The following is a 115,343-nucleotide window of genomic DNA, read 5'->3' as shown; positions in this document are numbered from 1 at the left end:
CGCCCGGCGGAGAGGGTGAGCCCCGAGGTGTCCGAGTGCAGCCGGATACCGCGCAGCTTCCGCCCGGTGAGCAGGGCGGCCAGCGCGTGCCCACCCTCGTGGGCGATGGTGATCGCGTTACGGGCGATCCGCCACGGCATACGGGCGGCCACGACCACCAGGGCCACGGCGGCGGTGAGCAGGACCAGGAGTGGGGGCGGGTCGGGCTGGGCGCTGAGCAGCCGTTCCCAGAGGGAGGCGAGGCCGTCGATCAGGGGCATGGCCCGCGAGCCTACCGTCCGGTCCTGTGTCGCTCCCGCCCCGCCGACTCGTATCGTGGGAGCCTGACCGTCTGGCGACCGGAGTCGGAGGTGCAAGCAGGTGACCGCAGCCCCGCTGGAACCCCACGTCGGCCCCTGGACCGAGGCCGAGTACCTCGCCATGGACGCCAACGCCAACCGGATCGAACTGCTCGACGGGAGCCTGATCGTGAGCCCGGCCCCTAGCAAGCGGCACCAGCGGATGTCTCGTCTGTTGGCGAACCGTCTCGACGCTGCCGCCGGCTCTCTCCTGGTCTTCGAGGCGGTGAACGTCCGGCTCGGCCTCGACCGGATCGTCATTACGGACATCGTGGTGGCCGACACCGACGACGAGGGAACGGTGGTGGAGGCCGGAGAGGTCGCCCTGGTCGCGGAGATCGTCTCTCCCGGGAACGCCGCCGCCGACCGAGTGGTCAAGATGCAGCTCTACGCCCTCGCCCGGATCCCCTGGTACCTGCTGGTCGAGCAGGACGGTGACAGCCACTCGCTGCGCCTGTTCCGGTTGGACGGCCGACACTACGTCGAGGACCAGGTCGCCAAGGCCGGCGAGGAACTTGTCGTCACCGAGCCGTTCCGTTGGCGGCTCGACCCGGCAGCACTGAGCTGACCTGCAGCGTCGCGAGGGCGGCGGAGCCGTCGAGGGGCCGCCGACGCGCCGAGGACCGGACGGGGCTCGGCGCGTCGGTTGGATCGTCGGATCAGGACCGGCGGCGTCGGGTGACCGGGGCCATGGTCGTCACGGGGATCGCCGCCGGGCGGCTGCGGGCGAGACCACCACGGCGTACCAGCAGCCATCCCGCCAGCACGAACGCGGTCGCGGTCACGGCACCCAGCACCGCGATCATTGTCGGCATTCCGGCAGCGACCAGCAGCATGGCCATGAGACCCCACAGTGCCACGCAGGGCTTGCTCACTCGGTGTCGGTAACTCATCTTCGGTCGCACCTCCCTCCGTCTTGGGAGGTGAGATACCCAATGAGGTGCCGATCCATGCGGATCATCTGCGCACCGGGGCAGATTCCGTGATCAGTTCCGTCGGTCGGGCACGAATCCCCGGGCGATGACGTCGAAGGCGGCCAGTTGCTCCGACCACTCCCGGTCGGCGACCTCCCAGCGCATCGCGTACCCCCGGTTGGTGGCGGTGACGAAGCCCCGGTTGCGGACCCGGATCCGGGTGTCGTCGCGGGTCTCCCGCCACTCCCAGTCCGCGCACTCGCGGAAGTAGTCGCAGCGCTCGATGCTGATGTACTGGTAGTTGCGGACGTAGTCACGACGCGCCGGCTCCAACGCACGCCAGTCCGCGACCGCGTCGTCCTTCGGGGAGCTGGTCCACTGCATGAACAGCTCGCCGACGCCCCCGCGCTCCTTGAAGGTGGCGCTGTCGGAGCTGCTGCCGGTCTTGCGCCAGCCCTCCGGCAGCGGCACGCTGAACCCGGCCGGATCCCGGTGCAGGGTCCACCCCGGGGGCAGACCCGGCTGGGCCGACGCGCTCGGTGAGGGGCTGACCACCGACGGGCTGGGCGACGGAGTCGGGCTGGGACTGGGGGCCGCGCTGGTCGGGGCCGGTGGTGCTGCCGGTTCCGAGGCCGGTGCGCTCGACGCGCCGGTGGTGGCCGCCGCCCGTTCGTCGGCACCGCGCGGCTCGTCCTCACGGGACAGCAGGGGTACGACGACAGCGAGTCCGATCAGCAGGACCAGGACGACAGCACCGATCAGCAGGTTCCGTCGGCCGAGCCGCCCCACCGGTCCGAGCCGGGTCGGCGTGCCGGACGGCACCTGGGCCCGCCCGGTCGACACCCCCGCAGCCGGTGGCAGGACGGAGGTGGGCGCACCGGGGCCGTCGGCCGTCGACGGTCCGGGCCGCGAGTCGATCCGGGTGTCGTCGACGGAGCCCCCGGCCAGGACGGCAGGCGATCCGTCCTTCGTGGCCGCCGGGTCGGACCCCGTACCCGTCGAGGAGAGCTTCGTCGTGGCGTCGGCTCCGGCCGACGGCGTACGCGTCGTCGCCTCGGCCGTCGCCGTCAGGTCGGCGTCGGTCGACGGCGCGGCAGTGGGCTCGGCACCGGTGGAGGTCGGCGTACCGCCGCCCACCGCCGACGTCGACCCGGCGTCGCCACCGACGGTGCCCGACCCACCGGTGTCGCCCCCCGACGGGAGTTTCGTGGTCGGGTCGGCGTCCGCCGGAGGTCTCGTGGTCGGGTCACCGGCGTCCTGGGGCTTCGCCGGGGACGGCACCTTGGCGGTGGCACCCACCGCCGCCCCGGCCGCCAGGGCCGCCGGCTTGGCCGTCCTGCCCCGCCCGGTCTGCTTCCCGGACGCCTCCTGGGTCGGCTGCTCACCGGCCGGTCGGGGCGCGGGGACCACCAGGGGGCGCGGCTCACGGGGACCGTTCGGCCCCGGACGGCGTACGCCGTCGAGCAGCGGGATCGTCCGGGTCCGCTTCCCACCGGCCCGCCGCAGCAGCCGCTCGGCGACCTCCGCGCTGATCCGTTCCTTCGGGTCCTTCTTCAACAACCCGTTGAGGACCGCCTTCAGTGGGCCGGCGTTCTTCGGCGGGGGCACCGGTTCGGTGGCCAGCGCCGCGAGGGTGGCGATCGCCGACGAACGGGCGTACGGGGACTTGCCCTCGGTGGCGGCGTAGAGCGTCGCCCCCAACGACCAGAGGTCGGCCTCCGGCCCGGTCGTGCCGTCCCGCGCCCGCTCCGGCGCGATGTACGCGGGCGAGCCGAGCACCATTCCGGTACGCGTCACGTTCGGGTCACCGGGGATCGTGGCCAGCCCGAAGTCGGTCAGCACCACCCGCCCGTCCTCGCCGAGCAGCACGTTTCCCGGCTTGATGTCCCGGTGCATCACCCCGGCCTTGTGCGCCGACTTCAACGCACCGAGCACCCCGAGTCCGATCTCCACCGCCCGGGCCGCCGACACCGGACCGTCCTTGGCGATGGCGTCCTGCAACGACCTCGACGCGACGTACTCCATGACGATCCACGGGTCGCCGTCGGTGCGCAGGACGTCGAAGATGCGTACCACGTTGGCGTGGTTGAGTCGGGCGATGGCACGGGCCTCGCGAAGCGAACGCTCCCGCATCTCGCGGCGCTCGTCGTCGGTGAGGGCCGGCGGCGGAACGAGTTCCTTGATCGCCACGTCCCGGTGGAGCACCTCGTCGCGGGCCTTCCACACCCGACCCATACCGCCCTGACCGAGCGGCGAAATCAGCCGATATCGGTTGGCGACGAGTTGGGACTGCGCGTCAGACATCGCCAGAGACGCTACCCGGCGGCCGAGATTCGCACATCGGCGGCACGCCCTGTTCCGCGAAGATCAGCTTGTCGACGCGTACCCTCGGGTGCTATGTCCGCTGAGGAACCGCTGTTCCGGGTCGTCCGGGGTACGCCCACCGCGGAGGAACTGGCCGCGCTGGTGGGCGTACTGACCTCCCGGTCGGTGCCGACCGCCGCACCGAGCCTCACGACCCCCTCGACCTGGGCGCGGAGCGCCCGACCGGCGTCCGCCACACCCCGCCCCGGCCCGAACGCGTGGCGAACCTCCGGACGGCCCCGCTGAACCACCCGGAACGGGACTGCCGGGGGATGCCCTGACCCGCTAACCTCACCGACGGAGACAACGCGGTGACAGTGCGGAGGCTCGATGATTCCGGAAGAGGACCGTCCGGCGTCCTGGATGAGCAGCTACGGCGCGATCGAAGCCGACATCCGGCGGATGCGTGAGTTCGCCGACAAACTCGACGCGGAGGTGCGACGCAACTACACGCCGCACCTGTCGTACATCGCCGACGACATGCAGGTGCCGGTCCCCAACCCGGCCGATGCCTTCTTCGAACTGGTCAGCTTCCTTCAGGCTCACCACGAGACCCAGCAGGCCGCCACCAACATGATCTGGGCCGCCGGCGGGCACACCGGCCGGCTCGCCGAGGCCGCCGGCCGGGTGGCCGACCGGTACCGGGAGGCCGACGCGTTCGCCGCCGCCCGGGTGACCGACGTGGAGGGGGCGCTCACCCAGGCCCGGTTCACCGACGTGCCGTCCCCCGCACCCCACCTGGCCGACCCCACAGGTCCCACCCCCTCCGATCCCATCGGCCCCACCCCCTCCGCCCCGGTGGTGGTGCAACCATGATCGAGCGGGGCAACGGACGGGCCGACCTCACCGCCTGGCACCTGATGAGCCTGCCCAACATGTGGGCCTGCCTCCAGGACCAGGACACCACCAACCACTGGCGGCACGTCACCGGCTGGCGCAAGATCTGCGACCTGTCCGCCGCCCACCTCGGCCATCTGAGGGAATACCGGCGCGGGCTCGCCGAGGCGTGGCCCCCGGAGAGCAACGCCGCCGCCCGCGCCTACGTCGGCGAGCTGGACCGCCTCATCACCCGCGTCCAACACACCCACGACGCGGCAGTGGCCAACCACAGGTCACTCTCCGCCGCCCTGCACGCCATCACCACCAGCCGAGCCCAGATCAAGACCCTCCACGACGAGTACGCGGTCAAATCCCGCGACAAGAAGGCGTACGAGGAGATCCTGGCCGACCCGAAAGCAGTCGCCGGGAGTCGGATGCCCGACCGTCCTCCCGTGACCGACGCCGACCTGGAGCGCCTGAACGCCCGCGCCCGAGTCGTCATGTACGGCCTCAGCACCGAACTCAACCAAGCCCAAGCCGCCCTCCAAAAACCTCCACCTGCATCCAGAGGAAACCCCGGTGCTAGCCATGCAGATCGAGACGTTTACACGCCCACCGACTCTCCCATAATCCCTCCCATTGTCCCTGCTCCGATCTCGGCATTTAACCGCGCCGCACCACCACTGACCACCTCCAGCTCGAATCAAGGAACTGCCACGCCCCCTGCCCCTAATATCGGATCAGAGAACGGCAGCTCCACTGCCCACGCCAGGACGGGAGTTGGACCAATTCTTGGCGGATCCGGAGCAGGTGCAGCAACACTCCCCAGCTTCCCACACCCTTCACCACCTATCAACACATCACCCAACAGCTCCATCCTTCCGGTCTCAGCCACTCCTCCCGTCATATCACCCGGACCAAATACACCCTTCAACAAGCCCGGCTCCCCAACCGCGCCAGATCCATTAAGACGTGTCGAAAAGAGCAACCTCGGCACCCCGGCACATCCGCAGCAAATGACAACCACCTCAAGAGCGGCACCCACTAGCGGCATTATTGGCACACCTCCTGCCGCAGGCATTGGGCAGCCGACTGCAGGTAGGCCCACAAGTCGGCAAGTCAATCCAATCGGCGGCGTCATCGGCGGAGCGGGTAACAGCGCTAGCCGAACTGGTCAGTTGAACAGCTTCCCGGGAACGCCCGGAGTCGTGAGCGGATCCAGCATCGGAGGCAACCAGAGTCGCATTCGCTCAAGAGAGACAAATGCACATACCTGGGATGCGGACAACCCCTGGGAGGTCGATCAAGGAGTTGCGCCGGTGGTTCGAGCACCAGAAGAGCGTGGCCCAATTGATCCAGGACCAGCAATTGGCCTCAACCGGTGAACTGGCAAACGACTTACAGCTTGGGCATATCCGCCCTAGCTGCGACGCTATTCTTGCATATAGGATCCGCGCCAGCGATTGCCAGCAGCATAGATAGCGTGGATCGAATACGAGAGGATCAGTGGCATCTTCACTATCTAAGAATTTCGGAGGCACACAAATTCTCTAAAGGAGAAGGGGTTACTGTCGCAGTACCGGACACAGGACTCGACCCCCACCCCGACCTTAACCGAAACGTCACACCCGGCACCGACCTCACCCGCAGCAACGGCAATGGTCTAGTTGACCAAGACAGCCATGGAACAGGCATGGCGGGATTGATTGCAGCGTCGGGGCTAGATAACAATCGTGGGGCACTCGGCATCGCTCCGAGATCCAAGGTCTTACCGGTGCGAACAAAGGTGACGAACGAAGATGGAGACAGCGATCTTCTAGCCGCTGGAATAACATTTGCCGCAAAACAGAGCGTAGACGTGATTAGCGTCTCCTCCATAGCAGAGCCGACCACCAAACTCCAAAAGGCGCTAGACGTCGCCGTGGGGGCGGACATCGTAGTGGTTGCTGCCGCCGGGAACCGCCCCCGCGACAACGAGGTAAAATTCCCAGCCGCGCATCCAAACGTAATTGCAGTCGGCGGAATCGACCGGAACGGAGAACACGTCGACTTCTCGGTAAGCGGGCCAGAGTTGGACGTCTCCGCTCCTGCTGTCGATATTTACAGCACCTCCTACGCCGGAAAATACCGAAAAGGCACCGGCACCTCCGAGGCCACGGCGATCGTGGCGGGGGCGGTGGCGTTGATTCGGGCCAGGTTTCCCTCGTTACCGGCACGTGAGGTCGTACACCGGTTGACGGCGACCGCGGTCGACAAGGGGCCACCCGGTCGCGACGACCAGTACGGCCACGGTGTGATCGACCTGGTCGCGGCGCTGACTGCGGACGTACCACCGTTGGGGTCGGTGCCGACGGCGGACCCGCCGGCGGGTGACGGACCGACAGTGACGACTGACGTCGCGGTGGGCGACGGACCCGGGGCGAAGGGGTCCGGTGAAGACGGCTCGGGGGTACGGGGCTGGGTCACCCTCGGGGTTCTGTTGGCGGCCGGTGGTGGGTGGGCGTACGTGGTGAGACGTCGACGAAGTGGCGATGACCCGCCACCCCGGATCAGCCGGTAGGTTCGGCGACGTGCCGAACTTGATGCCGCTCCGTCTGGTGCTCGCCTCGGCGAGCCCTGCCCGCCGTAAGCTGCTGCAGGCCGCCGGGATCGAACCCGACGTGCTGGTCAGCGGGGTCGACGAGTCCCAGGTGGTCAGTGACCGGGCTGAGGAACTCTGTCTGGAACTCGCCAGGCGCAAGGCCGAGGCGGTGCTCGATCGGCTCCGCGAGGGCGACGAGCGGACGCTGGTGATCGGGTGCGACTCGGTGCTCGGCTTCGACGGGGAGATTCTCGGCAAACCGGCAGACGCGGCGGATGCGACCGACCGGTGGCGGCGGATGCGGGGGCGCAGCGGGGTACTGCACACCGGGCACTGTCTGATCGACGTCGCCGCAGGTCGGCGCAGCGAAGCGGTCGCCTCGACGGTGGTGCACTTCGCGGCGGTCAGTGACGAGGAGATCGCCGCGTACGTCGGGACCGGTGAACCCCTCGCCGTGGCGGGGGCGTTCACGATCGACGGGATCGGCGGGCCGTTCCTGGATCGGATCGACGGGGCCCCGAGCACGGTGGTGGGGCTGTCGTTGCCGCTGCTGCGCCGGCTCCTCGCCGACCTCGACCTGAGCATCGTCGATCTCTGGACGAAGGATGAGGCAAACAGCCAGATCGGGCATCCGCTCGGCTAACGTCGGATCATGACCACCAAGACGCTCACGCTCACCGATGACCTGCACCGTTATCTCGTGGCACACGGGACCCCGCCGGACGAGATCATGCAGGACCTGGCCGAGGAGACCCGTTCGGTCCTCCCCGAGCAGGCAGGAATGCAGGTCGCGCCGGAGCAGGCGGCGCTGCTGACCTTCCTCACCCGGCTGGTCGGTGCGCGGCAGGCGGTGGAGGTGGGCACCTTCACCGGGCTGTCCTCGTTGGCGATCGCCCGGGGGCTCGCCGACGGCGGGCGGTTGACCTGCCTCGACATCTCCGAGGAGTACACCGGGATCGCCCGCCGGTACTGGGCGCGGGCCGGGGTCGACGACCGGATCGAGCTGCGGATCGGTCCGGCCGCGGAGTCGTTGCGCGACCTGCCCCACGAGCCGTACCTGGACCTGGCCTTCATCGACGCGGACAAGACCGGTTACCCGGTCTACTGGGCGGAGTTGGTGCCCCGGATGCGGCCGGGTGGCCTGATCGCCGTGGACAACGTGCTGCGTCACGGCCGGGTCCTCGCCCCTCGCGACGAGGCGGACCGGGCGATCGCCGCGTTCAACGACGAGGTCGTCGCCGACGTACGGGTGGACGTGGTGATGGTGCCGGTGGCGGACGGTCTGACCCTGGCCCGGGTCCGCTGACCGACCCCACCGGATCTGAGCGGCACCCCGGCGCCGAGGTGGGAGGAAGGGACCCCAGCGGCAAGGGGTCCCTCCCTCACACACTCAGCGGACGCTGCGGGCGAACTGCCGGGCGGCCCAGGCGACGGCGACGACCGACAGGACTGCGGTGATGGCCAGCCCCTGCCAGACCTTCTCGTTGCCGAGGTCGCCGACGAAGAGTGCGCGGGTTCCGTCCACCGCCCAGGAGAACGGGTTCCACTTGGCGAGCCCCTGCAACCAGCCGGGGGCGAGGGCCAGCGGCAGGAGGATGCCGGAGAGCAGCAGGACCGGTTGGGCGACGGTGTTCATCAGCGGGGCGAGCGCGTCCTCGCTCTTGACCTTGAGGGCGACGCCGTACGAGACGGCCGAGGTCATCAGCGCGATCAGCGCGAGCATCAGGTACGCCAGCAGCAGGTCGCCGATGAAGACCCGCAGGTCGAAGGCGAGCGCGAGGATCGTGATGATGATCGCCTGGACGATCAGCGACACGACGTCACGCAGTGACCGGCCGAGCAGCAGGGCGATCCGGCTGACCGGGGTGACCCGGGATCGTTCGATGATCCCGGCGCGGAGTTCGGCGATGAGGCCGAAGCCCTGGAACAGTCCGCCGAAGATGGCCAGCAGGACCAGCAGGCCGGGGACGAAGATCTTGTAGGCCTCGGCCTGGCTGGGGGCGTTCAGCGCGGACTTGAGCAGCGGGGCGAAGAGCAGCAGGTACATGACGGGCTGGAAGACGCCGACGAAGACCCAGACCGGGTTGCGCAGCAGGAGCAGGATCTGGCGTTGGAAGACCAGCCAGGTGTCACGGGCGGTTTTCATTGTCTCTCCGGATGCGGATCAGGACAGGATGCCGGGTCAGGACGGGATGCTCGGGTCAGGACGGGCGCGGGTCAGGACCAATGCGCGGGTCAGGACTCGCGCAGCGAGCGGCCGGTCTTGGTGAGGAAGACGTCGTCGAGGCTGGGGCGTTGCAGCTCGATGGAGCGCAGCTTGAGTCCGGCGCCGTCGACGCGGCGCAGGATCCACGGGATGGCGGTGGCGCCCTCGTCGACGTAGAGCCGCAGGCCGCTGTCCCCGCCGCTTTCGATCTTGCGGACGTACGGTTCGTCGGCGAGGAGCCCGTTGGCCGGTTCGACGGCGTCGGGGTCCAGCCCGACGACCAGCACGTCTCCGGAGATCTCGCGCTTCAGGTCGGCCGGGGTGCCCTCCACCACCACCTCGCCGTTGTCCATGATCGCGATCCGGTCGCAGAGCGCGTCGGCCTCGTCGAGGTAGTGGGTGGTGATGAAGACGGTCATCCCCTCGGCCCGCAGCCGCCGGATCTCGTCCCACATGTAGGCCCGGCTCTGCGGGTCGAGGCCGGTGGTCGGCTCGTCCAGGAAGACGATCTTCGGCTCGTGGATGATGCCGAGGGCGATCTCCACCCGACGGCGTTGACCGCCGGAGTACGTCTTGCACTTGCGGTCGGCGTACTCGGTGAGTTGAAAGGCCTCCAGGGCGCGGACGGTGCGGGCCTGCGCGTCGGCCTTGCCGATGCCGTACATCCGGGCGTGCAGGACGAGTTCCTCGCGGGCGGTGGACTCGTCCCAGGTGCTTCCGCCCTGGGCGACGTACCCGATGCGGCGGCGCACCTCGGCGGGGGCCTTGCGCAGGTCGGCCCCGGCGATGACGGCCTCCCCACCGTCCGGTTCGATCAGGGTGGCGAGCATCCGGAGGGTGGTGGTCTTGCCGGCGCCGTTCGGGCCGAGGAATCCGAAGATCTCCCCCTCGTCGACCTTCAGGTCGACGCCACGCACCGCGTCGACGGTCTTGGTCTCCCGCCCCACCCGGGAGCGGTAGGACTTGCGTAGTCCCCGTGTCTCGATCATCGCTGCTCCTGCCCGTGCCGGTCCGGTCCGGCGTTGATTATTTCCCGTCCGCCCCGGCCGCACGGGCCCGTCCGCGCGTGCGACCGCACACACTGATCGACCGTTAAGCACCTGACGGGTCGGCCGATAAGCTCACTGACGACGGGGTCTGCGGGAGGAGCTGAACGTTGCGCAAGGTACTCATCGCGAACCGCGGCGAGATCGCCGTCCGCGTCGTCAGGGCCTGCCGGGACGCCGGTCTGGGCAGCGTCGCCGTCTACGCCGACTCGGACCGGGACGCCCTGCACGTCACGCTGGCCGACGAAGCGTACGCCCTGGGCGGGGAGAGCGCGGCCGAAACGTACCTTTCGGTCGGCAGGTTGCTCGACGTCGCCGTCCGGTCCGGTGCCGACGCCGTCCACCCGGGGTACGGCTTCCTCTCCGAGAACGCCGACTTCGCCCAGGCGGTGATCGACGCCGGGCTGACCTGGATCGGGCCGACTCCGCAGGCGATCCGCGACCTGGGTGACAAGGTGACCGCCCGGCACATCGCCCAGCGGGCCGGTGCTCCACTGGTGCCGGGTACGCCGGACCCGGTCGCCGACGCCGCCGAGGTGACCGCCTTCGCCGCCGAACACGGGTTGCCGGTCGCCATCAAGGCCGCCTTCGGCGGGGGTGGGCGCGGACTGAAGGTGGCCCGCACCATGTCCGAGATCCCGGATCTGTTCGAGTCGGCGACCCGGGAGGCGGTGGCCGCGTTCGGTCGGGGAGAGTGCTTCGTCGAGCGGTACCTGGACCGGCCCCGGCACGTGGAGGCGCAGGTCCTCGCCGACGAGCACGGCGGCGTCGTGGTGGTCGGCACCCGGGACTGCTCGTTGCAGCGTCGGCACCAGAAGTTGGTGGAGGAGGCCCCGGCCCCGTTCCTCACCGCCGACCAGCGGGCGCAGATCCACGACAGCGCGAAGGCGATCTGCCGGGAGGCCGGCTACCACGGTGCCGGGACGGTGGAGTACCTGGTCGGCGCGGACGGGACCGTCTCGTTCCTGGAGGTGAACACCCGGCTCCAGGTGGAGCATCCGGTGACCGAGGAGACCGCCGGCATCGACCTGGTCCGCGAGCAGTTCCGGATCGCCGACGGGGAACGGCTGCGGCTCACCGAGGACCCGACCCCACGCGGGCACGCGATCGAGTTCCGGATCAACGGGGAGGACCCGGGGCGGGGGTTCCTGCCCGCCCCGGGCACCGTGACGGCGCTGCGTCTACCCACCGGCCCGGGGGTACGGGTCGACACCGGGATCCAGGCCGGGGACGTCGTCGGCGGGGCCTTCGACTCGCTCCTGGCGAAGGTGATCGTCTGCGGACGGACGCGTACCGAGGCGTTGGAGCGGGCCCGACGGGTGCTCGACGAGATGGTGGTCGAGGGGATGGCGACGGTGTTGCCGTTCCACCGGATGGTCGTCCGGGATCCGGCCTTCACCGCCGAGCCGTTCACCGTGCACACCCGGTGGATCGAGACCGAGTTCGACAACACCATCGACCCGTACGACGTCGTGGGCGGGGTCACCGGGTCCCCGGCCGGACGGGAGACGGTGGTGGTGGAGGTGGCCGGCAAGCGGTTGGAGGTGACCATCCCGGCCGGTCTCGGTGCCGGGACGACCGGTGCCACGACGGGTGCCACGACCGCCGCCGCGCCTGCCCGGCGGCCGACCCGCCGGGGTGGCGGCTCCGGCTCCGGCGGCCCGGCCGACGGGAACGCCCTCACCGCCCCGATGCAGGGCACCATCGTGAAGATCGCGGTGTCGGACGGCGACGTCGTCGCCGAGGGCGACCTGGTGGTGGTGCTGGAGGCGATGAAGATGGAGCAGCCGATGCACGCCCACCGCGCCGGCACCGTGGCGGGGCTCGCCGCCGAGGTCGGTGCGGTCATCACCGCCGGGGCGGCCATCTGCACCATCGACGGGTGAGGACGGACCTCCCCGGGGTACGGATCAGCGCAGCGCGGTGTCGGCGGCGGCCTGGACCGCCTCGGTGAGGGCCTTCAGGACCACCGAGTCGAGCCGCCAGTGCTGCCAGTACAGCGGCACGTCGACGTGGCGGCCCGGGACGAGGTCCCGGCACCGGCCGGCGGCGAGGTCCGTGCCGGCGATCTGCTCGGGCACCAGCCCCCACCCGAGGCCCCGGCGGATGGCCTCGCTGAACGCCGGCACCGACGGCACGTAGTGCACCGGCGGGTCGATCTCCCGGCCGACCAGTTCCCGGAGGAACCGGTGTTGCAGCCGGTCCCGACGGTCGAAGACGACGACCGGGGCAGTGGCGAGGGCGGCCTCGGTGAGCCCGTCGACGAACCACCGCTCGACAGTGCCCTGGGCGGCCACGGCGAGGTAGCGCATCGCGCCGAGCGGGCGTACGCGGCAGCCCTGCACGGGGGTGCGCTGGGCGGTCACCCCGGCCATCACGGTGCCGTCGCGGAGCAGTTCGGCGGTGTGGTCCTGGTCCTCCTGGCGTACGTCGAACCGGACTGCCGGCTCTGCGGGGAGCCGGGCGAGGGCGTCGACGAACCAGGTGGCGAGGCTGTCGGCGTTGACCACCACCGGCACCGTCGTCGGGGCACCGGCGGCCGCCGGGGTGCCGGTCCAGCGTCCACGCGCCTCGGCCAGCGCCTCCCGTTCGAGCAGGAGCAGCTGCCCGGCCAGGCGCAGGAGGGGTTCCCCCGCCGGGGTGGCCCGGCAGGGTCGGCCCCGACGGACCAGGACCTGCCCGACGGCACCCTCCAGGGCCTGGATCCGTTGGCTGACTGCGGACTGGGTGACGTGCAGGAGCCGGGCGGCGGCCTCGAAACTCCCCTCGCTCACCACGACGGCGAGGGTGCGCAGCTGTTCCGAGGAGAGACCTTCCATCAGGTGAGCTTATGGCACGAGAGAAAGTTCAGTTGGACTGGTCGGCCGGGTGGCTCCTACCGTCACGGGCGTGCTGACTCCCGACGTACTCACCTCGGCCGCCGCCGGGTTCACTGTCGCCCTCGCGTTGATCGTGGCCATCGGCGCGCAGAACGCCTTCGTCCTGCGGCAGGGGCTGCGCCGTGAACACGTCGTACCGGTGGTCCTGATCTGCGCCCTCTCCGACGCGGTGCTGATCTGCGCGGGAATCGCGGGGGTGGGGACGGCGGTCGCGGCCCGTCCCGAACTGCTCACCGCGATCCGGTACGGCGGTGCCGCGTTCCTGTTCTGCTACGCCGCCCTGGCCCTCCGCCGGGCGTCGCGCCCCGACACGCTCTCCCCCGCCGACCGTCCGCCGGCGTCCCTGCGGGCGACCCTGCTGACCTGCCTCGCCTTCACCTATCTCAACCCGCACGTCTACCTGGACACCGTCCTGCTGCTCGGCGGGATCGCCCAGCAGCACGCGTACCGGTGGGTGTTCGGGGTGGGGGCGGTGACGGCGAGCCTGGTGTGGTTCACCGCGCTCGGGGCGGGGGCGCACCGGCTGGCGCCGTTGCTGGGCCGGGCCGGGGCGTGGCGGGTCCTCGACGGGGTCGTCGCGCTGGTGATGACGGTGGTCGCGGTGGCGCTGCTGCGGGGCTGACCGGGGTGGTCGGCCTGCGTTACCGGGGGGCGGGACCGGCTGCGGGCGGGAATGATGGTCCCGTGAGGTTCCTTCATGACGTGATTCCCGCGCACGATCTGACCTACAACGACGTCTTCATGGCACCGGCCCGCTCCGACCTCGGGTCGCGGCTCGACGTGGACCTGGCCACCGACGACGGTACGGGCACCACCATCCCGCTGGTGGTGGCGAACATGACGGCGGTGGCCGGGCGGCGGATGGCCGAGACGGCGGCCCGCCGGGGCGCTGTCACAGTCATCCCGCAGGACATCCCGATCGAGGTGGTGGCCACGGTGGTCGGCTGGGTCAAGCGACGACACCTGGTCCACGACACCGCGCTCACCCTCGGCCCCACCGACACCGTCGGCGACGCCATCCACCTGCTGCCCAAACGCTCCCACGCCGCCGTGGTGGTGGTCGACGACGACAACCGCCCCCTCGGGGTGGTGACCGAGGCGGACACCGAGGGAGTCGACCGGTTCGCCCAGTTGCGCCACGTGATGTCCACCGAGCTGCACACCGTCGCTGCGGACGCCGATCCCCGTACCGGCTTCGACAGGCTCTCGGCGGGTCGGCGTCGGCTCGCGCCGGTGGTGGACGACGACGGCAGGTTGGTCGGGGTGCTGACCCGGCAGGGGGCGCTGCGGGCCACCCTGTACCGGCCGGCGGTGGACGACCGGGATCGGCTGCGGATCGCGGCGGCGGTGGGGATCAACGGGGACGTCACCGGCAAGGCCCGTGCCCTCCTCGACGCCGGGGTGGACACCCTGGTGGTGGACACCGCACACGGCCACCAGGAACGCATGATCTCCGCACTCCGGGCGGTACGCTCCCTCGACCCCGGGGTTCCCGTCGCGGCCGGCAACGTGGTCACCGCCGAGGGCGTACGCGACCTGGTCCAAGCCGGTGCCGACATCGTGAAGGTCGGCGTGGGTCCGGGGGCGATGTGCACCACCCGGATGATGACCGGGGTCGGACGGCCGCAGTTCTCGGCGGTGCTCGACTGTGCGGCGGCCGCCCGCAACCTGGGGCGGCACGTCTGGGCCGACGGCGGGGTACGGCATCCCCGGGACGTGGCCCTCGCGCTGGCGGCCGGGGCGTCCAACGTGATGATCGGATCCTGGTTCGCCGGGACGTACGAGTCCCCCGGCGACCTCTACCAGGACGAGGACGGACGGCGGTACAAGGAGAGCTTCGGGATGGCCTCGGCCCGGGCGGTGAGCGCCCGTACCGCCGAGGACAGCGCCTTCGACCGGGCCCGCAAGGCGGTCTTCGAGGAGGGCATCTCGTCAGCCCGGATGTACCTCGACCCGGTCCGACCCGGGGTGGAGGACCTGATCGACGAGATCGTCGCCGGGGTGCGCAGCGCCTTCACCTACGCGGGGGCACGCAACCTGACCGAGTTCCACCAACGGGCTGTGGTCGGGGTGCAGAGCACTGCCGGCTACACCGAGGGGATGCCGCTACCCACGAGTTGGTGACGCCGTGTCGGGCCGCCCGGGGGTCCGGGGGCCGGTGTCGGGCTGCCCTGGGGTCCGGGGATCGGGGGCCGACCGGCCGGCGGGGGTGCCGGCGGGCGGAACGGATTCCCTGGTGAGTCGGGCGCAGGCGAACAGGCCGAGCAGGAGGAACCCGGCGGCGGTGAAGGCCGCGTACCGGGTGGCGTCGGAGAAGGCGTCGCGGGCCTGCTCGGCCACGGCTGCGGTGGCCGGGTCGGCGGCGAGCCCGGCGATGGCGGCACCGGCGCTGTCCTTGACGGCGGCGACGATCTGGTCACGCTGGGCGGCGTCGAGGCCGGGCTGGTCCGCGAGACGGGTGCCGAGGAGCCCGCCCAGGCTGGCGAAGAGCACGGTGCCGAGCACCGCGATGCCGAGCGCCGAGCCGATCTGCCGGGCGGTGCTCTGCACCCCGGACCCCTGGCCGCTCTGGCGTACCGGCACGTCCCGGAGGGAGACCCCGGTGAGCTGGGCGGTGGCCAGGCCCACGCCGACCCCGTAGACGAAGAGCAGGCCGACCGGCGCCCACCAGACGGTGTCCGAGGCGATGACGAGCCCGAGCCCGGCCACCCCGACCAGCTCGGCGGCGACGCCGAGCTGCACCACCCGGACCGCACCCCACCGGCGGGTGAGGACGGCGCCGAGGCCGCTGGAGAGGAAGCTGCCGACGGCGAGCGGGAGCAGCGCCAGGCCGGTGCCGAAGGCGCTGTAGCCGAGGACGTTCTGGTACCACAGCGGCAACGCGAAGAGCAGGCCGAACTCGCCGAGGCTGACGATCGCGGCGGCGACGATCCCGTTGCGGAACGAGCCGATCCCGAACAGGGAGAGGTCGAGCAGCGCCGCCCGGCGGGCCCGGTTGCGCCGGAGCTGGTGGCGTACCAGCGTGGCGAGGGCGAGCAGTCCCACCGCTGCGGCGACCGGCACCGGCGAGAGGGCCGGGGTCCAGTCCAGTCCGAAGATCGAGAACGGCTTCTCCCGCTGCCACCACCCGTAGGTGCGTCCCTCGATGAGGGCGAACACCACCCCGGTCATGCCGACCACCGACAGGAGCGCCCCGAGCCAGTCCACGCCCCGTTCGGCGTGTTCGTCGCGGGACTCGGCGACCAGGGCCAGGGCGCCGACGATCACGATCGCGCCGACCGGGACGTTGATGCCGAACGCCCACCGCCAGGAGTACTCGGTGGTGAGCCAGCCGCCGAGCAGCGGACCGAGGGCGGCGGCCCCGCCGATGGTGGCTCCCCAGACGGCGAAGGCGACGCCCCGCTCCCGGCCAGTGAAGGTGGCGTTGAGCAGGGAGAGAGAGGTGGGGAGCATCATCGCGCCGCCGACCCCCTGGAGGACCCGGGCGCCGATCAGGGTCTCACCGGTTCCGGCGAGGGCGGCCAGGACGCTCGCCGCGACGAAGACCACCACTCCGGTGAGGAAGATCCGTCGTCGGCCGACCCGGTCGGCGATCCGACCGGCCACCAACAGCAGGGCCGCGAACACCAGTGTGTACGCCTCCTGCACCCACTGGGCGTCGGTGGCGGTGATGTCGAGGTCCCCGATGATCGTGGGCACCGCGACGTTGACGATCGTGGTGTCCACGATGATCGTGGCGACACCGAGGCTGATCGCGAGCAGCCCCCACCAGCGTCCCCGCCCCTGAGGCATCGACACTCTCCCGACTGCTAGATAATCTAGCTACCTGAAATGCTAGCTTCTACCCATGACAGGCGTGCGGTCAACTCCGACACACCGGGACGGTTCCGACCCGGATCCGACCGGACCGGAGCCCTGTCACCAGGGACCCCGGGAGAGCCCCGGTCGCAGCGAGACGGCCCGGTCCCTGCGCGAGGTGATCCGGGCCGCCGGCGACACCCGGGCGGCCCTGGCCCGACGACTCGGCATCGGCACCACCGACGCCGCCGCCATCGACCACCTGGTCTCCAGCCCCGACCCGCTCGGCCCGGTGGAGCTGGGCAACCGGCTCGGCATCCGGTCCGCCTCGGCGACCACCCTCGTCGACCGTCTCGTCCAGGCCGGTCACGTCGAGCGGACCCCACACCCCCACGACCGTCGCCGGATCGCCCTCCAGGTCACCGATCTGGCCTTCACCGAGGTCGTGGCGGCGCTGAGTCCGATGCTCGACGGGATCGAACGTGCTGTCGACCGGCTCACCCCCGAGCAGGCCGCCGCGACCACCGCCTTCCTCCGCGAGGTCACCGCCGTGATGCGGGAATACAGTCTGGGGTCGGACCCATCGACACACTGAGCCACGACGAGTGCGAAAACGGGCAGCGCGTCGTCGTCGACAGGCGTACCGTCCGCTTGGCCCCGGCCGACGCCGGGCCCCGTCTGCCACCGAACGAGGGGGTTCCATGCTGATCCGGCTGCTGCGGACGCACCTGCGGCCGTACCACCGGACGCTGTGGCTGGTGGTGCTCTTCCAGTTCGTGGGCACCATGGCGTCGCTCTACCTGCCCAGCCTCAACGCCGACATCATCGACCTCGGGGTGGCGCGCGGCGACACCGGCTACATCATCCGCACCGGGGGGTGGATGCTGCTGGTCAGCGTCCTCCAGATCGGGTGCGCGATCGTCGCCGTCCGGCTCGGTGCGCGTACCGCCATGGGGTTCGGCCGGGACGTCAGGTCGGCCCTGTTCGGGCACGTCAACAGCTTCTCCGCCCGCGAGGTGGCACAGTTCGGCGCCCCGTCGCTGATCACGCGCAACACCAACGACGTGCAGCAGGTCCAGATGCTGGTCCTGATGAGCTGCACCATGATGGTGGCCGCGCCGATCATGAGCGTCGGCGGAGTGGTGATGGCGCTCCGCGAGGACCTCGGCCTGTCCTGGCTGATGCTGGTCAGCGTGCCGGTCCTGGCCCTCGCCCTCGCCGCCGTCATCCGCCGGATGGTCCCCGGGTTCCGACTCATGCAGACCCGGATCGACACCGTCAACCGGGTACTGCGGGAACAGATCACCGGCATCCGGGTCGTCCGGGCGTTCGTCCGCGAGCCGTACGAGACCCGGCGGTTCGCCGTCGCCAACACCGAACTGACCGCCACCGCCCTGCGTACCGGGCGGTTGATGGCCCTGATCTTCCCCATCGTGATGCTGGTGCTCAACGTCTCCAGCGTCGCGGTGCTCTGGTTCGGTGCCCAGCGGGTCGACGCCGGGGCGATCCAGGTCGGGGCGCTCACCGCGTTCCTCCAGTACCTCATGCAGATCCTGATGGCCGTCATGATGGCCACCTTCATGCTGATGATGGTCCCCCGGGCGGCGGTCTGCGCCGAGCGGATCGTCGAGGTCCTCGACACCGAGCCGTCGGTGGAGCCGCCCGCCCGGCCGGTCCGGGAGGTCACCGCCCGCGCCGAGCTGGAACTGCGCAACGTCCGTTTCCAGTACCCGGGGGCGGCGGCCCCGGTGCTGCACGACGTCTCCTTCCAGGTCGGGCCGGGACAGACCACAGCGATCATCGGCAGCACCGGCGCCGGGAAGTCCACCCTCCTCTCGCTGGTCCCCCGCCTGGTCGACGTGACCGCCGGGACGGTCCTGGTCGACCGGGTCGACGTCCGCGACCTCGAACCCGACGAACTGTGGCGTCGGATCGGGCTGGTGCCGCAGCGGCCGTACCTGTTCAGCGGCACCATCGCCAGCAACCTGCGGTACGGCAATCCGGACGCCACCGACGACCAGCTCTGGGAGGCCCTGGAGATCGCCCAGGCGCGGGACTTCGTCGAGGCGCTCCCGGAGGGCCTCGACGCGCCGATCTCCCAGGGCGGGACCAACGTCTCCGGTGGTCAGCGGCAGCGGCTGGCCATCGCCCGCGCCCTGGTCCGCCAGCCCGAGATCTACCTGTTCGACGACTCGTTCTCCGCGCTCGACCTCGGCACCGACGCCCGCCTGCGGGCCGCGCTGCGGCCGGTCACCGCGACCGCCGCAGTGGTGATCGTGGCGCAACGGGTCTCCACCATCGTCGACGCCGACCAGATCGTCGTGCTGGAGGACGGGGCCGTGGTCGGCGTGGGCCGCCACGCGGAGCTGCTGGACAGCTGCCCCACGTACGCCGAGATCGTCGCGTCGCAGCAGAGCACGGGGGTGCCGGCATGACCTCGCCACAGGTACCGGAGCAGAAGGACGGTCAGGAACCGGAGGGCGGGCCGGAGGCCGAGGTGACGCCCCGCCGGTTACCGGCCGGCGGCGGTGGCCACCGGGGTGGCGGTTTCATGACCCAGGGGATGCCCGCCGAACGGTCGATGAACTTCGGTCCGTCGGCACGCCGACTCCTACGACGGCTCCGCCCGCAGCGCCTGCAGCTGCTCGCCGTGGTCGCGTTGGCAGTGGTCAGCGTCGCTTTCACGGTGATCGGGCCGAAGCTGCTCGGCCAGGCCACCGACATCATCTTCACCGGCGTGATCGGCCGGGACCTACCCCCGGGCAGCACCCCCGAGCAGGCCGTCGAGCAGGCTCGGGCCGCCGGCAACGACAGCTTCGCCGACATGCTCGCCCGGATGGACCTGGTGCCCGGTGCGGGCATCGACGTCGCCGGGCTGACCCGGGTCCTGCTGCTGGCGCTGGGGCTGTTCCTGGCCGCGAGCCTGCTCATGTGGTGGCAGGGCTGGCTGCTCAACGGCGTCGTGCAGCGGACCGTGCTGAAGCTGCGCGCGGAGGTGGAGGACAAGCTCAACCGGTTGCCGTTGCCGTACTTCGACAGGCAGCCCCGGGGGGAGCTGCTCAGCCGGGTCACCAACGACATCGACAACATCTCGCAGACCCTCCAGCAGACGCTGAGTCAACTGCTCACCGCCCTGCTCACAGTGCTCGGGGTGGTGGTGATGATGTTCGTCATCTCGCCGCTGCTGGCCTGTGTGGCCCTGGTGGCGGTCCCGGCCTCGGTGGTGGTCACCCAGCAGATCGCCAAGCGGTCGCAGCCCCGGTTCATCGCCCAGTGGACGCACACCGGCGAGCTGAACGCGCAGATCGAGGAGGCGTACACCGGGCACGAGCTGGTCAAGGTCTTCGGTCGGCAGCGCGAGGTCGAGGCGGCCTTCCACGCGAAGAACGACGAACTGTTCCGGGCCAGCTACGGCGCCCAGTTCATCTCCGGGATCATCATGCCGGCGATGATGTTCATCGGGAACCTCAGCTACGTGGTGATCGCCGTGGTCGGCGGCCTGCGGGTGGCCTCCGGGTCGATGAGCCTCGGCGACGTACAGGCCTTCATCCAGTACTCCCGCCAGTTCACCCAGCCGCTGACCCAGGTCGCGTCGATGGCCAACCTGCTGCAGTCCGGTGTCGCCTCGGCCGAACGGGTCTTCGCCGTCCTCGACGCCACCGAGCAGACCCCGGACCCGGCCGAACCGGCCCGGGTCCGCGAGCCGCGCGGCCGGGTCGCCTTCGAGAACGTCAGTTTCCGGTACGCCCCCGACAAGCCGCTGATCGAGGAGTTGTCCCTGGTCGCCGAGCCCGGCCACACGGTGGCCATCGTGGGGCCGACCGGGGCCGGCAAGACCACCCTGGTCAACCTGATCATGCGTTTCTACGAGCTGGACTCCGGACGGATCACCCTCGACGGGGTGGACGTCACCACCCTGCGCCGCGACGACCTGCGCGGACGGGTCGGGATGGTGCTCCAGGACGCCTGGCTCTTCAACGGGACCATCCGGGACAACATCGCGTACGGCCGCCCGGACGCCACCGAAGAGGAGATCATGGCGGCCGCCCGGGCCACCTTCGTGGACCGGTTCGTCCGCAGCCTCCCCGACGGGTACGACACCGTCATCGACGCCGAGGGCAGCAACGTCAGCGCCGGGGAGAAACAGCTCGTCACCATCGCCCGGGCGTTCCTGGCCGAGCCGTCCCTGCTGATCCTGGACGAGGCGACCAGCTCGGTCGACACCCGTACCGAGGTGCTCCTGCAGCGGGCGATGGCGGCGCTGCGGACCGACCGGACCAGCTTCGTCATCGCCCACCGGCTCTCCACCATCCGCGACGCCGACCTGATCCTGATGATGGAGCAGGGCCGGATCGTCGAGCAGGGCACCCACGAGGAACTCCTCGCCGCCCGGGGCGCGTACCACCGGCTCTACCAGGCCCAGTTCACCCAACCGGTGACCACCGACACCGAGGCGACACCGGAACCCGTCGCGGGCTGACCCGCCCGGTGGGGCGCGGTCGTGGGTCGGACCGGTAGTCCGGGTCCGGCCCACGGCGTGACCGGCGGTACGGGTGGGCCGCCGGCACGGGACCTGCCGGCGGCCCTACGCAGCCGGGTCGCCGGGACCGAGGTCCGGCGCGCGCCGGTGCGCGCCGACAACGGTACGTCGCCGGACCCCCCGTCGCCGACCTGCCCCGCCCTCCGACCACCCTGACCACACCCGTTTGGGCCACTTCGGTGACCCCGTCACCACCCTCCGCCATCCGCAGGTGGGACGATCAGGGATCGGACGGCACCTCCGGTCTCCCACGGCGACCGCCGACCCATGATCAACAGGTGGTCATTCGAGTTCGTGGAGCATGAGTTGCCGGGCGGCCTCGGTGATCGAGCCGGACAGCGACGGGTAGATGGTGATCGTCTGGGCCAACTCGTTGACGGTGAGGTTGTTCTCCACCGCCATGGTGATCGGCAGGATCAGCTCGCTGGCCCTGGGGGCGACCACCACCCCGCCGATGACCTGCCCGCTGGCCGGTCGGCAGAACAGCTTGACGAACCCGTCGGAGATCTCGTCCATCTTCGCCCTGGCGTTACCGGAGAGCGGAAGCATCACCGGACGGGCCGGGATCTTGCCGGCGTCGACCTCGTTCTGCGAGACGCCGACGGTGGCCAGCTCCGGATCGGTGAAGACGTTCGCCGAGACGGTACGCAGCCGCAGCGGCCGGACCGCCTCGCCGAGGGCGTGCCACATCGCGATCCGCCCCTGCATCGCGGCGACGCTGGCCAGCGGCAGGACCCCGGTGCAGTCACCGGCGGCGTAGATCCCCGGCACGTTGGTCCGGGAGACCCGGTCGACGCTGACGTACCCGCCCCGGGCCAGCTCGATGCCGTACTCGGCCAGACCCAGGTCGGCGGTGTTCGGGATCGAGCCGACCGCGATCAGGGCGTGTGACCCGGTCACCTTCCGGCCGTCGGAGAGTTCGACCTCGACCTCGTCACCGCTGCGCCGGACCGCCTCGGCCCGGGAGTTGTTCAGGATGCTCATCCCCCGGGACCGGAACACCCGCTCGATGGCCATCGCCGCGTCGGCGTCCTCGTGTGGCATCACCCGGTCCCGGCTGGAGACGAGGGTGACCTCCACCCCCATGGCCAGGTACGCACCGGCGAACTCGGCGCCGGTGACCCCGGACCCCACCACGATCAGGTGCTCGGGGAGCGCGGGGAGGTCGTACACCTGACGCCAGGTCAGGATGCGCTCCCCGTCGGGGACGGCGGTGGGCAACTGGCGGGGGGTGGCACCGGTGGCGATCAGCACCGTCGAGGCAGCGATCGAATACTCACCGCTACCGTCGGCGGGGGTGACGACGACCCGGTGGGTGTGACCGAGCGTGTCCTCGCCGATCCGGGCGGTGCCCACCACGAAGGTCACGCCGGCCTTCACCAGTTTGGCCTGGATGTCGGCGGACTGCGCCAGGGCGAGCCGCTTCACCCGCTCGTTGACGGCCCTCCCGTCGACGGTGACCGCTTCCAGGCCGTCGGAGAGAACCCCGAAGTCCTCCGTGTCCCGATACCCGGTCACCACCTGTGAGCTGGCGATGAAGGTCTTCGACGGCACGCAGTCGGAGAGCACGCAGGCACCCCCGGCCCCCTCTGCCTCCACCACGGTGACCGGTGCGCCCAACTGCGCGGCGACCAGCGCCGCCTCGTAGCCGGCCGGCCCGCCGCCGATGATCACGATCTGGCTCACCGGGTTCGCCCTTCGCTCATGCCCACAGTGACTTTCTTCTCCCCATCGCGTTCGACACGCACCGTCGTATTCTCCCCCACCCACCTGTCGGGCTATCGTCATCGCCGTGCGTCATTACGCCGCCTACGGCTCAAACCTGGACCCCGCCCGGATGCGCGCCTATTGTCCGCATTCGCCGATGGTCGGCATCGGCTGGCTGGAAGGCTGGCGGCTCACCTTCGCCGGCGAGGGCGTGATCGGGTGGGAGGGCGCGGTCAGCACCGTCGTCGAGTCCCCCGGCGACCGGGTCTTCGTCGCCCTCTACGACATCCACCCCTACGACGCCGCCCAGCTCGACGAGATCGAGGGGGTCACCGCCGGAACGTACCGCACGCTGCGGGTCCGGGTCTCGACCCTGGACGGGGACGTGACCGCCGGGATCTACGTCTTCGACGGGTACGAGGGCGGCCTGCCCACTTCGTGGTACCTCTCGGAGATCGCGAACGCCGCCGAGAAGGCGGGCGCGCCGGACGACTACGTCACCGATCTGCGGTCCCGCCCCACCGGCACCGCCACGGCGTAGCACCTCTCCCACCCTCCCAGTCTGCGCCGCCACCGCCCACCCCGCCCAGCGGGGGCCGCAGGACCGGACCGCGTCACACCGCACCCCACCCCGGCGACGTCCCGGTGCCGGTCACCTGTCGGCGGGCCGCGCCCACCAACTCCACCAGCTCCCCGCCCTCGGCCGGGGTGAGCACCCCGAACGCGGCGGAGACCAACCGGTCCGTCGCCGCGTCGGCCCAGAACCGGCGGCGGACCAGCGCCCCCACCGGCGGGTACGGGGGCGGCCACCCGCAGGTGATCGCGGTGGCCTCCCCGTCGGTGGAGGTGAGCACCGCCTCCAGGGGGGTCATTCCGCTGGCCCGGATGGCGATCAGGGACGCGCCGTGGACGTGTTCGCGCAGCAGGCGCAGCCCGACGGCGGCCCGGGCGCCCAGGGCACCGGCCGGCATCGGCATCGACCGCCAGGCGGCGAAGAGCGGCATCCCGGTGGCGTCGGCCGCCTCGACCGCCCGGTCCAGGAGCAGGACCAGGCGGTCCACTCCGGGAAGGTCGGCGAGCTGTTCGTCACCCCACCGGCAGCACTCGGCGAGGCTGGCTGCTGCCACCTCGGTCGGCCGGACCAACCGGCTCACCCCGTCCCACCCCTCGGCCACCGCCTCCGGGGCGAGGAACCCCAGTGCCGACGAGACAGTGGCGGCGGAGACGTCACCCAGCGCCCCCGCCCAACCGGCGACGTGGAACGTCCAGCTGGAGATGCCCAGTTGCCGGGCCCGGCGTAGGGTGCCCGGCCAGCGGGCGAACGCGTCGCCGAACGCCATGACCTCCGGCCGGACGGCGGCGGCCACCCGCTCCGGGGTGAGGCTCACCGGGGTCGACCGGCCCGGGGTCCGGGACCGCCGGGCCGCCTCCGCCCCGCTGCCGCGCTGAAAGCCGTCATTCATCGTGATCAGTCTGCCTCCTGCCCATCGTGGTCCGCATCCCCCTGCGCGGTCAGCGCCTCCACCGCGGCCTCCACCTCACCGGTACGCCGCCGGGCCGCGGTCAGGCTCCGTTCCGCCGCCCGGCGGGTCCGCCGGGCCCGGGACAGCTCCTGCTCGGCGGCGGCCCGGCGGCGCTCCAGGTCGGCCAGTTCGCTCTCCAGGTCGGCCAGGGCGGCACCGTCGGCGTGTTCGGTCGCCGTGGCGTCGGTCAGCTCCGCCTCCGCCCGCTCCTGGTCGGTACGGGCCTTCGTCAACTCCCGTTCCAGTGCCCGGCGGCGGCGGTCCCGCTCGGCGCGGGCCGCGCGGGCGGCCCGGTCGGGGCCGGTGGGTCGACGTGTCGGCGCGGATTCGGTCGGCTCCTGGTCGCCGCCGGTGACCAGGCGCAGTTGTGGGCGGGGCACCTCCCCGAACCCGGCGTAGCTCGCCGCCCGCAGCAGCCGACCGGCTCGGACCTGCCCGGCCACGTCCGGGTCGGAGAGGGCGGCGGTCAGCGTCGCCTCGACCTCGGCCAGCGGGAGCTTCCCGGCCGACGGGCCACCGGCCACCCCGACCGCGAGGCGGCGGGCCTCCGCGACCAGTGCCCCGACCACCGACCGGCGTCGGGTGGTGAGTTCCCGCAGCCGGGGTCCGCGCAGGTCGCGCTGGGCGGTGCGCAGCTCGGTGGCGAGGTCCACCAGGTCGGCGACGAGGTCCGGACGCTCGATGGCGAGCAGGTTGACCAGCCACGCCGCGACGGTGGGCCGACGCAGCCGGGCGAGCCGACGGGCGGCGGCCTGGTCACCGGCCTGCCGGGCGGCGGCCACGGCGGCGTCACGGGCGGCGACGAACCGCTCCGGCGGCGTGGCGTACAACCGCTGGGCGGACTCGTGGTCGGGATCGGACACCGGGTCAGCCGGGCAGCCGGGTGCCCGGGGCCAGCCGGGCGTACTCGCAGTCGGACAGCGCCGTGTACTGCCGGTCGAGCACCGCCAGTCCGTTGTCGTTGAGCAGCCCGTCGTGCAGGGCGAAGGCCCGTCGTGGGGCGACCGCCCGGATGAAGTCGACCACCTCGGAGAACTTCGACCAGGGCGCGTGGATCGGGGCGAAGAGGGTGTCCACCGGCACGTCCGGTACGAACAACGCGTCCCCCGGGTGGTAGACCGTCCGGTCGAGCAGGTAGCCGATGTTGTCGACCACCGGGATGTCGGGGTGGATCACCGCGTGGCGACCCCCGTACGTCTGCACGGGGACCCCGGCCGCGTCGAAGGACTGTCCTGGTTCGACAGGTCGCAGCGCCTCGGCGGCGTCGCCGAGGATCCCGGCGAGCGCGGCCGGACCGTGGATGACGAAGGGCCGCCTGTCGAGTCGACGGGTGATCGCCTCGACGTCCAGGTGGTCAGGGTGTTCGTGGGTGACCAGTACGGCGTCCGCCCCGTCGAGGACCGTCTCCGCCTCGCTGAAGCCGCCGGGGTCGACGACGAGCACGCCTGCGTCATGCTCGATCCGGAGGCAGGAGTGGGCGTACTTGATCAGTTTCATCGCGTCTCCTCGCTTTACTCGATCGTGACGTCCTCGGCCGCAGTCTGCCGGAACCGCGACGGCTCCGGGCCGCGTCCGAGGTAAGAGATCACGATCCCGACGGACGGAGCAGGGATGAGGACACGGGGAGGACGGCGGCGCGGGTCCGCGCTGGCCGGAGTGGGGCTGGTGGCGGTCCTGGCGGTGGCCGGGTGCGGCGGCGGTGGCGGTGGTAGTGACTCGGCGGGCCGCAGTGAGTCGACTGCCGACCGGGCCGGTCCGGCGGCGGACGCCCCCCGGGCGGGGGCGCCGGCCCCGGCCGAACGTGGCCCCGGGGCGCAGGGCCAGGCGAGCGGGGCGGACCTGCGGATCGACCAGCGGTCCATCGTCTACACCGGGACGATGCGGGTCCAGGTGCAGGACGTGGAGGAGGCCGCCCGCGCCACGGTCACGGCGGCGACCACCGCCGGGGGCTTCGTCGGCGGCGACGAACGGCGCAGCCGGGGGGCCGACGCCCGCGCCGAACTGACGCTGCGGATCCCGGCGGAGCGGTTCACGGCCGTTCTCGACCAGCTCGCACAGCTCGGTCGGCAGGAGTCCCGCAACATCGTCACCGAGGACGTCACCGAGGAGGTGGTCGACCTCGACGCCCGGATCACCACCCAGAAGGCCCGGGTGGAGAGCGCCCGCCGACTGCTGGCCCAGGCCGAGGACATCGGTGACCTGGTCACCGTGGAGCGGGAACTCGCCAGCCGCGAGGCGGACCTGGCCTCCCTGGAGGCGAAGAAGCGTCGACTCGCCGACCTGACCGCGCTCTCCACGATCTCGGTGACGCTGGTCGGCCCGGACGCCGCTCCCGTCGACGAGGAGAGGACCGGGTTCCTGACCGGACTGCGCGCCGGCTGGGATGCCTTCGGGCTGTCGGTGGCGGTGCTGCTGACCGTGCTGGGTGCCGTCCTGCCGTGGCTGCTGCTGATCGGCGTACCGGTGGGGGCGCTCGTGGTGGTGCTCCGCCGCAGGCGGCGACGGAACCCGCCGCCCCCGCCGCCCGGCCGCCCGGTCGGCCCGACGTGGACGCCGGTGGTCGACCCGTCCGGCGCCCCGCCCTCGGCTGGTGCCCACCCCGCTACCGGTCCGACCGGACCGGCTAGCGAGCCGCCGCCAGTGCCCGCAGCGCGGTCTGCACCATGACCCGCACCCCGGCCGGGATGGCCCGTTCGTCCACGTCGAAGGTGGGTCGGTGCAGGTCGATGTTGGGGCTGGCCCGTCCGACGCCGAGGCGGGCCAGCGCGCCGGGGACGTGCTCCAGGTACCAGGAGAAGTCCTCACCACCCATGCTCTGCGGCGTCTCCGCGACCCCCTCGGGACCGAGGGCGGCGGCGGTGGCGGCGGTGAGGATGTCGATGGCCCGGGCGTCGTTGGTGACCGGGGGTCGACCACGGAGGTACTCCAGGTCCACGGTGGCCCCGGTCGGGGCGATGACGTCCCGGATCACCTGGGCGACGATCTTCGGTACCTGGTCCCAGGTGGCCCGGTCCATCACCCGCAGGGTGCCGGAGGCCGAGGCCTCGGAGGGGATGACGTTGTAACGGGTGCCGGCTGAGGCGTGGCCGAAGACCAGCAGGAGGCCACTGTTCGCCGGCACCCGCCGACTCACCAGGGCCGGCACCTCGGTGACCAGGCGACCGAGGGCGTCGACCAGGTCGACGGTCAGGTGCGGGCGGGCGGTGTGCCCGCCCGGTCCGCTGAGTCGGACGGTGACGTTGTCGGCGGCGGCGGTGATCGGGCCGACCCGCAGACCGACCTTCCCCACCGGCTGGTTCGGGTCGCAGTGCAGGGCGAAGATCTGGACGACGTCCTCCAGGCCACCGGCCTCGATGACCTCCAGCGAGCCGCAGGGCAGGACCTCCTCGGCCGGCTGGAAGATGAGCCGGACCCGGCCGTCGAGCTGCCCCAGGTCGGCGAGCTGGGCCAGCAGCATGCCGACTCCGAGCAGGACTGGTGGTGTGCACGTCGTGGCCGCAGGCGTGGCAGACGCCGTCCACCGTCGACCGGTACGACACGTCCTTGGCGTCGGTCAGCGGGAGGGCGTCGATGTCGGCCCGCAGCGCCACCACGGGACCGTCGGGGCGCCCGTCGACGTCACAGATGACGCCGTTGCCCTTCGGCAGCAGCCGTGGGTTCAGCCCGGCCAGGGAGAGTTCCCGGGCGATCAGCGCGGCGGTCTCGAACTCCTCACCGGACAGTTCCGGGTGGGAGTGGATGTGACGGCGGGTGGCGACCAGTCCGGGTACGCGCAGCGCGAGAAGGTGGTCGAGCTCCGCCGGCAGCGGCTGGGATCCGGGGAACTCCAGCGGTTCCGCAGTTGCCAGTCGACCGGCTCCGGGCAGTGTCAACGCACTCGTCACAGCGACATCTCGATCAGTAGAAACGGATGGATCATCGGGCGGAACAGCAGACAGCCTAGACCGCCGACGGTGACGCTGCGCAACCTCGTTACGGTAGTAATCCGATCGCTGAGTGTCACCGAAACCTTCCCGTACGGGGTCGGTAACCTGCGGGACAGCAGGTAGATCGGGGTCGAAGGCCGTCATCTGCCCCACACCTCCTACAAAGCGTAACCGGCCGGCGATCCCAAAAAACGATGCCGACCACCGAGAGCTACGTTCCAAATTGTGGCATTAGCCGGACTGATCACCTGACGCTCCGACAATTACCCGACGACTCCCGGCGACGGCCGGTCCGACGCTCACACGCCGCACCTCCCACAGACCGCACACGCTGTGCGTTCTGAGATCACCTCGAGTACCCCGGACGACCTAGATCATCACGTCGTCGTCGCCGGCGCGCCGCCCCGGAGGATCAGAACCGATCATTGGGGCGGTAGGTACCCCAGACTTCGCGCAACGTCCCACACACCTCGCCGACGGTGGCCCGCTCCCGCAGCGCCTCCCGCATCGGGTAGAGCACGTTCCCGGTCCCCGTCGCCGCCGCCCGCACCTCGGCCAGGCACCGGTCGACGACCCCGGCGTCGCGGGACCGACGCAGCTCGGCCAGGCGTCCGGCCTGCGCCGCCTCGATCGCCGGGTCCACCCGCAGCGGCTCGTACGGCTCGTCGTCGTCCACCGTGAACCGGTTCAGCCCGACCACCACCCGGTCCGCCGAGTCGATTTCCTGAGCGATCCGGTACGCCGACTGCTCGATCTCCCGCTTCTGGAACCCCGCCTCGATCGCCTCCACCGACGACCCGTACTCGAAGACCCGGGCCATCAACGCGTCGATGCTCGACTCCAGTTCGGCGGTCATCGCCTCCACGACGTACGACCCGGCGAACGGGTCGACGGTGGCTGTCAGGTCCGTCTCGTACGCCAACACCTGCTGGGTACGCAACGCCAACCGGGCCGCCTTCTCGGTGGGCAGGGCGATCGCCTCGTCGAAGCTGTTCGTGTGCAGCGACTGGGTGCCCCCGAGCACGGCGGCCAGCCCCTGCACCGCCACCCGGACCAGGTTCACCTCCGGCTGCTGGGCGGTGAGCTGCACCCCGGCGGTCTGGGTGTGGAACCGCAGCATCATCGACTTCGGGTTCCGGGCACCGAACTCGTCGCGCATCAGCCGGGCCCAGATCCGCCTGGCGGCACGGAACTTCGCCACCTCCTCCAGGAGGGTGGTCCGGGCGACGAAGAAGAACGACAGCCGGGGGGCGAAGTCGTCCACCGCCAGCCCGGCGGCGAGCGCGGCCCGGACGTACTCCACCCCGTTGGCCAGGGTGAAGGCGATCTCCTGGGCGGGCGAGGCGCCGGCCTCGGCCATGTGGTAGCCGGAGATGGAGATGGTGTTCCACTTCGGCACCTCGGTACGGCAGTAACCGAACGTGTCGGCGACCAGCCGCAGCGAGGGCTTCGGCGGGAAGATGTACGTCCCCCGGGCGATGTACTCCTTGAGGATGTCGTTCTGGATGGTGCCGTTGAGCTGCCCCCCGGCCACCCCGCTCTCCTCGGCGACCAGCTGGTAGAGCAGCAGCAGCACCGAGCCGGGCGCGTTGATGGTCATCGAGGTGGAGACCTTGTCCAGCGGGATCCCGGCGAAGAGCAGCCGCATGTCCTCGATGGAGTCGATGGCCACCCCGACCTTGCCGACCTCACCGTGTGCGATCGGGTCGTCCGAGTCGTACCCCATCTGGGTGGGCAGGTCGAAGGCGACGGAGAGACCCGTGGTGCCGGCGCGCAACAACTGGTGGTATCGCGCGTTGGACTCGGTGGCGGTGCCGAAACCGGCGTACTGTCGCATGGTCCACGGCCGGGAGGTGTACATGGTGGGATACACCCCACGGGTGTACGGATATCCGCCCGGGGCACCGAGCCGCTCGTCGAGCTCCTCGGGGAGGTCAGCCGCCGTGTAGACGTCCTTGATCGGGAATCCGGACTCGCTCGACCGCCGTTCGCTCATCTCCGGATGGTAGGACGGAACCCCCGTCGGCCAGGATGAGGGATACCGCACACCACGGGGTCGGTGCCGGGGGTGAACCGCCGGGTCAAACCGACCGTTCAAATAATCGTCCGCCGCGTCGGGTTTCGCATCGGGCGTCTGAACAAGCAAGATAGGGGGGTTGTGTCCCAGCCCCCCTCGAACTCCCCCGGTGGCCTTTCTGTGACTCAGATTCCGACGTGGAGCGGCGGACCAGCCAGTCCCTCGAACGGACGTGCGGCACCCGGCACCACCATCGGTGACCGATACTCGTTGCGTTCCCCGGTGGGGAACGGTGGTATGGGCACGGTCTGGCGTGCCACAGACACCCTGCTCCGTCGTGACGTCGCGGTGAAGGAGGTCATCCTTCCCCCTGGGCTGGCCCCCAGCGACCGCGACGCGATGTACGAACGGACCCTGCGCGAAGCCCGCGCCGCCGCCGCCATCCAGCATCCGGCGGTGGTTCAGGTGTACGACGTGGTGACCGAGAGTGGTCGCCCGTGGATCGTGATGGAACTCCTCGACGCCCGCAGCCTCGCCGACATGGTGATCGAGGACGGGCCGGTCGCTCCGAGGGCGGTCGCCAAGATCGGCATCGCCCTGCTCGGCGCGCTGGAGGTGGCGCACTCGATCGGGGTCCTGCACCGCGACGTCAAGCCGGCCAACGTGCTGATCTGCACCGACGGGCGCTGCGTGCTGACCGACTTCGGTGTCGCCCGGATGCCCACCGACGTGCAGCTCACCACGCCGGGGATGGTCCTCGGGTCCCCGCACTTCATCTCCCCCGAACGGGCGATGGGACAGGACTTCGGCCCGCCCAGCGACCTGTTCTCGCTGGGCGTGACGCTCTACACGGCGGTGGAGGGCCGACCGCCGTTCGACCGGGGCGACCCCATCGAGACGATGCACGCAGTGGTGGAGGACCCGCCCGCCGCGCCCTCGCGCAGCGGTCCACTGACCCCGGTGCTGATGGGTCTGCTGGAGAAGGACCCGGCCCGGCGGATGGACGTCCACACCGCCCGGGCCCAACTGCGTGAACTGCTCACCGGCGCGCTGACCAGCAACGCCACCGCCGTCCACTCGGTGACCGACCCGTACGCGGTGGTGCCGCCGCAGCGCCCGGTGACCCCGCCGACGCCCGCCGCGAAACCCCGACCGAAGCCGACCGGGGCGATCGGCGGGTCGGCGATGATCGGCCCCGGTGAGTCGCTGACCGACCGACTGGCCGCGCTCGCCAAGGGCGAGAACTCGAAGCAGACCCCGGGTGCCGACGGGGCGGCCGGTTCGGCCGGCGCACCGACCGGCCTGATGCCGACCCCGGCGGGCAAGCCCGCCACCGGCGACTCGGCCGAGGAGACCCTGCGGCTGGGCGCCGAGGACCGGGCCGCTGCGGCCCGGCCGGCGGCGGACGCCACCCAGGCGGTCCCGTTCGGGACCAGCAAGCAGAACCCGTTCGGCGCCCGGCCGACCTCCCCGGCGGGACCCTTCGGTGCCCGACCGGCCGAGGCCGCCTCCGGCGTCTACGGCAACCGTTCGGACGAGACCCAACGGTTCGGGGCCGGACAGTCCGAAGCCACCCAACGGTTCGGGGCCGGACAGGCCGAGGCGACCCAACGGTTCGGGGTGGGTGGGGCCGGCACCGACGCCACCCAGGCCGTACCCGCCTGGGGTCCACCGGCCGGTGGGAGCCCCTACGGGGGCGGCAACCAGTGGTCGGTTCCGGGGACCGGCCAGCCCTGGGCCAACACGTCTGCGTCCGGGCCGACCGGAGAGGGCCCGGCGAAGGGCAGGGCGGGCCGACTCGTCGCCACGGTGAAGGGCTGGCCGCGCCGGACCCAGGTCGCCGCCGCCGCCGGGCTGGTCCTGGTGCTGGTGATCGGGATGATCGCCCTGGGCGGAGGCGACGAGGAGAGCCCCGAGCAGCAGCCGGTGGCCGGCCCCTCGGCCACCGCCGAGCCGGTCGGCTCCGATCTTGAGCTGCGGGAACACTCCGCCCGTGGGGTGCGGGTGATGGTCCCCAAGGACTGGAAGCGGGCCACCGGGGGCAGCTTCGTGGACTTCACCGACCCCGAGGACTCCGGCCGCCGGGTACGGATCATCGTGGAGAACTTCGGGACCACCTCCCTACGCTGGGCCGAGGTCGCCTCGGACGGTCTGCGTACCCGTAACACCTGCGCGAAGCCGTACAACCAGATCACCATGGGCGAGACGGAGCTGGCCGGGAAGGCGGCGGCCGAGTTCGAGTACACCTGCGGTGACGGCGACCAGCGTCGGCACGGGGTGTGGCGTGGGGTCGTGCACGACGGGAAGGCGTACTCCTTCTACCTCACCTCCGGACACGACCGGTTCGAGGAGAGCAAGCCGATCTTCGACGAGATGGTGAAGTCCTTCCAGCTCACCGGAAGCGGCTGACCGACCCCTCGACCCGACCACCGACGGCGGGCCTCCTCGCACCTGCCCTCCCCGGGGAGGTGCGACGACGGCCCGCCGTCGTGCTATCAACGTGGCATGGCGGCCGAGACCACTGACATCGACGAACTCCGCGAGCGGGCGCGACGCTGGATCGCGGACGACCCCGACCCGGCCGGGCGGGAGGAGTTGCAGGCGGTCCTCGACCGGCTCCCGGAGAGCGCCGCCGAACTCGCCGACCGGTTCGCCGGGCCGCTGACCTTCGGGACCGCCGGTCTGCGGGGTCCCCTGCGGGCCGGGCCGAACGGAATGAACCTCGCCGTGGTCACCCAGGCCGCAGCCGGGCTCGTCGGGTGGCTCGCCGCCCAGGAGGCGACCGGCCCCCTGGTGATCGGGTACGACGCCCGGCACCTGTCGCACGCGTTCGCCGTCCGTACCGCCCAGGTGGCCACCGGGGCGGGTCGCCCGGCGTTGGTATTCTCCCGCCCGCTGCCCACCCCGGTCCTGGCGTACGCGGTACGACGACTCGGCGCGGCGGCCGGGGTGATGGTCACCGCCAGCCACAACCCGCCGCAGGACAACGGGTACAAGGTCTACCTCGGTGAAGAGGTGGGCGGCCCGCTGGGTGCCGGGGCGCAGATCGTGCCCCCCGCCGACACCGGGATCGAGGCGGCCATCCGGGCGGTCGGCCCCCTCGCCGACGTGCCGCTCGGGCTTCCCGGTCAGGTCCTCGGGGACGAGGTGGTCGCCGGGTACGTGGAGCGGGCCACCGAGGTGACCACCCCGGACGGCCCCCGCGACCTCGCCGTGGCGTACACCCCCCTGCACGGGGTGGGTGCGGCGGTGCTGACCGCCGCCTTCGCCCGCGCCGGGTTCCCCGTCCCCGGGATCGTCCCCGACCAGGCCGAACCGAACCCCGACTTCCCGACAGTGGCCTTCCCCAACCCTGAGGAACCGGGTGCGGTGGACCGTCTCGTCGCGCTCGCCGAGGCCACCGACGCCGACCTGGCCATCGCCAACGACCCGGACGCGGACCGGTGCGCCGTCGTCGTCCGGCAGCCGGTGGCCCCGGGTGCCGACGCGGCGCCGAATGTCGACGCGGCCCCTGATGCCGCAGGTGAGGAAGCGGCGGGGACCGCCGCAGGGGTGGGGTCCGGGTGGCGGATGCTGCGCGGGGACGAGGTCGGGGTGCTCCTCGCCGACCACCTGATGCGCCGGGGCGTACGGGGGCTCTACGCCACCACCATCGTCTCGTCGTCACTGCTCAAAGCGGTGTGTGCGGCCCGGGGGATGCCGTACGGCGAGACGCTCACCGGTTTCAAGTGGATCGTACGGGCCAGGGCCGGCGGTGACCCCCTCGTCTACGGGTACGAGGAGGCGCTCGGCTACTGCGTCGCCCCGGATCACGTACGCGACAAGGACGGCATCACCGCCGCCCTGACCGTCGCCGAACTCGCCGCCGAGCTGCACGCCACCGGCCGTACCCTCACCGACCGGTTGGACGAGTTGGCCGCCGAGTTCGGGGTGCACCACACCGACCAGCTCTCGGTCCGGGTGACCGACCTGACGCGGATCGCCGACGCGATGGCCCGGATCCGGGAGCACACCCCGGAGACCCTGCTCGGCGCGGCGGTCACCTCTGCGGAGGATCTGCTCCCCGACGCCGACGTGGTGATCCTGCGTACCGACACCGCCCGGGTGGTGATCCGTCCCTCCGGCACCGAGCCGAAGCTCAAGGCGTACCTGGAGGTGGTGGTCCCGGTGGCCGACGGTGACGTTCCGGCGGCGCGGCGGCGGGCGGTCGCCGACCTGCGGACCCTGCGCGCGGAGACCGCCGCCGCCCTCGGGGTGTAGGCGGCGGGGCGACCGGGCGCTGTCGATCGGGGATCGGCCGCGCCCGGTCGGGTCACCTCGTCACTCGGTGCGCAGGCCCTCGGCCCGGGTGAGCCGCCACAGCAGGGGGAGGCTGGCGGCGGTGACGACCAGCACCACCACGGCGGCCGCGCCGGTGACCCCGACGATCGCCGCCCAGTTGAACCTGATCGGCTCCTGCACCATGGCGAGCAGCAGCGCCCCCAGTCCACCGCCGGTGACCACCGCCAGGACCAGTCCGAGCAGGACCGGGATCCCCACCTGGTAGAGCACCGAGCCGGAGAGGGTCCGGCGTCTGGTGCCGAACGCGGAGAGCACCGCCAACAGCCGTCGGCGTTCCCGAAGCTGTTCGAGGACGTTCACCAGCATGCTCGCCCCGATGAGCAGCAGCAGCGCGATCGCCCCCACCTGCAACGCCTGCTCGAAGGCGCCGAGCAGACCACTGGTGACCTGCTCGTCGAAGTCCGAGACGAAGGTGAGCGGGTCGATCCGGTACGCGGCGGTGCGGACCTGTTCGATCGCGTCCGGGTCGGTGGCGTCCAGCCGGACGAGGAAGGTGGACGGCTCCGGGGTCGGTACGGCGAGCGCGCCGGGGGTGACCAGCAGGTCCGCCATGACGAGCCGGTCGTACTGCTCGACCGGCCGACTGCCGTTGGGAACTGTCCAGCGCGTCCCGGGGTCGTCCTCGTCGAGGACGATGCTGGCCCCGGGGGCGATCTCCGGGCGTTCCCGGCCGTCGGCGACGAAGGTGTCGCCGTCGGTGCAGGTGGGCAGTGGTGCGTAGAACCGCAGGCCGTCGCAGTCGGCGATCCAGACGTTGACCGTCGAGGTGCCGGAGACCGCGAGCGGACGGGCGACCGCGCTGACCCTGTCGACCCCGGGGGTGTCGGCGAGGGTCGCGGTGATCCGCTCCGCCGGCCAGCCCGCCGGTTCGCTGTAGACCGACACGGAGGCCTGGAAAAGGGTGCTGTCCCCGTGCCGGTCCGTCATCGCCGCCTGCCCGGCACCGAGTACGCCCTGGACGGCGATGATGCCGGCCACCGAGACCGCGATTCCGGAGACCGCCCGGACCGCCGTGTCGCTGTCGAGCTGGAGTCGGCGTACGGCGAGCTGCCAGGCGACTCCCCCACCACGCAGGCGGCGGACCACCGACTGGACGAGCCAGGGCAGCAGGAGCACCATGCCGAGCAGCAGGAAGGTCACCCCGGCGGTGATCTGCACCTCGACCAGGGTTCCGGTGCCGTCGCTCAACCCACCGACCAGGGGGGCGAGCAGCAGCACGCCGAGCACCGGGGGGACCAGCCGCCACCCGAGCCGACGCCGCCGTTCCCGGCCACGCCGGACCACCCCGAGCGGTTCGATCATCACCCCGCGCAGCGCCGACAGGGTGACCAGGACTGCGGCGGTCGGCACGACCAGGACGACCAGGGCCACCAGGGCGGGCACCGGGCGCAGGTCGGCGGGGAAGAAGCTGAACCGGACCGGGACGAGGTCGCCCACCACCCGGCCCGCCGCGAGGAAGAGGAGACCGCCGACCACCATCCCCAACAGGGTGCCGACCAGGGTCTCCCCGGCGGCGATCCGGCGGGTCGTCGTGGTGTCCGCGCCGACCAGTCGGATCGCCGCCAACTGTCGGTCCCGGGACTCGCTGCCGAACCGTACGGCGGTGGTCACGAAGATCATCACTGGTAGGAGCAGGACCACCAGTCCCAGGATGGCCAGGACCAGGAGCACCGCCGGCAGGCTCTCCCCGCTCTCCCGGCCCCCGCCGCCGAACGTGTCGGTCCGGCTCACCCCGAACGATTCGGCCTCCAGCGAGTCGACACCGAGGTAGTAGAAGAGGTCACGGGGGCCGGAGAGCCCTTCCGGGGCGATGGTGCCGACCGCCCTGGCATCCAGCCGCTCGGCCAGCAGCCGGGCGTCCGGGGAGGCGAGCAGCTCGGCGAGGGCGGGCGAGACGACCATCTCCCCCGGGGCGGGAGTGCGCTCCACCCCGGGTGGCACCGGCGCCTGGCCGCCCTCCGGCTGGAGGAGGAGCCCACGGATGGGCAGTTCCCGCCAGTCGGTGTCGGCCTTGGCGTAGAGCAGGGTGTCCGGTCCGGGAGCTTCCACCCCGGGTCCGGGACTCCGGGCTTCGCTCCGATCCGCGCGGGCCAGCCCGACGGTGGGCAGGGCGGTCGCGGTCAGCAGCATCGCCACGCCCAGCCCCACCCCGACCGCTGTCATCACCAGGCGGACCCAGCCGGAACGCCCCCCGGCCACGCTCAGTCGGATGCCCAGGAGCAGGTCGTTCAGCCAGGCCGTCGGGCCGCGACGTCCGGGGGCGCTCATCGGACGAACTCCGGCGCGCGGACCTTCCCGTCGCGGACCACGGCCTCCCGGTCGGAGTACGCGGCGACCCGCGCCTCGTGGGTGACCAACACGACCGCCGCGCCGGTCTCCCGGGCGGCGGTGATGAACAGCTGCATCACCCGCTCGCCGTTGAGGCTGTCGAGGGCGCCGGTCGGCTCGTCGGCGAAGATGACCTTGGGTTCGGTGACGAGCGCCCGCGCCACGGCGACCCGCTGGCCCTGCCCGCCGGAGGCCTGACCGGGACGCTTCTGCGCCACGTCGGAGACCTCCAGCCGGGTCAGCAGCTCGGCGGAGCGCCGGTTGGCCTCCCGCCGACGGACCCCAGCCAACCGCAGCGGCAGCGCCACGTTCTCCAGGCAGGTCAGCTCCGGCACCAACTGGCCGAACTGGAAGACGAACCCGAACTCGGTACGCCGCAGGGCGGAGCGCTGGGCGTCGGACATCGCGAACACGTCCTGCCCGGCGTAGGTCACCCGCCCGGCGTCGGGGGCGACGATCCCGGCGAGGCAGTGCAGCAGGGTGGACTTGCCGGAACCGGAGGGTCCCATCAGTGCCAGCACCTCGCCGCCGTGCACCTGCAGGGATGCGCCGTCCAGGGCCGGGGTGACCCCGAAGGTCTTGGTCAGGTCCTCCGCCGTCAGCAGCGGCGGGTCCGTTCTCGGGGTGGTCATCGGTCCTCCTTGCGCACCTGGGCACGGAGCTGGTCCAGCCGGGCCACTGTCAGCTCCAGCCACCGCAGGTCGGCCTCCAGGTGGAACAGGGCGTGGTCGCAGACGAGCTGGTCGGCGAGGTCCCCGGTGAGTTTGCGGTTCGTCAGTTCCCGCATCTGGCCCAGGTGGGCGGCGCGCTGGATGTCGAGCAGGTCGACGGCGTCCCGGCCGGTGAGCAGCGCCAACACCACCTTGGTGTAGAGCTTGCTCTGCAGGTACACCTCGGGCTGCTCCGGCTTGCCGAGCCAGGTCTCGACGTCGGTGACACCGGCCGAGGTGATCGCGTACCGCTTGCGGTCCGGTCCCGCCCCGGGCTCCGACTCCACCTCCACGAGGCCGTTCTTCAACAGGCGGGCCAGCGTCGCGTAGACCTGCCCGTAGTGCAGGGAGCGGCCGTGGCCGAACTGGTCGTCGTAGGAACGCTTCAACTCGTAGCCGTGCCGGGGGCCGCGCTCCAGCAGGCCCAGCAGGGCAAAGCCAACAGACATGCCGACCACTATACACACCAGCTATACACTTCATGTATATGCAGGTGGAGGCGGTCATCTGACGAAAAGACGCAGATGCCCGGGGCCGGTGACGGGACACCGGCCCCGGGCGCTCCGATCACCGCAGCGGCGTCACCGGCGGGGACCGAGGGCGGCGTCGACAGCCTGACCGAGAGCGATCACGACCAACGCCACCGACGGGCGGACCACCGAGTCCTCCATGCTGACCTCGCCGGAGAAGCCGGCCCCACCGGCGATCTCCGCCAACCGCTTGTCGACGTCGCGGGCGGCCTCCCCGGTCAGCCCCAGGACCGGCTCCATCCGGATCGCCGCCACCAGGGTGGCCAGGGCGGCGGTCCGCTCGTCCGGAGCCGGGCCACCGGTGAGCGCCTCGGTCAGCCGCCGCCGGGTGTCCTCCTCCACCGACGGGTCCACCATCGGGTAGCGGTGCACCACGATGAAGCCCAGCTCGGTCTCCTCGACGTCGCGGACCACACCCCGCTGCACCAGGTCACCGAGGATCCGGTCGCGGAGTCCGTGACGCAGCCGCTGCACCCACGACGACGACGAGAGCGGGTCGTCGGCGGCCATCCGGGTCAACACCTCGTCGACGATCGGCGCGCCGGTGGGCGTGGTGTCGACCACCGAGAGGTTGCCGTCGGCGTACGCGATCCGCCCGGCCAACGCCAGCTCCACCAGGACGGCGGCGGCCATCCCCAGATCCAGGCTGATCCGGGGCATCGTCGCCTTGCCGGTTTCGTCGTCGTACGCGAGGAGGAGGAGTTCTTCGGCGATCGCTTCACCAGTCATGGCCCGAGACGCTAGCCGGTCGGCGCACCCGACCGGAACGGAGTCGCGCCACAACCACCCCACCTGCCTTTCCTTTCCTAGAAGCGGGGCATGCCACCGAACTGGCGGTCACCGGCGTCACCGAGGCCGGGGACGATGAACCTGCTGTCGTTGAGGCCGGTGTCGATGCTCGCGGTGACCAGTCGCAGCGGCAGACCGGACCGCTCCAGCCGCTCGATCCCGGCGGGCGCGGCCAGCACGCAGAGCACTGTGATGTCGGTGCAGCCCCGGTCGGCCAGGAGCCGACAGCAGTGCTCCAGGGAACCGCCGGTGGCCAACATCGGGTCGAGGACCAGCACCGGCAGCCCGGCCAGGTCCCGGGGGAGGGACTCCATGTAGGCACGCGGCTCGTACGTCTCCTCGTCGCGGGCCAGCCCGACGAAGCCCATCGACGACTCCGGGAGCAGCCCGAGGGCGGCGTCGGCCATCCCGAGCCCGGCCCGCAGCACCGGCACCAGCAGCGGCGGGTTCGCCAGCCGGGTGCCCTGCGCCTCGGTGACCGGGGTGGTGACCGGGTACGTCTCCACCGGGAAGGACCGGGCCGCCTCGTACACCAGCATGGTGGTGAGTTCGTGCAGTGCCGCCCGGAACGAGGCGGAATCGGTACGCGCGTCCCGCATGGCGGTCAGCCGCGACTGGGCGAGCGGATGGTTGATGACGTGTACGTCCACGATCGCTCAACCTACCCGCTGGTCGGGTCGGGTGGTGCGCCCACAGCCGCACCGACGTGAGGTCGACGATCGTCGCTGGGCGCGGTCCACCTGGGCATGCGTAGACTTCCGGCCATGACGGCGACGACGACGTCGGCCCGGTCGGACCTGACCGACCTGGGGCGATCCGAGACAGCGCTGCGGAGCTTCCTGCACGGGCTGCCCGGCGTGGACCAGACAGGCGCGGAACAGCGGGCGGCTCGACTCGGCACCCGCTCGATCAAGACCACCGCGAAGGCCCAGGCGATCGACCTGGCGATCCGGATGGTCGACCTGACCACCCTCGAAGGGGCGGACACCCCCGGCAAGGTACGCGCACTGGCCGCCAAGGCGCTGCGCCCCGACCCGGCCGACCCGTCCTGCCCGCACGTCGGCGCGGTCTGCGTCTACCCGTCGATGGTGCCGTACGCGGCCGAGGTGCTGCGCGGGTCCCCGGTCCACCTGGCCAGCGTGGCGACCGCCTTCCCCTCCGGTCAGGCTCCCCTGGAGGTGAGGCTGGCCGACACCCGGGCCGCCGTCGAGGCCGGTGCCGACGAGATCGACATGGTGATCAACCGGGGGGCCTTCCTCGCCGGCCGGTACACCGAGGTCCACGACGAGATCGCAGCCGTCAAGCAGGCCTGCGGGTCGGCCCACCTCAAGGTGATCCTGGAGACCGGCGAGCTGGGGACGTACGACAACGTCCGGCGGGCCTCCTGGCTGGCGATGCTCGCCGGTGGCGACTTCGTCAAGACCTCCACCGGCAAGGTCCCGGTCGCCGCGACCCTGCCGGTGACCCTGGTGATGCTGGAGGCGGTCCGCGACTTCCGGGCCGCCACCGGGCGGCAGGTCGGGGTCAAGCCCGCCGGGGGGATCAAGACCACCAAGGACGCCGTCAAGTACCTGGTGCTGGTGAACGAGACCGTCGGCGCGGACTGGCTGGACCCGGACTGGTTCCGGTTCGGCGCGTCCAGCCTCCTCAACGACCTGCTGATGCAGCGGACCAAGCTGACGACCGGCCGCTACGGCGGTCCCGACTACTTCACCCTGGACTGAACGTGATGTTCGAGTACGCGCCCGCCCCCGAGTCCCGCTCGGTGGTCGACCTCAAACCGTCCTACGGGCTCTTCGTCAACGGCAGATTCGTGGATCCGGCCGACGGCGGCGGGTTCAAGTCGGTCAACCCCGCCACCGAGGAGGTCCTCGCCGAGGTCGCCGAGGGCGGCCCGCAGGACGTCGAACGGGCGGTCAAGGCCGCCCGCAAGGCGTACGAGAAGGTGTGGGGCCGGATGCCCGGCCGGGACCGGGCCAAGTACCTGTACCGGATCGCCCGGCTGATCCAGGAGCGCTCCCGGGAGCTGGCCGTCCTGGAGTCCCTGGACAACGGCAAGCCGATCAGGGAGTCCCGCGACGTCGACCTGCCCCTGGTGGCCGCACACTTCTTCTACTACGCCGGATGGGCCGACAAGCTGGAGTACGCCGGTTTCGGTGGGCAGCCGACGGGCAGGCCCAGCGGCGGGCAGCCGCGTCCGTTGGGGGTGGCCGCGCAGGTCATCCCATGGAACTTCCCGCTGCTGATGCTGGCCTGGAAGATCGCCCCGGCGCTGGCCGCCGGGAACACGGTGGTGCTCAAGCCGGCCGAGACCACCCCGCTGACCGCCCTGCTCTTCGCCGAGATCTGCCAGCAGGCCGACCTGCCGCCAGGCGTGGTCAACATCGTCACCGGGGCCGGCGAGACCGGACGTGCCCTCGTCGAGCACCCGGGCGTGGACAAGGTCGCCTTCACCGGCTCCACCGAGGTCGGCAAGGCCATCGCCCGGTCGGTGGCCGGGTCGGACAAGAAGCTGACCCTGGAGCTGGGCGGGAAGGCCGCCAACATCGTCTTCGACGACGCCCCTGTCGACCAGGCGGTCGAGGGGATCGTCGACGGCATCTTCTTCAACCAGGGGCACGTCTGCTGCGCCGGTTCCCGGCTCCTGGTCCAGGAGTCCGTCGCCGAGCCGGTGCTGACCGCCCTCAAGCAGCGGATGGCCCGACTGCGCGTCGGTGACCCGCTGGACAAGAACACCGACGTCGGGGCGATCAACTCGGCCGCCCAGCTGGCCCGGATCCGGGAACTGTCCGAGGCCGGTTCGACCGAGGGGGCGCAGCGTTGGTCGCCCCCGTGCGAGCTGCCCGAACGGGGTTTCTGGTTCGCCCCGACCATCTTCACCGGGGTCACCCAGGCCCACCGGATCGCCCGGGAGGAGATCTTCGGCCCGGTGCTGTCGGTGCTGACCTTCCGTACCCCGGCCGAGGCGGTGGAGAAGGCGAACAACACGCCGTACGGGCTGTCGGCCGGGATCTGGTCCGAGAAGGGGTCCCGGATCCTGTGGACCGCCGACCGGCTCCGGGCCGGGGTGGTCTGGGCCAACACGTTCAACAAGTTCGACCCGACGTCCCCGTTCGGCGGGTACAAGGAGTCGGGCTACGGCCGCGAGGGTGGCCGGCACGGACTGGAGGCGTACCTCAATGGCTGAGCGGGTCGCGGTACGCAAGACGTACAAACTCTTCATCGGCGGGAAGTTCCCCCGTAGCGAGTCGGGACGGTCGTATCCGGTGCAGTCCTCGAATGTCGCCCTGGCCTCCCGCAAGGACGCCCGGGACGCGGTGGTCGCCGCCCGCGCGGCGGTGAAGGGGTGGTCCTCGGCGACCGCCTACAACCGGGGTCAGATCCTCTACCGGGTCGCCGAGATGCTGGAGGGCCGCCGGGAGCAGTTCGTCGCGCTCGGCGTCCCCGGCGACGAGGTGGACACGGCAGTCGACAGGTGGGTCTGGTACGCCGGTTGGGCGGACAAGCTCGCCCAGGTGTACGGCGGGGCGAACCCGGTGGCCGGGCCGTACTTCAACCTGTCCGCGCCGGAGCCGACCGGGGTGGTGGCGGTGGTGGCACCGGCCGGACCGGCGCTGCTCGGCCTGGTCGGGGTGATCGCCCCGGCGATCGTGAGCGGGAACACGGTGGTGGTGGCCGCCTCGCCGTCGGCGCCCCTGGCGGCGGTGACCCTGGCCGAGGTGCTGGCCACCTCGGACCTCCCCGGCGGGGTGGTGAACATCCTCACCGGGGCGCTCGCCGAGACGGTGCCGACCCTGGCGGGTCACCTGGACGTCAACGCGATCGACCTGGCCGGGGTGGCCGATCCCGCCTTCGCCACCGACCTGGAGGTCCGGGCGGCGGAGAACCTGAAGCGGGTCCTGCGGCCGGTCCCGGCCGACCACGACTGGTCCGCCGACCCGGGGGTGACCCGGATGACCGCCCTGCTGGAGACGAAGACGGTCTGGCACCCGAAGGGGGTCTGACCCCGGTCCGTCCCGGCGGGTCCCGGGCCGTCGCTGCTCGGGCGGGACGAGGACGGTTCTACTACCGGGGGTAGGATTGCGGTGTGACTCGGCTCGGTGATCTGGAACGTGCGGTGATGGACGTGCTGTGGGACACCGTCCCGGCCACGTCGGACGGGGTGACCGTCCGCGAGGTCGCCGAGGCCCTCGACGGACGCGAGTTGGCGTACACGACTGTGATGACCGTCCTGGACCGGCTGGCCGGCAAGGGGATGGTGCAGCGTCGGCGGGAGGGCCGGGCCTGGCGGTACCAGGCGGCGGCCAGCCGTGAGGCGTACATCGCCCAGCTCATGCTGGACGCCCTCGACCTCGGTGGCAGCCGGGACGCGGCCCTCGTCCGCTTCGCCAGGTCGGTCACCGGCACCGAGGCCGACGTGCTCCGGGCGGCGCTGGGCGCCGAGGCCGGACTGACCCCTGCGCCGACGGCCCGGTCGGGCGAGAGCCCGGCGACCGAGCCGGGCGGTGGGCGGCGACAGCCGGCCGTGGTCGACGAGGCCACGGACCGGTAGGGCGGCGGTCGTGGCGTACGCCGTGCATTTCGCCGCAGCGGTGCTGGCCTGCTGGCTGACCGCTCAGGTGTTGTCCCGTTCCACCTGGACGTGGCGCAGTCCCCGGGTGGCGATCGTCTGCTGGCAGGCGGTCGGCCTGGCACTGGGGTTGTCGGCGATGGGGTTGCCGATGGCGATCGGGTTGGCCGCGTACGACCGGCCGACGGGTGGCGCGCTGCTCGCCCTCGCCGACGACCTGCTCCACGGCAGACTGCCGGCGCAGGTGAGCGTGGTGCACCTGTCCCTGGTCGGGGTGGGCTTCGGCATCGGGGCGGTCCTGCTGACCACCACCGTACGCAGCATCCACGCCGCGGTACGCGCCCAGCGGCGACACCGGGACCTGCTGACCCTCGTCGCCCGGGACGATCCGGCCGCCCCCGGTGCGCTGGTGCTCGACCATCCCGGCGCGGCGGCGTACTGCCTACCCGGGATGCGTCCCCGCGTGGTGGTCAGCGCCGGCACCCTGGACCTGCTGGACCAGGCCGAACTGGCGGCGGTCCTCACCCACGAGCGCGCCCACGCCCAGGAGCGGCACGACCTGGTGCTCCTGCCGTTCACCGCGCTCTGCCGGGCGCTGCCCTGGCTGCGGTGGGTGCACCGGGCACACGACCGGGTGGCGCTGCTGGTCGAGATGCGCGCCGACGACAAGGCCCGGCAACTGCACGAGGACGCCCCGCTGGCGGGGGCGCTGCGCCGGTTCGCCGCTGCGGGCAACCGGATCACCCCGGCCGGCACCCTCGGTGTCGGCGACCGGGACCTCGACGTACGGGTGCAACGGCTGCTGGTCACCGGCCGCCCACCCCGGCTGCTCGGAGCCGCCGCGCTGACCCTGACCACCACCCTCGCCGCCCTTCCCATCACCCTCTTCCTGAGCTGACCGGGCATGGCGCTGCCGGTCCGGGCGACCCGACTAGGCTTTCGGGCGATGTGCTGCTGGGTGTTGCGAGGACGGCTCGGCCACCGGAGGCCGGACCACCGGTGAACCGCCGTCCGTTCGATCCGCGTCTGCTGCGCCGGGTTCCTGCGGCCCGGGGCGACCTCGCGCTGCTCGCCGTGCTCGGCGTGGTCGCCGCGCTGCTGATCATCGCCCAGGCCACCGCCCTGGCCACCCTCCTGGCCACCGGGTTCGAGGGTCGACTCCACCGGCCCGCGCTGGCCGGGTTCCTGGCCGCGGTGACCGCCCGGTCGGCGCTGACCTGGGCGCAGGGCACCGTCGCCGCCCGGCTGGCCGCGACGGTGAAGGCCACCCTGCGCGGGGACCTGCTCGGCGCGGTGGGCCGGCACGGCCCCGAGTGGGTGGCCGGGCAGCGGGCCGGACAGCTGGCCACCCTGACCGGACGCGGGCTGGACGCGCTGGACGCCTACTTCACCGGGTACCTGCCGCAACTGGTGCTCAGCGTCACGGTGCCCGCTGCCGTCCTGCTGCGGGTCTTCGTCGCCGACTGGAGTTCGGCGCTCGTCATCGCGGCCACCCTGCCCCTCATTCCGATCTTCGGTGCACTGCTCGGCTGGCAGGCCCAAGCCGCCACCGAACGGCAGTGGCGACGCCTGTCCCGGCTGGGCGGACACTTCCTGGACATGGTGGCCGGGCTGCCCACCCTGCGGGTCTTCGGCCGGGACCGGACCCAGGTCGAGGTGGTCCGTCGGATGGCCGACGGCCACCGGGTCGCCACCATGAAGACGCTGCGGATCGCCTTCCTCTCCGGGCTGGTCCTGGAGCTGGTCGCCACCCTGTCCGTGGCGCTGGTGGCGGTGCCGGTCGGGATCCGTCTGCTCGAAGGAGGGCTGGCCCTGTCCACCGCCCTGCTGGTGCTGCTGCTCACCCCGGAGGCGTACCTCCCCCTCCGGACCGCCGGTGCCCGGTTCCACGCCAGCATGGAGGGGCTCAGCGCCCTCAACGACGCCTTCGCCGTCTCCCCCACCGGTCCCGACACCCCCCGGGCCGGTCGCGCCCCGGCCCCGACCGGGCGGGGCGAGATCCGGTTCGTCGGGGTGAGCGTCGAGTACCCGCGTACCACCGCCCTGCGCGACGTCGACCTGACCATCCGACCGGGCGAGCGGATCGCCGTCGTCGGCCCCAGCGGCGCGGGCAAGAGCACCCTGCTCGGGCTGCTCCTCGGGTTCGTCACCCCGACCGAGGGCCGGATCACCGTCGACGGCGTCGACCTGGCCGACGTCGACCTGGACGCCTGGCGTCGGCAGGTGGCCTGGGTGCCGCAGCGGGCCCACCTCTTCGCCACCTCACTGGCCGACAACATCCGACTCGGTGCCCCGGACACCCCCGACGCGGCGCTCGCCCCGGCGGTGCGCGACGCCGCCCTCGACGACGTGGTGGCCGCCCTGCCCGACGGGCTCGCCACCCGACTCGGCGAACGCGGCCACGGCCTGTCCAGCGGGCAACGGCAACGGGTCGCCCTGGCCCGCGCGTTCCTGCGGGACGCCCCGATCGTGCTGCTCGACGAGCCGACCGCCCGACTCGACACGGCCAGCGAGGCGGCGGTCCTCGACGCCACCCGTAGGCTCGTCGACGGCCGGACCGCAGTCCTGGTGGCGCACCGCCCCGCCCTGTTGACCGACGCCGACCGGGTCCTGCGCGTCGTGGACGGACGGGTCACCGAACTCACCCCCCACGCCGAGGTGCTCGGATGAGCGGCCGACCGAACACAGACCCCGCCCCGGGCGACAGCGGTACGGCGGGACACCGGGGTCGTACCGGTCGACTGGCCGCCGAGCGGACGGTGCTCCGGCTCACCCGGCCGTACCTGCGTCGGCTGGTCGGGGCGGGGGCGCTGGCCACCGCGACGGAGCTGGCCGGACTGACCCTGATGGCCACCGCCACCTGGCTGCTGATGGCCGCCGCCGGGCAGCCGCCCCTGGACCGGCTGACGGTGGCGATCGTCGGCGTACGGGCGCTGGCCATCGGCCGGGGGCTGTTCCGGTACGCCGAACGGCTCGCCGGCCACGACGCGGTGCTGCGGCTGGTCGCCGACGTCCGGGCCCGGGTCTTCGCCAGCCTGGCCGCCCGCCGCGACGGCACCGGTCAGCCCTCCGGGGACGCCCTGAGCCGCCTGGTCTCCGACGGCGAGACGGTCCAGGACCTGCTGCTGCGGGTGGTGGTGCCGGCGGGTGCCGCCGTCTCGGTCGGTGTCCTGGCGGTCGGCGGCACCGCGTTGCTCTCCCCGGCCGCCGCCGGGGTCCTCGCGGTGGGGCTGTTGGTGGCCGGGGTGGCGCTGCCCGTCCTGGCCACGCTGCTCACCCGGCGGGGGGCCGCCGAGGTCGCCCCGCTGCGGGGGGCGCTCGCGGCCGACGCGGTGGACCTGACCCACGGCGCCGCCGACCTGGCCGCCTTCGGTGCCACCGGACACGCCCTGGACGGGGCCCGTCGTCGGGCCGACCGGTTGGCCCGGCTGGAGCGTCGCCTCGCCGCGGCCGGCTTCGCAGTCGACGCGGCCGGGGTGCTGGTGGCCGGTCTGACGGCGGCGGCGGTGGTCTTCGTCAGCCTCCGGTCCGGCGTGGACGGCGTCCTGGTCGGGGTGCTCGCCGTGGGCACCCTGGCGGCGGTCGAGATCGCTCTGGCTCTGGTGGGCGCCGCCCGGCAGTGGACCCAGCTGCGGGCCGGTCTGGGCCGGATCGCCTCCCTGATCGACTCGGCCCCCGACTCCGATGCCGGCCCTGCCCCCGACTCCGGCGCTGCCTCCGACGACGCCGCTACCTCCGGTGACGCCGCCGCCTCCGGTGACGGCGGCTCGCGGACCGGGTCGGCCGGGACGCCGCACCGGGTCCGGTTCGAGTCGGTCACCGTCCGGTACCGGGCCGGGGCCGCCCCGGCGCTGGAAGGGCTCGACCTTGAGTTGCCCGCCGGACGCCGGATCGCCGTGGTCGGGCCGAGCGGCGCGGGCAAGAGCACCCTCGCCGCCGTCCTCACCGGCGCGGTACGCCCCACCACCGGTCGGGTCACCCTGGACGGGGTGGACCTCACCGGGTATCCGGCGGACGCCCTGCCCGCCGCCGTCGGCGGTCTGCTCGCCGAGGCGTACGTCTTCCACGCCACCGTCCGGGAGAACCTGCTGCTCGGCCGTCCTCGGGCCGACCCGGAGGAGTTGGCCGCCGCGACTCGGGCGGCCGGTCTGCTGGAGTGGGTACGCGAACAGCCGGAGGGCTGGGACACCGTCGTCGGCGAACAGGGCGGCCAGCTCTCCGGTGGTCAACGCCAACGGCTGGCCCTGGCCCGTGCCCTCCTCGCCGCCCCGGGGGTGCTGGTGCTCGACGAGCCGACCGAGGGGTTGGATCCGGCTGCGGCCGACGCCGTCCTCGACTCGGCTCTGGCGGCCACCCCCGCCGGGCACACCGTGGTCCTGATCAGCCACCGGCTGCGCGGACTGGCGCAGATGGACGAGATCGTGGTGCTCGACGCCGGCCGGGTACTCCAGCGCGGCAGCCACGCCGACCTGGTCCGACGCCCCGGGTGGTACCGGGACCAGTGGCTGCTCCAGGAGGCGGCCGAGCGGGGCTATCTGGCCCTGGCCCCCTGAGCCCGGGGACGGCCCCTCGTCCGGGGGTGTCCAGAAGATGGTGAGCCGTCTCGCATTGTGGGTGTGGTCACTCGGTCGCGTGTCGACGGTGGTGACGGGGAGGTGACGCGCAGGCGTCCGTCGACCGTACGGTGTGCCCTGGTCGTACCGGACCGATGCCAACGGGGGGAGGCGTACGGGCGGCGACCTGACCGACATTCGTGAAGCCACCTCACGTCTGACGGAGGGTCGTCATCGGGGTGCGCGCAGCGCCGTACCGGAGTCGCCCACTAGGGTATGTGCGCAGAGTCACTCGGGGCAGGAGAAGCCGTCGAGTGGGCAACCCGAAGCAAACCGGAGGTCAGCGTGGCCCGCCAGTCGCCCCAACGGCCCGACGCCGACGAGCCCGAGCTCGACGACACCACCGCGTCGACCGAGCCCGACGACCCCAGCGGCGCGGCCGAGCCCGACGACGTCGACGCCGACGAGGTGCCGGCCGTCGACCGGGACCGCTCGCTCTGGGACGAGGTACGCATCGACCCGGTGGAGATCGCCCTGCCCGCCGGGGGGACTGGTTTCACCCTTCGCGCGTACCGGCCCGCCCGTGAGGTGACCCCCACCGACGTTGCCGAACGCGACCAGGACGACCCCTTCCTGGCCCGCCGGCAGGCCGTCGAGGAGGACGACGAGACCGTCGTCATCCTCGACGAGGAGGTCGCCGACGAGTTCGCCGCGAGCGAGCGGGAGGCGGCCGGCGTCACCGACGGCGCCAAGAAGACCGACGGCAAGAAGACCGACGACGAGAAGTCGGACGGCAAGAAGTCGGACGATGAGAAGTCGGACGACGACGCCGAGGACGAGCCGGACGGCGAGGACGACGACGACACCGACGAGGAGGCGGCCGAGGAGGAGGACCCGGCCGGCGACGAGGAGGTGCCGGTCTTCCTGACCCACAAGGGTCACCTGCTGCTGTTCAAGACCCCCGAGGCGCTTGTCAGTTTCGTCCGGTCCGGGGCGCCCAACGATCTGTCCCAACTGGACAGTTGGAATGATCTGTCCGAACGGATCGAACCGGCCGACGTGGCCCCGCTCGACGAGGACACCTACGAGCTGGACCTGGTCGTGGAGAACCTACGCGGCGGGCACGACACGTGGGACCCGAACCTGCTGATCCAGGCCGGAGAGGCCGCCCGCGACCTGTCGTACGCGCTGCGCCTGCCGGCCGTCCTCGACATGCTCTCCGCCGGGTCCAGCCTCGACGACCTCGACGAGGCGCTGCGGGCCACCGTCAAGGGCGGTGTCGGCGGGTTCTTCGGCCGGCGACGACTGCGCAAGATCGGCGCGCAGACCGCCAGTTTGGGTTGGCGCACCATTGTCGGGAAGATCTCTGCGGTAGTGGACTGGCGCGACTGACCCGGAGCGGGGAGCATCAGTCACTGGCAGAGAACGACCTGTGTTCGGGAGGAGGACGACGCCGTGGCGCTCGTGCGCGTGTACTGCGGTCTGGCCTCGGCGGAAGCCGCTGACGGGACGGCTCCGGCCGATTCGGCGCTGACGTCCGCTGTGGTCGACGATGCGGGCCGGCTGCTGCACGTCTACGAGATCGGTGACGATCCGGCCGGCTACGCCCGGCTGGTCGCCCTGCTCGTGGAGCGCTCGGGTGGTCCGGGCGGTGTGGCGATCGCCGCCGACAGCGACGACCACACGGTCACCTCGCTGCTCAGTGCCGCCGGCCGTCCACTCGCGATCGCCGACGACGACTCCGTTGACGACTTCGCCGAACGGTTCGCCGACGACGACTCGTTGGAGGAGATGCAGGCACCCCCGGCGGTCCGTCGGGCGGTCGGCCTGGCCCGCGCCCTCCAGGCCGGGGCGCTCTCCGCCGTCACCCTCCCGGCTCCCCGTGACCTCGCCAACTACAAGCAGGTCCTCTCCGCCCATGCGGCTCTGGCCAGTGGTCGACACTCCGCCGCGGTGACCCTGCGCGAGGTCCTCCGCGAGCTGTACCCGGCCGCCCTGCGGGCGTACCCGGATCCGGCCGAGACCGTGCCGCTCGCGGTGCTCGACGCGCTGCCCGAGCCGGGGATGCTCGTGGGCACCATGTCCCGGGGGCGGGACGTATCGGTCGCGGCGGACGCCGTGGCCGCCCACCTCGCCGCCGACGGGGTGGCCCCGGCCGAGGAGATCGACGAGGCGGTCACCGCCCTCCGGGTCGCCATCTCCGAGACGCCCCGCCGGGCCACCGTCAACAGGGCGTTCACCTCTGCGGTGGCCGAGACCGTCAGGCAGGCGGTCGCCTCCGTCCGGGCCCTGGACGCCGGTTGCGACGCGCTGGTGAGCGCCCTCAACGCCCGGATCACCACGCCGACGACGGCTCCGGGTCGTCGGGCGGCCGCCCGACGTGGTGAGTCGGTCGGAGAGCTGGCCCCTGCCGGTCCCGGGCTGCCCGCTGCCGGTCCCGGGCTGCCCGCCCCGGGAGCCGGGCTGCGCAGCGTCCGACCGACCGAGCCGCCGCCGGCACCCGCCGGTCGACGCAGTCGCCCGGAGCCGGTCTCCGACGGGCCGCCGCCGATGCCGCCCCGTCCCCTCGGCCCGCCTCCGGTGGCACCGCCGCCGTTCGGGCCACCACCGGTGGCACCCGTCCCGGTCAGCCCCGCTGCCGTCGCCGGGTCGCCGGTGTCGGCACCGCCTCGCCGTACCGAGCCGAGGCCGTCGCTGATCGACGCACCCACCCGGGTCGACACTCCTGCCAACCGGCCGGTCTCCGCACCGCCACCGCCGCCCCCGGGGATCACTCCGATCACCCCGCCGCAGCGCAGCAAGGTCTCGCCGGCGGAGACGGGAGAGCCGTTCCGGCCCACCCTCACCACCGCAGCCATCGAGAGTGCCCGTGCGGACCGTCAGCGGGCGCTCCTGCCGCCCCGGCCGACCGAGCCGGACCCGGCGCCCGGCACCGGGAGCTTCAGCGCGATCGACGTGAGCGTCCCGGTGCCGAACCCACGGCCGGGACAGGAGCCGCCCGCTGCCCCCGGTTCCCGGGCGAACTGGCCGCTGGTCAGCAACCCGGACGACCGGGACGACGCTGCAGTGGACGGCCCGACGACTGTCTACCCGGGAGAGCCGACCGGGCAACGGGTCGACGCCAACACCGACCCGGGCACCGGCGACGGTCGGGTGACCCCGCCCTGGCTCGCCGACGACCTGCCGAAGGAGCCGCCGGTGCTGCGGCTCGTCGAGCCGCCCCTGCCCGGTCGCGAGGTACGCGAGACGCCGGGCGCTGCCGACCAGCGTCTGGACGGTCCGCCCCTACGGCTGGTCGACCAGCAGCAGGCGGCCCGTGGCGGCCACTCGGCCGACCCGGTCGACCGGATCGAGCCACCGGCGGCGGCCCACCGCCCCGCGCCGGAACACCGTGAGCCACTGGCCCGCCGCGAACCCCTGGAACGCCGCGAACCCCTGGAACGCCGTGAGCCTCTCGAACGCCGTGAGCCTCTCGAACGCCGTGAGCCGATCGAGAGTCGGGAACCACTCGGCCGTCGGGTCTCCCTGGAGCAGCGGGCGGCGACCGAGCAGCGGAAGCCGACCGAGCACCGGCCACCCGTCGAGCACCGCCCGCCACCGGTCGCCGACGAGGGCGACGGAGACTTGTTGATCTTCGCTGCGGCGAAGTCCGCGTGGTTCGTCGGGCACCCCGAGGACGAACTCGAATGGGGCAGCACCGCCGACACCGGTTGGCAGGCCGCCGAGCAGGCCGCGCAGCCGGCGGTGGGCGCGGAGACCTCAGCGGGGCTGCCGAAGCGCGTACCGCAGGCGAACCTGGTGCCCGGCTCGCCGCTGCGGGAGGAACGTCCGCTGCGGATAGTGCGTAACGCGGCAAGCCTCGCCGAGAACACGACCGGATACTTCCGGGGCTGGCGACGGGGGCAGGAGATCGGCGGTTTCGCGGTCGGGGGTCGCCCCGGTCGGGAGGCCGCCGGAGGCTGGGACTTCACCCGGGACACCGGCGACCGCGACGACGACCGGGAGTACGAGTTCCGGTCCGCCGGCTACCGTTCCTGACCCGCCGCCCCCGGCCCCCTACCGGCTACCGGCCATCGCTGCTGAGGGCCGGGGAGCACCCGGCTACCGGTCCTCGTCACTGAGGGCCGGGGAGCGCCGGCTACCGGTCCCGAGGCCGGGTCGCGCCGGCCCAAGGATGCTGCGGTCGGTCCGTCGGTCCCCCGGTCCGTCGGTCCCCCGGCCCACCCGGGAATCCACCCCGCCCCGGTCACCGGGGCGGGGGCGACCCCCGGTCGCGCCGGGTCCAGCCGGGCTGACGGGCCGTTAGAGCAGGTCTCCTGAGGCCGCCTGAGGGCCACCCAGCGTCCGTTGAGGCAGCGACGGCACAGGACAACCACCCCGACCCCATCGGCGCTCACAGGCGACGACGACCGGCCGCACTACCTCGGTCAGGGCGACGGGACGTCCCACGGTGTGGGTCAGACGGGACGTCCCACGGCCTGGGTCAGACGAGGCGACCGGCGTAGGTCAACGCGACGGGGCACACCAGGACGTCGGTCAGCGCGACGAGGCCTGCGAACGGCTTCGATCAACGCGACGGGGCGCGAGGAGACGCGACGAGGCACGAGGAGACACGAAGAGACGCGCCGGGGCGCGGGGAGACGACGCGACGGTCGAATAGCCGACCTGGGGTCCGAGCGTCGGCCTGTGCGGCGTCGGCCCGACGGCGGGACGCGCCCGGCGCCACCGGCGCCGGGCGGTTCCGACCGAGGGGTCAGGCGGGGGCGACGGCGCGCGAACGGCGCATCGTCAGCACGTACTCGACCAGGGAGATCAGCACGTGCTTGGTCGACTCCCGGTTCCGGGCGTCGCAGGCCACCACGGGGATCTCCGGGGAGATCGCCAGGGCGTCCCGGACGTCCTGCGGGTCGTGGTACTGCATCCCGTCGAAGCAGTTGATGGCGACCAGGTACGGCAGCCGTCGGTGCTCGAAGAAGTCGATCGCCGCGAAGCAGTCGGCCAGCCGACGGGTGTCGACGAGGACCACTGCGCCGATGGCGCCCCGCACCAGTTCGTCCCACATGAACCAGAACCGCGTCTGGCCCGGGGTACCGAAGAGGTACAGGATCAGGTCCCGGTCGATCGAGATCCGTCCGAAGTCCATCGCCACGGTGGTCGTCATCTTGCCCGGCACCTGCCGGGTGTCGTCGACGCCCACACCGGCCGAGGTCATGATGGCCTCGGTGGTCAGCGGCGTGATCTCCGAGACCGAGCCGACGAGCGTCGTCTTGCCGACGCCGAACCCACCGGCGATCACGATCTTCGCCGAGGTCACGCGCCCGCTCGGGGTCGGCGGCCGACGCGTCATGTCAGAGCCTGCGAAGTCCACTCAGCACCCTCTCCAGCAGTTCAGTGCCCACCGCGTCATTCGAGTCGTCCAAGGTGGTCGGCTCGTGGACCGCGACCAGGCCGTCCGTCGCCATGTCGGCGATGAGCACCCGGGCCACGCCGAGTGGAAGCTGCATCCGCGCCGCGATCTCGGCGAGCGACTGCACGCGTCCGTCACACAGCGCGGCGATGTATTGGTGTTCGCGACCGCCGCCGTTGCCATTGACAGCGGCCCGGCCCCGCACCGTGGTCTCGACGAGCGCCTCCAGGGCGATGTCCAGCCGGGGGCGGGTACGACCGCGGGTCACGGCGTACGGGCGGACCAACGCTCCGGTGGGTTCGTCACGATCAGCCATGTCGCCGTTCACCTCCCTCGTACCCGATACCGGCCGGACCCGGTGCTCGTCGTCCTCGTCGTCGTGCCGACCGGTTGGTCAGCGCGGATCAACCCAGCATCCCCGCAGCTGCACGCGGCTGCGGGGTCAGTGCGTCGCCCACCCGGTCCACCAGGAGGGCCATCTCGTAGCCGACCTGCCCGACGTCGCTACTGCGGGCGGCGAGCACGGCGAACGACGAGCCGTCGGAGATGGACATGAGGAACAGGAAACCATTGTCCATCTCGACCACCGTCTGCAACACCGCACCGCCCTCGAAGCATCGGGCGGCACCCTGGGTCAGGCTGACCAGTCCGGAGGCGATCGCTGCCAACTGGTCGGCCCGGTCCCGTGGAAGGTCTCGTGACGACGCGAGGAGCAGGCCGTCCGCGGAGACGGCGACCGCGTGTGCGACACCGGGTACCCGGTCCGCGAAGTTGGCCAGAAGCCAACCGAGGTCCTGCGTAGTAGTCATCGTTGTTGCTCCTTCTGCCCGCTCCCGGCCACCGGGCCCGAGCCAGACTGCGAGGATTGCTGCCCACCCGAGGTCTCCCCCGGGCCGGTCGGACTGCCGTCGGCCGGATCGCTCCGTCCGCGCTGCACCCCTCGATGGTAGGCGGAGAGCAGACCGCGTACGGCCTCCGGTGTCCGCCGCTGCACCGAGGTCGTCGGCTTCTCCACCGCACCCGGCACGAGCTGCGCCATCGGGGTCCGCTTCGGCAGACCGGTCTGGGTGGTGGCCGCGACAGGCACCTCACTCGCCGCAGTGGCGGCGCGCCAGCCGTCGTCGGCGGCGGTACGCCAGCCGCCGACCGGGGCGGCCGACCGCCCGCCCGCACCGTTGGGGGTGAAGGCGCTGTTGTCGCCAGTGGGTCCGGCGGTGGCCGAGGTGTCAGACATCGGTGCGCTACCTGTTGATCGGGCGGCGGTCTGCTCGGCGTCCCGACCGTTGGCGTCGATCACCGTGAACTGCTGGGTCGCGTCGCTACCCGCCGCTGTGGGTCGGGCGCCCGTCTCCTCCGGACCAGGCCGGCGGGTACGGAACCAGGCCGACTCCAGCTCCCGGAAGATCGGCAGCTCCATCGTCTCATCCGCGTACGGCTTGCGGTTCTGCTGGGTCGGACGACGGGGTGCGGCCGGGGGCGCCACCGGCCTCGGAGCCGGTTGGCTCGGGGCGGTGGGCGGTGGGCCGTCCGCATCGGTGCGCGGCACTCGAGGCAGTTCCGTCGTCATGTCCAGGGCGGCGGCGAGCCGTTCCGGAACGGGTGGGGTGACCGGGTCCCGGTCGGCGCCGGGCACCGGCGGCCAGGAGGGCGGTGCCGTCGGGTGGCCGGTGGGCCGGGCCGGCAGGCCCGGCGGGACGTCGGCCGGGCGACCGGTGGTCGGGTCGGCCGACGGTGGGGCCGGCTGCCCCGAAACCGGGGATCCGGAGTACGGCGAACCCGACACCGGCGATCCGGAGTACGGCGAACCGGAGACGGGCGAGCCGGGGAACGGCGAACCCGACACGGGCGAACCGGAGACCGGCTGTCCGGAGACCGGCATCACCGAGCCGGGCGGGCTGGACACCGGGGGCGCCGAGACCGGCGGGACGGGAGGCGCGGAGACCGGCGGCGGTGAGTACGCCCGTACCTCCGGGCTGCTCGACTGCTGGCGGGGGATGCCCGGCTGGCCCAGGCCCGTCGGGTCGTCCTCCCCACCGGAGCGACGCTGCGGCAGCGGGTCCACGGTGTGCCCACCGGAGGGCCGGGACGGAAGGTCGTCCCCGGCCGGACCGGTGGCCCCGGTCAGGTCGCCCCAGGCGGGCAACGGACGACTCGGGGCGTCCGAGGCGGGACTGCCGTTACGGGGGGCCGGGTCGATGGAGCGGCCGCCGAGGGCCATCTGGTTGCCCGACCCGGCGGTGCGCTGGCTCGGGATGAACCCGCCACCGGAACCACCGGCCGGACCGCTGCCCAGGGCGGCGAGGGCACCGCCGCCGGCCGGACCCAGTGCGGGCGGGGGCATCGCGCCGGGCAGGGGTCCACCAGCCGAGGCGGGGAGGGCGGGGGCCTGTCCCTGGCGGCCGTTGATCGCCCGGGGCGTCAGGACCGAGGTGGGCAGGGTGACGTCGGCGACGGTTCCCCGGTCGGCACCGGGACGCAGCTCGACCCGGACACCGTGCCGGGACGCGAGCCGGGCGACCACGACCAGGCCCATCATCCGGGAGACGGCCACGTCCACCTGCGGCGGCGTGCCGAGCCGCTCGTTGAGGTCGGTCAGCTGCTCCGGGCTGATCCCGATGCCGCGGTCCTCGACGTACAGCGACGCGGTCTCGCCGACCCGGCGGGCCTCCACCATGACCTGCGAGTCCGGCGGGGAGAAGGCGGTGGCGTTGTCGAAGAGCTCGGCGACGAGGTGCACCAGGTCGTTGACCGCGTGCGCGGCGACCTCGATGTCCCGGTCGATCACGCCGAACTCGATCCGGGTGTAGTGCTCGACCTCGGACTGGGCCGCCCGGAGCACGTCGATGAGCGCCGCCGGCTCCCGCTGCACCCGGGTCGAGTCGGCACCGGCGAGCACCAGGAGGTTCTCGTCGTTACGGCGCATCCGGGTGGCGAGGTGGTCGAGCTGGAACAGTTCGGCCAGCCGGTCCGGGTCCTCCTCGCCCCGCTCCAACCGGTCGAGGTGACCGATGAGGCGGTCGACCAGGATCTGCGACCGGCGGGCCAGGTTGACGAACATGGTGGCCACCGACGCCCGCAGCGCGGCCTGCTCGGCGGCGGTTCGTACCGCCTCCAGGTGGACGGCGTTGAACGCCTCGGTCACCTGGCCGAACTCGTCCTTGCTGCGCACCGGCAGCGGCTCGGCGATCTGGTTGGCCAGCTGGGTCGGGGAGAGCTGTCCGGTCACCTGCGGGTCACGCAGTCGGGCCACCGCGTGCGGAAGTCCGTGCTGGGCGATGTCGAGGGCACCCTGCCGCAGTTCGCGCAGCGACCGGGCCATCGACCGGGCGACGAGGTACGCGAAGAGGATGGCCAGCAGGAGCATGCCGAGCAGCAGGCCGGTCTCCAGGAAGACCTGACGCTGCACGTCGGAGCGGATCTCGTCGGCCCGCTGCACCACGTCGCTGTCGAGCCGGGCCTCCACGTTCCGGATCAGTTTGGCGTTGGCGGTCATCGCCGCGTCCCACTGGTCCGGCCCGAACGGTGCCCCGGCCATGCTCTGCGAGGTGTTGCTCTTGAGCCAGCCGTTGTAGTTGTCGGCCTCACGCCGGTCGGGACCGGCGACGGTCTGGGTGTAGAACTCCTCCTCCGCCTGGGTGGAGACGGTGAAGAAGGTTTCCAGGAACTGCTGCTGGCCGGTGCCGGTGGCGATGTAGTCCTCGCGCAGCGCCGGGGTGAGCGACTGCTGGATGAGGGCGCGGTGCACCACCACCCGCCGCTGGGACAGCCACTCCTTGGACTGGGCGATGGCCGAGGCGGCGCGCATCCGCTCACCGAGGTCACCGTCGCCGGAGATCTGGGCGGCCGAGTCCCGGATGTCGAGGAGGTCCTTGATCAGCACCTCGTAGGTGCGGGCCGCGTCGGTGAGCCGGATCCCGCCGTTGGAGACCTGGCTGCGGGTGCCCGACAGGTCGCCGAGGTTCTGGTCGATCCGGTCGAGCAGCCCCTCCAGGTTCGCGGGGAGTTCCTCCAGCTCGGACCGGAGCCGGGCGTACGGCTCCTTGGCGTCCTCGGCACGCTTGTTGACCTGGGCGAACGCCTCCCGGTACTGCTCCTTCGCCGGCCCGTCGGGGGCGCCGAGCAGGAGTACCGCCGAGGTGCGCTCGTCCTGGAGGGCGTTGACCAGGTCGCCGGAGTAGCCGGTCAGGCTGGCCATGTCACCGGCCCGGCTGGCGCTGTTCAGTGATTCGAGGTGGTCGATGAGCCCACTCGTGCCGACGACCACCGTGGCGATGGTCGGCACGATCATGATCAGGCCGAGCTTGGACCAGATCGGCAGGTCACGGAGGCGCCCGGCGGGGCGCAGCCGAGACCGCAAGGAGCCCGCCGCCTTTGGTCGTTTGCTCACGTCACCGCCCTCGCGATCACAGTGTCGACGCGTCGCCTGGGCAACGCGCAGCGACCGACCCGGCGGGTCGGACCTCCGAGATTCCACCACGTCGCCCCCTCGGGACGAAAGCCCAGGCTGGCCGTCACGCAGGGTGTGATGAGATGTTGATGCAATTTGATCGCAATCCGTCTAACCGGAGTCACCCAAGGTAATGGAACATCTTCGCCGCGTCGTCCTCCTCGCAGGCCCGTCCGGGTCCGGAAAGTCGTACATAGCGCGCCGAACGGGACTTCCTGTCCTTCGTTTGGACGACTTTTACAAGGACGGCGATGACCCTACGTTGCCGCGCCGGAACGGAGAGGTGGACTGGGATTCACCAGGGTCGTGGGATGGCACGGCGGCAGTGCGAACAATCGCCCGTCTGGCCCGGGAGGGCAAGGCCGAAGTGCCGGTTTATGCGCTCGGTGCCGACCGACGGGTGGACACCCGGACACTGGATCTCACCAGGTCGCCACTTTTCGTGGCCGAAGGTATCTTCGCCGCCGAGATCGTCGAGGAGTGCCGTCGGGAGGGCCTCCTGGCAGGGGCGTATGCGCTTCGCCGACCCCGGGGCGCCACCTTCCTCCGCCGCCTCGCCCGGGACCTGGCCGAACAGCGCAAGGCCCCCCGGGTCCTGCTGCACCGGGGGCTCACCCTGCTGCGGTCCGAGCCCGCGGTGCTACGCCGACAGGTGGGGCTGGGCGCCGAGGCGGCCCGCGCGAGGGTGGTGCTCCGGCGGGTGGCCCGGATGGTCACCGACCACCCGGGCACCACCACCGTGCAGCCCCGGCACTGCCCGACCCCGAACGCCTGACAGCCGGGGGTCAGGAGCCGGACAGACGCTTCGCGTACGCCGGTTTGATCACCTCGTCGATGATCCGCAGACGTTCGTCGAACGGGATGAAGGCGCTCTTCATCGCGTTGATCGTGAACCACTGCAGTTCCCGCCAGCCGTACCCGAAGGCCTCGGTCAGCAGCGCCATCTCCCGCGACATGGAGGTGCCGCTCATCAGCCGGTTGTCGGTGTTGACGGTGACCCGGAACCGCAGGTCCCGCAGCAGCCCGATCGGGTGCTCGGCGATCGAGGGGGCGGCCCCGGTCTGCACGTTCGACGAGGGGCACAGCTCCAACGGGATGCGCTTGTCCCGGACGTACGCAGCGAGCCGACCGAGCACCGGCGGTTCGCCGGGGGTGATGTCGTCGACGATGCGTACGCCGTGCCCGAGCCGGTCCGCCCCGCACCACTGGATCGCCTGCCAGATCGACGGCAACCCGAAGGCCTCACCGGCGTGGATGGTGAAGTGGAAGTTCTCCCGCTGGAGGTATTCGAAGGCGTCCAGGTGCCGGGTGGGCGGGAACCCGGCCTCGGCCCCGGCGATGTCGAACCCCACCACCCCGGCGTCGCGGTGCCGGACCGCCAACTCGGCGATCTCCTGCGAACGGGCGGCGTGCCGCATCGCGGTGAGCAGGGTGCCGACCCGGATCGGGGTGCCCGCCGCAGCCGCCGCAGCACTGCCCTCGGCGAACCCCGACAGCACCGCCTCGACCACCTCGTCCAGGGTCAGGTCCCGCTCCAGGTGCTGTTCGGGGGCGAACCGCACCTCGGCGTAGACCACTCCGTCGGCGGCCAGGTCCCGGGCGCACTCGGCGGCCACCCGGTGCAGCGCCGCCCTGGTCTGCATGACGGCGACGGTGTGGGCGAACGTCTCCAGGTACCGCTCCAGGGACCCGGAGTCGGCCGCCTCGACGAACCACCGGCCCAGTGTCTGAGGATCGGTGCTGGGCAGTTCGTGCCCCACCTCGGCGGCCAACTCGACGACGGTGGCCGGTCGCAGCCCGCCGTCGAGGTGGTCGTGCAGCAAGGCCTTCGGAGCCTGGACGATGTCGTCGTGTGAGATCGCACCCATGGCCAGACCCTAGTCAGGTCCTGCGACCCCGCCACTCACGCCGAGCATCGCCACGCCGGTGCCACCGCCCGCGACCCCGTCGCCACGCCGGTGCCACCTCCGCCTGCGCGCCGGGGCGTACCGGCTGGGAGGATCACCGGGATGGACCCGCACGTCGTCGCCCGCCTGCGCTGCCCGGTCTGCGCCGAGCCGCTCACCGAGGTCACCGCCGGGACCGCCCGGATGCTGCGCTGCCCGAGTCGGCACAGCTTCGACGTGGCCCGACAGGGGTACGTCAACCTGCTCACCGGCCGCGCCCCGCACGTCGGGGACACGTCCGAGATGGTGGCCGCCCGGGACGACTTCCTCGCCGCCGGGCACTACGAACCGCTCTCGGCCGCCCTCGCCGCCGCAGCCACCACCGCCCTGCACCGGCTCCCGTCCACGCCCGACCCGACGAACACGCCCCACCCCACGAACAGGGCCGACCCCATGAACAGGGCCGACCCGGTGGACCCGCCCCACCCCGTGGACGGGGACGAGCCGGTGGACGGGGCGTACCCGCTGGTGGTCGACTCGGGAGCGGGGACCGGCCGGCACCTGGCGGCGGTGCTGGCGGCGCTGCCCGGGGCGGTGGGTCTCTGCCTCGACGTCTCGAAACCGGCGCTGCGCCGGGCCGCCCGGGTCCACCCCCGGGCGACGGCGGCGCTGGCCGACACCTGGCAGCGACTGCCGCTGGCCGACGGGGCCGTCGCGGTCCTGCTCAACGTCTTCGCCCCGCGCAACGGTGCCGAGTTCCGGCGGGTGCTGCACCCGGAGGGGACGCTCCTGGTGGTGACCCCGGCCGAGGACCACCTCACCGAACTCGTCGGCCCGCTGGGGCTGCTGCGGGTCGACCCCACCAAGGCCGACCGGGTCGCCGGGAGCCTGTCCGCCCATCTCACCGAGGTCGACGTGACGCCGCTGCGTCACCGGCTGCACCTGACCCACGCCGAGGTGGCCACCCTGGTCGGGATGGGACCCAGCGCCCGGCACCTCGACCCCGCCCGCCTGGCCGAACGGATCGCGGCCCTTCCCGACCCGGTCGAGGTGACCCTCGCCGTCGACCTCACCGTCCACCGTCCCCGCTGAGGGTCTCAGGTGGACAGGTCGACCTCTTCCCAGCCGGGGGGCTCGTCGTGGTACGGGCCACGCAGGACCACCGCCCACTCCAGCGCCCACCGGCGCTGCCCGATCGCGTTGGCGTCGACCACGCCGGGCAGTGTCCCGCCGACCTCCTCCAGTTCGAGGTACGCCCAGTCCAGGCAGTAGTGCAGGTCGAGGAGGGCGGCGGCGTCGGCGGGGTGCTGCGGGGCGGCCAGCACCCGACCCCGCCACTGGTCGAAGGTCTCCCCCCGGGAGATCTGCGGCATCCGGTCCAGCAGCCGGTCGTCCACCGGGAGCCGGGGGTCGAGCTGCTTGCTCAGGCCCAGCACCCAGGCCAGGGAGAACAGCGCGTCGTGGTGCAGCACGAAGGAGCGGTGGTCACCCTTGCCGCCGACCACGAACTGCCACTCCGGCGGGGTGAGCATCTCCACCAGTTTGGAGCCGAGCAGCCAGCTCATCGCCTCCTCGGCCGACATCCCGAAGCAGCGGGCCAGGATCAGGTGCAGGACCGCGATCCGGGCCTCGATCTCCCCGGTCGGGCGCAGTTCGATCTCGTCGCCGGGCTCCCACACCAGGGGGAAGCTCGTCGGCGGTCGGGGAAGCCCGAGCCGGTCCAGTTCCTCCAGGCTCGCCTCACGCACGGCCCGTGGATCGGGGGCAGGTACGGTCACTGCTCAAGACCCCTGTCTGACGTCGTCCCGGTGCCGGCCTGTCCCCCCTGGACAGGGAATGTTACCGTTTGCCCTACCCGCACCGCTGTCGCCCCGCTCAGCCGATCCGCTCGATCACCAAGGGTTCGACCGGCGGCGGAACCTCGGCGATGCGAACCGCTCTCGTGGCTTCGGCGAGCGCTGCGGGCATCCGACCGGCGTGCTCGGCGCGCAGCTCGAACAGCGGATCCCCGGCCCGGACCCGGTCTCCGGGTCGCCGGTGCAGGACCACCCCGGCGGCGGCGCTGACCGGGTCCTCCTTGCGGGCCCGACCGGCACCCAGCCGCCAGGCGCTCACCCCGATGGCGTACGCGTCGACCTCGGCGACGTACCCGTCGGTGTCGGCCACGACCACCTCCACCTCGTTGGCGGTGGCCATCGGGGCGTCCGGGTCCCCGCCCTGGGCGCGGACCATCGCCCGCCAGGTGTCCATGGCCCGCCCGTCGGCGAGCGCGGCGGCCGGGTCGGCGTCGGGCAGCCCGGCGGCGTCGAGCATCTCCCGGGCCAGGGCCACGGTCAGCTCCACGACGTCGGCGGGGCCACCCCCGGCGAGGACCTCCACCGACTCGGTGACCTCGACGGCGTTGCCGACGGCCCGGCCCAGCGGGGTGGACATGTCGGTGAGCAGGGCGACGGTACGGACCCCGTGGGCCCCGCCCAGCTCGACCATCGTCCGGGCCAGTTCCCGGGCGTCGGAGACGGACTTCATGAACGCCCCGGAGCCGACCTTCACGTCGAGCACCAGCGCCCCGGTCCCCTCGGCGATCTTCTTGCTCATGATCGAGCTGGCGATCAGGGGGATCGCCTCGACGGTCCCGGTGACGTCGCGCAGCGCGTACAGCTTGCGGTCGGCGGGGGCGAGGCCGGTGCCGGCGGCGCAGATCACCGCGCCCACGTCGCGCAGTTGGCCGAGGAACTCGTCGTTGCTCAGGGAGGCCCGCCAGCCCGGGATCGACTCCAGCTTGTCGAGGGTTCCCCCGGTGTGTCCGAGACCCCGCCCGGACAGCTGCGGGACGGCACCGCCGCAGGCCGCCACGAGCGGGGTGAGCGGCAGCGTGATCTTGTCGCCGACCCCACCCGTGGAGTGCTTGTCCACAGTCGGCCGGGGCACCGACGACAGGTCCAGTCGCTCCCCGCTGGCGATCATCGCCGCGGTCCACCTGGCGATCTCCGGGCCGGTCATCCCGTTCAGCAGGATCGCCATGGCCAGCGCGGACATCTGCTCGTCGGCCACCAGCCCGGTGGTGTAGGCGTCCACCACCCAGTCGATCTGCCCGTCGGAGAGCACACCCCCGTCGCGCTTCGCGCGGATCACGTCGACAGCAGTGAAAGTACCCATCTCACCCACCCCAGCGAATCGGAATCTCCGAGGGCGGCTCCCCCTCGCCGGCCCAGAAGATCGTTCCGGCCGCGTCCACCACCACCACCCGAGGCGTACGGGCCAGCCCCCAGGCGATCGCCTCCGTCGAGGCGTCCCAGCTCGGCCCCTCCTCCAGGACCCCGGTCTCGGCACCGTCGGTGTCCCCGGCGGACCGTTCCCAGTACGCCGTCCAGACCTCCCGCCCGGCCGACAGGTCGGGGTGGACGAAGACGGTCCCCCGCCCCCGCCAGGCCGCCAGCCGGTCGGGCACCACCGGTACCGCCTGCTCCCGGGTCACCGCGTCCAGGTCGGCCACGTCGAAGGCGTGCGGGAGCAGCTCGGCCATCCGCAGCGGGCCGGTCCGCGACTCGATCAGACACTCCGGGCCGCCCTGCTCCCAGAGCAGCTGCCGACACCGGCCGCAGGGCATCAGCGGCTCCCCGGTGGCGTCGACGCAGGAGAGGGCGACCAGTCGACCCCCACCGGTGGCGTGCAGGGAGGAGACCACCCCGCACTCGGCGCAGAGCACCACCCCGTACGCGGCGTTCTCCACGTTGCACCCGACCACGATCCGGCCGTCGTCGACCAGGGCGGCCGCCCCGACCGGGAACTTCGAGTACGGCACGTACGCGTGCCGCATCACCTCGGTGGCGGCGGCCCGCAGCCGTTCCCAGTCGATCTGCATTCCGACAATTCTGCCGTACCCGCTCGGTGACCTGCTGCTGGGGCGACCCGGTCCGGACCGGGTCGCCCCGCTCATCAGCCCTTGATGTACGGCTTGCCGTCGGCGGCCGGTGCGCGTACCCGACCGACCAGGCCCGCCACCGCCAGGATCGTCGCCAGGTACGGCAGCATCGCCAGGAACTGGCTCGGGATGATGCTGTTGATGGCGCCGAGGTAGGTGGCGAGCTGGTCGGCGAAGCCGAAGAAGAGCGCGGCGAGCAGCGCTCCGGTCGGACTCCACCGGCCGAAGATCAGCGCGGCCAGGGCGATGAACCCCTTTCCACCGATCATGTTCTTGGTGAACGAGTAGAGGGCCAGGGTGTAGGAGGCCCCGCCGATACCGGCGACCACCCCGGCGAGAGTGACGTTGAGGTAGCGCAGGCGGAGGACCTTGACGCCGAGGGTGTCGGCGGCGGTGGGGTGCTCGCCCACCGACCGGGTCCGCAGCCCCCACCGGGTCCGGAACAGCGCGATGTGCAGCACCAGGACCAGCAGGAGTCCGAGGTAGAGGAAGATGTTCCCGCGGAACAGCGCCGGACCGAGCAGCGGGATGTCCGACAGCAGCGGGATCTCCCAGTTGCTGAACCGGGGGGCGCTGTTGTAGCGGGTCGGGTCGGTCTGCATCAGCCGCTCGTAGAGGAACCCGGTGACCCCGAGCGCGAGCAGGTTGAGCACGATGCCCATGACCACCTGGTCGACCAGGTACCGGATGGCGAAGACGGCGAGCAGCAGGGAGATCGTCGCACCGCCGATCGCCGCCGCGACGAGACCGACCCAGACGCTGCCGGAGATGCTGCCGAACAGCGCCCCGCTGAACGCCCCCATCAGCAGCTGCCCCTCGATGGCCACGTTGACCACGCCGGAGCGTTCGCAGAGCACCCCGGCGAGCGCACCGAAGATCAGTGGCAGGGCCAGGATGAAGGTGCCCCGGAGGATGTTGACCAGGGGCATGAAGTTCTGCCCGGGTTGCGCGTCGGAGATCTGCCAGCAGAGGAAGGACAGCACGAACCCGACCAGGCCGACCCCGAGCACCAGGACGAACCAGCGTCGGGGCACCCCGACGAGCAGGGCCGCCCCGGCGGCCAGGGCGACCAGGCCGAACAGGATCGCGCCGACCGTACCGTCGATCGCCAGGGCGGCACCGGCGGAGTCCTCGCTGAGGGTGAACCGGGCCTGCTCACCGGTGGCGAGCGACCCGAACAGGACCGCGCCGATCAGGCCGAGCCCGACCAGGAGCAACCCCACCTTGCGGGTACGGGTCCAGAAGCCCTGGTCGACCGGGGCGACCGCGACGTCCTCGACAGCCGTGGTGGACATCGGCGTCACCAGCCCTTCGCCAGGCTCGTCTGGAGCCGGGCCGCCCGCGCGGCCCGGAGCTGGAAGATCGCCTTCACCAGGGCCGGCGCGGCGATGAAGATGACGATCAGCGCCTGCAGGACGGTGCCCAGTTCCAGCGAGATCCCCGCGTACGACTGCATCCGGTTACCGCCGGCCTGGAGGGCGCCGAACAGCAACGCGGCCAGCGCCACCCCCCACGGCTTCACCCGGCCGAGCAGCGCGACGAGGATCCCGTCGAATCCGATCTGGGCCACCACCAGCGGGGTCAGCGCCGTTGCGGTGGAGCCGAGGACCATGTTGCTGCCGCCGAGGCCGGCCAGGATTCCGGCGAAGACCATCGTCAGCACGTAGGTGCGGGTGACGCTGATCCCGGCGGTACGGGCGGCGTCCGGGTTGGCACCGACGGCGCGTAGCTCGAATCCGAGCGTCGACCGGTTCAGCAGCCAGGCCACCGCAGCGGTGGCCAGCATGGCGAGGATGATCCCCGAGTGCGCCCGTAGCCCGTCCCCGAAGAGTCGGGGCAGTTGCGCCGAGGCGTCCACCGACCTGCTGATCGCGTCGGTACGGTTCGGGTCCTGGATGCCGTTCTGGATGATCAGCCAGGTCAGGAAGTACAACGCGACGTAGTTGAGCATGATCGTGTTGATCACCTCGTGGGCACCGGTACGGGCCTTGAGGATGCCGGGGATGAATCCCCAGATCGCCCCGCCCAGCGCACCGGCGAGGACCGCGACGACCAGGTGCACCCCGGGCGGCAGCGGCAGCAGGAACCCGGCCAGGGCGGCCATGATGACACCCATGGTGGCCTGCCCCTGGGCCCCGATGTTGAACATGCCGCCCCGGAAGGCCAGCGCCACCGACAGGCCGGTGAAGACCAGCGGGGCGGTGTAGGTGAGGGTCTCCGAGATCGGGCTCATCGCGGCCTGGAAGCCGACCGCGTCGGGGTCGAAGACCGCGCCCTTGAACATGTTCGCGTACGCGTCGCTGACCAGCGCCCAGCTGGACCCGATGGCGTCCGAGGGCCGGGCGGTGATGTAGCCGTAGGTGGCGAGGACGTCGGGATCGGAGACGATCATCAGGATCGCGCCCACGACCATCGCCAGGACCAGCGACAGCAGGGTCACCGTGAAGGTGTTCGCAGCCCAGAGGTTGTCCAGGAAGGCCTGCCCGAGCGACGGCTTGTGGGACTGCCCGGCCTTCCCGGTCGCTGCCGGCTCGGCGTCGGTCGGCTCCGGCTTCCCGGTCGCTGTCGGCTCGGCGGGCTGTTCGGGCGCTGCCTGTTCGGCCGGCTGCCCGGTGGCTGTCGGATCGGCCCGCTCGGTGTTGTCGAGCGCGGCCTGTTCGGCCTGCGACGGCGTCGCCGGTTCCTTGTCGGGGGAGCCCGAGGGGGGCACTGGGTCGGTCATTGCTGGTCCTCGCTACCTGGTCCCTCGGCCGTCTCGCCGACGATGCCGGCCATCAGCAGGCCGATCGCCTCACGCGAGGTCTCCGGGCCGACGATGCCGATGATCCGGCCCCGGTACATCACCGCGATCCGGTCGGCGAGGGCGATCACCTCGTCCAGTTCGCTGGAGACCACCAGGACGGCGGTGCCGACGTCACGCTCGTGGATGATCCGGCTGTGGATGAACTCGATCGACCCGACGTCGACGCCCCGGGTCGGCTGGGCGGCGATGAAGAGCTTCAGCGGCCGGGACAGTTCCCGGGCCACGATGACCTTCTGCTGGTTGCCGCCGGAGAGGGTCCCGACCGGCGCCTCGGCCGAGGAGGTACGGACGTCGAACTGGTCGATCCGTTCCTGGGCCGACCGGGCGATCTCGTCGAGCCGTAGGGCGAGCCCCCGACCGAAGGGCGGCCGGTCGTAGAGGTCCAGGACGAGGTTCTCGGCGACGCTGAACTCCTTGACCACCCCGTCGACGCTGCGGTCCTCGGGGACGTACCCGACCCCGGCACGGAGCACCTTCTTCGTCGACCAGCCGTCGATCGGCCGTCCGTCGAGGGCGACGGTCCCGCCGAGCACCGGACGCAGGCCCATGATCGCCTCGATCAGCTCGGTCTGCCCGTTGCCCTGCACCCCGGCGACGCCCAGGACCTCTCCCGCCCGCACTGTCAGGTCGACCCCGTCGACGGCGCGTACCTGCCTGTCGTCGTCGACGACCAGGCCGGCGACCTCCAGCACCGGCTCCCCGGGGGGTGGCCTTCTGCTTCTCCACCGTCAGCCGCACGTTGCGCCCGACCATGAGCGCCGCCAGTTCGTCCCGGCTCGCCTCGGGGGAAGCGGTGCCCACGGTCCGTCCCCGCCGGATCACGGTGATCCGGTCGGCGATCGCCTTGACCTCGCCCAGCTTGTGGGTGATGAAGACGATCGACTTGCCGGCCGCCTTGAGCGACCGCATCACGGTGAGCAGTTCCTCGGTCTCCTGCGGCGTCAGGACCGCGGTGGGCTCGTCGAGGATGAGCAGGTCGACGTCGCGGGTGAGCGCCTTGACGATCTCCACCCGCTGTTGGATGCCGACCGGCAGGTCCTCGATGACGGCGTCCGGGTCGACCCGCAGGTTGTACCGCTCCGAGACCTCGGCGACCTCACGCCGGGCCCGCCGCCGGTCCAGGAACCCGGCGATGCCGCCCCGGACGTGCTCGGCCCCGAGCATGATGTTCTCGGTGACTGTGAAGACCGGCACCAGCATGAAGTGTTGGTGCACCATCCCGATCCCGGCGGAGATGGCGTCCGCCGGTCCCTTGAGGGTCAGTGGCTTCCCGTCGACCAGGATCTCGCCCTCGTCCGGCTGGTAGAGCCCGTAGAGCACGTTCATCAGCGTCGACTTGCCCGCCCCGTTCTCACCGAGCAGGGCGTGGATCTCTCCTGGCTCCACCGTCAGGTCGATGTGGTCGTTGGCGACCAGGTCACCGAACCGCTTGGTGATGCCGCGCAGTTCGAGTCTCAGCGCAACCTCCGAGGGTGCGAGCGGGGATGGTGCAGCCTAGCGGGCCGACCGGTCGGACCGCCGCCGATCCGGGTGGCGGGGATCGGCGCAGACCGGCCGCCCCGGGGCTCGGGCACCGTGGCCCGTGGCGACCGGGACGGCCGGACGTGTCGAACTGGTGGCCCGGCCGGCCGACGGTGATCGTCTCACCGTCGGCGGCCGGGACCGGTCACTTCGGCTGCGCGGCCGAGGTGACCTTGATGGTGCCGCCGGAGATGTCGGCCTTCAGCTTGTCGATCTCGGCCTTCAGCTCGGCCGGGACCTTGCTGTCGAACTCGTGGTACGGCGCCAGGGAGACACCCTCGTTCTCCAGGGTGCCCAGGTAGCCCGGCTCGGGCTCCAGCTTCTCGCCGTTGGCCGCCTTGATCACGGCCTCGGTGACGGCACCGGCGATGTTCTTGACCACGGTGGTGATGATCGCCGGGCAGTTCTGGGTGCTCTCGCACCCGTCGACGTCCACCCAGATGGTGTTGTACTGGCCGTTGGAGGCCTGGGCGGCACCGGTGGTGCCGAGGCCCGCGCCACCGGCGACCGGCATGATGATGTCGGCACCCTGGGCGACGAGGGCGTCGCTGACCTTCTTGCCCTCGTCCTGCTTGATGAAGTCGTTGGTGAAGGAGCCGTTCTGGGCGGCCTTGTCCCAGCCGACCAGCTTCACGTCCTCGTTCTTCGTGGTGTTGTAGTGGGCGACGCCGTCGGCGTACCCGTCCATGAAGATGGTCACCGGCGGGATCTTCATGCCCCCGTAGGTGCCCACGGTGCCGCTCTCGGTCATCCCGGCGGCCAGGTATCCGGCGAGGAAGCCGGCCTGGGCGGTGTCGAACTGCATCGGGTAGACGTTCGGGTCACCGGTGGCGGCGTCGACGATGCCGAACTGCTGGTTCGGGTTCGCCTTGGCGATCTTGCCGGTGGCCTCGCCCATCAGTCCGCCGACGGCCAGGACGAAGTCGCAGCCCTGGTTGACGTACTGGGTCAGGTTCGGCTCGTAGTCGGCCTCGGCCTTGGACGGGACGTACTTGACCTCGATGTTGCTGTTCTGCTCCTTGGCCGCCTCCAGACCCTTCCAGGCCGAGGCGTTGAAGGACTTGTCGTCGATGCCCCCGACGTCGGTCACCATGCAGGCGTTGAACTTCTGGTCACCGCTGCCGGCGCTGTTGTTCTCCTCGGGGGCCTCGCCACACGCGGCGGCGCTCAGTACGAGCCCGCCCACCGCGACGACGGAGGCGATCCGCATCCCACGCACAGTGCGCAAGACGTCTCCTTCCCATTGCACACCGCGCCAGAAGCGGTGGCTGCCCTTGAGCCGGCCTGCGCCTTGCCGCCGGCGGTTCATCGTTACGGACGCGAAGCGTACGCCCGCGTACACCCACCGGCCGACAATCGTGCACGACTGTTGAACGCTCGTTACCCTTGCGTAACCCTTGGGTGCGACAGATCACCCTCGTGTCCGATCCTCGGCCGGTGGGCCGGCACGTTTCGTCCGGTCACCCGACGGCCGGACCGACGATCACCAGAAGACCGCCACCGCCGCGTTGACCAGGGTCAGGCCGACGACCGCCAGGAAGTGTCCCCGGTTGACCTCGTCGCGCTTACGGCTGAAGAACACCATGACGAAGATCAACACGGCGAGCAGCAGCTTGACGCCGAGCTTGGCCGGGGACGGTTCGTCGCCGTCGCGCAGCGGGGCGGAGAGGCCGATCCCGGTGGCCAGCTGGATCACCGCGCCCCAGAGCATCGCCGGGTTCATCCGGATCTTTCCGGTCACCAGCTGGGCGACCGCACCACCGAGCAGCAGCGCGAAGCCGATCAGGTGCAGGTACAGGAGAATCAGTCGCAGAGCTTCCATGTGCCCCATCCTCCCCTATCAACGACGGATCGTAGTAGCCGCCTCGGCGCGGGTCGGCCCGCCGACGCCACGGCGCCCGGTCGGAGAAGCTCCCCGACCGGGCGCCGTGGCCGCCACCACCGGCCCACCCGGCGACGTGCGTGACCAGCTGAGCCGGACCGTACCGGCGGTGTGTGTGACCAGCTGAGCCGGACCGTACCGGCGGTGTGTGTGACTAGCGGAGCCGGACCGTACCGGTGATGGTGGTGTTCTTGATGGTGGTCTTGGCGCCGACGGCCTTCAGGCCGCCGTTGACGGTGGTCTCCACCAGGTTGACCAGCTGGGAGCCGTTGGCGTTGACGTCACCGTTGAGGGTGCTCTTGTACACGATCAGGCTGCCACCGGCCGCGACCTTGACGACGCCGTTGACGGTCGCCCGGTCCAGGCAGATGGTGCTGCCGGACTTGACGGTCAGGCCGCCGTTGACCCGGGCGGTGAGCACCTGGTCGCACTCGGGGTAGCTGATCTGGTTCTGCGGGTTGGACTCGTCGACGGCCACCACCGCCTCGGCGTTGTTGGTCCGGGCGTCAGCGATCTTGAGAACGTCGAAGCCCTTCTGGATGTCCGAGGAGTAGATGAACCCGTTGTGGTAGTACGCCGACCAGGAGCCACCCAGCACCAGGCGGGAGTCCGACAGCGGACCCCGCTCCCAGAACCCGATCTCGACCGGGTTGCTGGAGTCGGTGAAGTCGAAGACCGAGATGCCACCCTGGTACCAGGCCTGGACCATGATGTCGCGGCCCATGGCCGGGATCAGGGAGCCGTTGTGGGCGACGCAGTTCTCGAACCGGGTGTTCTCACGGGGGATCTTGAAGTAGCTCTTGAAGACGAGCTTCCGCTCGGCCCCCTCACCCTCGATGTCGAACAGGGCGTTCGCACCGCGCTTCGGACCGATGGTCGGGTTGCAGGTGGCCGCGCCACCGCCGCCCAGCTCGTCGGTGAAGATGACCTTGTTTCCGCTGTTGTTGAAGGTCGCGGAGTGCCAGAAGGCGAAGTTGGTGTCCCGGACCCGGCTGAGCACGACCGGGTTGGTCCGGTCGGAGATGTCCATCAGGACCCCGTCGCCCATGCAGGCACCGGCGGCCAGGTCCAGCTCGGCGTAGACGGTCACGTCGTGGCAGCCGCTGGTCGAGGCGGCGCCCAGCTCACCCGGGAACAGGTTCGGGGTGGCGACCACACTGGCCTGGGTCGGGTCGCTGAGCGGGACCTCGATGATCGAGAGCTTGTCGTGCGGCGGCTGGCAGTCCGGGAAGCTCGCGTTCGGGCTGTACGACTGGACGTAGACGTAGACCTTGTCCTTGGTCTTGGCCGGGACGAGGGTGTGGGTGTGCGACCCGCAGTCGGTCTCGATGGCCTTGACGTAGGTCGGGTTGACCTTGTCGGAGACGTCGAAGATCCGGACGCCCTCCCACGAGCTCTTGATGGTCGCCGACTGCGCCGTGCTGTTGCACGAGTCGTCGTTGCGGGAGGAGTCGACGGAGAGGAAGAGCAGGTCGCCGTAGACCGAGATGTCGTTCTGCGCACCCGGGCAGAGGACCTGGCTCACCAGCTTCGGGTTACGCGGCTTGCTGATGTCGTACGTGGTGAAGCCGTCGTAGTTGCCGACGAAGGCGTAGTTGCCCTGGAAGGCGATGTCGGTGTTGTACGAGGACTCCCTGTCGAACGCCCCCGACTTGGGCAGGTTGGCGATCGTCCGGAAGTTGCTGCTGGACTTGATCTCGTCCACCCCGGGGATGACGTATCCCGGGTCGGCGGTCTCGTCGACGGCGGCGCTGGCCGGGGCACCGGCCACAGAGGTCAGCAGAAGGGCCGCGGTGGCGGCAAGGCTGATGACCCCGAGCCGCCGCGTCCCTTGTGGGGGTTTACTGAACATCGAACGACACCCTTCGTCGGGGGGAGAGGTAGCGGGACCATATCGTGGGGTCCGACGAGGACATTGTGATCTGCATCACAGTCGCGAACCAGGGAAGGTAACGATCAGGTAACTCGTCCCTGCGAAGTCCCTGAACAAAAAGCGCAGCGCGGAGCATTCGTCCATATCGCTCGGCAACCCTTCCGGTGCTGGCCAGGCCGCGTTACGATCCCGGCCAACTCTGGGTCGGGGGCAGGAGACGAACTGTGCTAGGCAAACAGATCCGCGGACGGTCCCGCCGGTGGCGGACCATCGTCGTAGTGGAACTGGCCGTGGTCGCCGTACTGGTCGCCGGAGCAGCGGTGGCCTTCGGATTCGGCGACGACGAGCCCGAGCCCACCGCGAGCGCCGCCGCCCCGGACCCGATCACCCTCTCCGGGATCCCGGACGCCAGCGCCCCGGTCCTGCGCCCCGGCCGGCCCGGCGAGACGGCGCAGAAGGTGCCGGCCAACGAGTTCACCCCGCTGCCGTCGCCCTCCTACAACGCGGCCGACGTCCGGTTCGTCACCATGATGATCCCGCACCACGAGCAGGCCCTCGTCATGGCGCGGCTCGCCCCGCAGCGGGCCGCCAACACCGGCATCGCCGCCATCGCCGACCGGATCCTGGCCGCCCAGGGACCGGAGATCAAGACCCTGGAGAGCTGGCTGGAGGCGCGGGGCCTCAAGCGGGACGCGGCAGCGGACCGGGGCCACGCCCACGGGATGTCCGGCATGCAGTCGCCGGAGGCGTTGCAGAACCTGGAGGCCGCCCGGGGCGCCGAGTTCGACAGGCTCTTCGTCGCCATGATGAGCGACCACCATGAGGGAGCCGTCAAGATGGCCCTGGAGGCGCAGACGCTCGGCGTCGACTCCATCGTCAACGAGGCCGCCACCAGCGTCGCCGTCGAGCAGCGGGTCGAGATCCAGCGGATGCGGGAGGCCCTCGCCGGATGACCCGCTGCTCGACGACTCACCCCTTCACCGCCCCGGAGGTCAACCCGGAGACGATGTAGCGCTGGAGGAACTGGAAGACCAGGACGGTGGGGATCGCGGTGAGCAGGGTGGCCGCCGCGAAGATGCCGAAGTTGTTGTTGCGCTCGGTGCCCTCCAGCAGCCCGAACATCCCGACGGCCAGGGTCTTCGAGTCGCTGCTGGTCAGGAAGACGTTCGCCATCAGGAACTCGTTGACGGTGTTGATGAAGGCGAGCAGCCCGGTGACCGCCAGGATCGGGGCCACCAGGGGCAGCAGGATCCGGAAGAAGACCTGGGCGTGGCTCGCCCCGTCCATGGTGGCCGACTCGTCGAGTTCCCGGGGCAGGGTGTCGAAGAAGCCCTTCATCAGCCAGGTGTTCACCCCCAACGCCCCGCCGAGGTAGAGCAGCAGCAGACCCCACGGGGTGTCGAACCCGATCTGCGGCCACAGGTCGGTGATCGTGCCGAAGATGATGAAGATCGCCACGATCGCCAGGAACTGCGGGAACATCTGGATCAGCAGCAGGGAGAGGAGCCCGACCCGGCGTCCGGCGAAACGCATCCGGCTGAAGGCGTACGCGGCCAGTGCGGACAGGAACACCGACACGAACGAGGCGAGCCCGGCGATCAGCAGCGAGTTGAGGAACCACCTGCCGAACGAGGTCCGCTCGAACAGCTCGCCGAAGTTGCCGACCGACACCCCGCCGGTCGGCACCAGATCCGTCGAGGAGAGGGTGCCGAGCGGGTTGAGGGCTGCGGAGAGCACGAACACGATCGGGAAGAGGCTGAACAGTACGGCGAGGACGCCGACCAGGTGCCGCCAGCCGACGGTGGTCAGCCATCGGTTGCGCCGACGGCGCGACCCGGTCCCGCCCGCCGGGGGGCGTACGGTGGCCGGTCCGACTCCGGTGCGCGTGGTCATGCGTACACCTCCTCCTGTCTGCGGGTGCGTCGGAAGCTGACCGCGCTGATCACGGCGACGATGGTGAAGATGAACAGCGAGATCGCCGCGGCGTACCCGAACTCCGCGCCCTGGCCGCCGAAGGCCAGCCGGTAGGTGTAGGTGATCAGCAGGTCGGTCGCCCCGTTGCCCGGGTTGTCGGCGGGGAACGGCGCCCCGGCGGTGGTCAGGTAGATCGCGTTGAAGTTGTTGAAGTTGAAGGCGAACGAGGCGATCAGCAGCGGGGAGAGCGCGACGAGCAGCAGCGGCAGGGTGACCGCCCGGAACGACTGCCACGGGGAGGCACCGTCCACGGTGCTGGCCTCGGTCACCTCGTGGGGGATCGCCTGCAACGCCCCGGTGGCGACCAGGAACATGTACGGGTATCCCAGCCAGAGCTGCACCACGATCACCGCCACCCGCGCGCTCCACTGGTCGCCGAACCAGTCGACGCCCAGCCCGAACAGGCTGTTGACCAGCCCGAAGTCGGTGTTGAACATGTCCCGCCAGACCAGCAGCATCGCGAACGACGGCATCGCGTACGGCAGGATCAGCAGGACCCGGTAGACGTTGGTGCCGCGCATCCGGGGTGAGTGCAGCGCCAGGGCGATGAACATGCCCAGCAGGAAGGTGCCCCCGGTGGAGCCGACGGCGAAGGCGATGTTCCAGACCAGCGTGGTGAGGAACGGGCCGGAGACGGTCGGGTCGGTGAGCACCCGGGTGAAGTTGTCCAGCCCGACGTTCACCTTCCAGCCCTGGGCCAGTCGTTCCCCGTCGGCGGCGACGAAGGAGCCCTCCGTCTCGTCGGCGGTCCACGTCCGGCCCGACTCGGCGTCCCTGATGCAGTCGCAGTCGGCGTCGTACGCCCGGACCGCCCGACCCTCGTACGCCCGGGACAGGCCGGACGAGCGCAGCGCTCCCCCGGCGGTGGGCACCACCAGGTCGGTGACCTCCTGGCTACGGGCACTGGCCTGGCCGATGGTGAGCACCGTGTAGTCCTGCGCGGCGGTGACCCGGCCACCCGGGGCGACCGTCACCGCACCCGGGTCGAGCGGACGCAGTCCGTCGGCGTCACCGACGTCGACGGCACCGGTGTCCGGGTCGGTGACCAGGAAGACCAGCGCTCCGGTGGCCGGGTCGCCGGTGGTGGCGACGGTCATCGCGTACTCGGTGGAGCCGGGGACCTGCTGCACGGAGGCGGTCTGGATGGCGACGATCGCCTCGTCCTTCCCGCCCCGGTGGCCGTCGCCGAAGTTGGTGAACGCCGTGCTCGCCGTGTAGAGCACCGGCAGGATCTGGAAGGCGATCAGGAAGAGGGTCCCGGGGACCAGGTACTTCGCCGGGACGTGGCGGGGGGTCAGGTAGAGATGGAACAGCCCGGCGGTGGTCACCGCCAGCACCCCCAGGCCGATCCAGTGTTCCCCGGCCATGAGGGGAAAGGCGGCCCAGAGGGCGATCGCGGCGGTCAGGCCGAGCAGGACCACCTTCACCGCGAGGCCGGTGAGGCTGGTCGGGGCGTCATGACGGCGGGTACGTCCCCGGTGGGGCCGGGAGCCGGCGGGCTCCCGGCCCGGGGTCCGTGACGTGGACCCCGAGCCGGACAGCGGATCGCTCATTACTTGATCGAATCGGTGATCGTCTTGCCGGCGGCGATGATGGTCTTCTCCGGGTCGGCACCCCCGACGACCGCCGCCTCGGCCTTGCCGAACGGGTCCCAGATCGCTGCCATCGCCGGGATCGCCGGGAGGACCTGGCCGTTCCTGCCGGCCTCGGTGAACTTGGCCAGGTCCGGGTCCTTCGCCTTGACCTGGTCGAGGGCGGCGGTCAGCGCCGGGGGCCGGGGCTCGGCCTCGTAGAGGGCCACGGCGAGGTCCGGCCTGGTGGTGTAGTTGGCCACGAACTCCTGGGCGAGGGCCTTGTTCTGGCCCTTCGCGGCGACGTAGAACGCCTGGACACCCACGAACGGCTGGGCCTCCTTGCCACCGGCGAAGCCGGGGACCGGGGAGATGTCGTACGTCAGCTCGGCCTTCTTCGCGTCGGCGGTGGCCCAGGGGCCGGAGACCAGGTAGGCGCACTTGCGGGCGGCGAAGGTGGCGATGGAGTTGGTGTCGGAGATGGAACGCTTGAGCGCGCCGTCGCCCTTCTCGCCGAGCGCGGCGATCTTCTTGAACGCCTCGATGGAGCCGGGCTTGCCGACGCCGACGTCGGTGGGGTCGTAGTCGCCGGTGGCGGTGGTGCCGAACAGGTAGCCGCCGCCCGAGGTGTAGAGCGGGTAGAGGTGGTACGCGTCGCCGGTCTGGCCGACCTGGAGGCAGAGGATCTCGGTGACCTTCCCGTCCGCCTTGAGCTTCTTGCCGGTGGCGACCAGGTCCTCGATGGTCGCCGGGGCCTCGGGGGCCAGCTCGGTGTTGCGGATCAGGGCCAGGTTCTCCTGGGCGTACGGCACACCGTAGAGCTGACCGTTGTAGGTGACCGCCTTGACGGCGGTCTCGTCGAAGGCGCTGCGCTGATCGGCGGAGAGCTGGACCGGCTCGATGGCGCCGTTGCGCACCATGTTGCCGATCCAGTCGTGCGCCCCGACCACCACGTCGGGGCCGCTGCCCTGCTGGGCGGCGGTGACGAAGTTGGTCTGGAGGTCCTTGGAGACGGCCTGGACCTCGACGGTGACCCCGTTCTCCTGTCCGAACCGATCGGCGAACGGCTTCAGGGCGGCGGTCCGGCGGTCGTCTGCCCAGATCACCAGCTTTCCGCCGGCGGCGTCGACGGACTCGTTCGCGGTCGGCTCGTCGTTGTCGCCGCCGCCACAGCCGCTGGCGGCCAGGGCGAGGCCGAGAACGGCGACCACACCCGTGGTACGGATGCGCATCGGTACTCCTGTCGTCATGGCGAAGCCGCACCGGGACGGGTGCCTCGCCAGTGGAATGGTGAAAGATCTTGCTGCCCGGCGCATGGGGGGAGCGCCGCAGGTCTCACGTGTTGCCGGGACGTTAGCAAGACATTGCAGGGGATGGAAGGCCTTGCAGAGTCGTCCGCAAGAAGTTGCCTCTGCGCTACAGTGCCGCCATGCGCGCTCGACTGTCCGACATCGCCCAACAGGCCGATGTCAGCGAGGCCACCGTGTCGCGGGTGCTCAACGACCGCCCCGGTGTGGCCCCCGCGACCCGGCAGGCCGTCCTGACCGCCCTCGACGTCCTCGGCTACGAGCGCCCCGCCCGACTGCGCAAACGCAGCGCCGGACTGGTCGGCCTGGTGACCCCGGAGCTGGAGAACCCGATCTTCCCGGCGTTCGCCCAGGTCATCGAGTCCACGTTGGCCCAGAGCGGCTTCACCCCGGTGCTCTGCACCCAGACCCCCGGCGGGGTCACCGAGGACGAGTACGTCGAGATGCTGCTGGACCGGCAGGTCTCCGGGATCGTCTTCGTCTCCGGTCGGCACGCCGACACCGCCGCCGACCACGACAGGTACCGGTCCCTGATCGCCCGGCCGCTCCCGGTCGTCATGATCAACGGGTACGCCCCGGGGATCGGCGCCCCCTTCGTCTCCTGCGACGACCGCGAGGCCACCGAGCTCGCCGTGGCCCACCTGGTGGCCCTGGGACACCGGCGGATCGGCCTGATCACCGGCCCGGACCGGTTCGTCCCGGTGCAGCGACGGGTGGCCGGCTTCCGGGCGGCGATGTCCCGGCTCACCGGACTGGCCGAGGCCGAGCTGGCCGAACTGGCCGAACTGTCCCTGTTCGGGGTGGAGGGGGGCGAGGCCGCCGCCGGTCGGCTCCTGGAACGGGGGGTCACCGGGATCGTCTCCGGCTCGGACCTGATGGCGCTGGGCGCGATCCGGGCCGCCCGCCAGCGCGGCCTCTCCGTCCCCGACGACCTCTCCGTCGTCGGGTACGACGACTCGCCCCTGATGGCGTTCACCGATCCACCGTTGACCACCATGCGTCAGCCGGTAGCGGCGATGGCGGTGGCGGCCGTCCGGGCGCTGGTCGACGAGATCAACGGCCACGGCGCCCCCCACTCGGAGTACCTGTTCCGCCCGGAGCTGGTGGTCCGTGGCTCCACAGCGATCGCCCGCCCCGCCGGGGACACCCCACCGCACCACTCCTCCCCCACCCCCGCCACCCCTCCGCCACCCCTCCGCCGCCCCTGCGCCGCCCCCTCGCCGTCCCGCGTTGATCAAGGGGTTTGCGTCAGTTCGGCGGGTTCCCATGACGCAAACCCCTTGATCACCACGGGAGGCCGGGAGGCCGGGAGGCCGGGAGGCCGGGAGGCCGGGAGGCCGGGAGGCCGGGAGGCCGGGAGGCCGGGAGGCCGGGAGGCCGGGAGGCCGGGAGGCCGGGAGGCCGGGAGGCCGGGAGGCCGGGAGGCCGGGAGGCCGTGGGGGTGGAAGGGCTTGCGTAAGGTTTGCTTGACTCTTTCAGGGGCTTGACGGCATTCTGCTGGGACGTCTGCGCCCGCCCGTCAGCGGCGTGGCCGGACGCCGCCACCGTCCCGCGCCGAAGAACGGGGTCCGAGACCGATGACCACCCGCCACCCCACCCCGCCGACCACCGACGACGACTGGTGGCGGTCCGCCGTCGTCTACCAGGTCTACGTACGCAGCTTCGCCGACTCGAACGGCGACGGCGTCGGCGACCTACGGGGCATTCGGCACCACCTGCCGTACCTGCGCGACCTGGGGGTGGACGCGCTCTGGCTGACGCCCTTCTACACCTCGCCGATGGTCGACGGCGGCTACGACGTGGCCGACTACCGGGACGTCGACCCGATGTTCGGGACCCTCGCCGACTTCGACCGCATGATCACCGACGCGCACGCGCTCGGCCTGCGGATCATCGTCGACCTCGTGCCGAACCACACCTCCGACGCGCACCCCTGGTTCCAGGCGGCGCTGGCCGCCGCCCCCGGCTCCCCCGAGCGGGACCGGTACCTGTTCGCCGACGGCCAGGGACCCGACGGCGGTCTCCCGCCCAACGACTGGGAGAGCATCTTCGGCGGCCCGGCCTGGACGCGGGTCCCCGACGGGCAGTGGTACCTGCACCTGTTCGACCCGACCCAACCCGACCTCAACTGGCGGCACCCCGAGGTACGCGAGGAGTTCCTCGACATCCTGCGGTTCTGGCTCGACCGGGGCGTCGACGGATTCCGGATCGACGTCGCCCACGGCATGATCAAGGCCGAGGGGCTGCCCGACGTGGGCTTCAACTCGATGACCACCGGCCGCCGCCAGTCCGAACTACTCGGCAAGGGTCGGCTGCCCTACTTCGACCAGGACGAGGTGCACGACGTCTACCGCGCCTGGCGGCCGGTCCTGGACAGCTACCCCGGCGGCCGGATGGCGGTCGCCGAGGCCTGGGCCGAGACGCCCCAGCGGCTGGCCCGCTACATCGGCCCGGACGAGCTGCACCAGGCGTTCAGCTTCGACTTCCTCGACGCCACCTGGTCCGCCGACTCGTTCCGGAAGGTGATCGACACCGCGTTGACCGAGTCGACGATCGTCGGAGCGCCGACCACCTGGGTCCTCTCCAACCACGACAAGCAACGGCACGTCACCAGGTACGGCGACGGCCCGCAGGGGCTTCGCCGCGCCCGGGCGGCCAGCCTCCTGATGCTCGCCCTGCCCGGCAGCGCCTACCTTTACCAGGGTGAGGAGTTGGGCCTACCGGAGGTCCTCGACCTCCCCGACGAGCTGCGTCAGGACCCGGCGTTCCTGCGTACCGGGGAGAGCCGGGACGGCTGTCGGGTGCCGATCCCGTGGGACGGGGAACTGGCCCCGTACGGCTTCGGTCCGCCGGGGGGTGCACCGAGCTGGCTGCCCGCCCCGGCCACCTGGCAGGCGCTGTCGGTGGCGGCGCAGACCGGCGTACCCGGATCCACCCTGGAGCTGTACCGGACCGCGCTGCGGATCCGGCACGACCATCCGGCGCTGGCCACCGACGCCGGGGAGGTGGTCTGGCTCGACACCGACCCGGGGGTGCTCGCCTTCCGTCGCGTCGCCGGTCCGGCCGCCCTGACCTGCGTGGTCAACCTCAGCGGCGCACCGGTGACGATCGACGGGTACGGAACGGCGGTCGCCGCCAGTGCCGAGCTGACCCCGGCGGGCACCGGACACGTGCTCCCCGTCGACGCCGCCGCCTGGTTCGACGAGCACCGACCCACGGGGGGATTGACGGTGGGCTCCCCGGGGTAAGCAGAGATCGCCCTGGTCGCCCGGCCGTGCCACGACGCCAGCCGGCGGCCGGGCTCTGACGACCCCTTGTGGTGGGGGGTGAACGGCGGCGGTGCCCGGGATCGTCCGGGTGCCGCCGCCGAGGGGTCTACGCGGTCGCCCAGCGGTGTACGCGGCCAGAGCCCGTGTACCGGCCGGAGCCCCGGTGTACGCGGTCAGATCCCCTTACCGGTGAGCATGCCGGCGATCCGGTTGAACCCGGCCCGCAGCTCGTCCTCGGTGGGTTCGGTGAGGGGCTGGGCGTGCCGCTCCTCCTCGGTGAGGCGGTCCTGTTCCTCGTCGACGGTCTCCTCGTAGTCGCCGTACAGGTCGATCTCGTCGATCTCGGTGGTGTCGCAGACGGCGGTACGGGCGGCGGTGATCTCGTCGCGGATCTCGGCGGCGGAGACCGCCGGCAACAGCGGCTCGACCACCGCCATCAGGGGCTCCTCGGAGACCACCGCCTCGGCGAGGGCGAGCGCGTGGGGGCGCTCGTACGGGCCGCAGACCACCGGCTCCCACTCGTCGGCCTCGTCGAGCGGGCCGAAGGTGATGATCCAGGGCAGGCCGAGCATCGGCGAGTCCGCCGGCAGGTCCAACGTCACGAGTGCGCCCACCGGCTCATCATGGGCCGCGAACATGAGGACGCGGTGCCGTTCACTCGAATTGCCAGGTGATCTTAAGCGGTCGACTCAGCGATCCGAAGCGGTCGACTTAGTCCGGGTCGGATCTTCGTCGCTCGACGGTCGCCGCATCCGGATCATCCGGATCGGTCTCCACGTCGATGTCCCGGGCAGCCGGAGCCTCCGCCAGGTCGACCACCCGACCGTGTCGACTGGTGGCGGCGAGCGCCGCCCCGAAGAGCACCAACTGGTTGAGCAGGTACAGGTAGACCAGCAGCCCGACGGCACCGGCCACCACCGCGTACGCCGGATTGCGCTCCGTCCGGACCACGTAGTACCGGCCCACCGTGTTGAGCAGCGTGATGCCGATCGCGACGACGAGCACCACCGGACGCAGCCGACGCCGGCTCATCCGCAGTCGGGGCACGGCCACCAGCAGCGCGGCGGCCAACACCGCGTTGACGAGCACACTCAGCACGGCGCTGACGGTGGTCAGGCCGATCGATCCGGTGCTACGCAGCAGGAACCGCAGCAACGACTCCAACGCGTCGACGGCGGCCACCGAGACGCCGAGCAGCAGGAAGACGCCGACCATCACGCCCAGGTCGACCAGCCGCCGGACCACCAGGTTGCCGGGCTGCTGGTTGAGCCCGTACAGCAGACGCTGCGAGGAACGGATCGCCTCGATCCAGCCGATCCCGGTGAAGACCAGGATCACCAGCCCCACCACCCCGACGGTGCCACTGCTCTGGGCGATCTGCTCCGGGTCGAGGAACGGCAGGTTCTCCCGGAGGAAGTCGGCGGCGGCGGCGCTGACGTCGTCGTTGTCCTCCAGGATCGCGCCGAAGACGGAATACCCCACCAGCGCCAACGCGAACGCGGCGAAGAATCCGTAGTACGCGATCGCGGCGGCCAGCCGGGCACCGAGCGCCTCGGCGTACAACTCCCCGGCCCGCCAGACGTGGTCGAAGACGGCCGAACGCCGACGGGCACCGTCGAGCCGACGGTCGATGCCGGCCTGGAGCCGCCCCATCACGTCCACGGTGTCATCCTCGCCGATGGAGTCGACGAACCGTCTCGGACGCGGCGACTGTTCAACCGCCGAGCGGGAAGTCCCGACGCGGTTGCCACCTGGCCTGGCCGCTGTGGGAGAACAGGGTGAACGAGTTCACCTCGAACATCGCCGAGAAGTCGGCCAGGTCCTCGTACGCCCGGTCGAGGGCCTCCGGTGCGACGTCCTGGGCCACGGTGACGTGCGGATGGTACGGAAACCGGGCCTCCCGGTGCAGCTCGGCGGCGGACCCGATGGCGGCGGCGAGCAGTTCGCACTCGCTGATCCCCGCCGCGACCGCCACGAACACCACCTGGGTGACCGGCCGGAAGGTGCCGGTCCCCCGCAGGTGCAAAGTGAACGGCAGGTGGGCGGCGGCGACCGAGGCCAGGTGCGCCTCGACCGCCGGGAGCGCGGCCACCGGGATCTCGGTCGGCCCGAGCAGTGTCACGTGCGCCGGGATGTCGGCGGCCTGCGGGTCACCGGCCTCGGCGCGCCGACGGGTCAGGAACGGTCCCCACGGCTGCGGGATGTCCACAGCGATCCCGATCTGGATCGTGCCACCCGCCTGCGACGAGCCCTCGCCACGATCCACCTCAACCGCCACCCCTCTGTGACCCGACCCGTCCACGTTCGCCGCCTCGGGTCACTCGCCCCGAGCCGGCGGGAAGAACCCGACCCGTTCGTACGCGGCGCGCAGGGTCTCACCGGCGACCGCACGCGCCTTCTCCGCACCGGCGGCGAGGAGACCGTCGAGCTGGGCCGGATCGTCCAGGTACGCCGCCGTCCGCTCCTGGATCGGCCTGACGAAGTCGGCCACCACCTGGCCCAGGTCCTTCTTCAGGTCCCCGTAGCCCTTCCCGGCGTACGCCCCGACCAGGTCGTCGATGTCCCGGCCGCTGAGCGCGGAGTAGATGGTGAGCAGGTTGGAGATGCCGGGCTTGGCCTGTGCGTCGAAGACGATCTCACGGCCGGTGTCGGTGACCGCCGACCGGATCTTCTTGGCCGACCGGTTCGGCTCCTCCAGCAGGTCGATGATGCCGCCGGGGGCCGAGGAGGACTTCGACATCTTCGCCGTCGGATCCTGGAGATCGGTGATCTTCCCGGTGTCCTTGACGATGTGCGCGGCCGGGACGGTGAAGGTCCGCCCGAAGGTGGTGTTGAACCGCTGGGCCAGGTCCCGGCTCAGCTCCAGGTGCTGACGCTGGTCCTCGCCGACCGGCACCGCGTCGGCCTGGTAGAGCAGGATGTCGGCGGCCTGCAGGACCGGGTACGTGAAGAGGCCGACGGTGGCCCGGTCACTGCCCTGCTTCTGCGACTTGTCCTTGAACTGGGTCATCCGGCTGGCCTCGCCGAACCCGGTGATGCAGCCGAGGATCCAGGCCAGCTGGGCGTGCTCGGGCACCTGGGACTGGACGAACAGGGTGCTCCGGTCCGGGTCGATGCCGACGGCCAGCAGCTGGGCGGCGGCCCGCCGACTCCGCTGGTGCAACACCTTCGGGTCGTGCCCGGCGGTGATCGCGTGCAGGTCGACCACGCAGTAGAACGCGTCGTGGGTGTCCTGAAGGGCCACCCAGTGCCGCACCGCGCCCAGGTAGTTGCCGAGGTGGAACGAGTCGGCGGTCGGCTGGATGCCGGACAGGACGCGGGGACGAGCGACGGCGTCGGACATGCAAGCGATTCTGTCAGTCGTAGGGTGAGCACCGGCACGTACCCCGCGCGGGGCGACCCAGTCAGGAGGAAACGACGTGAGACTGCTCGTCACCGGAGGGGCCGGCTACATCGGCAGCGTGGTCACCCGGATGCTGCTCGACGCCGGACACGAGGTGGTCGTCCTCGACGACCTGCGGACCGGCCACCGGGTCGCGATCGCCCCCGAGGCCGTCCACGTCGAGGCGTCCCTCCACGACGTCGCCCGGGTCCTCACCCCGGAGGCGGGGTTCGACGCGGTGCTGCACTTCGCCGCGCTGATCGCCGCCGGGGAGTCCATGACCCGGCCGGAGCTGTACTGGCATACCAACACCGTCGGGTCGCTCGCCCTGATCGACGCGGTGCGGGCCGCCCGGGTACCGAAGCTGATCTTCTCCTCCACCGCCGCCGTCTACGGCGACCCGACCGAGGTCCCCATCCCGGAGACCGCGGTCAAGGCCCCCACCAACACGTACGGGGCCACCAAGCTCGCCGTCGACATGGCGCTGACCTCCGAGGCGGTCGCGCACGGGCTGGCCGCCGTCTCGCTGCGCTACTTCAACGTCGCCGGTGCCCACCTCGACGGCGACGTGGCCCTCGGCGAGCGGCACGACCCGGAGAGCCACCTCATCCCGATCGCCCTGGAGGTGGCCGCCGGGGTGCGGGAGAAGCTCCAACTCTTCGGCGACGACTACCCCACCCCCGACGGCACCTGCGTCCGCGACTACATCCACGTCGCCGACCTGGCCCGCGCCCACCTGCTCGCCCTCGACGCGGCGACCGGCGGGCAGCACCGGATCTACAACCTCGGCAACGGCAACGGGTTCAGCAACAGGCAGGTGGCCGACGTGGTCCGGGAGGTCACCGGGCGGCCGGTGCCGGTGGAGGTCGCCCCCCGGCGCGACGGCGACCCGGCCGAGTTGGTCGCCTCCTCCGCGCTGGCCCGCGCCGAACTGGGCTGGGTCCCCCGCAAACCCACACTGCACGACATGGTCGCCGACGCCTGGGCCTTCTACCAGGCACACCGGCTGGCCCGGCCGTGACCGGCACGCCGGACCCCCGTCCCGCCGCCGGGGACGTCGCCCACCGCGCCGGGGCAGCCTTCGAATCCGCGTTCGGCAGACGACCCACCGGCAGGTGGGCGGCGCCCGGCCGGGTCAACCTGATCGGCGAGCACACCGACTACAACGACGGGTACGTCCTCCCCTTCGCCCTGCCTCTGCGTACCGTGGTCGCCGCCGCACCGCAGGACGGGCGGACCTGGACGGTCCGGTCGGAGCTGACCGACGAGGAGGTCACCTTCGGCGTCGACGAGGTGACCGGGCCGGGCCGGGTCACCGGCTGGGCCGCCTACGTCGCCGGGGTCGTCTGGGGGCTGCTGGAGGCCGGACATCCCGTCCCCGGAGCGCACCTGTACATCGCCTCGGACGTCCCCCTCGGTGCCGGGCTCTCCTCCTCGGCCGCCCTGGAGGCGGCGGTCCTGGCCGCCCTCGTCGACCTCGGCGGGGTGCACCTGCCCGACGAGGACCGGCCCCGGCTGGCCCAGCGGGCCGAGAACGCGTACGTCGGCGCCCCCACCGGGATCATGGACCAGTCGGCGGCGATCCGCTGCCGCGCCGGACACGCACTGTTCCTCGACTGCCGCACCGAGGCCGTCGACCACATCCCGTTCGACCTGGCCGCCGCCGGACTGGCGATCCTGGTGGTGGACAGCCGAGCCCCGCACCGCCACGCCGACGGGGAGTACGCCGCCCGCCGCGCCACCTGCGACCGGGCCGCCGACCTACTGGGGGTACCCGCCCTGCGGGAGGTGCGGGTGGTCGACCTGCCCGGTGCCCTGAACCGGCTGCCCGACGACGAGACCCGCAGCCGGGTCCGGCACGTGGTGACCGAGAACCAGCGGGTCCTGGACACCGTCGACCTGCTCCGGGCCGGCCGGATCCGGGAGATCGGCCCCCTGCTCACCGCCTCGCACGCCTCGATGCGGGACGACTTCGAGATCACCGTCCCCGAGATCGACACGGCCGTCGAGGCGGCCCTGACCGCCGGTGCCCTGGGGGCCCGGATGACCGGCGGTGGCTTCGGCGGGTGCGTCCTCGCCCTGGTCGACGCCGACCGCACCGAGACGGTCGCCGCCGCCGTCACCGACGCGTACGCCGACCGGGGCTTCACCGCCCCCACCCACTTCACGGCCCTCCCCTCCCCCGGTGCCACCCGTCTGTGAGGAAGTGCCCCTTGTCAACGCTTCCGATCTAGCGGACGGCCTGCCCGAGGTTCGGGTCGAACCCGGAGGCGGACACCGCCGTAGGTAGAGCCGACCGAACCCCAGCCGGCTCACCGAAGAAGGCGGAAGGAGGCCCCCTCAGATGGTCGACCCCCATTCGAGCCACGACCCCTACCAGCCGCCCGATCCGTACGGGGACTGGGATCCGGACCAGGCCGACCTCGCGACGCCCCCTCTGAATCCGGCGACCCCCACCTTCCTGCACGACGGCGACACCGCCATGGACACCGACCAGGACGACATCGACTCCGACTCCGACCCCGGCGACCCGATGTCGTACGAGCACGCCGCACCCGCCGGCCACGACCCCGACCCTTCGGGCGACCCGATGGACTGGAGCGGCATCGACTTCGACACCGGGGGCGGCCCCGGTGACGTCGATTTCAGTGGTTTCGACTTCGGTGACATCGATTTCGGCGGTGTCGGCGACCGCAGTGGCCCCGCATCCCCACTCGGACCCGACACCACCGGTGCACCGTCGCCCGCCCCGCCGGTTTCCAGACGCCCCTCCCCGGCCGCCGTCACCACCGTCGCCCGACTGAGGTCGCCACGACCGCGAGGAAGAACGGCGGGACCGTCGGCAACGACGTCGTCAGGCGGTCCGAGCACCGGAACCGGCCGCCCCGCGTCGCCCCAGGCGGAGAAAGCCGGGGAACTCGGCGAGCCACAGTGCGACTACTACCTGGAGGAGGTGGTGCAACTCGCGAGCCGTCAGGGGATGAAGATCAGCACCAATCAGATAAGGGCGCAGCACATCCGGGCCTTGGAGGTCCACGAGAAGCTCAGAAAAGGCAGTCTCCGAATGCCGAGGAAGGGACGCAGTATCGACGCGAAACTCGAAGTCGTCCCGCCCACCCCCGCACCCCTCCCGGCACCGGCGTCGGCACCCAAGTCTGCGCGTCCCCGCCGATCTGCCCTGGTACGTGAGTCTGCGCCCTCACCCTCACCCGCCCCTGCTCTGGCACGCGAGCCCTCACCCGCCCCGGTGCCAGTGCCGGCGCCCGTGCCGGTATCGGCAGCGGGGCGCGAGCCTGCCACCGCCTCCCGTTCGCAGGGCGAAGGTTTCCCGGCCCCGTCGAGAGTGACGAAGATCAGGGACATCATGGAATTCAAGCGTCGACAGGGAATCGAGATACAGCCCTCACACATCCACAATAAGCATCTTCGGGAGTACGAGAAGGAGATGAGGTACCGCCCGGAGTGCCTGGCGTTCTCGTTGGCCGGAAGGAAGGCAGACATGAACCTCGTGTACCTGCCGGATCCGCATCCCGAGGCTCAGGCGAGGGCTAGACATGACGACCTTCTCGCACACCTGAAACCAAACAGTTCGAGCACCGCCAATACGACTGAGTACGATCATTGGTCGGCGCGATTCGGTGATCCGGGGACCCGGGACGGAGCGCTACGCGAGATCACGGTGGAAGTCGTACGCCAGTGGCTCGCCAGGAACGGCGTCGACATGACCATGAGCTGGGTCAAGACAGGGCACTGAAGTGATCTCAGCGACTTTGCGGTAGGTATTTGTACTCGAAGTGGGTCAGGTGCAGGGCTGCGGTAACGATGTCGCCGATTCGGCGTGGGCTGACGGTCGTGTGGCGTAGCGTCTTCCAGCGTCCGATCAGGATCGCGAATCCTCGTTCTCCTTGCCAACGTAGACCGCGTAGCAGTCGGTTGTAGGCGCGGTTGTCAGGTGCGAGTCGGCGGCCGTCGGCGGGTTGCTTGACCGGGGTCATGATGCCGTGACCTGCGCTTTCGTAGCCGGAGTCGGCCAGGGTCGGTAGGTCGAGTTCGGCGGCGGACCAGTTCAGGGCAGCGGTGATCCCGAGTTCGCGAGCGCAACTGGTGTCGTGTAGATGCCCGGGCAGCGCCGCCGATGTCCAGATCGGCAGCCCGTCGGGTCGAATGATCGCTTGGACGTTCGCGCCGAAGTCGCGGTGCTTTCCGGAGAACCAGGCATCGATCACCTCGCCCTTGACCGACAGGGTCGTCTCGGTGAGCCGGTCGCAGTCGAACAGCTTGCCGTCGAGGATCACATGCGACCAGTCGTCGGCCGCGGCCCGACGCAGAGCGGCATGCAGGTCGCCGGCCTGGGCGGCGAGCACGGCGACGCCCTCGTCGCGGTAGCGGTAGGCGGTCGCCCTGGAGATGCCGAAGCCGGCGGCGAGCAGGGCCATGTCCTCGGCCTTGCGGAACCAGACGAGCACCATCAAGGCCTGGTAGAAGCAGGTCAACGCCCGGGTGCCACGGCGGGTACCGCAGGCCCGTCGCTGTGCGTACAACAGATGCGCGAGGTGCTGCACGAGTTCCCTCGGGACGTCGACCATGGCACGATAGGCAATCACGTGGAGCCCTCTCGAAGACGTGGATCTGTCGCAAGGACATGTCTATCGATGGCTCCACGCCTGTTTCCACTGCCGCCCGACTCGCGTCCTTCGCCCGTGTCGCACCAATCAAACCCTTTGCGTTGCTGAGATCACCTCACTACAGAGCATTCGAGAGCCAACACGACATAGCCTGGGGGAGCTTGAGTGCCCCGGGGCGTCGAGGGGCCGAGAACGCCACCCTCGTCTTCGATCCGTGGGTTGCTCGTGCCGCCACGGCCGCCCGGCTCGGGTCACCGTCGGCCGATGTCCAGCTCGACCGGCGTACGCAGGATGTCGCCCCGTCGCAGCCCTCGCGCAGTCATCCCCGAACCGGCTCCACTTCCCCTCCCCTCTCGGGTGTCCGGTGAGCGGGGAGGGCCTGTCGACGGTAGGCGTTGAAAGGAGGCCGGCCCTGCCCTTTAGACGATCATTCCGGCGGCGACGGTGCGGTTGGTGGTTTCGTCGATGATGATGAACCCGCCGGTGGTGCGGTTGCGGCGGTATTCGTCGGCGAGGAGGGGGATGGTGGTGCGGAGGCGGACGCGGCCGATGTCGTTGAGGGTGAGGTCGGTGGCGGTGTCGTCGCGGTGGAGGGTGTTGATGTCGAGGCGGTAGTTCAACGCCCGGATGATGGTGCGGGCGGTGCGGGTGGTGTGTTTGATGGTGTATTTGCCGCCGACGCGCAGGGGTTGGGTTTCGTCCATCCAGCAGAGCATCGCGTCGATGTCCTGGGTGGGGGTGGGGGCGTTGTTGGGGCGGCAGATGAGGTCGCCTCGGGAGATGTCGATCTCGTCGGTGAGGCGGACGGTCACCGACATGGGTGGGTACGCCTCTTCGACGGGTCCGTCGGCGGTCTCGACCGCGCTGATGGTGGAGGTGAACCCGGAGGGGAGGACCATGACCTCGTCGCCGGGTTTGAGGATGCCGGAGGCGACCTGTCCGGCGTATCCGCGGTAGTCGGTGACGGTGGTGGACTGGGGGCGGATGACGTACTGGACGGGGAAGCGGACGTCGACGAGGTTGCGGTCGGAGGCGATGTGGACGTGTTCGAGGTGGTGGAGCAGGGCGGGGCCTTCGTACCAGGGCATGTGGGCCGACCGGGTGGCGATGTTGTCTCCGGCGAGCGCGGAGACGGGGATGATGGTCAGGTCGGTGATGTCGAGTTTCGCGGCGAACGCGGTGAACTCGTCGGCGATCTGCTCGAACACCTGCTGGTCGTAGTCGACCAGGTCCATCTTGTTGACGCACAGCACCAGGTGCGGCACCCGCAGCAGGGAGCACAGGAACGCGTGCCGGCGGGACTGCTCGACCAGGCCCTTACGGGCGTCGACCAGGATCAACGCCAGATCCGCCGTCGAGGCGCCGGTGACCATGTTGCGGGTGTACTGGATGTGCCCGGGGGTGTCGGCGATGATGAACTTCCGCCGAGGCGTCGCGAAGTAGCGGTAGGCGACGTCGATGGTGATGCCCTGTTCCCGCTCCGCCCGCAACCCGTCCGTGAGCAGGGCCAGGTTGGTGTACTCGTCACCCCGCGCCGCGCTGACCGCCTCGACCGCTTCCAACTGGTCGGTGAACAGGCTCTTGGTGTCATACAGGAGTCGGCCGATCAACGTCGACTTCCCGTCGTCGACACTCCCGGCCGTGGCGAACCGCAACAGATCCATCGGCCGCCCCGACCCCGTCTCGACCCCGCCCGCCGTGGCGGTGCCGGTCGTCGTGGCGGGCGTTACGGTCCCGGAGGACTCCACGTGCACACTCATCAGAAGTAGCCCTCTCGCTTCCGGTCCTCCATCGCGGCCTCGCTGACCCGGTCGTCACCACGGGTCGCACCCCGCTCGGTGATCCGCGTCGCCGCGACCTCCGCGATCACCGCCGCCACATCCGCCGCGTCCGACCGCACCGCCGCCGTGCAGGACGCGTCCCCGACCGTCCGGTACCGGACCCGCTCGATGAACGGGATCTCACCGGCACGCGGACGGATGAACTCGTTCACCCCGTACAACATGCCGTCCCGGGAGATGACCTCACGGTCGTGCGCGAAGTAGATCGACGGCAACGGGATCTCCTCCCGACCGATGTAATGCCACACATCCAACTCGGTCCAGTTCGACAACGGGAACACCCGGATCGACTCACCCGGATGATGCCGACCGTTGTACAACGACCACAACTCCGGCCGCTGGTTCTTCGGATCCCACTGCCCGAACTCGTCCCGGAACGAGAACACCCGCTCCTTCGCCCGCGCCTTCTCCTCGTCCCGCCGCGCCCCACCGAACAACGCGTCGAACCGGTGCTTCTCCACCGCCTCCAACAACACCGGCGTCTGCAACCGGTTCCGCATCCCGTCCGCCGACTCCCGCACCAGACCCGACACCAGGGCCTCCGGCACCGACGCCACCACCAGATGCAACCCCAACCCCGCCACCCGCGCGTCCCGATACTCCAGAACCTCGACGAAGTTGTGCCCGGTATCCACATGCATCACCGGAAACGGCACCGAACCCGGCGCGAACGCCTTCTGCGCCAACCGCAACATCACGATCGAGTCCTTACCACCGGAGAACAACAACACCGGCCGCTGCATCTCCGCCACCACCTCCCGCATCACGAAGATGCTCTCCGCCTCCAAGGCGTCGAGGTGAGAGACCTGGTAGGCCGAGGGTGAGGTCATGACCCGACCTCGCTTCGAGGGGTGCCGCGCATGGATTCCAGACCTTTCCGGTCGGACAGGTGAAGAAGACTCAGGCTACGGAATGCCTCTGCAACGCTGCAAGCAACCGGTTGGCCAGATCCTTGCGGCAGACCAGCAGGTCAGGCAGGCGAGGATCCGTCTCGTTGTATCTCAGCGCAGAACCGTCGATCCGGGAAGCATGCAGCCCGGTGGCCGTCGCCACAGCCACCGGGGCGGCCGAGTCCCACTCGTACTGGCCCCCGGCGTGGATGTAGGCGTCCACCTCACCCGTCACCACCGCAGCGATCTTCGCCCCCGCCGACCCCATCGGCACCAACTGTGCCCCGACCTCCTCGGCCAGATCGGTCAGGAACACCGGCGGACGACTCCGACTCACCGCCAGCCGGATGGTCCGCCCGCCACCGGAGGTCGCCGCCTCCAGGGTCATCGGCGGGTACGCCGGCGGATAGTCGGTACCCAGGACCCGGTGCTGGGCGGGCAGACCCACCGCACCCGCCACCAGACCGTGCGGGGTCGAGGCGTTACGCGCCCACAACGCCACGTGCACCGCCCAGTCCGACCGCCCCGCCTCGGAGAACTCCCGCGTCCCGTCCAACGGATCGATGATCCACACCCGGTCGGCGGTCATCCGGGACACGCCACCGGAGTTCACCTCCGTCGTCCAGGTCAGCCGGGCACCGGCGTCCTCCTCGGAGAGCACCGCGTCCCCGGGCCGCCACTTCGCCAGTTCGGCCCGGATCAGCTCGTGCGACACCTTGTCACCGGCCGTCTTCAACGCCCCGGCGTCGGCGAACCCCAGCTCGACACGGAGCGCCGTCAACGCCTGCCCGGCCTGCGCCGCCAACCACCGGGCGAACGCCCCGTCGATCATCGGAGGACTGCCCACCACGTGCTCCCGTCGACCCGGCCACAACCTCACGCCGTGACACGAAACCGTCAAAAGGCGCAGAATACCGCCCCCGCGTCCCGCTGTGGAGCTGCCCCGCCCCCGCTCAGCGGCCGTGATACTCGTTCTGAGTCGGCTCGACACCCCGCGTGACGACCGACTCGACGACGTCCGCCGCCCGGTCCACCAGGAACTCCAACTCCTTGCGCTCGGCGGACGAGAAGTCCGACAGGACGTAGTCGGCAGGGTCCTGTCGCCCCGGCGGACGACCCACCCCGAACCGCACCCGTACGTAGTCCTTCGTGCCGAGCGACTTCGACATCGAGCGCAGACCGTTGTGTCCGCCCTCGCCCCCGCCGCACTTGACGCGTACCTGCCCGTAGTCGATGTCCAACTCGTCATGGACCGCGATGATCTGCCCCGGCGACACCTTGAAGAACTGCGCCAGGGCCGCCACCGGCCCACCCGAGAGGTTCATGAAGGTCAGGGGCTTGGCCACCACGAGCTTCGGGCCGCCGAACCCCAGCCGCCCCTCCCCGACCTCGGCCATCGCCCGCCGGTGTCGACCGAGCTTCCCACCGACCCGGGCAGCCACCAGGTCCGCCACCATGAACCCGACGTTGTGCCGGTTACCGGCGTACTCCCGACCCGGGTTTCCCAGTCCGACCACCAGCCACGGCCCCGACTCCTCAGCCACCAGCGCCCCTTCCCCTCGTCGCCACCGCCGACCGGTCCCGCCACCCATCCGGTACGCCGACAGGCGCCCCCGGTACGCCGGGAGCGCCTGTCACAGGATGCTGTGGTCCGCTCAGGCCTCGGCGCGCGCCTCGGCCGGGGCCTGCTCGCCCTCGGCGGTCTCGGCCGCCTGCTCGCCCTCGGCTGCGGTCTCCTCCTCGGCGGCCTCCTCGGCCTCCGGGAGGGTCGCCTCCAGCTGCTCGGCGGTCGGAGCGGCGGTGATCGAGGCGACCAGCGTGTCGGCCTCGACGGCCAGCTCGACGCCCTTGGGCAGCTCGACGTCGCCGGCGGTCACCTGGGTGCCGGCCTCGGCGCCCTCGATGGAGACCTCCAGGTGGTCCGGCACCTTGGTGGCGTCGGCGTTCACCGACAGGGTGTCGTGGTCGTGCACGATCAGGGTGTCCTTGGCCGCGTCGCCGGTGAGCTGGACCGGCACGTCGACGGTGACCTTCTCGCCCCGCCGCACCAGCAGCAGGTCGATGTGCTCGAAGGTGTCCTTGATCGGGTCACGCTGGATCGCCTTCGGCAGCGCCAGCACCTGGGTGCCGTCGCTGACCTCGATCGCGAAGAGCTGGTTGGCGCCGCCCTTACGGATCGCGGCGGCGAACTCCAGCGCCGGCAGCGCGATGTGCTTGGGCTTCTCGCCGTGGCCGTACAGCACGGCAGGCACCTTGCCGGCCCGGCGGGTACGACGGGCACCACCCTTGCCGAACTCGGTACGGGGCTCGGCGCTGATCTTTACCTCGGACACGGGGAGACTCCTGATGCTTTCGCTGCGGCGGTTTGTCGACTGGCGGTGCTGGGCGAGGGGCTCGCAGGGGCTCAGTGTCATGATCGACTGCCCGGAGCACCGCGTCGATGACGGCGCCTCCGTGCGGCCATCTGCGGCCCGCCGGGCACCCTCGCCGTGGCAACCGCAGTAGTCTACCCGAGGCCGTGACGCGCCTGACGGCGGTCCCCGGTCAGCGCGTGCCGGGGACCGTCGTGGCGTCGCTCGACCGCTAGCTCAGCCCACCGAAGAGGGTGGTCACCGACCCGTCGTCGAACACCTCGCGGATCGCCCGGGCCAACAGTGGCGCTATCGACAGGACCGTCAGCTTGTCGAGCTGCTTCTCGGGCGGCAGCGGCAGCGTGTTGGTCACCACCACCTCGCTGATCGGGCTGTTCTTCAACCGCTCGGTGGCCGGGTCGGAGAGCAGGGCGTGGGTGGACGCGACGATCACGTCCGCCGCACCGGCCTCCTTCAGGATGTCCGCCGCCTTGCAGATCGTGCCACCCGTGTCGATCATGTCGTCGACGATCAGGCAGACCCGACCCTCGACCTCCCCGACCACCCGGTTCGCCACCACCTGGTTGGGCTTGAGCGGATCCCGCGTCTTGTGGATGAAGGCCAACGGGCACCCGCCCAGCCGGTCGGTCCACCGCTCGGCCACCCGGACCCGACCCGAGTCCGGGGCCACCACGGTCATCGGCCTGCCGACGTACCGGCGCTGCACGTAGTCGGCCAGGATGTCCATCGCGAAGAGGTGGTCCACCGGGCCGTCGAAGAACCCCTGGATCTGCGCGGTGTGCAGGTCCACGGTGAGGATCCGGTTCGCCCCGGCGCTCTTGAGCAGGTCGGCGACGAGTCGAGCCGAGATCGGCTCCCGCCCCCGGTGCTTCTTGTCCTGCCGGGAGTACGGGTAGAACGGCAGGACCACTGTGATGCGCTTGGCCGACCCACGCTTCAACGCGTCGACCATGATCAGGGTCTCCATGACCCAGGTGTTGACCCCGTGGGTGACGGACTGCACCACGAAGGCGTCCGAACCACGAACCGACTCCTTGAAACGGACGAAGATCTCGCCGTTGGCGAATTCGTACGCGTCGGTCGGTGTCGGCGCGACGCCGAGCACCTCACCGATCTCGTTGGCCAACTCCGGAAAACCACGTCCGGAGAAGAGCATCAGGCTCTTGCGGTTTTCGGCGACGATGCTGCCCATGGCCGGTCTGCTCCCGTTGGTCGGCGTACCCGGCGGTGGTGGCCGGAGACTTTTTGCGGTTGCAGTATCTACCCCGTCTGACGCCGGACCCACCGGCTGGGTGCTCCCGTGCATTCGCTCACCTTCGCTTGCCTAGCGGGCCGCCCCCGACGCACCCTCCGCCGCGTCCCCTGGGGTCCCGGCCGCCCCACCGGCGGCCTCCTGCCCCGCCCGCTCCGCAGCCGCCGCCGAGGCGGTACCGGGCCGCCGTCGGGCCACCCACCCCTCGATGCTGCGCTGCGGGGCCCTGGTCACCCCCAACGCGCCCGCCGGCACGTCCTGGGTGATCGAGCTGCCCGCCGCCACGTACGCCCCGGGACCCACCTCGACCGGGGCGATCAGCGTGGTGTCGCAGCCGACGAAGGCGGCCTCCCCGACCGTGGTCCGGTGCTTGGCCTGACCGTCGTAGTTGACGAAGATCGTCGCCGCCCCGATGTTCGCCTTCGCCCCGATCGTGGCGTCACCCACGTACGACAGGTGCGGCACCTTGGCACCCGGGCCGACCTCGGAGTTCTTCACCTCGACGAAGGTCCCGACCTTCGCCCGCTCGGCCAGCCGCGCCGCCGGCCGCAGGTAGGCGTACGGGCCGACGGTGGCACCCGGCCCCACCTCGGCCTGCACGGCGTGGCTGCGCAGCACCGTGGCCCCCGCCCCGACCACCGTGTCGATCAGGGTGACGTCCGGCCCGACCACGGCACCGGCTCCGACCACGCTGCCCCCACGCAGCTGGGTGTTCTGGTCGATCACCGCGTCCCGGTCCACCGCCACGGTGACGTCGATCCAGGTGGTGTCCGGGTCCAGGATGCTGACCCCGGTCCGCATCCACGCCTCGTTGACCCGGTCGCGCAGCAGCCGACGCAGCGCCGCCAACTCGACCCGGTCGTTGCAGCCCAACGTCTCGACGTGGTCGGCCGCGACGTGCACCGCCACCGGCTCACCGGCCGACCCGAGCAGGGCGAACACGTCGGTGAGGTACTCCTCGCCCTGGTCGTTGTCGGTGGAGATCTTGCTCAGCGCGACCCGCAGGTGCCCGGCGTCGAAGGCGTAGATGCCGGCGTTGATCTCGCGTACCGCCCGCTGTTCGTCGGTCGCGTCCCGCTCCTCGACGATCCGCTCCAGCCGCCCGGCGGCGTCACGCAGGATCCGGCCCAGGCCGGTCGGGTCGGGCACCTCGGCGGCGAGGACCGTCGCGGCCGCACCCGCTCCCTCGTGCGCGTCGACCAGGGCGCCGACGGTCTCCGGTCGGAGCAGCGGAACGTCCCCGTTGATCACGACCACGGTGCCGGCGTCGTCCGGGATCGCCTCCAGGGCGATCCGGACCGCGTGTCCGGTGCCGAGCTGCTGCTCCTGGAGCACCGTCGTGGCGGTGGGGGCCACCTCGGTCAGGTGGGCCCGGACCTGGTCGGCCTCGTGCCCGACCACGACGACGGTCCGGTCGGCGGTCAACGGCGCGGCGGCGGTGAGCACGTGCCCGAGGAGGGTACGGCCGAGCAGCGGGTGCAGGACCTTCGGCAGGGCCGACTTCATCCGCTTGCCCTCACCGGCGGCGAGCACGACGACGGTACGGGACTGGGGCTGGGGCACGACGTGGCTCCCGTCGGGACGGCGGACAGTCTCGCCGCCACTCTAACCAGACGACGGCGACCGATCAGCCGAAGCTCCCGGGAGAGGACTCGAACCCCTACAATCAGGACCAAAACCTGACGTCCTGCCATTAGACGACCCGGGAAGGTCGAGGTCGGACAGAGCACTGGCCAACCGGACCCGTACACCTTAGCGCTTCATTGTCGCCACGCCATCCGCCAAGCCCTTCATGGTCCCCTCGATCTTCCAGTAGAGCTCGCGGGAATTGGGCACCTCCACGACGAGGCAGCCGTGATAGCCCTCACCGAGGTTGTGGCGGTTGGTGGTCGGCTTGTGCCGCTTCAGAGTCGTCGGCTGGAAGGCGTCCGGTGCCACTCCCACCCGCTCCGCCCACCACCGCACTGCAGCAGCGGAATCGGCGGTCTCGTGGATGCTCACCCGGTAGCGCAGCGCCTCCCGGGAGAATCCCATCACCTCGACGAATCGAATGAAGAGGTCGATGAGCCCCGGGTCGCTGTTGACGAATCGAACCCGGCAGTCGTTGGGCCGCCACGGCTTGGCCTTCGTCCCTTCGGCCCAGTAGATCGCCGCCCCGACGAGGACGAGGTCACGGTGATTCAGCTGCTCCACGGCATCCGCACCGGCCGCGATCGTGGCGGCTCGCGCTTCGTCCCTGACCCGACGATGCTCTCCCCACTGTGCATCGGTCATGACCTTGGAGTGGGCTTTCCGCCTGGCTCGCTCGGTCTCCTCGTCCCGATCGAGCGGGAGGTGGGCCACCCAGGCGTGGGCCGTCGACTTGCTGACCCCCAGGCGGGTCGCGATCTCCGGGACCGTGCATCCGTCGGCGCGCAGCGCCTCCGCCTCGGCACGGAGGTCGTCGCGGGCGTTGGGGCGGCGGGTCCAGTCGGGTTGGGGGACCCCGCGCAGGAGTTCCTGGACCCGGTTGCGGCCGAGGCCGGTCCGGGCGCGGATCTCCCGTACGGAGAGCTGCTCCTCGGTACGGAGTCGACGGACCTCTGCGGCGACGGGATCGACCATGGTCGACATACTAGGAGAACCGTACGACGTTCTCGTCGTCAGCAGGGTGACTCTTCGCAGTGGTCTTGAGCTTCCTCGGTTACGGTGACGTAGGCGTAACCAACTGCTCGTCCTCCCTCCTGACAGTGAGGTGCCCATGCCGACAGTCGTCGTGGAACCGTCGGCCGGTGGCCCCACCGCGATCACCGAGGGGACCCGGCCCCGGAGCAGCCTGGTCGTCCTCTGGGTGTTCGTGACGACTCCGTTCGTCGCGCTCCTGGCGGCGGTGCCGGTGGCCTGGGGCGGCTGGCTGGGCTGGCCAGATCTGATCATCGCCCTGGTCTGGTACGTGGTGACCGGGCTCGGCGTCACAGTCGGCTTCCACAGACACTTCACCCACGCCTCGTTCAAGGCGGGGCGGTGGCTGCGGGTGGCGTTGGCGGTCGCCGGGTCGCTGGCGATCCAGGGGCAGATCATCCAGTGGGTGGCCGACCACCGACGCCACCACGCCTTCTCCGACCTCGACGGCGACCCGCACTCACCCTGGCGTTTCGGGGCGAGCGCCGGGGGCCTGGCCCGGGGCCTGCTGCACGCCCACGTGGGCTGGTTCTTCGGCAGGGAGTTGTCCAACCGTCGGCGGTTCGCACCGGACCTGCTCGCCGACCGGGACATCAGCCGGGTGGACCGGCTCTTCCCGGTCCTGGTGGCCGTCTCGCTGCTCGGCCCGGCCCTGACCGGGGCTCTGGTGACCTGGTCCTGGCAGGGGGCGGTGACGGCGTTCTTCTGGGCCGGGCTGGTCCGGGTCGGGTTGCTGCACCACGTGACCTGGGCGATCAATTCGGTCTGCCACGTCTACGGCGAGCGGCCGTTCGCGCTGCGGCAGGGCGACCGGGCGGCGAACTTCTGGCCGCTGGCGATCCTGTCGTTCGGGGAGAGTTGGCACAACCTGCACCACTCCGATCCGACCTGCGCCCGGCACGGTGTCCTGCGTGGACAGATTGACATCTCCGCGCGGGTGATCTGGCTCTTCGAGCGGGTCGGTGTGGCCCGTGACGTCCGGTGGCCGAAGCCGGAGCGGATCGCGTCCCGTCGAGTCCGGACGGACCCGGAGCCGACCGCGTCCGATCGGGTCCGAACGGGGCCCCAGGGCTGAACGGCAGCGAGTCGAAGGGCACCGCAGGGCTGAACGGCAGCGGCGGGTCGAACGGGGCGGATCGGCGCGCCGACACCTGGCAGGATGGCCGGGTGACAGAGCGAGGCGGGCACGGTACGGAGGGCGGGTCGGAGCCGGGCGGTTCGGCGGCGGTGCGGCGGCGGGCGGCGAAACCTCCCTCGCGGGTACGCATGTCGGCTGCCCAGCGCCGGGAGCAACTGATCGCCACCGGACGGCAGCTCTTCGCCGAGCGGGGTTTCGACGCCACCTCGATAGAGGAGGTGGCGGCGCGGGCCAAGGTCTCCAAACCGGTGGTGTACGAGCACTTCGGCGGCAAGGAGGGGCTCTACGCGGTGGTGGTGGACCGGGAGGTCCGGGCGCTGCTGGACCGGATCACCACGGCACTGACGGCGGGTCATCCCCGGGAGTTGCTGGAGCAGGCGGCGTTGGCGCTGCTCGGGTACATCGAGGAGGAGACCAGCGGCTTCCGGGTGTTGGTCCGGGAGTCGCCGTTGATGTCGGCGGCGGGGAACTTCAGCAGCGTGATGAACGACGTCGCGCACCAGGTGGAGCACATTCTCGGCGCCGAGTTCAAGAGCCGGGGGTACGACCCGAAGCTGGCCGAGCTGTACTCGCAGGCACTCGTCGGGATGGTGGCGTTGACCGGCCGGTGGTGGTTGGAGGTGCGGGAGCCGCGTAAGGAGACGGTGGCCGCGCACCTCGTCAACATGGCCTGGAACGGGTTGTCCCACCTGGAGGCCGACCCGGGCCTCATCACCAACCGGGCCTGACCACCGGGCCGGCCGGTGCACCAGGACCGGGTCACCAGGACCGGGCCGGTCGCCCCGTCCGGGTCTGACCGATGTCGGTCAGTGGCCTTCGGCGACGGGGTGGTTGCGGCGCTGTCGTTGCTCCTCGGCGTGTTCGGGCGTACCGATCTTGTCGTAGAGGCCGGTGGCGAGCAGGAGCAGCCCGAACAGCAGCGAGACCACGACGGTGGACATGGAGAAGTTGAGGAAGTTGGCGCTGGTCTGGAGCACCGACATCATCGCCAGCCCGGTGACCATGAAGACCGCCCCGGCGGTCAGGTTCATGTAGTGGCCGAGGTTGCCCCGGCGGGACGCGCCGATGATCAGGACGATTCCGAAGATCACCGAGACCAGGGCGAACGCGAGGTTGGTACGGAGTCCGAGGACCCAGGTGCTGTTGCGGGCGAACAGCGGTTCGCCCCAGGTGACCACGATCCCGACGACGCCGAACAGCAGGATGTAGGCCCCGACCAGGCCGGCGAAGATCCGGTAGAGGGTGCGCGCCGGGTGGTTCACCGGGATGTGCGCCACGATCGCTCCTTCGCTCGCCGCTGACCTGTGCGTCCGAATTGTCGCCCAGGTGGGGGTCGGCTGTCCGGCGATCGGGGTGTGTCGGCGTACCGGGGAACGCGAGCGGGGGCGGGAAGGGTGGTCGCCCACCCGTCCCGCCCCCGCCGGGTCGGAGACCGCGTTCAGAGGACCAGGCGGGCCTTCTGCCAGGCGTCGCGCTCCTCGTCGGTGCCGACCTTGCCGTACATGCTGACCATCAGCAGGACGATCGACAGGGTCATCACGACCACGCTGCTGGTGACGCTCCAGTTGAAGATGTTCGCGTCGGTCCGGATGAAGGCCAGCCCGGCGAGGCCGACCACCATCAGGCCGTACGCGACGACGGCGTTGATCACCACGTCACGGTTGCGGCCGAGGACGGTGCCGGCCAGGACGGCCGCCCCGACGAGGATGCTGAACAGGGAGAACCCGAGGTTCGTGCCCTGGCCGAAGACCTTGGTCTCGTCCCGGGCGAACAGCTCGCTCCCGGCGGTGGCGATCACGCCGACGACGCCGAAGACCACGAAGTACAGACCGGTGATCCCGCCGATCGCCCGGTAGACCGGCTGCGCGGGGTGGTTGACGGGGGTGTGGGCCATCTCTGAGTCTCCAACGCCGTTCGGGTGCGGGGTCGACGACGATTGTCCCGCATGTCGAGGTGTGACGCCGCACACGCCCGGCCGCCGACCGGCCGGGCGGTGTCCGGTCAGTCGCCGGGGACCTGCTCGGCGAGGGTGAGCCAGGTCTCCTCGACCTGTTCCCGTTCGGCGCGTACCTCCTTGAGCTTGCCGTCGAGTTCGGCGACCTTGGCATAGTCGGTGGCGTTCGCGGCGAGCTGGTCGAGGAGGGTGGTCTCCTTCTGGTCCAGCTTGCCGATCTGCCGTTCCAGTCGGGTGAGTTCCTTCTTGGCGGTCCGCGCCTCGGCGGCCGACATCCCGGCCCCGACGGGGGCGGCGGTGGTGCCGCCGCCCGGTGCCGGGCTGCCGACGGAGGCGGAGGACGCGGCCCGCCCGGGGGCGCGGGCGAGGTACTCGTCGATGCCACCGGGGAGGTGGACCAGGCGACCGTCGCCGAACATCCCGTACGTCACGTCGGTGACCCGTTCGACGAGGTACCGGTCGTGGCTGGCCACCACGATGGTGCCGGGCCAGGAGTCGAGGAGGTCCTCCAGGGCGGCGAGGGTGTCGGTGTCCAGGTCGTTGGTGGGCTCGTCGAACAGGAGCACGTTCGGCTCCGCGGCGAGCAGGCGCAGCATCTGCAACCGGCGGCGTTCCCCACCGGAGAGGTCGCTGACCGGGGTCCAGAGGCGGCGGTCGTCGAAGCCGAAGGTCTCGGCGAGTTGGGCGGCGGAGATCTCCCGGTCGCCGAGCTGGACCCGGCGGGCGACCTCCTCGACCGCTTCGAGGACCCGGAGTTCACCGGGGAGTTCGGCGAGTTCCTGGGAGAGGAACGCGGGCCGGACGGTGGATCCGGTGACGAAGGTGCCGCCGTCGGGTCGGGTGATCCCGGCGAGCATCCGCAGCAGGGTGGTCTTGCCGGCCCCGTTGGCGCCGAGGACGGCGATCCGGTCACCGGGGCCGACCTGCCAGGTCACGTCGTGGAGGATCTCCTTCGGCCCGGCGTGCAGGGTGACGTCGGTGAGGTCGTACACCTGCTTGCCGAGTCGGGCGGTGGCGAGCCGTTGCAGGGACATGGTGTCGCGCGGCGGTGGGACGTCGGCGATCAGCGCGTTCGCCGCGTCGATGCGGAACTTCGGCTTGGAGGTCCGGGCGGGCGGTCCCCGCCGCAGCCAGGCGATCTCCTTGCGGAGCAGGTTCTGTCGGCGGGCCTCGGTGGCGGCGGCGACGCGTTCCCGTTCGATCCGGGCCAGGGTCCAGGCGGCGAATCCGCCGTCGTAGGAGCGGACGGTCCGGTCGGCGACCTCCCAGGTGGTGGTGCAGACCTCGTCCAGGAACCACCGGTCGTGGGTGACCACCACCAGGGCGCCCTTGCGTCCGGTGAGGTACCGGGCCAGCCAGTCGACCCCACTGACGTCGAGGTGGTTGGTGGGCTCGTCGAGGATCAGCAGGTCGGCGTCGCGGACCAGGAGCGCGGCGAGCGCGACCCGTCGGCGTTCGCCGCCGGACATCGGGCCGACGGGCTGGTCGAGGCCGAGGTGGGGCATGCCGAGGCCGTCGAGGATGGCGCGGACCCCGGCGTCACCGGCCCACTCGTGTTCGGCTCCCATCCCCTCGGCCAGCCAGGCGGTGCCCAGCACGACGTCGCGGACGGTGGCGTCGGGGGTCAGGGCCAGGTTCTGCGGGAGCCAGGCCACCCGCAGGTCACGGCGGTGGGTGACCCGGCCGTCGTCGGGTTCCTCGGTCCGGGTGAGCAGCCGCAGCAGCGTCGACTTGCCGGCGCCGTTGAGCCCGACGACCCCGATCCGGTCGGCGTCGTCGAGCCCGAGGGACACGTCGGTGAGCAGCGCACCCGCCGCTCCGTACCCCTTTGACACCCGGTCCAGGTTGACGATGTTCGCCACCCACGTACCTCCCATGATCAAGGCATCCCGGTGCCGGACGGCACGGGACGCCTCGGCCAAGCCTACGCGGAGGGCTCAGTAGAGGATGCGCGCGCCGTGGACCGGCCCGTAGGCGACCCGGGCCTGGCGGCAGACCTGGGCGGCTTCGATCTCGGCGGCGATCCGGTCGGCGTCGGCGGCGTCGGCGGCGAGGAAGACGCAGGTGGGGCCGGACCCGGAGACGAGGCCGCCGAGCGCCCCGGCGGCCTGGCCGGCCTTGAGGGTGTCGGCGAGGGCGGGGCGCATCGCCAGTGCGGCGTCCTGGAGGTCGTTGCCGAGGGCGGCGGCGAGGACCCGGGGGTCGCGTTGGCGCAGCGCCGCCAGGAGGGCGTCGGTGCTGCCCAGGGGCGGACCGGCCGCGCCGTTGTCGCGGAGCCGGTCGATCTCCCGGTACGCCTCGGGCGTGGACAGGCCCCCGTCGGCGATGGCGACGACCCAGTACCAGGAGGTGGGGCGGGCCAGGACGGGGCTGACGGTCTCGCCTCGGCCGGTGCCCAGGGCGGTGCCGCCGTGCAGCAGGAACGGCACGTCGGAGCCGAGGTCGGCGGCGACCGTGGCGAGTTCCTCCCGGGTGAGGCCGGTGCCCCAGAGGGCGTCGCAGGCGACGAGGGTGGCGGCGGCGTCGGCGCTGCCTCCGGCGAGCCCTCCGGCGAGGGGGATCTGCTTGCGGAGGTGGAGTCGGGCGTGCGGCATGACGCCCGCGTATCCGGCGAGGGCGTGGGCGGCCCGCAGGACCAGGTTGGTGTCGTCGAGGGCCAGTTCGCCGGTGCCCTCGCCCTCCATGGTCAGGCTGAGGGTGTCGCCTCGGCGGGCGGTCAGCTCGTCGAAGATGGAGATGGCGTGGTAGACGGTGTTCAGCTCGTGGAAGCCGTCACGGCGCAGGGGTCCCACCCCGAGGTGCAGGTTGACCTTGGCGGGGACGCGTACCCGGACCGGGCCGCTGGCTCCTCGTCGCTGCCCGTCCTCGTCCGGGCGCCAGGGCTCGGTCACGAGACGACGTCCCGCAGGCGCGACCGGTCGTCCAACTGTCGGTCCACGGTCGGCTCCTCGACGGGAGTCTGGGGGGTCACGGACACCTCCTCGGCGGGCACCGCGTCAGCCTACTGGGCGGCCGGGGCGGCGGTCGGGGCCGACGCGGCGACGGCGGCGAACTGCTCGACGGTGAGTGACTCGCCCCTCGCGGAGGGGTCCACCCCGGCGGCGACGAGGGCGGCGGCGGCCCGGTCCGCCCCACCCGCCCACCCGGCGAGGGCGGCCCGGAGGGTCTTGCGGCGTTGGGCGAAGGCGGCGTCGACCACGGCGAAGACCTGCTTGCGGGGTACGTCGGGGCGGGGCGGTTCGCGTCGGGTGAAGGCGACGAGGCCGGAGTCGACGTTGGGCACCGGCCAGAACACGTTCGGGGGGACCCGTCCGGCGGGGCGGGCGTCGGCGTACCAGGCGAGTTTGACCGAGGGGATGCCGTACACCTTGGAGCCGGGACCGGCAACGAGCCGGTCGGCGACCTCCTTCTGCACCATCACCAGTCCGCTGCGCAGGCTGGGCAGTTCGGCGAGCAGGTGCAGGACCACCGGGACGGCGACGTTGTACGGCAGGTTCGCCACCAGCGTGGTCGGGGCCGGGTCGGTGAGGTCGGCGGCGGTGACCCGGAGGGCGTCGGCCCGGTGCACCCGGAGCCGGGCGGCGTACGGGCCGGCGTGCCGGGCGGCGGTCTCCGGGAGGGCGGCGGCCAGGGTGGGGTCGATCTCGACGGCGTGCACCCCGGCGGCGACGGGGAGCAGGGCCAGGGTGAGGGAGCCGAGCCCGGGGCCGACCTCCAGGGCGACGTCGTCGCCGGTGAGCCCGGCGGCGGCGACGATCCGGCGGACGGTGTTCGGGTCGTGGACGAAGTTCTGGCCGAGCTTCTTGGTCGGTGCCACGCCCAGTCGGGCGGCGAGTTCCCGGATCTGCGCCGGGCCGAGCAGGTCTACGGCCATGACCCGACAGCCTACGGCCCGCCGCCGGGCGACCATCGACCACGGCCCACCCCTGCCGTCATGTGACCCACATCATCGAGCGCCGCCGAACCCCTTCCCTCTCGTCTCCGTCAAGCCGGTGACGACGGCACCGCAGAGGAGAGGCACCCTCACGATGAACCCTCGGACGGGCGAGGAATGGCTCGACTTCACGAAGCGGCTCCTCGCTGACTACACCGGGCGGAGGATCGCCTTCCGGGAGGAGGACGGTGAGCCGTTCGCCGCTGTCGACGCCGACGAGGATGTGTCCGCCCTCCTGGACCGGTGGAGGGACGACAGGGATCCGGAGTATCTCGGCCATTCGTCGATGCCGCACCGCCTCCGCACGTTCCTGATCGACAAGAGGGTCCTTCCCGCCCAGTCCGCATTCCTCCGTCACCGCGAAGCCGACGGCGGTCACGCGTACACGGAGGCGACCTACACCCGGGCGCTGGAGGCGTTCCTCGGACACTGCGGGAAGAAGGGTCGGCTACCGAAGAAGGACGAGAAGTGCGAGGTCCGCTTCAACGTCCATCGGCACGAACGCCATGGTGACGTGGTGTTCGTCGAGAAGACAGCCAGGATCAACATGGGGCGACGGCTCCGTGAGGGGCGACTGACCGACGGTGAGATCCGGGTGCTCGTCGATTTCCGGCTCGACGGGACGTTCGCCCCTGCGGGCAGCCCGCTGCACGACCGGGTGCGGTGGATCCGGAACTCCCGACTCCACGAGCCGAATCCCCACCTCCCGGAGACCTTCCTGCCGGATCCGTCCCGCCCGGGCACCTTCGTGCCGAGGGGGTTGCCGCCCCATCTCGCGCCGAGTCTCCCTCCCCCTGACGAACTCGCCCCCGGCTACCGCCCGCAGCCTCCCCCGGTGCTGGGGGAACTGCCGCCGTACTCCCCGCCTTCCCCCGGCTCCGTCCCGTCGACCGCGCCCCTGCCGGACCAGGTCGTGGCGGCGCACCTCAGGGCCACCGAGACGCGAGGTCCCCTCGCGCAGGAATCCGGGTCCGGGTCCACGACCCGGCTCGGCACCCCGTCGCCCACCCGGCCCACCTCCTGGACCACCGTCGGGCCTCGGCCTGCGGGACGGTGACCCGATCGGACCACACCGACCAGAAGGGACATCCGGTGACGAACGAGGATGATCAGTGGATCAGGTACATGGACAACTACCAGCGGGCCGAAGAGACGCTGCGCCGGGCGGGGGGCGGCCTCCAGGTGGCGGGTTGGATCGTCGGAGTCGACCAGGACGTGCTGCGCAAGCTCAAGGACTGGAACGACATCGGCCACAAGGACTTCTTCGGCCCGGTGGACCTGCTGGAGCGGATCCAGGCCCGGATGATCCAGGACGGTCTCCTTCCGTCAGGGGCCGTACGTCAGGTCAGGACCCGGGGTGGGGTCACGGAGTACGGCCCTGCGGTGATGATCGATGCGATGCGGGACCTGGAGGTGAAGACCAGGCTCGAAGGACGTGATCCCGCCGAGAACGACCACGGCAATGCGATGGTGGCCCGTGTGCACCGCAACCGTCTGCTCCGGCGGGAGGTCCGCGAGTCGCTGGAGAGCATCCCCGTGGGGAGGTGGCTGCACGATCTCGACCGGCACCGGGTGACCGACGACCAGCTGCGGATGATCATCGCAAACGGCTGGGACCAGCGGTTCGTCCCACCGGGGTCGAGGTGGCACACCCGGACCGAGTGGCTCAAGCGGTACCAGGTCCTCGACCCGGACCCGCAGAACCTTCAGACGTACGTGCCGGACCCCTCCCGCCCGTCCACCTACGCGCTGGTGGGGCACGATCCTCAGGCGAACAGGCCGACCCTGCACCTGATACCTCACCACCCACCGGCGTACCAGGAGACTCCGCCAGCCCCCCGGCTGTCCACGCCGACGCCGTCGTACCCGGGACCGCAGGCACCCCCGGCGTTCTCGGCGGACCTCCCGGCCGGGGAGGTGAACCGTCCTGGTGCGTCGGTTCCGGCTCCTTCGTCGAGCGGCGAACCGGGACCCTCGGCCCGCGACCTTGCCGCCTACGACAGCCCCGCCGCCGGCACGACGCCGGAGATGACAGCCGACATCGCCCGCCGAACCCTGGCCGACCGGTCGAGGACGAGTCGCCTCCCGACGCCCCTCTCCGCCGCCCTTCCCCCTGATGCGCGATCCGGGCGTACGACCGGACGCCAGGGTCACCGTCCGTGACGACGAATTCCGCCGCATTCGACCGAAACCCCTGCCCACAATGCCTGTGACATAGATCACATACACGAACCGATGTCGACCGGGTCCGTCACTCCTCTACGACGCAGTGCACAGCCGGAGGGACGGGAGCATGCCCCCAACACAGCCCACAGCCTGGACCGACGGCGACTGGATCGCCTTCGTCAGCAGCTTCATGAACGCGCGCAACAAGGGACTCACTCCCGGCAACATCAGGCACTACACCCCGAGCGATCGGGACGAATGGGCCATTCGAGAACTACGCGAGTGGACCGACAAGGAGAGCCCGCAGTGGCTGGGTCCTGCGAAGATGCCGCCGACGGTGCGCGGCCTTCTCGAACACGACAACTTCCTGGGCCAAGGGACGTCCAACTTCGTCCGGGAGAGCAGGCGCGGGAATCGAGAGGTCAGCTCGAACGTCTACGCCAGGGCCGCCCACGTCTATCTGAACCGGTGCATGCAGGAGGGGCGAGCGCCCAGGGAAACGGATTTCCAGCAGGTGCCGGTGATCATCGTTCATCCCCGGACGATCAGCAGGCTGTGGGCCAAGGACCCGAGGAACTTCCGGATCCAGACCGGTCAGTACATGTCCATCGCGGTCGGGCGACGGCTGCTCAATCCGCACAGGTTCGACATCGACGACCACGAGCTACGGACCTGGAAGCACAACGGGTGGGCACCGCCGAGCAACATCCGGTTGAACCCGAGGCTGGCCGCACGGCAAGCGTGGGTGGCCGAGAGCGACCTCACCCCGCTGAGCCACCACAATCTGGAGACGTTCGTACCGGGTCCGAACCGACCGTCCACCTTCACTCCGTCCACCACCCCGCGGTATCAGGAGACCCGCAGCCCCTGGGAACGAGCCCCGGACGAGGCCGCCTACAACCGCTGGGTCGCGGCCTCCAACCCCGGGATGTTCGGGCCGCAGCGACCCCGGACCCCCCGGGCGCAGCCCGAGCAGCCACCAGTACAGCCCGGGCAGGCGCCGGTACAGCCCACACAGCCCCCGGCCTACTCGGAGTATCCCGTCTGGTCCCCGCCGAGCTATGCGGATTCGGAACAGTCCCGACCGTCCTCCGCGCCCCAGACCCCGACCACCCCGACGTCCCCCGTGGCCCAGACACCCACCGCCCCACCGTCCCCCACGATCCGGCGCCTGTCGGCTCCCACCGCCGAGACCCTCGCCGCAGCCGAGGCACGGGTGAACGGCTATTCGACCCGGACGGATACCTCGCTCGGCACCACCAGATCCGGGCAACCCCACCACCGTCCACCCGTCCCCAACCAGGGGAACCCGAACGCCGGACGGGGCCGGTAGGGTCCACCATCCGAGAGGACCGGAACAGATGCCTGACCTACGCGTGACGGCTCAACCCTCGAACACCTGGGACGCCACCGACTGGATCGCATTCATGGCGGAGTATCTCCGGTTCAAAGCACGCCACTCCGGCCCGCACCGTCCTGGGTCCTGGGAGCCGCACGGCTCCGAAGGGTGGGCGGCTGCGGCCCTCCAGAAGTGGAACTCGCCCGACAGCAGCGAGTACTTCGGCCCGCCGGACATGCCCATGCTGATCCGGGCCGAGCTGGAGTCGGACGGTCGTCTACCGCCGAACTCCTCCTGGTTCGTCAAGGAGACCGGGAGCCGACAGGAGTTCAGCTCCGAGGTCTATGCCGTCACCGCGAAGGAGTGCCTGTCGCGCTGCATCGAGCAGGGCCGGGAACCCCGCCGGGACGACACCTCCGAGCAGTTCGTGGCGGTGGTCCGGCCCAGGACCATCAGCAGGTTCCTGACGAACTCGTCGGGCCGACAGTCGATCGGCAGGTTCTCCGTCCCGATCGGCGCGCGACTCGCCGAGCCGGAGAAGCACCGGATCAGCGACCACGAGCTGGCCACGTGGGTGGAGCTGGGGTGGCGGCCGAAGAACATGACCCCGGGCTCGGCCCTCGCCAAACGGTACGACTGGGTCCTGGAGAACACCATGAACCCGCCGGACCGGACGGATCCGGCGAGCTTCGTGCCGAGTCCGACGAACAGGCGCACCTTCACCCCGCTCGCACTTCCGCAGTACCCGGCGGAACCGACGTCGCCCCCGGGTCACGTGGACGCGGGGTGGGAGCGGTCGTCGGCTGAGGTCCCGCCGACAGCTTTCACAGTCGCCGGGCTGGCAGCCCTCCGCCTCGACGGCGGGAGTCCCCGGTCCACCTCCCCGTCCGTCGTGGTCCCCGCCATCCGCTCCGGCCTGCCCCGGCCGGGTCAGCTGCGCCAGGCGACGGCCCGGGCGCTCGGCTAGGAACGGGCTACCCCCGCCGTCTGGCCCACCCGACGAACCTGTCGTCGAGTGCCGCCACCGGGATCGGCTGTCCGAGCCGGGCGAGCTGCGCCGTCGCCTCCTCCCGCAGGAGGGTCAGGTGGGCCAGCAACGCCGCTCGGTCCTCCCGGAACCGCCCCAGCAGCTGGAGCTTCGCCGCCGAGCAGGGCCAGGCGATCCCGCACGCCTGGCACCGCCACCCGGGTCGGGCCGGATCGTGTCCCACCCGGTACCGGCGCTGGTTCGGGCGTCGGCCGGCGGTCACGACCGCCCGACCGGGGTGGACGGCGGGCGGACCAGTCCGTCGGGCCTCAGGAACAGCTCGCGTCGGGTGGTCGCCTCGCCCCGGTGGTCGAGCTGGTAGCAGTCCACCCAGGTCCAACCGTGGTACGTCGGTCGGTCCCACTGTCTGATGATCCGGATGGTGATCGGCCTGTGGAACTGTGGACTCGCCGTCGACGTCAGCAGGAACACGTCGCCGGGACGCAGTGGGGTCGGTGGCCCGTACGCCCGGGCCGGAGCGGGCCTCGGCGCGCCAAGATGCGGCATCTGGGGCTCCGTTTCAGTGGTCGGAAATTTTCCTCCCACCAACTTCGCGTAAGTAGCGGGACACTCACAGGTCGTCATGTATATGGTGCGCGGATATTCACCTCGACCTCTGAGGAGAGCCATGAACGAAGTGCTCCGAGCCGCGCTGCAAGAGTCCGGGCACACCTTCGAGTCCATCGCAGAGCGCATCGGCGTCGACCCCAAGACCCCGGCCCGGTGGCTCCGGGACGACCGGGTCCCGCAGCCCCGGCACCGGGCGGCGGCGGCCCGACTCCTCGGCCGGGACATCGCGGACATCTGGCCGGACAAACCGAGACGACAGGAGCCGATCTGGTTCCGACCCTGGCAGGAGATCGAGGCCGAAGCGGTCCTGCTCCGGTCGTACGAACCGTTGGTTTTCCCGGGTTTGCTCCAGACCGAGGCGTACGCCCGCGCCGTCCTGACCCGGGGTGGCCTCCTGCCCCCGCAGGACATCGCCAGACACGTCGCCACCCGGATGGCCCGGCAGACGATCCTCACCCGGGAGAAGAACCCGCCCCGGTTCACCGCCGTGGTGGACGAGTCGGTCCTGCGCCGCCCGGTCGGCGGCCCGGCCACCATGCGCGAACAGTTGACAGCCCTGGTCACCGCCGCCGAGGCCGACCACGTCCGGATCCAGGTGGTCCCCTCCACCGTCGGGGCCTACGCCGGACTCAACGGGCCGTTCGTCCTGGCCACCGCAGTGGACCACCAGATGGCCTGCTACCTGGACAACCCGTTGAAGGGCACCGTGGTCACCGACACCGACGAGATGGCAGCGATACTGAACGCGTGGGAGAACGTCCGCGCCGAGGCCCTCTCCCACTGGCAGTCAGTCGACCTGATCAGCGAGGTGGCCCAGACATGGACCTGACCGCAGCACGGTGGCGCACCAGCACCCGCAGCAGCGGCAACGGCGGCAATTGCGTCGAAGTCGCCGACAACCTTCCCGGGGTGGTCGCCGTCCGGGACTCCAAGGACCGGACCGGCCCCACCCTCACCTTCACCCCCACCACCTGGCAGACCTTCCTCACCCACCTGAAGTAAGGACGGGGCCGGTCCCCTGCTGACGCTTGCGGCACAGCGGGGGTTCCCCTCCCACCGCCACCCGCCCCGGTGGTCACGGATCTGCTGTGCACCCCCGACTGGTCACGACCCGACCAGCCGCACGTCCCCCGGGACTTACCACCGCCCTGCTCACCGGCGCGGGCTACCAGGCGGACTCGTCGAACCGTTCACATATCCGTTGGTGCCGTTGGTGCCGTTGGTGCCGTTTGTCTGGGCGGGACCGCCCCCGATCTGCATTCCGGCTGCGAGCGCGACACTGTTGTCACTCGCCTGCGACGCTTGCCGCTGCGGAGGCATGTGGTAACGGGGGTGAGGTTGCCCCTGGGGACCGCATGAATCCGGGTCGCCCCACTGCCTGGCGTCCGGTCCCCACTGGGGCGGAGGCGCCTGCAGCGTGTGCCTGTTCTGAAGGTAGTCGTTCAGGAGTTCTTGCACGTCCGCTGGAGCCCGGGCGCTTCTTTGCGGGTGGGTGATGGTGTTTTGGAGGGCTCGGCCGACCGGATAATAAGACCCATCCGGCGTCTCCGCCGTAGCCCAATGGGGAATACGGAAGTTCCGAGTTGCAGGGTACTCCCGCCAAACCGCAAGAAAGTTGCCGACCGTCTCCCAATCGGTCCCTCGCCCTCTCGGAGTCCTCGCATCTCCCGCCGTCTGACCATCTTCTGCCGTCCGACCATTTCCCGCCGTCTGAGCACCTTCTGCCGTCTGACCAGGCATCGCCCTCACCTTACTCTCGGTAGTGTTGTTGCCACACCATTCTCAGACCTCTGCCTACATGACGACCGAACATGACCTGTGGTTCAGGCAGAACGCAGCAAAGTCAGTTGATTTTCAGGCCTACCGCATCCTGGGCGACAACGGCACCTCGGGCTCACGATCTGCCGGTGCCCGGGGAGTGCCCGGGTCGGACGTCACCCCCGGGCCTGCGCGGAGCGGGCCATGAATACGGGTTCTGCTGCGGAGGTGGCGGGCCACCCGGCAGGGCAAGCCCGGCCGCCGTCGCCCGACCGGCCGCATCGCTGTTCTTCAAGCGGTCGTAGAGCCGGTGGTAGTTGTTCGTGGCATCCATCAACGCCTCGGACGCGTCGAGAGTCACCGGCATTCCGAGATCGAGTCCCCCTTCTCGGACCCGACCAAGGAAAACCTGGGTCAGTTTCGCCGAGATCAGGTCTCTCCTGGCCACCTGGAAGCGGTAGTGATCGGTGCCCGAAGCTGCCGGGAACCTCGTCCTGGGATCGATACTGGCGATTTCCCGGACGTTCATGCCAACCCACCCGGCGGTGTCGACGTCGACCTTTTCGGCAGGCCGGATCGTGAAGCTCAGGGTGAAGACACTCGATGCGGAGCCGGACCCGGCCTTGGGCACGAAGGAAAAGGTCCTACCGTCCCTGAGATCGGCGTAGGCGTTGTAGTCCCGCGAGAACGGGTCGGTCGGTTCAGGACGCTGCGGGGACGACTCCACGGATCACTCTCCAGGCGGTAGGGGCGATGGACGGACCCGTACGTCCGACGTCACCTCTACGTAACTCGCCGGCCGCGGTTCATCCACCTCTTTCGGAAACCGCCCAGATCAGCGCCAGGGGCCGAATGCGCGCTCGCCGTTGGCCGACAGGTGACGGCAGAGGGTCTCCAGGTCGAGACCGGTCGTCGCGGCCAGGGACCGGACGGTCAGCGGGATCAGGTACGACGCGTTCGGCCGCCCCCGGTGCGGGGTCGGGGTCAGGTACGGCGCGTCCGTCTCCACCAGCAGCTGCTCCGGCGGGGTCAGGGCGGCGGCCTCCCGGAGGGCGTCGGCGCTGGCGAAGGTGACGGTCCCGGCGAAGCTCAACAGGTAACCCCGGCGGACACACTCGGCGGCGAACTCGGCGTCACCGGAGAAGCAGTGCAGGACCACTGTGGTCGGAGCACCCTCGTCGTCGAGGATCCGCAGGACGTCGGCGTGGGCGTCCCGGTCGTGGACGACGAGGGTCTTGTCGTACCGCTTGGCGATGGCGATGTGCGCCCGGAAGCTCTCCTCCTGGACCGCCCGCCCCTCCTCGCCCGTGCGGAAGAAGTCCATCCCGGTCTCGCCGATCCCGCGTACCCGGTCCTGCGCCGCCAGGGCCTCGATCTCCCGGAGGGCGGCGTCCAGGTCCGCCAGGCGGGGGGCCTCGTTCGGGTGCAGGGCGACGGTGGCCACGACCGCCCTGTGCCGCCCGGCGACCTCCGCCCCCCACCGGGACGACCCGACGTCCACCCCGACCTGGACCAGCCGGTCCACCCCGGCGGCGGCGGCCACCTGCACGATCGCCTCGACCGGGTCGGTGAGCAGCCCCGAGTCGGCCACCGCCACCGCCTCGGCGGCGGCGAGGGGGTCCACGGCGGCCAGTGCCCCGGTCGTCGCCACGGCGTTCGCGGCGGCCCCGGCCACCCCGGTGCTCGCCGCCGCGTCGAGGGTGGCCGCCGCGTCGTCGGGCGCGCTCGACGGCCCCGAGGGTACGCCGGGCACCCCGGCCTCGGTCACGGTGATGTCGAGGTGGGTGTGGCTGTCCGGTACGGCCACCGGCAGCGGCTCGGGCGGAGGCGGGAACTCGCCTGCCCGGCGGGCGGCACGCTTCGTGCGGGACTCGGTCGGCTCACTGGTCACCTGGCGAGGATCACACACCACCCCCCACCCCGCGACGCCCCCACCGCGACACTCCCACCCCCCGCGACTCCCCCACCGGTCGACCACTCGACCCGAGACGCGGTTCTCTTGCTCGTCTGCGGTTGACCTACACCTCCCCCGGCGTGTCGTGCAGGTGAACCGCAAACGATCAAGGAAGTCGATGGTGTCCACCGGCCAAGCCCGCCGGACAGCGCCACCGGCCAGCCCGGTTCGGCGGATGGGGCTGTCCCGTCCGGCCACCTGACGTTCATCCGGCGGGAACCGGGGAGGACTACCGTCGCCCGGATGGACGTCGCCCCCCTGACCAGCGGCGCAGCCGGTCTCCGGACCGGTCTGCGGGTGACCTTCGAGGGCACCACCTACCCGGCCGAGGAGATCGCCCGAGGCGCGGCGTACGAGTTGTTCAGCGCTGCGGAGGTGACCGGCTTCGAGTGGGCTCCCCGACCCGAGGGCGGCCCGGCGTGGCGACGGTTCGTGCACTGTACCGAGGTGACAGCGGTGCAGGGCGCCGCCGAACAGGCCGAGGCCCCGGAGTCGCCGCTGCTGATGCCGGTGCACCGGACGGTGGGGTGGGGCCGGGTGCAGCAGCTCACCCAGCGGCCGGAGGCGGCCGACGACCCCCTCGTCGGGGCGGTACGCGCCACCGCCGTCCTGCGCCGGGGCACCCGGATGATGAAGGTCCTCTCCGCTCGACAGCTCGCCGGACACGTCAGGGGGTGGCTGCCGCACGGGTTCTGCTACCGGGAACACGACGTCGCCCACCTGCGTACCCCGGCGGCCCTTGCGGTGTTGCGCGGCGACGGCCAGGGGGTGGCCGACAACCCGGACGTGGCGTACGCGCTGCGCTGGCGGGCCGCCGACCCGGGCGACTACGACGTCCCGACCGGGGCGGCGTACCGGGGGCTGACGGCGCTGCCCGCCTCGGAACGCCTCGGCGCTCCGGTCCTCGGCACCGGGTTCGCGCCCAGCAACGACCAGCTGATCCCCGAGTTCGTCACCCGGGACCTCGTCGACCTGCCGATGCCGGCCAACGCGAGCCTGGTGGCGTACCCGGCGCAGGGGGTGGAGGTGGTCCTCTACACGTACCAGGCGGAGCAGCGGGGGTGGCTGCGGATGGTCGGCCCCCGGTGGCGGCACCTCCTCGCCGCCGTTCCCGATCTCGCCCCCGACCAGGAGTACGTCCCCGTCGGCGAGGCACCCCGCTCCACCCACCTCGTCGGCCGGTACGCCGGTGCGGAGCACGAGGCGGTGGCCGACCTTCCCGGCGGGTTCCGGGTCCAGGCGATCACCCGGGCCGCCCGCTACCCGGTGGAGACGGTGGCCCGGCGACTCCGGTACGCCCACTGGCGTCAGGTCCCCTGCCAGGTGCTCCGGGAGGAGTCGGGCTGGCTCCGGCTGCGGTTGTGTCGACCCGACCCGGACAGTGTGGCGGTGACCGGCGCCCAGTGCCACGAACGGGGCGTCCACGAGACGTGGGCGCCGGCCGCCGAGGTCACCGACGACCGGGTGGTCGACTTTCCGTACCGGCTCTGAGCAGCTCGGGGCCGCGCAGGCCGGGCAGACGCAGCGGCGGGACACCGGCCACGGAGACCGGCCCCGACACCCGCACCGGCACCGTCGCCCGCGCCGCCTCGTGCACCTCGACGGTGCCCTCGTCCGGGGCGGCGTCCAGGGCCCTCTTCGCCGCCTCGTAGGGCTCCCGCTGCTGGGGATCGGGCGGCAGGTAGCGCCCCGCGTAGGCCGGATGGGCGAGGAAGACCGCCACCACCTGTCCCTTCAGTTTCACCTTTCCCCGTTTGAGGTCGCTCAGGTAGGTGTCGGTGGCCTTCAGGTCCCGCGCGCTCATCGGCGCGTCGGTCGCGTGCGCCTCGACGAGCGCCGCCCACTCGGACTCGGCACGCCACTTCTTCGGAATCGACGGACCCTCTGCGGCCCTCCTCTTCTGCGGCCCTCTTCTCGCCGACGACGCCCTTGCTGAGGGAGGATCTTCCAGCCCGGCGACGAGTTGACCGTTCCTCGTGCCCTCCCTGATGTATTTCTCTACATAATCCGGATGATTCTTGAAGAACTCCACCTGCTTCTCGCCGATCCTTATCTTGCCGGCCTTGATGTCACTCAGGTGAGTCGTGACACTCTTGATCAACTTACTCTCGTGCAGCTCACCGAGCGAGCGCAGTTTCA

The 115,343-nt window shown here is 71.3% G+C and carries 96 protein-coding genes, 1 tRNA gene and 5 pseudogenes (2 of these 102 only partly in view); 42 read left to right on the top strand and 60 right to left on the bottom strand.

What is annotated here, in order from left to right; genetic code table 11:
* Positions 1-260 carry the 5' end (the start) of a M50 family metallopeptidase gene (locus tag WHN02_RS08760; protein WP_434742872.1) on the bottom strand. 484 nt of this gene lie to the left of the window's left edge, so 260 of the gene's 744 nt are visible here — the first part of the coding sequence; it begins with the start codon at positions 258-260; its stop codon lies beyond the left edge, outside the window.
* 100 nt (positions 261-360) lie between these two features.
* Between WHN02_RS08760 and WHN02_RS08755 the strand changes: the two genes are divergently transcribed.
* On the top strand, positions 361-906 hold the full coding sequence (locus WHN02_RS08755) for a Uma2 family endonuclease (protein ID WP_434742871.1): 546 nt from the start codon (positions 361-363) through the stop codon (positions 904-906).
* Between the two features lie 91 nt (positions 907-997).
* Here WHN02_RS08755 and WHN02_RS08750 read toward each other — a convergent pair whose 3' ends face one another.
* The gene (locus WHN02_RS08750) at positions 998-1,213 is read right to left on the bottom strand and encodes a hypothetical protein (protein WP_434742870.1); all 216 of its coding nucleotides are present in this window, start codon (positions 1,211-1,213) and stop codon (positions 998-1,000) included.
* Positions 1,214-1,324: 111 nt separating this feature from the next.
* Complete coding sequence (locus tag WHN02_RS08745) at positions 1,325-3,556, bottom strand: protein kinase domain-containing protein (RefSeq protein WP_434742869.1); 2,232 nt, start codon at positions 3,554-3,556, stop codon at positions 1,325-1,327.
* Between the two features lie 93 nt (positions 3,557-3,649).
* Here WHN02_RS08745 and WHN02_RS08740 point away from each other — a divergent pair, with 93 nt between their 5' ends.
* The 5 genes from WHN02_RS08740 (at position 3,650) to WHN02_RS08720 (ending at position 8,322) form a co-directional block, all read left to right on the top strand.
* Positions 3,650-3,862 (top strand): acyl-CoA carboxylase subunit epsilon, encoded by a 213-nt coding sequence (locus WHN02_RS08740; RefSeq protein WP_434742868.1) that lies wholly within the window; start codon positions 3,650-3,652, stop codon positions 3,860-3,862.
* A gap of 84 nt (positions 3,863-3,946) precedes the next feature.
* Positions 3,947-4,432, top strand: a complete 486-nt coding sequence (locus WHN02_RS08735) for a hypothetical protein (protein ID WP_434742867.1) — start codon at positions 3,947-3,949, stop codon at positions 4,430-4,432.
* Between the two features lie 1,414 nt (positions 4,433-5,846).
* Positions 5,847-6,995 (top strand): S8 family serine peptidase, encoded by a 1,149-nt coding sequence (locus tag WHN02_RS08730; RefSeq protein ID WP_434743879.1) that lies wholly within the window; start codon positions 5,847-5,849, stop codon positions 6,993-6,995.
* A 22-nt stretch (positions 6,996-7,017) separates the two neighbouring features.
* Positions 7,018-7,659 (top strand): Maf family protein, encoded by a 642-nt coding sequence (locus WHN02_RS08725; protein ID WP_434743878.1) that lies wholly within the window; start codon positions 7,018-7,020, stop codon positions 7,657-7,659.
* Positions 7,660-7,668: 9 nt separating this feature from the next.
* Positions 7,669-8,322 carry an O-methyltransferase gene (locus WHN02_RS08720; RefSeq protein ID WP_434742866.1) on the top strand — a complete coding sequence of 218 codons (654 nt, stop codon included), beginning with the start codon at positions 7,669-7,671 and terminating at the stop codon, positions 8,320-8,322.
* An 84-nt stretch (positions 8,323-8,406) separates the two neighbouring features.
* Here WHN02_RS08720 and WHN02_RS08715 read toward each other — a convergent pair whose 3' ends face one another.
* Together WHN02_RS08715 and WHN02_RS08710 are read right to left on the bottom strand one after the other, a co-directional pair.
* Positions 8,407-9,162, bottom strand: a complete 756-nt coding sequence (locus WHN02_RS08715) for an ABC transporter permease (RefSeq protein WP_350899762.1) — start codon at positions 9,160-9,162, stop codon at positions 8,407-8,409.
* Between the two features lie 89 nt (positions 9,163-9,251).
* The gene (locus tag WHN02_RS08710) at positions 9,252-10,211 is read right to left on the bottom strand and encodes an ATP-binding cassette domain-containing protein (RefSeq protein WP_434742865.1); all 960 of its coding nucleotides are present in this window, start codon (positions 10,209-10,211) and stop codon (positions 9,252-9,254) included.
* A 167-nt stretch (positions 10,212-10,378) separates the two neighbouring features.
* Here WHN02_RS08710 and WHN02_RS08705 point away from each other — a divergent pair, with 167 nt between their 5' ends.
* Entirely contained in the window at positions 10,379-12,154 is a 1,776-nt protein-coding gene (locus WHN02_RS08705) for an acetyl/propionyl/methylcrotonyl-CoA carboxylase subunit alpha (protein ID WP_434742864.1), read from the top strand.
* 24 nt (positions 12,155-12,178) lie between these two features.
* Here the strand turns inward: WHN02_RS08705 and WHN02_RS08700 are convergent, their stop codons facing one another.
* Entirely contained in the window at positions 12,179-13,087 is a 909-nt protein-coding gene (locus tag WHN02_RS08700) for a LysR family transcriptional regulator ArgP (protein WP_434742863.1), read from the bottom strand.
* Between the two features lie 73 nt (positions 13,088-13,160).
* Between WHN02_RS08700 and WHN02_RS08695 the strand changes: the two genes are divergently transcribed.
* Together WHN02_RS08695 and WHN02_RS08690 are read left to right on the top strand one after the other, a co-directional pair.
* Positions 13,161-13,769, top strand: coding sequence for a LysE/ArgO family amino acid transporter (locus WHN02_RS08695; protein ID WP_434743877.1), 609 nt, complete (start codon positions 13,161-13,163; stop codon positions 13,767-13,769).
* Positions 13,770-13,831: 62 nt separating this feature from the next.
* Positions 13,832-15,271 carry a GuaB1 family IMP dehydrogenase-related protein gene (locus WHN02_RS08690; protein WP_434742862.1) on the top strand — a complete coding sequence of 480 codons (1,440 nt, stop codon included), beginning with the start codon at positions 13,832-13,834 and terminating at the stop codon, positions 15,269-15,271.
* Here WHN02_RS08690 and WHN02_RS08685 read toward each other — a convergent pair.
* The gene (locus tag WHN02_RS08685; RefSeq protein WP_434742861.1) at positions 15,254-16,939 is read right to left on the bottom strand and encodes an MFS transporter; all 1,686 of its coding nucleotides are present in this window, start codon (positions 16,937-16,939) and stop codon (positions 15,254-15,256) included. The two genes, WHN02_RS08690 and WHN02_RS08685, sit on opposite strands and share 18 nt — an antisense overlap.
* Before the next feature lie 55 nt (positions 16,940-16,994).
* Between WHN02_RS08685 and WHN02_RS08680 the strand changes: the two genes are divergently transcribed.
* From WHN02_RS08680 to WHN02_RS08670, 3 genes are all read left to right on the top strand, one after another.
* Positions 16,995-17,540, top strand: a complete 546-nt coding sequence (locus WHN02_RS08680) for a MarR family winged helix-turn-helix transcriptional regulator (protein ID WP_434742860.1) — start codon at positions 16,995-16,997, stop codon at positions 17,538-17,540.
* A gap of 106 nt (positions 17,541-17,646) precedes the next feature.
* The gene (locus tag WHN02_RS08675; protein ID WP_434742859.1) at positions 17,647-19,380 is read left to right on the top strand and encodes an ABC transporter ATP-binding protein; all 1,734 of its coding nucleotides are present in this window, start codon (positions 17,647-17,649) and stop codon (positions 19,378-19,380) included.
* On the top strand, positions 19,377-21,425 hold the full coding sequence (locus tag WHN02_RS08670; protein ID WP_434742858.1) for an ABC transporter ATP-binding protein: 2,049 nt from the start codon (positions 19,377-19,379) through the stop codon (positions 21,423-21,425). The genes WHN02_RS08675 and WHN02_RS08670 overlap by 4 nt, the downstream gene beginning before the upstream one ends.
* A gap of 342 nt (positions 21,426-21,767) precedes the next feature.
* On the opposite strand, the gene WHN02_RS08665 is transcribed toward WHN02_RS08670, so the two are convergent.
* Entirely contained in the window at positions 21,768-23,171 is a 1,404-nt protein-coding gene (locus WHN02_RS08665) for an NAD(P)H-quinone dehydrogenase (protein WP_350899262.1), read from the bottom strand.
* A 106-nt stretch (positions 23,172-23,277) separates the two neighbouring features.
* On the opposite strand from WHN02_RS08665, the gene WHN02_RS08660 reads away from it, so the two are divergent.
* Positions 23,278-23,733, top strand: a complete 456-nt coding sequence (locus WHN02_RS08660) for a gamma-glutamylcyclotransferase (protein WP_350899260.1) — start codon at positions 23,278-23,280, stop codon at positions 23,731-23,733.
* A 73-nt stretch (positions 23,734-23,806) separates the two neighbouring features.
* Here the strand turns inward: WHN02_RS08660 and WHN02_RS08655 are convergent, their stop codons facing one another.
* From WHN02_RS08655 to WHN02_RS08645, 3 genes are all read right to left on the bottom strand, one after another.
* Entirely contained in the window at positions 23,807-24,532 is a 726-nt protein-coding gene (locus WHN02_RS08655; RefSeq protein WP_434743876.1) for an SCO6745 family protein, read from the bottom strand.
* Between the two features lie 128 nt (positions 24,533-24,660).
* Complete coding sequence (locus tag WHN02_RS08650) at positions 24,661-25,578, bottom strand: hypothetical protein (RefSeq protein WP_434742857.1); 918 nt, start codon at positions 25,576-25,578, stop codon at positions 24,661-24,663.
* 4 nt (positions 25,579-25,582) lie between these two features.
* Positions 25,583-26,212, bottom strand: a complete 630-nt coding sequence (locus WHN02_RS08645; protein ID WP_434742856.1) for an MBL fold metallo-hydrolase — start codon at positions 26,210-26,212, stop codon at positions 25,583-25,585.
* Between the two features lie 114 nt (positions 26,213-26,326).
* Here WHN02_RS08645 and WHN02_RS08640 point away from each other — a divergent pair, with 114 nt between their 5' ends.
* On the top strand, positions 26,327-27,382 hold the full coding sequence (locus WHN02_RS08640; protein ID WP_434742855.1) for a DUF4349 domain-containing protein: 1,056 nt from the start codon (positions 26,327-26,329) through the stop codon (positions 27,380-27,382).
* Here WHN02_RS08640 and WHN02_RS08635 read toward each other — a convergent pair.
* Both WHN02_RS08635 and WHN02_RS08630 read right to left on the bottom strand, forming a co-directional pair.
* Positions 27,339-28,599 (bottom strand): annotated as a pseudogene (locus WHN02_RS08635) (amidohydrolase). The gene WHN02_RS08640 and the pseudogene WHN02_RS08635 sit on opposite strands and share 44 nt — an antisense overlap.
* Positions 28,600-29,053: 454 nt before the next feature.
* A complete protein-coding gene (locus WHN02_RS08630) occupies positions 29,054-30,637 on the bottom strand; it encodes an acyl-CoA mutase large subunit family protein (RefSeq protein ID WP_434742854.1) in 1,584 nt (527 codons plus the stop codon).
* A 201-nt stretch (positions 30,638-30,838) separates the two neighbouring features.
* Here WHN02_RS08630 and WHN02_RS08625 point away from each other — a divergent pair, with 201 nt between their 5' ends.
* Positions 30,839-33,067: a protein kinase domain-containing protein gene (locus WHN02_RS08625; RefSeq protein ID WP_434742853.1), complete on the top strand. Its 2,229-nt coding sequence runs from the start codon at positions 30,839-30,841 to the stop codon at positions 33,065-33,067.
* Between the two features lie 96 nt (positions 33,068-33,163).
* Complete coding sequence (locus tag WHN02_RS08620) at positions 33,164-34,918, top strand: phospho-sugar mutase (protein WP_434742852.1); 1,755 nt, start codon at positions 33,164-33,166, stop codon at positions 34,916-34,918.
* A 60-nt stretch (positions 34,919-34,978) separates the two neighbouring features.
* Here WHN02_RS08620 and WHN02_RS08615 read toward each other — a convergent pair whose 3' ends face one another.
* The 5 genes from WHN02_RS08615 to upp all read right to left on the bottom strand — a co-directional run bounded on the left by WHN02_RS08615 (position 34,979) and on the right by upp (position 40,006).
* On the bottom strand, positions 34,979-37,267 hold the full coding sequence (locus WHN02_RS08615; protein WP_434742851.1) for an FtsX-like permease family protein: 2,289 nt from the start codon (positions 37,265-37,267) through the stop codon (positions 34,979-34,981).
* The gene (locus WHN02_RS08610) at positions 37,264-37,959 is read right to left on the bottom strand and encodes an ABC transporter ATP-binding protein (protein ID WP_434742850.1); all 696 of its coding nucleotides are present in this window, start codon (positions 37,957-37,959) and stop codon (positions 37,264-37,266) included. The genes WHN02_RS08615 and WHN02_RS08610 overlap by 4 nt, the downstream gene beginning before the upstream one ends.
* Positions 37,956-38,486: a PadR family transcriptional regulator gene (locus WHN02_RS08605; RefSeq protein ID WP_434742849.1), complete on the bottom strand. Its 531-nt coding sequence runs from the start codon at positions 38,484-38,486 to the stop codon at positions 37,956-37,958. The genes WHN02_RS08610 and WHN02_RS08605 overlap by 4 nt, the downstream gene beginning before the upstream one ends.
* A gap of 132 nt (positions 38,487-38,618) precedes the next feature.
* Positions 38,619-39,296, bottom strand: a complete 678-nt coding sequence (locus tag WHN02_RS08600) for a GOLPH3/VPS74 family protein (protein WP_434742848.1) — start codon at positions 39,294-39,296, stop codon at positions 38,619-38,621.
* 77 nt (positions 39,297-39,373) lie between these two features.
* Positions 39,374-40,006 carry a uracil phosphoribosyltransferase gene (gene upp, locus WHN02_RS08595; protein ID WP_350897893.1) on the bottom strand — a complete coding sequence of 211 codons (633 nt, stop codon included), beginning with the start codon at positions 40,004-40,006 and terminating at the stop codon, positions 39,374-39,376.
* A 114-nt stretch (positions 40,007-40,120) separates the two neighbouring features.
* On the opposite strand from upp, the gene deoC reads away from it, so the two are divergent.
* From deoC to WHN02_RS08550, 9 genes are all read left to right on the top strand, one after another.
* Positions 40,121-41,080 carry a deoxyribose-phosphate aldolase gene (gene deoC / locus WHN02_RS08590; protein ID WP_434742847.1) on the top strand — a complete coding sequence of 320 codons (960 nt, stop codon included), beginning with the start codon at positions 40,121-40,123 and terminating at the stop codon, positions 41,078-41,080.
* A 5-nt stretch (positions 41,081-41,085) separates the two neighbouring features.
* A complete protein-coding gene (locus tag WHN02_RS08585; RefSeq protein ID WP_434743875.1) occupies positions 41,086-42,543 on the top strand; it encodes an aldehyde dehydrogenase family protein in 1,458 nt (485 codons plus the stop codon).
* Positions 42,536-43,360 (top strand): aldehyde dehydrogenase family protein, encoded by an 825-nt coding sequence (locus WHN02_RS08580; protein WP_434742846.1) that lies wholly within the window; start codon positions 42,536-42,538, stop codon positions 43,358-43,360. The genes WHN02_RS08585 and WHN02_RS08580 overlap by 8 nt, the downstream gene beginning before the upstream one ends.
* A gap of 83 nt (positions 43,361-43,443) precedes the next feature.
* Positions 43,444-43,908, top strand: coding sequence for a BlaI/MecI/CopY family transcriptional regulator (locus WHN02_RS08575; RefSeq protein ID WP_434742845.1), 465 nt, complete (start codon positions 43,444-43,446; stop codon positions 43,906-43,908).
* A gap of 10 nt (positions 43,909-43,918) precedes the next feature.
* Positions 43,919-44,824, top strand: coding sequence for a M56 family metallopeptidase (locus WHN02_RS08570; protein ID WP_434742844.1), 906 nt, complete (start codon positions 43,919-43,921; stop codon positions 44,822-44,824).
* Between the two features lie 101 nt (positions 44,825-44,925).
* Positions 44,926-46,596, top strand: a complete 1,671-nt coding sequence (cydD, locus tag WHN02_RS08565) for a thiol reductant ABC exporter subunit CydD (protein WP_434742843.1) — start codon at positions 44,926-44,928, stop codon at positions 46,594-46,596.
* On the top strand, positions 46,593-48,479 hold the full coding sequence (cydC, locus tag WHN02_RS08560; protein ID WP_434742842.1) for a thiol reductant ABC exporter subunit CydC: 1,887 nt from the start codon (positions 46,593-46,595) through the stop codon (positions 48,477-48,479). Before cydD ends, cydC begins: the two co-directional genes overlap by 4 nt.
* Positions 48,480-48,824: 345 nt before the next feature.
* Positions 48,825-49,871, top strand: coding sequence for a DNA primase (locus WHN02_RS08555; protein ID WP_434742841.1), 1,047 nt, complete (start codon positions 48,825-48,827; stop codon positions 49,869-49,871).
* Between the two features lie 63 nt (positions 49,872-49,934).
* The gene (locus tag WHN02_RS08550) at positions 49,935-52,517 is read left to right on the top strand and encodes a transposase (protein WP_434742840.1); all 2,583 of its coding nucleotides are present in this window, start codon (positions 49,935-49,937) and stop codon (positions 52,515-52,517) included.
* 715 nt (positions 52,518-53,232) lie between these two features.
* On the opposite strand, the gene WHN02_RS08545 is transcribed toward WHN02_RS08550, so the two are convergent.
* The 4 genes from WHN02_RS08545 to WHN02_RS08530 form a co-directional block, all read right to left on the bottom strand.
* Positions 53,233-53,826 (bottom strand): GTP-binding protein, encoded by a 594-nt coding sequence (locus WHN02_RS08545; RefSeq protein ID WP_350897903.1) that lies wholly within the window; start codon positions 53,824-53,826, stop codon positions 53,233-53,235.
* 1 nt (position 53,827) lies between these two features.
* On the bottom strand, positions 53,828-54,202 hold the full coding sequence (locus tag WHN02_RS08540; RefSeq protein WP_350897904.1) for a DUF742 domain-containing protein: 375 nt from the start codon (positions 54,200-54,202) through the stop codon (positions 53,828-53,830).
* A gap of 88 nt (positions 54,203-54,290) precedes the next feature.
* A complete protein-coding gene (locus WHN02_RS08535) occupies positions 54,291-54,695 on the bottom strand; it encodes a roadblock/LC7 domain-containing protein (protein WP_007455462.1) in 405 nt (134 codons plus the stop codon).
* Positions 54,692-58,273 (bottom strand): nitrate- and nitrite sensing domain-containing protein, encoded by a 3,582-nt coding sequence (locus WHN02_RS08530; protein WP_434742839.1) that lies wholly within the window; start codon positions 58,271-58,273, stop codon positions 54,692-54,694. The genes WHN02_RS08535 and WHN02_RS08530 overlap by 4 nt, the downstream gene beginning before the upstream one ends.
* A 502-nt stretch (positions 58,274-58,775) precedes the next feature.
* On the opposite strand from WHN02_RS08530, the gene WHN02_RS08525 reads away from it, so the two are divergent.
* The gene (locus WHN02_RS08525; RefSeq protein WP_434742838.1) at positions 58,776-59,108 is read left to right on the top strand and encodes a hypothetical protein; all 333 of its coding nucleotides are present in this window, start codon (positions 58,776-58,778) and stop codon (positions 59,106-59,108) included.
* Positions 59,109-59,118: 10 nt separating this feature from the next.
* On the opposite strand, the gene WHN02_RS08520 is transcribed toward WHN02_RS08525, so the two are convergent.
* Positions 59,119-60,201 (bottom strand): adenosine deaminase, encoded by a 1,083-nt coding sequence (locus WHN02_RS08520; RefSeq protein ID WP_434742837.1) that lies wholly within the window; start codon positions 60,199-60,201, stop codon positions 59,119-59,121.
* A 141-nt stretch (positions 60,202-60,342) separates the two neighbouring features.
* Between WHN02_RS08520 and WHN02_RS08515 the strand changes: the two genes are divergently transcribed.
* Positions 60,343-61,311 (top strand): putative RNA methyltransferase, encoded by a 969-nt coding sequence (locus WHN02_RS08515; RefSeq protein ID WP_434742836.1) that lies wholly within the window; start codon positions 60,343-60,345, stop codon positions 61,309-61,311.
* 5 nt (positions 61,312-61,316) lie between these two features.
* Here WHN02_RS08515 and WHN02_RS08510 read toward each other — a convergent pair whose 3' ends face one another.
* The 10 genes and pseudogenes from WHN02_RS08510 to WHN02_RS08465 all read right to left on the bottom strand — a co-directional run.
* Complete coding sequence (locus WHN02_RS08510; protein ID WP_350898035.1) at positions 61,317-61,997, bottom strand: DUF4272 domain-containing protein; 681 nt, start codon at positions 61,995-61,997, stop codon at positions 61,317-61,319.
* A gap of 97 nt (positions 61,998-62,094) precedes the next feature.
* Positions 62,095-63,375: a thymidine phosphorylase gene (locus tag WHN02_RS08505; protein WP_434742835.1), complete on the bottom strand. Its 1,281-nt coding sequence runs from the start codon at positions 63,373-63,375 to the stop codon at positions 62,095-62,097.
* Between the two features lies 1 nt (position 63,376).
* Positions 63,377-64,081: a cytidine deaminase gene (locus WHN02_RS08500; RefSeq protein ID WP_434742834.1), complete on the bottom strand. Its 705-nt coding sequence runs from the start codon at positions 64,079-64,081 to the stop codon at positions 63,377-63,379.
* 74 nt (positions 64,082-64,155) lie between these two features.
* A complete protein-coding gene (locus WHN02_RS08495) occupies positions 64,156-65,436 on the bottom strand; it encodes an ABC transporter permease (RefSeq protein ID WP_434742833.1) in 1,281 nt (426 codons plus the stop codon).
* Positions 65,437-65,441: 5 nt separating this feature from the next.
* Positions 65,442-66,863 carry an ABC transporter permease subunit gene (locus WHN02_RS08490; RefSeq protein ID WP_434742832.1) on the bottom strand — a complete coding sequence of 474 codons (1,422 nt, stop codon included), beginning with the start codon at positions 66,861-66,863 and terminating at the stop codon, positions 65,442-65,444.
* A complete protein-coding gene (locus WHN02_RS08485; RefSeq protein WP_434742831.1) occupies positions 66,860-67,636 on the bottom strand; it encodes an ATP-binding cassette domain-containing protein in 777 nt (258 codons plus the stop codon). The genes WHN02_RS08490 and WHN02_RS08485 overlap by 4 nt, the downstream gene beginning before the upstream one ends.
* A gap of 316 nt (positions 67,637-67,952) precedes the next feature.
* A pseudogene (locus WHN02_RS08480) lies at positions 67,953-68,330 on the bottom strand (ATP-binding cassette domain-containing protein); the annotation flags it as partial.
* A 280-nt stretch (positions 68,331-68,610) separates the two neighbouring features.
* Positions 68,611-69,675 carry a BMP family lipoprotein gene (locus WHN02_RS08475; protein WP_434743874.1) on the bottom strand — a complete coding sequence of 355 codons (1,065 nt, stop codon included), beginning with the start codon at positions 69,673-69,675 and terminating at the stop codon, positions 68,611-68,613.
* A gap of 273 nt (positions 69,676-69,948) precedes the next feature.
* A complete protein-coding gene (locus tag WHN02_RS08470; protein WP_434742830.1) occupies positions 69,949-70,287 on the bottom strand; it encodes a hypothetical protein in 339 nt (112 codons plus the stop codon).
* 505 nt (positions 70,288-70,792) lie between these two features.
* A pseudogene (locus WHN02_RS08465) lies at positions 70,793-72,199 on the bottom strand (LVIVD repeat-containing protein); the annotation flags it as partial.
* A gap of 299 nt (positions 72,200-72,498) precedes the next feature.
* Between WHN02_RS08465 and WHN02_RS08460 the strand changes: the two are divergent.
* On the top strand, positions 72,499-73,173 hold the full coding sequence (locus WHN02_RS08460; protein ID WP_434742829.1) for a DUF305 domain-containing protein: 675 nt from the start codon (positions 72,499-72,501) through the stop codon (positions 73,171-73,173).
* 16 nt (positions 73,174-73,189) lie between these two features.
* Here WHN02_RS08460 and WHN02_RS08455 read toward each other — a convergent pair whose 3' ends face one another.
* From WHN02_RS08455 to WHN02_RS08445, 3 genes are read right to left on the bottom strand one after another with little or no spacing between them, the layout of a single operon-like run.
* Positions 73,190-74,113 carry a sugar ABC transporter permease gene (locus WHN02_RS08455; protein WP_434742828.1) on the bottom strand — a complete coding sequence of 308 codons (924 nt, stop codon included), beginning with the start codon at positions 74,111-74,113 and terminating at the stop codon, positions 73,190-73,192.
* Positions 74,110-75,747 carry an ABC transporter permease subunit gene (locus WHN02_RS08450; protein WP_434742827.1) on the bottom strand — a complete coding sequence of 546 codons (1,638 nt, stop codon included), beginning with the start codon at positions 75,745-75,747 and terminating at the stop codon, positions 74,110-74,112. The genes WHN02_RS08455 and WHN02_RS08450 overlap by 4 nt, the downstream gene beginning before the upstream one ends.
* On the bottom strand, positions 75,747-76,997 hold the full coding sequence (locus tag WHN02_RS08445) for a sugar ABC transporter substrate-binding protein (RefSeq protein WP_434742826.1): 1,251 nt from the start codon (positions 76,995-76,997) through the stop codon (positions 75,747-75,749). The genes WHN02_RS08450 and WHN02_RS08445 overlap by 1 nt, the downstream gene beginning before the upstream one ends.
* Before the next feature lie 179 nt (positions 76,998-77,176).
* On the opposite strand from WHN02_RS08445, the pseudogene WHN02_RS08440 reads away from it, so the two are divergent.
* Together WHN02_RS08440 and WHN02_RS08435 are read left to right on the top strand one after the other, a co-directional pair.
* Positions 77,177-78,214 (top strand): annotated as a pseudogene (locus WHN02_RS08440) (LacI family DNA-binding transcriptional regulator); the annotation flags it as partial.
* Between the two features lie 435 nt (positions 78,215-78,649).
* Positions 78,650-80,320: a glycoside hydrolase family 13 protein gene (locus WHN02_RS08435; protein WP_434742825.1), complete on the top strand. Its 1,671-nt coding sequence runs from the start codon at positions 78,650-78,652 to the stop codon at positions 80,318-80,320.
* Between the two features lie 194 nt (positions 80,321-80,514).
* On the opposite strand, the gene WHN02_RS08430 is transcribed toward WHN02_RS08435, so the two are convergent.
* The 4 genes from WHN02_RS08430 to trpS form a co-directional block, all read right to left on the bottom strand.
* On the bottom strand, positions 80,515-80,955 hold the full coding sequence (locus WHN02_RS08430; protein ID WP_434742824.1) for a hypothetical protein: 441 nt from the start codon (positions 80,953-80,955) through the stop codon (positions 80,515-80,517).
* Positions 80,956-81,052: 97 nt separating this feature from the next.
* On the bottom strand, positions 81,053-82,003 hold the full coding sequence (locus tag WHN02_RS08425; protein WP_434742823.1) for a YhjD/YihY/BrkB family envelope integrity protein: 951 nt from the start codon (positions 82,001-82,003) through the stop codon (positions 81,053-81,055).
* Between the two features lie 52 nt (positions 82,004-82,055).
* The gene (locus tag WHN02_RS08420; protein WP_434742822.1) at positions 82,056-82,607 is read right to left on the bottom strand and encodes a 2'-5' RNA ligase family protein; all 552 of its coding nucleotides are present in this window, start codon (positions 82,605-82,607) and stop codon (positions 82,056-82,058) included.
* Between the two features lie 51 nt (positions 82,608-82,658).
* On the bottom strand, positions 82,659-83,684 hold the full coding sequence (trpS, locus tag WHN02_RS08415; RefSeq protein ID WP_434742821.1) for a tryptophan--tRNA ligase: 1,026 nt from the start codon (positions 83,682-83,684) through the stop codon (positions 82,659-82,661).
* A 130-nt stretch (positions 83,685-83,814) separates the two neighbouring features.
* On the opposite strand from trpS, the gene galE reads away from it, so the two are divergent.
* The 3 genes from galE to WHN02_RS08400 all read left to right on the top strand — a co-directional run bounded on the left by galE (position 83,815) and on the right by WHN02_RS08400 (position 87,477).
* Positions 83,815-84,744, top strand: coding sequence for a UDP-glucose 4-epimerase GalE (gene galE / locus WHN02_RS08410; RefSeq protein ID WP_434743873.1), 930 nt, complete (start codon positions 83,815-83,817; stop codon positions 84,742-84,744).
* Positions 84,741-85,925 carry a galactokinase gene (gene galK / locus WHN02_RS08405; protein ID WP_434742820.1) on the top strand — a complete coding sequence of 395 codons (1,185 nt, stop codon included), beginning with the start codon at positions 84,741-84,743 and terminating at the stop codon, positions 85,923-85,925. The genes galE and galK overlap by 4 nt, the downstream gene beginning before the upstream one ends.
* Before the next feature lie 142 nt (positions 85,926-86,067).
* The gene (locus WHN02_RS08400; RefSeq protein WP_434742819.1) at positions 86,068-87,477 is read left to right on the top strand and encodes a hypothetical protein; all 1,410 of its coding nucleotides are present in this window, start codon (positions 86,068-86,070) and stop codon (positions 87,475-87,477) included.
* A 7-nt stretch (positions 87,478-87,484) separates the two neighbouring features.
* Here WHN02_RS08400 and WHN02_RS08395 read toward each other — a convergent pair whose 3' ends face one another.
* From WHN02_RS08395 to WHN02_RS08350, 10 genes and pseudogenes are all read right to left on the bottom strand, one after another.
* The gene (locus WHN02_RS08395) at positions 87,485-88,159 is read right to left on the bottom strand and encodes a transposase family protein (protein ID WP_434742818.1); all 675 of its coding nucleotides are present in this window, start codon (positions 88,157-88,159) and stop codon (positions 87,485-87,487) included.
* A 608-nt stretch (positions 88,160-88,767) separates the two neighbouring features.
* A complete protein-coding gene (locus WHN02_RS08390) occupies positions 88,768-90,012 on the bottom strand; it encodes a sulfate adenylyltransferase subunit 1 (protein WP_434743872.1) in 1,245 nt (414 codons plus the stop codon).
* A 95-nt stretch (positions 90,013-90,107) separates the two neighbouring features.
* Entirely contained in the window at positions 90,108-91,019 is a 912-nt protein-coding gene (cysD, locus tag WHN02_RS08385) for a sulfate adenylyltransferase subunit CysD (protein ID WP_434742817.1), read from the bottom strand.
* A 70-nt stretch (positions 91,020-91,089) separates the two neighbouring features.
* The gene (locus WHN02_RS08380) at positions 91,090-91,911 is read right to left on the bottom strand and encodes an inositol monophosphatase family protein (protein WP_434743871.1); all 822 of its coding nucleotides are present in this window, start codon (positions 91,909-91,911) and stop codon (positions 91,090-91,092) included.
* 121 nt (positions 91,912-92,032) lie between these two features.
* Complete coding sequence (gene pth, locus WHN02_RS08375) at positions 92,033-92,623, bottom strand: aminoacyl-tRNA hydrolase (protein ID WP_434742816.1); 591 nt, start codon at positions 92,621-92,623, stop codon at positions 92,033-92,035.
* Between the two features lie 111 nt (positions 92,624-92,734).
* Positions 92,735-93,412, bottom strand: coding sequence for a 50S ribosomal protein L25/general stress protein Ctc (locus WHN02_RS08370; protein ID WP_434742815.1), 678 nt, complete (start codon positions 93,410-93,412; stop codon positions 92,735-92,737).
* A 250-nt stretch (positions 93,413-93,662) separates the two neighbouring features.
* Positions 93,663-94,643 carry a ribose-phosphate diphosphokinase gene (locus WHN02_RS08365; RefSeq protein WP_434743870.1) on the bottom strand — a complete coding sequence of 327 codons (981 nt, stop codon included), beginning with the start codon at positions 94,641-94,643 and terminating at the stop codon, positions 93,663-93,665.
* 54 nt (positions 94,644-94,697) lie between these two features.
* Positions 94,698-96,209: pseudogene (glmU, locus tag WHN02_RS08360) on the bottom strand (bifunctional UDP-N-acetylglucosamine diphosphorylase/glucosamine-1-phosphate N-acetyltransferase GlmU); the annotation flags it as partial.
* A gap of 131 nt (positions 96,210-96,340) precedes the next feature.
* A tRNA-Gln gene (locus WHN02_RS08355) sits at positions 96,341-96,411 on the bottom strand.
* 44 nt (positions 96,412-96,455) lie between these two features.
* The gene (locus WHN02_RS08350) at positions 96,456-97,307 is read right to left on the bottom strand and encodes a helix-turn-helix domain-containing protein (RefSeq protein ID WP_434742814.1); all 852 of its coding nucleotides are present in this window, start codon (positions 97,305-97,307) and stop codon (positions 96,456-96,458) included.
* Between the two features lie 136 nt (positions 97,308-97,443).
* On the opposite strand from WHN02_RS08350, the gene WHN02_RS08345 reads away from it, so the two are divergent.
* A complete protein-coding gene (locus WHN02_RS08345) occupies positions 97,444-98,439 on the top strand; it encodes an acyl-CoA desaturase (RefSeq protein WP_434742813.1) in 996 nt (331 codons plus the stop codon).
* Positions 98,440-98,591: 152 nt separating this feature from the next.
* Positions 98,592-99,230 carry a TetR family transcriptional regulator gene (locus WHN02_RS08340; protein WP_434743869.1) on the top strand — a complete coding sequence of 213 codons (639 nt, stop codon included), beginning with the start codon at positions 98,592-98,594 and terminating at the stop codon, positions 99,228-99,230.
* 78 nt (positions 99,231-99,308) lie between these two features.
* Here the strand turns inward: WHN02_RS08340 and WHN02_RS08335 are convergent, their stop codons facing one another.
* From WHN02_RS08335 to rsmA, 5 genes are all read right to left on the bottom strand, one after another.
* The gene (locus tag WHN02_RS08335) at positions 99,309-99,779 is read right to left on the bottom strand and encodes a DUF4383 domain-containing protein (RefSeq protein WP_434742812.1); all 471 of its coding nucleotides are present in this window, start codon (positions 99,777-99,779) and stop codon (positions 99,309-99,311) included.
* Between the two features lie 161 nt (positions 99,780-99,940).
* The gene (locus WHN02_RS08330; RefSeq protein WP_434742811.1) at positions 99,941-100,396 is read right to left on the bottom strand and encodes a DUF4383 domain-containing protein; all 456 of its coding nucleotides are present in this window, start codon (positions 100,394-100,396) and stop codon (positions 99,941-99,943) included.
* A 107-nt stretch (positions 100,397-100,503) separates the two neighbouring features.
* Positions 100,504-102,318, bottom strand: coding sequence for an ABC-F family ATP-binding cassette domain-containing protein (locus WHN02_RS08325; RefSeq protein ID WP_434742810.1), 1,815 nt, complete (start codon positions 102,316-102,318; stop codon positions 100,504-100,506).
* A 75-nt stretch (positions 102,319-102,393) separates the two neighbouring features.
* Positions 102,394-103,347 (bottom strand): 4-(cytidine 5'-diphospho)-2-C-methyl-D-erythritol kinase, encoded by a 954-nt coding sequence (locus tag WHN02_RS08320; RefSeq protein WP_434742809.1) that lies wholly within the window; start codon positions 103,345-103,347, stop codon positions 102,394-102,396.
* 110 nt (positions 103,348-103,457) lie between these two features.
* Positions 103,458-104,330, bottom strand: a complete 873-nt coding sequence (rsmA, locus tag WHN02_RS08315) for a 16S rRNA (adenine(1518)-N(6)/adenine(1519)-N(6))-dimethyltransferase RsmA (RefSeq protein ID WP_434742808.1) — start codon at positions 104,328-104,330, stop codon at positions 103,458-103,460.
* 154 nt (positions 104,331-104,484) lie between these two features.
* Here rsmA and WHN02_RS08310 point away from each other — a divergent pair, with 154 nt between their 5' ends.
* The 4 genes from WHN02_RS08310 to WHN02_RS08295 all read left to right on the top strand — a co-directional run bounded on the left by WHN02_RS08310 (position 104,485) and on the right by WHN02_RS08295 (position 108,862).
* Positions 104,485-105,447, top strand: a complete 963-nt coding sequence (locus WHN02_RS08310) for a hypothetical protein (protein WP_434742807.1) — start codon at positions 104,485-104,487, stop codon at positions 105,445-105,447.
* Positions 105,448-105,482: 35 nt separating this feature from the next.
* Positions 105,483-106,553, top strand: a complete 1,071-nt coding sequence (locus WHN02_RS08305) for a hypothetical protein (protein ID WP_434742806.1) — start codon at positions 105,483-105,485, stop codon at positions 106,551-106,553.
* A gap of 130 nt (positions 106,554-106,683) precedes the next feature.
* The gene (locus WHN02_RS08300) at positions 106,684-107,889 is read left to right on the top strand and encodes a hypothetical protein (protein ID WP_434742805.1); all 1,206 of its coding nucleotides are present in this window, start codon (positions 106,684-106,686) and stop codon (positions 107,887-107,889) included.
* A gap of 28 nt (positions 107,890-107,917) precedes the next feature.
* Positions 107,918-108,862: a hypothetical protein gene (locus WHN02_RS08295; RefSeq protein WP_434742804.1), complete on the top strand. Its 945-nt coding sequence runs from the start codon at positions 107,918-107,920 to the stop codon at positions 108,860-108,862.
* Between the two features lie 7 nt (positions 108,863-108,869).
* On the opposite strand, the gene WHN02_RS08290 is transcribed toward WHN02_RS08295, so the two are convergent.
* Complete coding sequence (locus WHN02_RS08290; RefSeq protein ID WP_434742803.1) at positions 108,870-109,145, bottom strand: flavin reductase; 276 nt, start codon at positions 109,143-109,145, stop codon at positions 108,870-108,872.
* Positions 109,142-109,429, bottom strand: a complete 288-nt coding sequence (locus WHN02_RS08285) for a hypothetical protein (RefSeq protein ID WP_434742802.1) — start codon at positions 109,427-109,429, stop codon at positions 109,142-109,144. Before WHN02_RS08285 ends, WHN02_RS08290 begins: the two co-directional genes overlap by 4 nt.
* A 121-nt stretch (positions 109,430-109,550) precedes the next feature.
* Here WHN02_RS08285 and WHN02_RS08280 point away from each other — a divergent pair, with 121 nt between their 5' ends.
* Both WHN02_RS08280 and WHN02_RS08275 read left to right on the top strand, forming a co-directional pair.
* A complete protein-coding gene (locus WHN02_RS08280) occupies positions 109,551-110,321 on the top strand; it encodes a helix-turn-helix domain-containing protein (RefSeq protein WP_434742801.1) in 771 nt (256 codons plus the stop codon).
* Complete coding sequence (locus WHN02_RS08275) at positions 110,312-110,494, top strand: DUF397 domain-containing protein (RefSeq protein ID WP_434742800.1); 183 nt, start codon at positions 110,312-110,314, stop codon at positions 110,492-110,494. The genes WHN02_RS08280 and WHN02_RS08275 overlap by 10 nt, the downstream gene beginning before the upstream one ends.
* 892 nt (positions 110,495-111,386) lie before the next feature.
* Here WHN02_RS08275 and WHN02_RS08270 read toward each other — a convergent pair.
* The gene (locus WHN02_RS08270; RefSeq protein ID WP_434742799.1) at positions 111,387-111,977 is read right to left on the bottom strand and encodes a hypothetical protein; all 591 of its coding nucleotides are present in this window, start codon (positions 111,975-111,977) and stop codon (positions 111,387-111,389) included.
* Between the two features lie 108 nt (positions 111,978-112,085).
* Positions 112,086-113,141 carry a TatD family hydrolase gene (locus WHN02_RS08265; protein WP_434742798.1) on the bottom strand — a complete coding sequence of 352 codons (1,056 nt, stop codon included), beginning with the start codon at positions 113,139-113,141 and terminating at the stop codon, positions 112,086-112,088.
* A gap of 306 nt (positions 113,142-113,447) precedes the next feature.
* Here WHN02_RS08265 and WHN02_RS08260 point away from each other — a divergent pair, with 306 nt between their 5' ends.
* Complete coding sequence (locus WHN02_RS08260; protein WP_434742797.1) at positions 113,448-114,695, top strand: hypothetical protein; 1,248 nt, start codon at positions 113,448-113,450, stop codon at positions 114,693-114,695.
* Here WHN02_RS08260 and WHN02_RS08255 read toward each other — a convergent pair.
* Positions 114,655-115,343: the 3' portion of a hypothetical protein gene (locus WHN02_RS08255; RefSeq protein WP_434742796.1), read on the bottom strand. It continues 418 nt past the right edge of the window; 689 of the gene's 1,107 nt are visible here — the last part of the coding sequence; its start codon lies off the right edge, out of view; the stop codon is at positions 114,655-114,657. The genes WHN02_RS08260 and WHN02_RS08255 overlap by 41 nt on opposite strands.

Source organism: Micromonospora sp. SH-82 (assembly GCF_051132485.1).
GTDB lineage: Bacteria > Actinomycetota > Actinomycetes > Mycobacteriales > Micromonosporaceae > Micromonospora.
This window is presented reverse-complemented; position numbering and strand designations above follow the sequence as displayed.

Bases quoted from the DNA above. Each gene is read 5' to 3' on its own strand.
- WHN02_RS08745 (WP_434742869.1), bottom strand. From the start codon at position 3,556: ATGTCTGACGCGCAGTCCCAACTCGTCGCCAACCGATATCGGCTGATT.
- WHN02_RS08740 (WP_434742868.1), top strand. From the start codon at position 3,650: ATGTCCGCTGAGGAACCGCTGTTCCGGGTCGTCCGGGGTACGCCCACC.
- WHN02_RS08735 (WP_434742867.1), top strand. From the start codon at position 3,947: ATGATTCCGGAAGAGGACCGTCCGGCGTCCTGGATGAGCAGCTACGGC.
- WHN02_RS08725 (WP_434743878.1), top strand. From the start codon at position 7,018: ATGCCGCTCCGTCTGGTGCTCGCCTCGGCGAGCCCTGCCCGCCGTAAG.
- WHN02_RS08720 (WP_434742866.1), top strand. From the start codon at position 7,669: ATGACCACCAAGACGCTCACGCTCACCGATGACCTGCACCGTTATCTC.
- WHN02_RS08715 (WP_350899762.1), bottom strand. From the start codon at position 9,162: ATGAAAACCGCCCGTGACACCTGGCTGGTCTTCCAACGCCAGATCCTG.
- WHN02_RS08710 (WP_434742865.1), bottom strand. From the start codon at position 10,211: ATGATCGAGACACGGGGACTACGCAAGTCCTACCGCTCCCGGGTGGGG.
- WHN02_RS08700 (WP_434742863.1), bottom strand. From the start codon at position 13,087: ATGGAAGGTCTCTCCTCGGAACAGCTGCGCACCCTCGCCGTCGTGGTG.
- WHN02_RS08685 (WP_434742861.1), bottom strand. From the start codon at position 16,939: ATGCCTCAGGGGCGGGGACGCTGGTGGGGGCTGCTCGCGATCAGCCTC.
- WHN02_RS08680 (WP_434742860.1), top strand. From the start codon at position 16,995: ATGACAGGCGTGCGGTCAACTCCGACACACCGGGACGGTTCCGACCCG.
- WHN02_RS08675 (WP_434742859.1), top strand. From the start codon at position 17,647: ATGCTGATCCGGCTGCTGCGGACGCACCTGCGGCCGTACCACCGGACG.
- WHN02_RS08670 (WP_434742858.1), top strand. From the start codon at position 19,377: ATGACCTCGCCACAGGTACCGGAGCAGAAGGACGGTCAGGAACCGGAG.
- WHN02_RS08655 (WP_434743876.1), bottom strand. From the start codon at position 24,532: ATGGCGTTCGGCGACGCGTTCGCCCGCTGGCCGGGCACCCTACGCCGG.
- WHN02_RS08645 (WP_434742856.1), bottom strand. From the start codon at position 26,212: ATGAAACTGATCAAGTACGCCCACTCCTGCCTCCGGATCGAGCATGAC.
- WHN02_RS08640 (WP_434742855.1), top strand. From the start codon at position 26,327: ATGAGGACACGGGGAGGACGGCGGCGCGGGTCCGCGCTGGCCGGAGTG.
- WHN02_RS08630 (WP_434742854.1), bottom strand. From the start codon at position 30,637: ATGAGCGAACGGCGGTCGAGCGAGTCCGGATTCCCGATCAAGGACGTC.
- WHN02_RS08620 (WP_434742852.1), top strand. From the start codon at position 33,164: ATGGCGGCCGAGACCACTGACATCGACGAACTCCGCGAGCGGGCGCGA.
- WHN02_RS08615 (WP_434742851.1), bottom strand. From the start codon at position 37,267: ATGAGCGCCCCCGGACGTCGCGGCCCGACGGCCTGGCTGAACGACCTG.
- WHN02_RS08610 (WP_434742850.1), bottom strand. From the start codon at position 37,959: ATGACCACCCCGAGAACGGACCCGCCGCTGCTGACGGCGGAGGACCTG.
- WHN02_RS08605 (WP_434742849.1), bottom strand. From the start codon at position 38,486: ATGTCTGTTGGCTTTGCCCTGCTGGGCCTGCTGGAGCGCGGCCCCCGG.
- WHN02_RS08600 (WP_434742848.1), bottom strand. From the start codon at position 39,296: ATGACTGGTGAAGCGATCGCCGAAGAACTCCTCCTCCTCGCGTACGAC.
- deoC (WP_434742847.1), top strand. From the start codon at position 40,121: ATGACGGCGACGACGACGTCGGCCCGGTCGGACCTGACCGACCTGGGG.
- WHN02_RS08585 (WP_434743875.1), top strand. From the start codon at position 41,086: ATGTTCGAGTACGCGCCCGCCCCCGAGTCCCGCTCGGTGGTCGACCTC.
- WHN02_RS08580 (WP_434742846.1), top strand. From the start codon at position 42,536: ATGGCTGAGCGGGTCGCGGTACGCAAGACGTACAAACTCTTCATCGGC.
- cydC (WP_434742842.1), top strand. From the start codon at position 46,593: ATGAGCGGCCGACCGAACACAGACCCCGCCCCGGGCGACAGCGGTACG.
- WHN02_RS08545 (WP_350897903.1), bottom strand. From the start codon at position 53,826: ATGACGCGTCGGCCGCCGACCCCGAGCGGGCGCGTGACCTCGGCGAAG.
- WHN02_RS08540 (WP_350897904.1), bottom strand. From the start codon at position 54,202: ATGGCTGATCGTGACGAACCCACCGGAGCGTTGGTCCGCCCGTACGCC.
- WHN02_RS08535 (WP_007455462.1), bottom strand. From the start codon at position 54,695: ATGACTACTACGCAGGACCTCGGTTGGCTTCTGGCCAACTTCGCGGAC.
- WHN02_RS08520 (WP_434742837.1), bottom strand. From the start codon at position 60,201: ATGGGTGCGATCTCACACGACGACATCGTCCAGGCTCCGAAGGCCTTG.
- WHN02_RS08515 (WP_434742836.1), top strand. From the start codon at position 60,343: ATGGACCCGCACGTCGTCGCCCGCCTGCGCTGCCCGGTCTGCGCCGAG.
- WHN02_RS08505 (WP_434742835.1), bottom strand. From the start codon at position 63,375: ATGGGTACTTTCACTGCTGTCGACGTGATCCGCGCGAAGCGCGACGGG.
- WHN02_RS08500 (WP_434742834.1), bottom strand. From the start codon at position 64,081: ATGCAGATCGACTGGGAACGGCTGCGGGCCGCCGCCACCGAGGTGATG.
- WHN02_RS08495 (WP_434742833.1), bottom strand. From the start codon at position 65,436: ATGTCCACCACGGCTGTCGAGGACGTCGCGGTCGCCCCGGTCGACCAG.
- WHN02_RS08490 (WP_434742832.1), bottom strand. From the start codon at position 66,863: ATGACCGACCCAGTGCCCCCCTCGGGCTCCCCCGACAAGGAACCGGCG.
- WHN02_RS08475 (WP_434743874.1), bottom strand. From the start codon at position 69,675: ATGCGGATCGCCTCCGTCGTCGCGGTGGGCGGGCTCGTACTGAGCGCC.
- WHN02_RS08470 (WP_434742830.1), bottom strand. From the start codon at position 70,287: ATGGAAGCTCTGCGACTGATTCTCCTGTACCTGCACCTGATCGGCTTC.
- WHN02_RS08455 (WP_434742828.1), bottom strand. From the start codon at position 74,113: ATGACCACGCGCACCGGAGTCGGACCGGCCACCGTACGCCCCCCGGCG.
- WHN02_RS08450 (WP_434742827.1), bottom strand. From the start codon at position 75,747: ATGAGCGATCCGCTGTCCGGCTCGGGGTCCACGTCACGGACCCCGGGC.
- WHN02_RS08445 (WP_434742826.1), bottom strand. From the start codon at position 76,997: ATGCGCATCCGTACCACGGGTGTGGTCGCCGTTCTCGGCCTCGCCCTG.
- WHN02_RS08435 (WP_434742825.1), top strand. From the start codon at position 78,650: ATGACCACCCGCCACCCCACCCCGCCGACCACCGACGACGACTGGTGG.
- trpS (WP_434742821.1), bottom strand. From the start codon at position 83,684: ATGTCCGACGCCGTCGCTCGTCCCCGCGTCCTGTCCGGCATCCAGCCG.
- galE (WP_434743873.1), top strand. From the start codon at position 83,815: ATGCTGCTCGACGCCGGACACGAGGTGGTCGTCCTCGACGACCTGCGG.
- WHN02_RS08400 (WP_434742819.1), top strand. From the start codon at position 86,068: ATGGTCGACCCCCATTCGAGCCACGACCCCTACCAGCCGCCCGATCCG.
- WHN02_RS08395 (WP_434742818.1), bottom strand. From the start codon at position 88,159: ATGGCCCTGCTCGCCGCCGGCTTCGGCATCTCCAGGGCGACCGCCTAC.
- WHN02_RS08390 (WP_434743872.1), bottom strand. From the start codon at position 90,012: ATGGATCTGTTGCGGTTCGCCACGGCCGGGAGTGTCGACGACGGGAAG.
- cysD (WP_434742817.1), bottom strand. From the start codon at position 91,019: ATGACCTCACCCTCGGCCTACCAGGTCTCTCACCTCGACGCCTTGGAG.
- WHN02_RS08380 (WP_434743871.1), bottom strand. From the start codon at position 91,911: ATGATCGACGGGGCGTTCGCCCGGTGGTTGGCGGCGCAGGCCGGGCAG.
- WHN02_RS08365 (WP_434743870.1), bottom strand. From the start codon at position 94,643: ATGGGCAGCATCGTCGCCGAAAACCGCAAGAGCCTGATGCTCTTCTCC.
- WHN02_RS08350 (WP_434742814.1), bottom strand. From the start codon at position 97,307: ATGGTCGATCCCGTCGCCGCAGAGGTCCGTCGACTCCGTACCGAGGAG.
- WHN02_RS08345 (WP_434742813.1), top strand. From the start codon at position 97,444: ATGCCGACAGTCGTCGTGGAACCGTCGGCCGGTGGCCCCACCGCGATC.
- WHN02_RS08330 (WP_434742811.1), bottom strand. From the start codon at position 100,396: ATGGCCCACACCCCCGTCAACCACCCCGCGCAGCCGGTCTACCGGGCG.
- rsmA (WP_434742808.1), bottom strand. From the start codon at position 104,330: ATGGCCGTAGACCTGCTCGGCCCGGCGCAGATCCGGGAACTCGCCGCC.
- WHN02_RS08310 (WP_434742807.1), top strand. From the start codon at position 104,485: ATGAACCCTCGGACGGGCGAGGAATGGCTCGACTTCACGAAGCGGCTC.
- WHN02_RS08300 (WP_434742805.1), top strand. From the start codon at position 106,684: ATGCCCCCAACACAGCCCACAGCCTGGACCGACGGCGACTGGATCGCC.
- WHN02_RS08295 (WP_434742804.1), top strand. From the start codon at position 107,918: ATGCCTGACCTACGCGTGACGGCTCAACCCTCGAACACCTGGGACGCC.
- WHN02_RS08285 (WP_434742802.1), bottom strand. From the start codon at position 109,429: ATGCCGCATCTTGGCGCGCCGAGGCCCGCTCCGGCCCGGGCGTACGGG.
- WHN02_RS08280 (WP_434742801.1), top strand. From the start codon at position 109,551: ATGAACGAAGTGCTCCGAGCCGCGCTGCAAGAGTCCGGGCACACCTTC.
- WHN02_RS08275 (WP_434742800.1), top strand. From the start codon at position 110,312: ATGGACCTGACCGCAGCACGGTGGCGCACCAGCACCCGCAGCAGCGGC.
- WHN02_RS08260 (WP_434742797.1), top strand. From the start codon at position 113,448: ATGGACGTCGCCCCCCTGACCAGCGGCGCAGCCGGTCTCCGGACCGGT.